This window comes from Serratia sp. 121840015-1, assembly GCF_053627655.1.
On sequence record NZ_JBSEYF010000001.1, the window covers coordinates 955301 to 1067740 of the forward strand.

The 112440-nt window shown below is 59.5% G+C and carries 111 protein-coding genes and 1 riboswitch (2 of these 112 only partly in view); of the genes, 80 read left to right on the forward strand and 31 right to left on the reverse strand.

The genetic code is table 11. The features are described from left to right. The 6 genes from putP to lpxO form a co-directional block, all read left to right on the forward strand. Window positions 1-884: the 3' portion of a sodium/proline symporter PutP gene (gene putP / locus ACUXAC_RS04590; RefSeq protein ID WP_033634960.1), read on the forward strand. The gene continues 601 nt to the left of window position 1, outside the view; 884 of the gene's 1485 nt are visible here — the last part of the coding sequence; its start codon lies beyond the left edge, outside the window; it ends in the stop codon at window positions 882-884. Between the two features lie 245 nt (window positions 885-1129). Further along, complete coding sequence (gene efeU / locus ACUXAC_RS04595; protein ID WP_454266520.1) at window positions 1130-1975, forward strand: iron uptake transporter permease EfeU; 846 nt, start codon at window positions 1130-1132, stop codon at window positions 1973-1975. A 20-nt stretch (window positions 1976-1995) separates the two neighbouring features. Beyond that, a complete protein-coding gene (gene efeO, locus ACUXAC_RS04600) occupies window positions 1996-3132 on the forward strand; it encodes an iron uptake system protein EfeO (protein ID WP_047730479.1) in 1137 nt (378 codons plus the stop codon). 11 nt (window positions 3133-3143) lie between these two features. Then, the gene (efeB, locus tag ACUXAC_RS04605; RefSeq protein WP_047730480.1) at window positions 3144-4442 is read left to right on the forward strand and encodes an iron uptake transporter deferrochelatase/peroxidase subunit; all 1299 of its coding nucleotides are present in this window, start codon (window positions 3144-3146) and stop codon (window positions 4440-4442) included. 718 nt (window positions 4443-5160) lie between these two features. Continuing rightward, window positions 5161-5949 carry a phosphate starvation-inducible protein PhoH gene (gene phoH, locus ACUXAC_RS04610; protein WP_015378226.1) on the forward strand — a complete coding sequence of 263 codons (789 nt, stop codon included), beginning with the start codon at window positions 5161-5163 and terminating at the stop codon, window positions 5947-5949. A 234-nt stretch (window positions 5950-6183) separates the two neighbouring features. After that, window positions 6184-7086, forward strand: a complete 903-nt coding sequence (gene lpxO, locus ACUXAC_RS04615; RefSeq protein WP_025303230.1) for a lipid A hydroxylase LpxO — start codon at window positions 6184-6186, stop codon at window positions 7084-7086. A gap of 36 nt (window positions 7087-7122) precedes the next feature. Here the strand turns inward: lpxO and chaA are convergent, their stop codons facing one another. Both chaA and ACUXAC_RS04625 read right to left on the reverse strand, forming a co-directional pair. Next, window positions 7123-8226, reverse strand: a complete 1104-nt coding sequence (chaA, locus tag ACUXAC_RS04620) for a sodium-potassium/proton antiporter ChaA (protein WP_060424093.1) — start codon at window positions 8224-8226, stop codon at window positions 7123-7125. 294 nt (window positions 8227-8520) lie between these two features. Further along, window positions 8521-9339 carry a siderophore-interacting protein gene (locus ACUXAC_RS04625; protein ID WP_060424091.1) on the reverse strand — a complete coding sequence of 273 codons (819 nt, stop codon included), beginning with the start codon at window positions 9337-9339 and terminating at the stop codon, window positions 8521-8523. A gap of 130 nt (window positions 9340-9469) precedes the next feature. On the opposite strand from ACUXAC_RS04625, the gene chaB reads away from it, so the two are divergent. From chaB to cbl, 3 genes are all read left to right on the forward strand, one after another. Further along, window positions 9470-9697: a putative cation transport regulator ChaB gene (chaB, locus tag ACUXAC_RS04630; protein ID WP_049202016.1), complete on the forward strand. Its 228-nt coding sequence runs from the start codon at window positions 9470-9472 to the stop codon at window positions 9695-9697. Window positions 9698-9946: 249 nt separating this feature from the next. After that, window positions 9947-10642, forward strand: a complete 696-nt coding sequence (locus tag ACUXAC_RS04635) for a gamma-glutamylcyclotransferase (RefSeq protein ID WP_049202018.1) — start codon at window positions 9947-9949, stop codon at window positions 10640-10642. 302 nt (window positions 10643-10944) lie between these two features. Then, window positions 10945-11898, forward strand: a complete 954-nt coding sequence (gene cbl, locus ACUXAC_RS04640) for an HTH-type transcriptional regulator Cbl (protein ID WP_454266521.1) — start codon at window positions 10945-10947, stop codon at window positions 11896-11898. Between the two features lie 42 nt (window positions 11899-11940). Here cbl and ACUXAC_RS04645 read toward each other — a convergent pair whose 3' ends face one another. Beyond that, the gene (locus tag ACUXAC_RS04645; protein WP_033634949.1) at window positions 11941-12132 is read right to left on the reverse strand and encodes a hypothetical protein; all 192 of its coding nucleotides are present in this window, start codon (window positions 12130-12132) and stop codon (window positions 11941-11943) included. Beyond that, a complete protein-coding gene (locus ACUXAC_RS04650; protein WP_454266522.1) occupies window positions 12122-12769 on the reverse strand; it encodes a hypothetical protein in 648 nt (215 codons plus the stop codon). The genes ACUXAC_RS04645 and ACUXAC_RS04650 overlap by 11 nt, the downstream gene beginning before the upstream one ends. Window positions 12770-13048: 279 nt before the next feature. Between ACUXAC_RS04650 and ACUXAC_RS04655 the strand changes: the two genes are divergently transcribed. From ACUXAC_RS04655 to ACUXAC_RS04685, 7 genes are all read left to right on the forward strand, one after another. After that, the gene (locus tag ACUXAC_RS04655; RefSeq protein ID WP_454266523.1) at window positions 13049-14617 is read left to right on the forward strand and encodes an ABC transporter substrate-binding protein; all 1569 of its coding nucleotides are present in this window, start codon (window positions 13049-13051) and stop codon (window positions 14615-14617) included. Continuing rightward, window positions 14617-15672 (forward strand): ABC transporter permease, encoded by a 1056-nt coding sequence (locus ACUXAC_RS04660; RefSeq protein ID WP_060424087.1) that lies wholly within the window; start codon window positions 14617-14619, stop codon window positions 15670-15672. The genes ACUXAC_RS04655 and ACUXAC_RS04660 overlap by 1 nt, the downstream gene beginning before the upstream one ends. Continuing rightward, window positions 15669-16538: an ABC transporter permease gene (locus tag ACUXAC_RS04665; RefSeq protein ID WP_070914673.1), complete on the forward strand. Its 870-nt coding sequence runs from the start codon at window positions 15669-15671 to the stop codon at window positions 16536-16538. The genes ACUXAC_RS04660 and ACUXAC_RS04665 overlap by 4 nt, the downstream gene beginning before the upstream one ends. After that, window positions 16528-17370: an ABC transporter ATP-binding protein gene (locus ACUXAC_RS04670; protein ID WP_060439734.1), complete on the forward strand. Its 843-nt coding sequence runs from the start codon at window positions 16528-16530 to the stop codon at window positions 17368-17370. The genes ACUXAC_RS04665 and ACUXAC_RS04670 overlap by 11 nt, the downstream gene beginning before the upstream one ends. Then, the gene (locus tag ACUXAC_RS04675; RefSeq protein ID WP_454266524.1) at window positions 17367-18038 is read left to right on the forward strand and encodes an ABC transporter ATP-binding protein; all 672 of its coding nucleotides are present in this window, start codon (window positions 17367-17369) and stop codon (window positions 18036-18038) included. Before ACUXAC_RS04670 ends, ACUXAC_RS04675 begins: the two co-directional genes overlap by 4 nt. A 132-nt stretch (window positions 18039-18170) precedes the next feature. Beyond that, entirely contained in the window at window positions 18171-19745 is a 1575-nt protein-coding gene (locus ACUXAC_RS04680; protein WP_454266525.1) for an ABC transporter substrate-binding protein, read from the forward strand. A gap of 230 nt (window positions 19746-19975) precedes the next feature. Continuing rightward, window positions 19976-21586: a hypothetical protein gene (locus ACUXAC_RS04685; RefSeq protein WP_454266526.1), complete on the forward strand. Its 1611-nt coding sequence runs from the start codon at window positions 19976-19978 to the stop codon at window positions 21584-21586. Here ACUXAC_RS04685 and ACUXAC_RS04690 read toward each other — a convergent pair. Next, a complete protein-coding gene (locus ACUXAC_RS04690; protein ID WP_454266527.1) occupies window positions 21583-22251 on the reverse strand; it encodes a prepilin peptidase in 669 nt (222 codons plus the stop codon). The genes ACUXAC_RS04685 and ACUXAC_RS04690 overlap by 4 nt on opposite strands. A 426-nt stretch (window positions 22252-22677) precedes the next feature. Here ACUXAC_RS04690 and ACUXAC_RS04695 point away from each other — a divergent pair, with 426 nt between their 5' ends. Beyond that, window positions 22678-24189 (forward strand): YchO/YchP family invasin, encoded by a 1512-nt coding sequence (locus tag ACUXAC_RS04695; protein ID WP_454266528.1) that lies wholly within the window; start codon window positions 22678-22680, stop codon window positions 24187-24189. Here the strand turns inward: ACUXAC_RS04695 and narL are convergent. Beyond that, the gene (gene narL, locus ACUXAC_RS04700) at window positions 24186-24836 is read right to left on the reverse strand and encodes a two-component system response regulator NarL (protein WP_016927346.1); all 651 of its coding nucleotides are present in this window, start codon (window positions 24834-24836) and stop codon (window positions 24186-24188) included. The two genes, ACUXAC_RS04695 and narL, sit on opposite strands and share 4 nt — an antisense overlap. A 10-nt stretch (window positions 24837-24846) precedes the next feature. Next, window positions 24847-26631 carry a nitrate/nitrite two-component system sensor histidine kinase NarX gene (gene narX, locus ACUXAC_RS04705; RefSeq protein ID WP_454266529.1) on the reverse strand — a complete coding sequence of 595 codons (1785 nt, stop codon included), beginning with the start codon at window positions 26629-26631 and terminating at the stop codon, window positions 24847-24849. Window positions 26632-26982: 351 nt separating this feature from the next. Between narX and ACUXAC_RS04710 the strand changes: the two genes are divergently transcribed. The 27 genes from ACUXAC_RS04710 to ACUXAC_RS04840 all read left to right on the forward strand — a co-directional run bounded on the left by ACUXAC_RS04710 (window position 26983) and on the right by ACUXAC_RS04840 (window position 59551). After that, entirely contained in the window at window positions 26983-28377 is a 1395-nt protein-coding gene (locus ACUXAC_RS04710) for a NarK family nitrate/nitrite MFS transporter (protein ID WP_225528678.1), read from the forward strand. 773 nt (window positions 28378-29150) lie between these two features. Then, window positions 29151-30050, forward strand: coding sequence for a transcriptional regulator (locus ACUXAC_RS04715; RefSeq protein ID WP_225528679.1), 900 nt, complete (start codon window positions 29151-29153; stop codon window positions 30048-30050). A 181-nt stretch (window positions 30051-30231) separates the two neighbouring features. After that, on the forward strand, window positions 30232-31194 hold the full coding sequence (locus ACUXAC_RS04720; protein WP_060424066.1) for an NAD-dependent epimerase/dehydratase family protein: 963 nt from the start codon (window positions 30232-30234) through the stop codon (window positions 31192-31194). Window positions 31195-31368: 174 nt separating this feature from the next. Then, window positions 31369-32418 carry a UDP-N-acetylglucosamine--undecaprenyl-phosphate N-acetylglucosaminephosphotransferase gene (gene wecA, locus ACUXAC_RS04725; protein ID WP_060424063.1) on the forward strand — a complete coding sequence of 350 codons (1050 nt, stop codon included), beginning with the start codon at window positions 31369-31371 and terminating at the stop codon, window positions 32416-32418. A gap of 45 nt (window positions 32419-32463) precedes the next feature. Next, the gene (locus ACUXAC_RS04730) at window positions 32464-33597 is read left to right on the forward strand and encodes a polysaccharide export protein (RefSeq protein ID WP_038876972.1); all 1134 of its coding nucleotides are present in this window, start codon (window positions 32464-32466) and stop codon (window positions 33595-33597) included. Between the two features lie 27 nt (window positions 33598-33624). Then, window positions 33625-35805: a polysaccharide biosynthesis tyrosine autokinase gene (locus ACUXAC_RS04735; RefSeq protein ID WP_421115103.1), complete on the forward strand. Its 2181-nt coding sequence runs from the start codon at window positions 33625-33627 to the stop codon at window positions 35803-35805. Window positions 35806-35809: 4 nt separating this feature from the next. Continuing rightward, window positions 35810-37108 (forward strand): flippase, encoded by a 1299-nt coding sequence (locus tag ACUXAC_RS04740; protein WP_421115104.1) that lies wholly within the window; start codon window positions 35810-35812, stop codon window positions 37106-37108. Continuing rightward, a complete protein-coding gene (locus ACUXAC_RS04745; protein ID WP_060440674.1) occupies window positions 37089-37937 on the forward strand; it encodes an ATP-grasp fold amidoligase family protein in 849 nt (282 codons plus the stop codon). The genes ACUXAC_RS04740 and ACUXAC_RS04745 overlap by 20 nt, the downstream gene beginning before the upstream one ends. A 6-nt stretch (window positions 37938-37943) precedes the next feature. Further along, entirely contained in the window at window positions 37944-39098 is a 1155-nt protein-coding gene (locus ACUXAC_RS04750) for a hypothetical protein (protein ID WP_454266530.1), read from the forward strand. A gap of 3 nt (window positions 39099-39101) precedes the next feature. Further along, a complete protein-coding gene (locus ACUXAC_RS04755; RefSeq protein WP_038876980.1) occupies window positions 39102-40007 on the forward strand; it encodes a glycosyltransferase family 2 protein in 906 nt (301 codons plus the stop codon). Window position 40008: 1 nt separating this feature from the next. After that, window positions 40009-41064, forward strand: a complete 1056-nt coding sequence (locus tag ACUXAC_RS04760; RefSeq protein ID WP_387441430.1) for a glycosyltransferase family 4 protein — start codon at window positions 40009-40011, stop codon at window positions 41062-41064. Window positions 41065-41071: 7 nt separating this feature from the next. Beyond that, complete coding sequence (locus tag ACUXAC_RS04765) at window positions 41072-41815, forward strand: glycosyltransferase family 2 protein (RefSeq protein ID WP_060424048.1); 744 nt, start codon at window positions 41072-41074, stop codon at window positions 41813-41815. Between the two features lie 11 nt (window positions 41816-41826). Further along, on the forward strand, window positions 41827-43686 hold the full coding sequence (locus ACUXAC_RS04770; RefSeq protein ID WP_421115109.1) for a carbohydrate binding domain-containing protein: 1860 nt from the start codon (window positions 41827-41829) through the stop codon (window positions 43684-43686). A 292-nt stretch (window positions 43687-43978) separates the two neighbouring features. Further along, the gene (locus tag ACUXAC_RS04775; protein WP_387441428.1) at window positions 43979-47740 is read left to right on the forward strand and encodes a nitrate reductase subunit alpha; all 3762 of its coding nucleotides are present in this window, start codon (window positions 43979-43981) and stop codon (window positions 47738-47740) included. After that, window positions 47737-49281 carry a nitrate reductase subunit beta gene (narH, locus tag ACUXAC_RS04780; protein ID WP_033634924.1) on the forward strand — a complete coding sequence of 515 codons (1545 nt, stop codon included), beginning with the start codon at window positions 47737-47739 and terminating at the stop codon, window positions 49279-49281. The genes ACUXAC_RS04775 and narH overlap by 4 nt, the downstream gene beginning before the upstream one ends. Continuing rightward, the gene (narJ, locus tag ACUXAC_RS04785) at window positions 49278-50000 is read left to right on the forward strand and encodes a nitrate reductase molybdenum cofactor assembly chaperone (protein WP_164268003.1); all 723 of its coding nucleotides are present in this window, start codon (window positions 49278-49280) and stop codon (window positions 49998-50000) included. The genes narH and narJ overlap by 4 nt, the downstream gene beginning before the upstream one ends. A 2-nt stretch (window positions 50001-50002) precedes the next feature. Beyond that, window positions 50003-50680: a respiratory nitrate reductase subunit gamma gene (narI, locus tag ACUXAC_RS04790; RefSeq protein ID WP_025303199.1), complete on the forward strand. Its 678-nt coding sequence runs from the start codon at window positions 50003-50005 to the stop codon at window positions 50678-50680. A gap of 273 nt (window positions 50681-50953) precedes the next feature. Next, window positions 50954-51961 carry a 3-oxoacyl-[acyl-carrier-protein] synthase III C-terminal domain-containing protein gene (locus tag ACUXAC_RS04795; RefSeq protein ID WP_387441425.1) on the forward strand — a complete coding sequence of 336 codons (1008 nt, stop codon included), beginning with the start codon at window positions 50954-50956 and terminating at the stop codon, window positions 51959-51961. Next, entirely contained in the window at window positions 51958-52974 is a 1017-nt protein-coding gene (locus tag ACUXAC_RS04800; RefSeq protein ID WP_060424039.1) for an NAD-dependent epimerase/dehydratase family protein, read from the forward strand. Before ACUXAC_RS04795 ends, ACUXAC_RS04800 begins: the two co-directional genes overlap by 4 nt. Next, entirely contained in the window at window positions 52967-53773 is an 807-nt protein-coding gene (locus ACUXAC_RS04805; protein WP_387441423.1) for an MBL fold metallo-hydrolase, read from the forward strand. Before ACUXAC_RS04800 ends, ACUXAC_RS04805 begins: the two co-directional genes overlap by 8 nt. Further along, a complete protein-coding gene (locus ACUXAC_RS04810) occupies window positions 53770-55056 on the forward strand; it encodes a F390 synthetase-related protein (RefSeq protein ID WP_387441421.1) in 1287 nt (428 codons plus the stop codon). The genes ACUXAC_RS04805 and ACUXAC_RS04810 overlap by 4 nt, the downstream gene beginning before the upstream one ends. Next, on the forward strand, window positions 55053-55670 hold the full coding sequence (locus ACUXAC_RS04815; RefSeq protein WP_089186084.1) for a phosphatase PAP2 family protein: 618 nt from the start codon (window positions 55053-55055) through the stop codon (window positions 55668-55670). The genes ACUXAC_RS04810 and ACUXAC_RS04815 overlap by 4 nt, the downstream gene beginning before the upstream one ends. Further along, the gene (locus tag ACUXAC_RS04820; protein WP_387441419.1) at window positions 55667-56800 is read left to right on the forward strand and encodes a sterol desaturase family protein; all 1134 of its coding nucleotides are present in this window, start codon (window positions 55667-55669) and stop codon (window positions 56798-56800) included. Before ACUXAC_RS04815 ends, ACUXAC_RS04820 begins: the two co-directional genes overlap by 4 nt. Next, on the forward strand, window positions 56793-57875 hold the full coding sequence (locus ACUXAC_RS04825; protein WP_387441417.1) for a fatty acid desaturase family protein: 1083 nt from the start codon (window positions 56793-56795) through the stop codon (window positions 57873-57875). Before ACUXAC_RS04820 ends, ACUXAC_RS04825 begins: the two co-directional genes overlap by 8 nt. Then, window positions 57872-58957 carry an acyl-CoA desaturase gene (locus tag ACUXAC_RS04830; protein ID WP_387441416.1) on the forward strand — a complete coding sequence of 362 codons (1086 nt, stop codon included), beginning with the start codon at window positions 57872-57874 and terminating at the stop codon, window positions 58955-58957. The genes ACUXAC_RS04825 and ACUXAC_RS04830 overlap by 4 nt, the downstream gene beginning before the upstream one ends. 106 nt (window positions 58958-59063) lie before the next feature. Then, window positions 59064-59288, forward strand: a complete 225-nt coding sequence (locus tag ACUXAC_RS04835) for a hypothetical protein (protein ID WP_046687272.1) — start codon at window positions 59064-59066, stop codon at window positions 59286-59288. After that, entirely contained in the window at window positions 59285-59551 is a 267-nt protein-coding gene (locus tag ACUXAC_RS04840) for a hypothetical protein (protein ID WP_387441413.1), read from the forward strand. The genes ACUXAC_RS04835 and ACUXAC_RS04840 overlap by 4 nt, the downstream gene beginning before the upstream one ends. Window positions 59552-59560: 9 nt before the next feature. Here ACUXAC_RS04840 and ACUXAC_RS04845 read toward each other — a convergent pair whose 3' ends face one another. From ACUXAC_RS04845 to ACUXAC_RS04855, 3 genes are read right to left on the reverse strand one after another with little or no spacing between them, the layout of a single operon-like run. Then, complete coding sequence (locus tag ACUXAC_RS04845; protein WP_071605360.1) at window positions 59561-59713, reverse strand: DUF2474 domain-containing protein; 153 nt, start codon at window positions 59711-59713, stop codon at window positions 59561-59563. A 14-nt stretch (window positions 59714-59727) separates the two neighbouring features. Beyond that, complete coding sequence (gene cydB / locus ACUXAC_RS04850) at window positions 59728-60735, reverse strand: cytochrome d ubiquinol oxidase subunit II (RefSeq protein WP_454266531.1); 1008 nt, start codon at window positions 60733-60735, stop codon at window positions 59728-59730. 2 nt (window positions 60736-60737) lie between these two features. Beyond that, a complete protein-coding gene (locus ACUXAC_RS04855; protein ID WP_454266532.1) occupies window positions 60738-62138 on the reverse strand; it encodes a cytochrome ubiquinol oxidase subunit I in 1401 nt (466 codons plus the stop codon). 144 nt (window positions 62139-62282) lie between these two features. Here ACUXAC_RS04855 and ACUXAC_RS04860 point away from each other — a divergent pair, with 144 nt between their 5' ends. The 6 genes from ACUXAC_RS04860 to ACUXAC_RS04885 all read left to right on the forward strand — a co-directional run bounded on the left by ACUXAC_RS04860 (window position 62283) and on the right by ACUXAC_RS04885 (window position 69445). After that, entirely contained in the window at window positions 62283-63701 is a 1419-nt protein-coding gene (locus ACUXAC_RS04860) for an aminotransferase-like domain-containing protein (protein ID WP_049202084.1), read from the forward strand. A 187-nt stretch (window positions 63702-63888) separates the two neighbouring features. After that, on the forward strand, window positions 63889-65544 hold the full coding sequence (locus ACUXAC_RS04865) for an ABC transporter substrate-binding protein (RefSeq protein ID WP_387441901.1): 1656 nt from the start codon (window positions 63889-63891) through the stop codon (window positions 65542-65544). A 48-nt stretch (window positions 65545-65592) separates the two neighbouring features. Further along, a complete protein-coding gene (locus ACUXAC_RS04870) occupies window positions 65593-66549 on the forward strand; it encodes an ABC transporter permease (protein WP_048234726.1) in 957 nt (318 codons plus the stop codon). A gap of 4 nt (window positions 66550-66553) precedes the next feature. Beyond that, a complete protein-coding gene (gene opp4C / locus ACUXAC_RS04875; protein WP_387441409.1) occupies window positions 66554-67504 on the forward strand; it encodes an oligopeptide ABC transporter permease in 951 nt (316 codons plus the stop codon). Continuing rightward, a complete protein-coding gene (locus ACUXAC_RS04880; protein WP_060424013.1) occupies window positions 67501-68487 on the forward strand; it encodes an ABC transporter ATP-binding protein in 987 nt (328 codons plus the stop codon). The genes opp4C and ACUXAC_RS04880 overlap by 4 nt, the downstream gene beginning before the upstream one ends. Next, window positions 68477-69445 carry an ABC transporter ATP-binding protein gene (locus tag ACUXAC_RS04885; protein WP_060424011.1) on the forward strand — a complete coding sequence of 323 codons (969 nt, stop codon included), beginning with the start codon at window positions 68477-68479 and terminating at the stop codon, window positions 69443-69445. Before ACUXAC_RS04880 ends, ACUXAC_RS04885 begins: the two co-directional genes overlap by 11 nt. A gap of 2 nt (window positions 69446-69447) precedes the next feature. On the opposite strand, the gene ACUXAC_RS04890 is transcribed toward ACUXAC_RS04885, so the two are convergent. Next, entirely contained in the window at window positions 69448-70422 is a 975-nt protein-coding gene (locus ACUXAC_RS04890; protein ID WP_100395664.1) for an alpha/beta hydrolase, read from the reverse strand. Between the two features lie 665 nt (window positions 70423-71087). Here ACUXAC_RS04890 and ACUXAC_RS04895 point away from each other — a divergent pair. The 6 genes from ACUXAC_RS04895 (at window position 71088) to ACUXAC_RS04920 (ending at window position 78899) form a co-directional block, all read left to right on the forward strand. Beyond that, entirely contained in the window at window positions 71088-72302 is a 1215-nt protein-coding gene (locus ACUXAC_RS04895) for an aspartate aminotransferase family protein (protein WP_070914693.1), read from the forward strand. Window positions 72303-72354: 52 nt separating this feature from the next. Continuing rightward, window positions 72355-73389: an arginine N-succinyltransferase gene (gene astA, locus ACUXAC_RS04900; protein ID WP_038877029.1), complete on the forward strand. Its 1035-nt coding sequence runs from the start codon at window positions 72355-72357 to the stop codon at window positions 73387-73389. Then, complete coding sequence (astD, locus tag ACUXAC_RS04905) at window positions 73389-74861, forward strand: succinylglutamate-semialdehyde dehydrogenase (RefSeq protein ID WP_387441900.1); 1473 nt, start codon at window positions 73389-73391, stop codon at window positions 74859-74861. Before astA ends, astD begins: the two co-directional genes overlap by 1 nt. 52 nt (window positions 74862-74913) lie before the next feature. Next, window positions 74914-76254, forward strand: coding sequence for an N-succinylarginine dihydrolase (gene astB, locus ACUXAC_RS04910; protein WP_038877031.1), 1341 nt, complete (start codon window positions 74914-74916; stop codon window positions 76252-76254). 10 nt (window positions 76255-76264) lie between these two features. After that, window positions 76265-77248: a succinylglutamate desuccinylase gene (gene astE, locus ACUXAC_RS04915; protein WP_454266533.1), complete on the forward strand. Its 984-nt coding sequence runs from the start codon at window positions 76265-76267 to the stop codon at window positions 77246-77248. Between the two features lie 568 nt (window positions 77249-77816). Then, on the forward strand, window positions 77817-78899 hold the full coding sequence (locus tag ACUXAC_RS04920) for a porin (RefSeq protein ID WP_141968286.1): 1083 nt from the start codon (window positions 77817-77819) through the stop codon (window positions 78897-78899). 80 nt (window positions 78900-78979) lie between these two features. On the opposite strand, the gene ACUXAC_RS04925 is transcribed toward ACUXAC_RS04920, so the two are convergent. Together ACUXAC_RS04925 and ACUXAC_RS04930 are read right to left on the reverse strand one after the other, a co-directional pair. Then, complete coding sequence (locus ACUXAC_RS04925) at window positions 78980-79204, reverse strand: biofilm development regulator YmgB/AriR family protein (RefSeq protein ID WP_387441403.1); 225 nt, start codon at window positions 79202-79204, stop codon at window positions 78980-78982. 121 nt (window positions 79205-79325) lie between these two features. Then, window positions 79326-79517, reverse strand: a complete 192-nt coding sequence (locus ACUXAC_RS04930) for a YdfD/YebW family protein (RefSeq protein ID WP_038877040.1) — start codon at window positions 79515-79517, stop codon at window positions 79326-79328. A 228-nt stretch (window positions 79518-79745) separates the two neighbouring features. Here ACUXAC_RS04930 and lysM point away from each other — a divergent pair, with 228 nt between their 5' ends. From lysM to ACUXAC_RS04955, 5 genes are all read left to right on the forward strand, one after another. Beyond that, window positions 79746-80192, forward strand: coding sequence for a peptidoglycan-binding protein LysM (gene lysM, locus ACUXAC_RS04935; protein WP_016927389.1), 447 nt, complete (start codon window positions 79746-79748; stop codon window positions 80190-80192). A 264-nt stretch (window positions 80193-80456) separates the two neighbouring features. Beyond that, complete coding sequence (locus ACUXAC_RS04940) at window positions 80457-80612, forward strand: hypothetical protein (protein ID WP_387441401.1); 156 nt, start codon at window positions 80457-80459, stop codon at window positions 80610-80612. Window positions 80613-80635: 23 nt separating this feature from the next. Next, entirely contained in the window at window positions 80636-80800 is a 165-nt protein-coding gene (locus ACUXAC_RS04945; protein WP_164491940.1) for a hypothetical protein, read from the forward strand. Between the two features lie 107 nt (window positions 80801-80907). Next, window positions 80908-81849, forward strand: a complete 942-nt coding sequence (locus tag ACUXAC_RS04950; RefSeq protein ID WP_084827682.1) for a pirin family protein — start codon at window positions 80908-80910, stop codon at window positions 81847-81849. A gap of 433 nt (window positions 81850-82282) precedes the next feature. Then, window positions 82283-82630: a DUF1304 domain-containing protein gene (locus ACUXAC_RS04955; RefSeq protein WP_225529049.1), complete on the forward strand. Its 348-nt coding sequence runs from the start codon at window positions 82283-82285 to the stop codon at window positions 82628-82630. Window positions 82631-82651: 21 nt separating this feature from the next. Here ACUXAC_RS04955 and ACUXAC_RS04960 read toward each other — a convergent pair whose 3' ends face one another. Both ACUXAC_RS04960 and ACUXAC_RS04965 read right to left on the reverse strand, forming a co-directional pair. Continuing rightward, a complete protein-coding gene (locus ACUXAC_RS04960; protein WP_004927697.1) occupies window positions 82652-83038 on the reverse strand; it encodes a helix-turn-helix domain-containing protein in 387 nt (128 codons plus the stop codon). A gap of 447 nt (window positions 83039-83485) precedes the next feature. Then, complete coding sequence (locus ACUXAC_RS04965; protein WP_004927694.1) at window positions 83486-83698, reverse strand: YccJ family protein; 213 nt, start codon at window positions 83696-83698, stop codon at window positions 83486-83488. Between the two features lie 183 nt (window positions 83699-83881). On the opposite strand from ACUXAC_RS04965, the gene ACUXAC_RS04970 reads away from it, so the two are divergent. After that, complete coding sequence (locus ACUXAC_RS04970; RefSeq protein ID WP_025303170.1) at window positions 83882-84121, forward strand: DUF2766 family protein; 240 nt, start codon at window positions 83882-83884, stop codon at window positions 84119-84121. Window positions 84122-84161: 40 nt separating this feature from the next. Here ACUXAC_RS04970 and ACUXAC_RS04975 read toward each other — a convergent pair whose 3' ends face one another. Continuing rightward, window positions 84162-84395 (reverse strand): YobH family protein, encoded by a 234-nt coding sequence (locus ACUXAC_RS04975; protein WP_387441396.1) that lies wholly within the window; start codon window positions 84393-84395, stop codon window positions 84162-84164. 161 nt (window positions 84396-84556) lie between these two features. Here ACUXAC_RS04975 and ACUXAC_RS04980 point away from each other — a divergent pair, with 161 nt between their 5' ends. Then, window positions 84557-84715, forward strand: a complete 159-nt coding sequence (locus ACUXAC_RS04980) for a PhoP/PhoQ regulator MgrB (RefSeq protein ID WP_004927688.1) — start codon at window positions 84557-84559, stop codon at window positions 84713-84715. Window positions 84716-84796: 81 nt separating this feature from the next. Next, window positions 84797-85075, forward strand: a complete 279-nt coding sequence (locus tag ACUXAC_RS04985) for a YebO family protein (protein ID WP_060423990.1) — start codon at window positions 84797-84799, stop codon at window positions 85073-85075. A 39-nt stretch (window positions 85076-85114) separates the two neighbouring features. On the opposite strand, the gene fos is transcribed toward ACUXAC_RS04985, so the two are convergent. Then, window positions 85115-85522: a fosfomycin resistance glutathione transferase gene (fos, locus tag ACUXAC_RS04990; protein WP_038877053.1), complete on the reverse strand. Its 408-nt coding sequence runs from the start codon at window positions 85520-85522 to the stop codon at window positions 85115-85117. Window positions 85523-85692: 170 nt separating this feature from the next. Here fos and ACUXAC_RS04995 point away from each other — a divergent pair, with 170 nt between their 5' ends. The 3 genes from ACUXAC_RS04995 to ACUXAC_RS05005 all read left to right on the forward strand — a co-directional run bounded on the left by ACUXAC_RS04995 (window position 85693) and on the right by ACUXAC_RS05005 (window position 87843). Continuing rightward, window positions 85693-85995, forward strand: coding sequence for a phage protein NinX family protein (locus ACUXAC_RS04995; RefSeq protein WP_038877055.1), 303 nt, complete (start codon window positions 85693-85695; stop codon window positions 85993-85995). A 74-nt stretch (window positions 85996-86069) separates the two neighbouring features. Further along, complete coding sequence (locus ACUXAC_RS05000) at window positions 86070-86306, forward strand: DUF4060 family protein (protein ID WP_004927680.1); 237 nt, start codon at window positions 86070-86072, stop codon at window positions 86304-86306. A gap of 175 nt (window positions 86307-86481) precedes the next feature. After that, window positions 86482-87843, forward strand: a complete 1362-nt coding sequence (locus ACUXAC_RS05005) for an amino acid permease (protein WP_038877059.1) — start codon at window positions 86482-86484, stop codon at window positions 87841-87843. A 47-nt stretch (window positions 87844-87890) separates the two neighbouring features. Here the strand turns inward: ACUXAC_RS05005 and ACUXAC_RS05010 are convergent, their stop codons facing one another. Beyond that, on the reverse strand, window positions 87891-88181 hold the full coding sequence (locus tag ACUXAC_RS05010) for a hypothetical protein (RefSeq protein ID WP_044031054.1): 291 nt from the start codon (window positions 88179-88181) through the stop codon (window positions 87891-87893). 222 nt (window positions 88182-88403) lie between these two features. Between ACUXAC_RS05010 and ACUXAC_RS05015 the strand changes: the two genes are divergently transcribed. The 4 genes from ACUXAC_RS05015 to cspE (ACUXAC_RS05030) all read left to right on the forward strand — a co-directional run bounded on the left by ACUXAC_RS05015 (window position 88404) and on the right by cspE (ACUXAC_RS05030) (window position 90488). Next, entirely contained in the window at window positions 88404-89438 is a 1035-nt protein-coding gene (locus ACUXAC_RS05015; RefSeq protein WP_060423987.1) for an MBL fold metallo-hydrolase, read from the forward strand. A gap of 446 nt (window positions 89439-89884) precedes the next feature. Next, on the forward strand, window positions 89885-90052 hold the full coding sequence (locus tag ACUXAC_RS05020; protein ID WP_154618193.1) for a hypothetical protein: 168 nt from the start codon (window positions 89885-89887) through the stop codon (window positions 90050-90052). A gap of 68 nt (window positions 90053-90120) precedes the next feature. Then, a complete protein-coding gene (locus ACUXAC_RS05025) occupies window positions 90121-90237 on the forward strand; it encodes a DUF2627 domain-containing protein (protein ID WP_002211058.1) in 117 nt (38 codons plus the stop codon). 41 nt (window positions 90238-90278) lie between these two features. Beyond that, on the forward strand, window positions 90279-90488 hold the full coding sequence (gene cspE, locus ACUXAC_RS05030; RefSeq protein ID WP_002221949.1) for a transcription antiterminator/RNA stability regulator CspE: 210 nt from the start codon (window positions 90279-90281) through the stop codon (window positions 90486-90488). 52 nt (window positions 90489-90540) lie between these two features. Here cspE (ACUXAC_RS05030) and pgeF read toward each other — a convergent pair whose 3' ends face one another. After that, window positions 90541-91257, reverse strand: coding sequence for a peptidoglycan editing factor PgeF (gene pgeF, locus ACUXAC_RS05035; RefSeq protein ID WP_060423984.1), 717 nt, complete (start codon window positions 91255-91257; stop codon window positions 90541-90543). 162 nt (window positions 91258-91419) lie between these two features. Between pgeF and rlmA the strand changes: the two genes are divergently transcribed. After that, window positions 91420-92238 carry a 23S rRNA (guanine(745)-N(1))-methyltransferase gene (gene rlmA / locus ACUXAC_RS05040; protein WP_084827685.1) on the forward strand — a complete coding sequence of 273 codons (819 nt, stop codon included), beginning with the start codon at window positions 91420-91422 and terminating at the stop codon, window positions 92236-92238. A gap of 64 nt (window positions 92239-92302) precedes the next feature. Here rlmA and mntP read toward each other — a convergent pair whose 3' ends face one another. From mntP to manX, 5 genes are all read right to left on the reverse strand, one after another. Further along, window positions 92303-92872 (reverse strand): manganese efflux pump MntP, encoded by a 570-nt coding sequence (gene mntP, locus ACUXAC_RS05045; RefSeq protein ID WP_004927615.1) that lies wholly within the window; start codon window positions 92870-92872, stop codon window positions 92303-92305. A gap of 11 nt (window positions 92873-92883) precedes the next feature. Then, a riboswitch (yybP-ykoY riboswitch) is annotated at window positions 92884-93067 on the reverse strand. Window positions 93068-93285: 218 nt separating this feature from the next. After that, complete coding sequence (locus ACUXAC_RS05050) at window positions 93286-93744, reverse strand: DUF986 family protein (RefSeq protein ID WP_421114970.1); 459 nt, start codon at window positions 93742-93744, stop codon at window positions 93286-93288. Window positions 93745-93798: 54 nt separating this feature from the next. Further along, a complete protein-coding gene (locus ACUXAC_RS05055; RefSeq protein ID WP_033634889.1) occupies window positions 93799-94641 on the reverse strand; it encodes a PTS mannose transporter subunit IID in 843 nt (280 codons plus the stop codon). Between the two features lie 15 nt (window positions 94642-94656). Beyond that, window positions 94657-95457, reverse strand: a complete 801-nt coding sequence (locus tag ACUXAC_RS05060; protein WP_033634888.1) for a PTS mannose/fructose/sorbose transporter subunit IIC — start codon at window positions 95455-95457, stop codon at window positions 94657-94659. A gap of 55 nt (window positions 95458-95512) precedes the next feature. Beyond that, complete coding sequence (manX, locus tag ACUXAC_RS05065; RefSeq protein WP_033654424.1) at window positions 95513-96472, reverse strand: PTS mannose transporter subunit IIAB; 960 nt, start codon at window positions 96470-96472, stop codon at window positions 95513-95515. Between the two features lie 562 nt (window positions 96473-97034). On the opposite strand from manX, the gene ACUXAC_RS05070 reads away from it, so the two are divergent. After that, window positions 97035-98579: a TerC family protein gene (locus ACUXAC_RS05070; protein WP_049195011.1), complete on the forward strand. Its 1545-nt coding sequence runs from the start codon at window positions 97035-97037 to the stop codon at window positions 98577-98579. A 16-nt stretch (window positions 98580-98595) separates the two neighbouring features. Here the strand turns inward: ACUXAC_RS05070 and ACUXAC_RS05075 are convergent, their stop codons facing one another. From ACUXAC_RS05075 to pabB, 4 genes are all read right to left on the reverse strand, one after another. Beyond that, on the reverse strand, window positions 98596-100182 hold the full coding sequence (locus ACUXAC_RS05075; protein WP_060439765.1) for an EAL domain-containing protein: 1587 nt from the start codon (window positions 100180-100182) through the stop codon (window positions 98596-98598). Between the two features lie 268 nt (window positions 100183-100450). Next, window positions 100451-101815 (reverse strand): L-serine ammonia-lyase, encoded by a 1365-nt coding sequence (gene sdaA, locus ACUXAC_RS05080; RefSeq protein ID WP_387441380.1) that lies wholly within the window; start codon window positions 101813-101815, stop codon window positions 100451-100453. A gap of 446 nt (window positions 101816-102261) precedes the next feature. After that, window positions 102262-102840 (reverse strand): CoA pyrophosphatase, encoded by a 579-nt coding sequence (locus ACUXAC_RS05085; RefSeq protein ID WP_387441378.1) that lies wholly within the window; start codon window positions 102838-102840, stop codon window positions 102262-102264. Continuing rightward, on the reverse strand, window positions 102837-104210 hold the full coding sequence (gene pabB, locus ACUXAC_RS05090) for an aminodeoxychorismate synthase component 1 (protein ID WP_387441376.1): 1374 nt from the start codon (window positions 104208-104210) through the stop codon (window positions 102837-102839). Before pabB ends, ACUXAC_RS05085 begins: the two co-directional genes overlap by 4 nt. Window positions 104211-104740: 530 nt before the next feature. Between pabB and ACUXAC_RS05095 the strand changes: the two genes are divergently transcribed. Together ACUXAC_RS05095 and ACUXAC_RS05100 are read left to right on the forward strand one after the other, a co-directional pair. After that, a complete protein-coding gene (locus tag ACUXAC_RS05095) occupies window positions 104741-105742 on the forward strand; it encodes a glycosyltransferase (protein WP_060439767.1) in 1002 nt (333 codons plus the stop codon). 70 nt (window positions 105743-105812) lie between these two features. Beyond that, window positions 105813-106058: a YoaH family protein gene (locus tag ACUXAC_RS05100; RefSeq protein ID WP_049202444.1), complete on the forward strand. Its 246-nt coding sequence runs from the start codon at window positions 105813-105815 to the stop codon at window positions 106056-106058. 34 nt (window positions 106059-106092) lie between these two features. Here ACUXAC_RS05100 and purT read toward each other — a convergent pair whose 3' ends face one another. Then, window positions 106093-107271, reverse strand: coding sequence for a formate-dependent phosphoribosylglycinamide formyltransferase (gene purT, locus ACUXAC_RS05105; RefSeq protein WP_197785875.1), 1179 nt, complete (start codon window positions 107269-107271; stop codon window positions 106093-106095). Between the two features lie 246 nt (window positions 107272-107517). Here purT and cspE (ACUXAC_RS05110) point away from each other — a divergent pair, with 246 nt between their 5' ends. The 5 genes from cspE (ACUXAC_RS05110) to yebF all read left to right on the forward strand — a co-directional run bounded on the left by cspE (ACUXAC_RS05110) (window position 107518) and on the right by yebF (window position 110447). Beyond that, complete coding sequence (gene cspE, locus ACUXAC_RS05110) at window positions 107518-107727, forward strand: transcription antiterminator/RNA stability regulator CspE (RefSeq protein WP_004927572.1); 210 nt, start codon at window positions 107518-107520, stop codon at window positions 107725-107727. Window positions 107728-107874: 147 nt separating this feature from the next. Continuing rightward, window positions 107875-109257, forward strand: a complete 1383-nt coding sequence (gene dbpA, locus ACUXAC_RS05115; protein WP_060423966.1) for an ATP-dependent RNA helicase DbpA — start codon at window positions 107875-107877, stop codon at window positions 109255-109257. 88 nt (window positions 109258-109345) lie between these two features. Further along, the gene (locus ACUXAC_RS05120) at window positions 109346-109669 is read left to right on the forward strand and encodes a YebG family protein (RefSeq protein ID WP_060423963.1); all 324 of its coding nucleotides are present in this window, start codon (window positions 109346-109348) and stop codon (window positions 109667-109669) included. 39 nt (window positions 109670-109708) lie between these two features. Then, a complete protein-coding gene (gene yqfB / locus ACUXAC_RS05125; RefSeq protein ID WP_060423960.1) occupies window positions 109709-110017 on the forward strand; it encodes a N(4)-acetylcytidine aminohydrolase in 309 nt (102 codons plus the stop codon). Between the two features lie 70 nt (window positions 110018-110087). Further along, the gene (yebF, locus tag ACUXAC_RS05130; protein ID WP_060423958.1) at window positions 110088-110447 is read left to right on the forward strand and encodes a protein YebF; all 360 of its coding nucleotides are present in this window, start codon (window positions 110088-110090) and stop codon (window positions 110445-110447) included. A gap of 56 nt (window positions 110448-110503) precedes the next feature. Here yebF and ACUXAC_RS05135 read toward each other — a convergent pair whose 3' ends face one another. After that, window positions 110504-111067: a lipoprotein gene (locus ACUXAC_RS05135; RefSeq protein ID WP_004927555.1), complete on the reverse strand. Its 564-nt coding sequence runs from the start codon at window positions 111065-111067 to the stop codon at window positions 110504-110506. 152 nt (window positions 111068-111219) lie between these two features. Beyond that, window positions 111220-112440, reverse strand: partial view of an ABC1 kinase family protein gene (locus tag ACUXAC_RS05140; RefSeq protein ID WP_387441371.1) — the 3' portion only. 420 nt of this gene lie beyond the right edge of the window; the window shows 1221 of its 1641 coding nt (coding positions 421-1641); its start codon lies beyond the right edge, outside the window; it ends in the stop codon at window positions 111220-111222.

The window sequence follows — 112440 nt, forward strand, 5'->3', positions numbered from 1 at the left end:
CGCCGGTGATCGTGATCTTCGCCGTCGGCGGCATCGATACCTCGATGCTGGTGATCCAGGCGCAGAACCCGGCCAACCTCGACATGCTGAAAGGGCTGAACTTCGTCGCCATCCTGTCGCTGCTGGGGTGGGGCCTGGGCTACTTCGGCCAGCCGCACATCCTGGCGCGTTTCATGGCGGCGGATTCTCACCGCACCATCCGCAGCGCGCGTCGCATCAGCATGACCTGGATGATCCTGTGCCTGGCCGGCACCATCGCCGTCGGTTTCTTCGGTATTGCTTACTTCGCCAACAACCCGGATCAAGCCGGTAACGTGTCGCAGAACGGGGAACGCGTGTTCATCGAACTGGCGATGCTGCTGTTCAACCCATGGGTAGCAGGCGTGCTGCTGTCGGCGATTCTGGCGGCGGTCATGAGTACCCTGAGCTGCCAGCTGCTGGTGTGCTCCAGCGCGATCACCGAAGACCTGTACAAGGCGTTCCTGCGTAAAGGCGCCAGCCAGCGCGAGCTGGTGTGGGTCGGCCGCGTGATGGTGCTGGTGGTGGCCTTGATCGCCATCGCGCTGGCGGCCAATCCGGAGAACCGCGTGCTGGGCCTGGTGAGCTACGCCTGGGCCGGTTTCGGCGCCGCCTTCGGTCCGGTGGTGCTGATTTCGGTGATGTGGTCGCGCATGACCCGCAACGGCGCGCTGGCCGGTATGCTGGTCGGTGCGGTGACGGTGATCGTCTGGAAACAGTACGAATGGCTGGGGCTGTATGAAATCATCCCTGGCTTCATCCTGGGTTGCCTCGCCATCGTGGTGGTGAGCCTGATGGGCCGCCAGCCTTCCGCCACCATGACCGAGCGTTTCGATCAGGCGGAAGCCGAGTACAAAACGGTGTAACGCCGTTCGATGTCAGTCGGTAAGGGGCGCGCAGAGCGCCCCTTTTTTTTGTCTGCCGATCGCCGTCATCCAGCTGTAACACCTGGCGACATTTGATTAGAAAAAATCACCGTCATGCCTCTTGTATTTATTCTTGGCAGAATGATAATCACTCTCGTTGGTTTTTACGTTTCTTTACATAGTCGCCGCGGCTCATTTCGCAACCACCGTCTCTGCCGCCGCGGTCTTTTCAGGGGTGATTATTTATGTTCGTTCCCTTTCTTATCATGTTCCGTGAGGGGCTGGAGGCCGCGCTGATCGTCAGCCTGATCGCCAGCTACCTGAAGCGCACGCAGCGCAGCCAATGGCTGGGCGCGGTGTGGATCGGCGTGATTGTCGCTGCGGCGCTGTGTCTGACGCTCGGCATCTTCATCAATGAAACCACCGGCGAGTTCCCGCAGAAACAGCAGGAGCTGTTCGAGGGCATCGTGGCGGTGGTGGCGGTGGTGATCCTCACCTATATGGTGTTCTGGATGCGTAAGGTGTCCAAGTCGGTCAAGGTGCATCTGGAAGGGGCGATCGATCAGGCGCTCAGCGCCGGTAAAGGGCAGGGTTGGGCGCTGGTTGCGATGGTGTTTTTCGCCGTGGCGCGCGAAGGGCTGGAGTCGGTGTTCTTCCTGCTGGCGGCGTTCCAGCAAGACGTGGGCGCCGCGGCGCCGATCGGCGCGGTGCTCGGCCTGGTGGCCGCCATCGTGCTGGGCATGATGATTTATTGGGGCGGGGTGAAGCTGCACCTGGCCAAGTTTTTCAAATGGACCAGCCTGTTCATTCTGTTCGTCGCCGCCGGCCTGGCCGCCGGGGCGATCCGCGCCTTCCACGAAGCCGGCCTGTGGAACCACTTCCAGGACATCGCCTTCGATTTCAGCAGCACCCTGTCGACCCATTCGCTGTTCGGCACCCTGCTGGAAGGTATTCTCGGTTATCAGGAAGCGCCGACGGTCAGCGAAGTGGCCGTCTATTTCCTGTATCTGATCCCGGCGCTGATTTTCTTTTTCCTGCCGCAGCGCGCGGAGCCGGCAGCGGCCCCGGCGCAACGTAAAATCAATCATTAATGTTTAATAGGGAATCTCGTATGTCTACTCCGTTATTTCGCCGCAAGGCGTTGCACGCAGCATTACTGGCTATCCCGGCGTTTGCGCTGAGCATCGACGCGTTGGCGGCGGACGTGCCGCAGGTCAAAGTCACGGTCAACGACAAGCAGTGCGAACCGATGCAGCTGACGGTGCCGGCCGGCAAGACGCAGTTTGTGGTGCATAACACCAGCCAGAAAAACGTCGAATGGGAAATCCTGAAAGGGGTGATGGTGGTGGAAGAGCGCGAAAACATCGCGCCGGGCTTCACCCAGAAAATGACCGCCACGCTGGAAGCGGGCGAATACGACATGACCTGCGGGCTGCTGAGCAACCCGAAAGGCAAACTGACCGTCACTGCAGCCACCAACGGTGCCACCGACGGCAAACCAAACGCGCTGGATCTGGTTGGCCCGATCGCCGAATACAAAGTCTACGTTATCAAAGAAGTCGACGGGCTGGTGAAACAGACCAAGCTGTTCACCGACGCGGTGAAGGCCGGCAACGTGGAGCAAGCGCGCAAGCTGTACGCGCCGACCCGCCAGCACTATGAGCGCATCGAGCCGATCGCCGAGCTGTTCTCCGATCTGGACGGCAGCATCGACGCCCGTGAAGACGACTACGAGAAGAAATCGGCGGATCCGAACTTTACCGGCTTCCACCGTCTGGAGAAGGCGCTGTTTGCCGACAACTCGACCAAAGACATGGGCAAATATGCCGATCGTCTGTATCACGACACCGTTGAACTGCAAAAACGCGTGGGTGAACTGACCTTCCCGCCGAGCAAGGTGGTGGGCGGCGCAGCCGGGCTGATCGAAGAAGTGGCGGCCAGCAAGATCAGCGGTGAAGAAGACCGTTACAGCCGCACCGACCTGTGGGATTTCCAGGCCAACGTCGACGGCGCGCAGAAGATCGTCAACCTGCTGCGCCCGCTGTTGGTCAAAGCCAACAAGCCGCTGCTGGACAAAATCGACGCCAACTTCAAAACCGTCGACACCATTTTGGCGAAGTACCAAACCAAAGAGGGGTATGAGTCCTATGAGAAGCTGACCGATGCCGACCGCAATGCGTTGAAAGGGCCGATCACCACGCTGGCGGAAGACCTTTCCCAACTGCGCGGCGTATTGGGTCTGGACTGAGGCATAAGGTTATGAGCAACAAGGCAGGCCCGAATAACGGGCCTCACCCGCACTCTCAGGAGGCGGCATCCCCTTCACGCCGCCGTTTGCTGCAGGGGCTGGGGCTGAGCGCGCTGGCGCTGGGCGGCAGCCGCCTGGTGCAGGCGGCGGACAAAGCGGCGGAGCCGTTGGCGGCGCCGCAGGATGAGCGCTGGCAGAAACAGCCGTTTTATGGCCGCCATCAGGCCGGGGTGCTGACCCCGCAACAGGCGGCGATGATGCTGGTGGCGTTCGACGTGCTGGCGACCAGCAAAGCGGATCTGGAGCGCCTGTTCCGGCTGCTGACTGACCGCATCGCGTTCCTGACCCACGGCGGCAAGGCGCCGGAGGTGGACGCCAAATTGCCGCCGCTCGATTCGGGGATCATGGGGCCGGAGATTTACCCGGACAACCTGACCATCACCGTCTCGGTCGGCGCATCGCTGTTCGACGAACGTTTTGGCCTGCAGGCGCAAAAGCCGCTGCGGTTGCAGAAAATGACCCGCTTCCCCAACGATGCGCTGGACGCCGGGCTTTGCCACGGTGATCTGCTGCTGCAGATCTGCGCCAACACCAATGAAACGGTGATCCACGCACTGCGCGACATCATCAAGCATTCGCCGGATCTGCTCAGCGTGCGCTGGAAGCGCGAAGGGTTTATCTCCGCGCATGCGGCGCGCAGCAAAGGCAAAGAGACGCCGATCAACCTGCTGGGTTTCAAAGACGGCACCGCCAACCCGAAAACCGACGACAAACCGCTGATGGATAAGGTGGTGTGGGTCGGCGACAACGTCGGCGAGCCGGCGTGGACGGCGGGCGGCAGCTACCAGGCGGCGCGTATTATTCGCTTCCGCGTGGAGTTTTGGGATCGCACGCCGCTGCAGGAGCAGGAAACCATTTTCGGCCGCGAAAAGCACAGCGGCGCGCCGCTCGGCATGAAGCATGAACATGACGAGCCGAACTACGCGAACGATCCCGACGGCAAGGTGATCCCGATGGACGCGCACATCCGGTTGGCTAACCCCCGCACGCCGGAAAGCCAAAGTAACCTTATGTTGCGACGTGGCTACAGCTATTCCCTTGGCGTTTCCAATGCCGGGCAGCTGGAAATGGGGCTGCTGTTCGTCTGCTATCAGGCCGATCTGGAAAAAGGATTCCTGACGGTGCAAAAAAGGCTCAACGGCGAAGCGCTGGAAGAATACATCAAGCCGATCGGCGGCGGATACTTCTTCGTATTGCCGGGGGTGAAAGAGGGCGGCGACTATTTGGCCAGCGGCCTGCTCAAGGCCTGAGCACGCAATGACGAGGCGGGATCTTCCGCCTCGTTTTACGTTGGCTTGCCTATTGTGCTGGACATTAAGCGACGGAGTTCAATTCAATCCGTCGCCTGCGGATTAAAAAATCTGAAGGGCCCGCCGACTTTGGGGTGTGCAAATTTTAATCGAGAAACTAAAGTGTCATTCGCGGCTTTTAATTGTAATTAATTGATATTAATAGGATAAAAATTTTTCTGGAATGACGCGCCGAGCGTGATATAGTGTTTTTGCGCTAACTGAAAACAAAAGATATAAAATTTTTTTACATTTTAGTAACGCGGCAGGATTGAATGTCATTATACTGTAATCATCTGGCGGTAGTTTTCACACGGTGCACAGCTTGAAGCTGTAAATATCACTGCGGGGATCGCTAATGGTAAAGTCCTTGGTTGGGCTGGAAAGAAAAAATAACACATCTCCCCTGATTTCTCGTTGTAACGAGGGTTCTCTCTCCGACTCTCTTTTACCGGCAACCCCGCACTCTTATCGCTATCGAACCTCATCACTTTTTACTCCACGTTTTTTAATGCAGTCCGCGTTGTCCCGTGAAGACACGGCGCTTAAGCGTTGCCGTCGATTCACCTTGTCCCTTGGCTCTTATTGGCTCGGAGGAGGCCAAAACCTAATACGTGTGTGAAACATAATCGCGCGGCCTGGCCGTTGCGGTAGGTGAAACAAACTGTAAGGTGCCACTATGGGTAGACAGAAAGCAGTGATCAAAGCACGTCGTGAAGCGAAACGCGTTATTCGTCGTGACGCTCGTAGTCATCGCCAGCTGGAAGAAGAGTCTGTGACCTCGCTGGTGCAAATGGGGGGAGTCGAGTCTATCGGCATGGCGCGAGACAAGCGCGATAGCTCACCCATCGAGGCTAGAACCGAAGCTCAGGGTCATTACTTATCAGCCATAGAGAATAAGCAGCTGATCTTCGCCACCGGCGAAGCCGGCTGTGGCAAAACATTCATCAGCGCCGCCAAGGCGGCGGAGGCGCTGATCCATAAAGAGGTGGATCGGATTATCGTTACCCGTCCTGTTTTGCAGGCGGATGAAGACCTTGGCTTCTTGCCGGGTGATATCTCCGAGAAATTCGCGCCTTATTTCCGCCCGGTGTATGACATTCTGGTGCGCCGTTTAGGCTCTTCCTTTATGCAGTACTGCCTGCGCCCGGAAATCGGCAAGGTAGAGATTGCGCCGTTCGCTTATATGCGCGGACGCACCTTCGAAAATGCGGTCGTTATCCTGGATGAAGCCCAGAACGTGACCGCCAGCCAGATGAAAATGTTCCTGACCCGCCTGGGCGAAAACGTGACGGTTATCGTCAACGGCGACGTGACCCAGTGCGACTTGCCGCGCGGCGTGAAATCCGGCCTCAGCGACGCGCTGGAGCGCTTCGAAGAGGACGAGATGATCGGCGTTATCCGCTTTGAGAAACAGGACTGTGTGCGCTCTGCTTTGTGCCAGCGCACGCTCAACGCTTACAGTTAACCTATCCGCTAATGGAAAGGCCGCTTCGGCGGCCTTTTTTATCTCCGCAATTTTCCCTCTCGTTTAACCTTTGTGTAAATTATTGTGGTTTTTTGTATAGATTTTCGTTGAGTTAGCGTTAATGATTAATGGGTTCCAGATTGGCGCGCAACTTGCGTGCGCCGCCAAAAGGACACTATCTGGGGTGTGCGCCGCGCGGCGCATTGAGCGTGAGTTCCTTGATGCGATTCAAACATGAAATATATCATTCTGATTTTGCTTATTTTATGCGTCGTCTATGTGCATTACCGCGGGCGGGTTCGCTACAACGTGTGGCGACAGCTGTCTGACCATTCCACCTTTACCGCACCGCTGAACGTCTTTATGTACCTGTTTTCCCGCGTGCCGACCACGCCGTACCTGAAGCCGGAGCAGTTCCCTGAGCTGGCGGTACTGCGGGAGAATTGGGAAACCATCCGCGACGAAGGACAGAAGCTGATGGAGATCCAGCAGATCAAAGCGTCCGATCAATTCAACGACGCCGGGTTCAACTCGTTCTTCAAGACCGGCTGGAAACGCTTTTATCTGAAATGGTATGAGGACAGCCATCCTTCCGCCATGACCCTGTGCCCGCAGACCACGGAACTGCTGCGCAGCCTGCCTTCGGTCAAGGCGGCGATGTTCGCCGAACTGCCGGACGGCAGCCGTTTGCCGCGCCACCGCGATCCTTACGCCGGTTCGCTGCGTTATCACCTGGGGCTGATTACCCCCAACGATGACCGCTGCTTCATCGAGGTGGACGGCGAGCGCTACAGCTGGCGCGACGGTGAAGGCGTGATGTTCGATGAAACTTACCTGCACTACGCGGAAAATCAGAGCGGGCAGAATCGTCTGATCCTGTTCTGCGACATCGAACGGCCGATGCGCTACCGCTGGGCGCAGGCGGTGAACCACTGGCTGGGGCGCAATCTGATGAGCGCCGCCACCGCGCCGAACGAAGAGGGCGATCGCACCGGCGGCGTCAACAAGATGTTCAAATACATCTATGCGATACGCCGGGTGGGGAAACGCCTGAAGGCCTGGAACCGCACCGGTTATTACATCATCAAGTGGATTTTGTTCGGGGGGATCGCCGCGGCGATATTCTTCTCGGTATAACGAAGACAGGGGCGCACGGTGTGCGCCCCTTTTTGATCAGGCGAAGATAGTCATCATGTAGGCGGCGAACAGCGCCAGGTGGGCGGTACCGTTCAGCACGTTGGTGCGGCCGGTCGAGAACGACAACTGGCACAGCAGCAACACCGTCAACATCACCACGATATGCGGCGTTTGCAGCCCGAAGATCAGCGTCTGCCCGGTTAGGGTGGCGATGATGGTGACCGCCGGTACCGTCAGGGAGATGGTCGCCAACACCGAACCGAAGAACAGGTTCATGGCGCGTTGCACCTGATTGTTCAACACGGCGCGCAGCGCGCCCAACCCTTCAGGCGACAGGATCAGCAGCGCCACCAGGAAACCGGTGAACTGCGCCGGCGCATTCATCTTGGTCAGCAGGCCTTCCAGCGGATTGGCGTTGAACTTGGTGACGGCGATAACCGCGATCAGGTGCACGACGAGCCAGGCGGCATGCCAGGCGCTGCTGTGCGAAGAGGGCTTGCCGTGATGCGGGTCGCCATCGTCGTCTTCATGCTCATACACGAACAGGCTCTGGTGGGTTTTGGTCTGGATCACCAGGAACACGCCATACATGGCGGCGGAGATCAGCGCCACCAACAGCGCCTGCCCGGTGCTGAAGTTACCGCCCGGCAGCGCGCTCGGGAACACCAGCACGATCACCGCCAGCGGGAAAATTGCCATCAGATACTGTTTGATGCCGCCCAGGTTGACGTACTGGGTGGCGAACTTGCGCCCGCCGAGCAGCAGCGCGAAACCGACCAGGCCGGCGGAAACGATCATGATGATGGAATACAGCGTGTCGCGCATCAGCGCCGGCGCGGCGTCGCCGGTGGCCATCAGCGCCGAGATCAGGCTGACCTCGAGGATTACCACCGACAGGCTGAGGATCAGCGAGCCGTAGGGTTCCCCCAAACGGTGGGCGAGCACGTCGGCGTGGCGCACCACGCTGAAGGCGCTGCTGAGGATCCCCACCAGCGCGAGAATATTGATGCCGACGATCAGCGGAAAGTAAGTGGTGCTGCTCCACAGATTCAACACCACCAGCGCGGCGATGGGGAAGATCAGCGAGTATTCGGTGTGGCGAGATTTGGTGGATCGGCCAGGATCGTGTTGCGACTTCATGAGGGTGGCACTCCTTCTCAAACAGCGTAGCCCGTCAGCGCCGGTCGCCGTGATGCGGCAACTCTGCGTTTCCAGTAGGTATTTTATATTAGGATACACCCACGGCGCCGGTGTGATGTTGTTTTTATCTGAGAAAGCAATTGCTTGCTTTATGTGATCAGGGTAACAAAAAAACCGCACGGGGTGCGGTTTTATTTACTTACTTTTACGCAATAACGCCAATTTTTAACGTTAGATATGAGAAAAGTCGTGTTTACTTATTTAGCATGCGGTTAATAAAGGAAAATACAGCCATTAGTCGTCAATATTATCCATGATTTCATGCCGTTTATTGTGGTAACCCTCTTCATTTAGCCCCTCACGCCAGTAAGGTACGGCATAAAGACGATTACGATCGCATTGACGTTCACGGCGCAGGTAACGGCGCAGTTCTACCACCAGGCGATCTTCACCGGCGAGCCAGAAGTGCGTTTCGCCCTGCGGCAGGGATTGTGCGCGGAAACGGGCGATCAGGTCGTTGGTATTCTCCGTGCCGCCAACGATCCAATTCACCTCAACGCCGGCCGGTTTTCTCAGATCAATCACGTCGGCGGTGCTGTCGACGCGGACGAAAGCGCGCCCGGCGCTGTGCGGCGGCAGATTCTCCAGCAGCGCGGCCAGCGCAGGCAGTGAGGAGGGATCGCCCGCCAGGCAGTAGAAATCGGCCGCCGGCAACATCGGTTTGGGGCCACCCGGGTTGCTGATGCCGATTTTATCGCCGGCCTTCGCCTGGCGCGCAAAGTCGACCGCCGGGCCCTGGTGATCGTGGATCGCGAACTCGATGTCCACCTCCGCCTGTTCCGGGCGCACGGCGCGAATGGAATAGGTACGCACGATCGGGCGCACGGCGTCCGCCGCCCAGCGGGGGCCGTTTTCGGTCAGCGTCGGCAGATCCGGCTGGGTTTGGCCGGCGAGCGGCAAAAAGACCTTGATGTGCGCAGCGGCGGCGTTGGCCGGGTAGTAGCGCAGATCGGGCGCGGTAAAGGTGATGCGGCGCAGGTGCGGCGTAATGTCCTGTACGGCGCTGACGGCGATCAGGTAGGGGGCGCGTGAGCGAGGGGCTTCGGTAGTCACGGGGATCTCCTTATAGTTCGTTTGGCGGTGAGTATATCATGCCGTTTGATAATGAGAATTGTTTGCTCATTGAGGCGCAACGGCGTGTGAGCTAGGCTTAAGCATCACGGAATACGCACGGGAGGACGTGATGCCCTATCAAGACACGAACGACTTGCCGGACAATGTGAAGCATGTACTGCCGGCCCATGCTCAGGCGATCTATAAAGAAGCGTTCAACAGCGCCTGGCAACAATACCGGGATCCTGAAGACCGCCGCGGTGACGACAGCCGGGAGGAGACGGCGCACAAGGTGGCCTGGGCGGCGGTCAAGCAAAGCTATCGCAAGGGCGACGATGAGCGTTGGCACAAAAAGTAACGCTTTATGGCCTGATAAAATCGCGCAGACGTTATGCTGACCCGGCAATTAATATTATTGCTGCTCAGTACAAATACTTTTCCACGTTAACACCGCTTTGCAACTTGATTGCGCGGCGGGAAAAGAATATGTTCATTATTAATCGGTGCGGTTATTGAATTAATAAAATTCCGCACCTAAAAATAAAATTGCAAAGGTTCAGTAGTGGCGAGGGAGGACGAGAAATCGTATTCCCGGGAGGTTGTAACAGTGTTAACGCGAGATTTTCTGCAAAAAGCGGATTGCAAAACCGCATTCGGCGCTATTGAGGAGTCGCTGTTGCTGACGCCTGAACAGCGCGCAGCCTCGTTGGATTGCACGTTATCGCGCCGGCCGGATCACAGCCCGGTTTGGGTATTCGGTTACGGTTCGCTGATGTGGAACCCGGTTTTTGAATCGGAAGAAGTGCGGCCTGCCATGCTGCAGGGCTGGCACCGGGCGTTTTGCATGCGCTTGACCGCCGGGCGCGGCACGCTGCATCAGCCGGGGCGCATGCTGGCGCTGAAAGAGGGCGGCCAGACCACCGGATTGGCCTTCCGTCTGCCGGAAAGCAAGCTGCGCGAAGAGCTGGAGCTGCTGTGGAAGCGCGAAATGATCACCGATTGCTACGTGCCGACCTGGTGTGAGCTGCAGCTTGAGGGCGGTGAGGTTGTCACTGCGCTGGTGTTCGTGATGAACGCGCAGCACCCGCTGTTTGAAGCAGACACCAGCCACCAGGTGATCGCGCCATTGATCGCCAGCGCCAGCGGCCCGCTGGGCACCAACGCGCAATACCTGTTTGCGCTGGATAACGAGCTGAAGCACCACGGCATGCAGGATGATTGCATCGGCGATCTGGTGCGCTATGTACAGCAATGGTTGCAGCAGAACCGGCCCGGCGCTTTCGGGGCGGAGGCCACGGCCTGAGGCGTTGGCAGGGCGGCAAACAGTGAAGGGCTCAGCACGCTGAGCCCTTTTTCATATATCTAATACCTCTATTTAATAACTTTATTCTGCATGATTATCTAAGGCGCTTTCTTTGTGTGGTTATTTATCTCGTTATTTTTAAAGCCATTCATCATTTTCCCCCGTCGTCATCCCCCAAGAGTAACGATAAATAATTCACTTAGTATTAAATTGCATAACTAAAGGCTATTTTTTATTTGTTCAGCCCCGCAGGACTCCGTATCAATATGGAAAACGCTACCGCAAGAAACAGGGAGACGGGGATGAACTTTCAACAATTAAAAATTATTCGCGAATCGGCGCGCTGCAACTACAACCTGACCGATGTCGCCAATACCTTATTTACTTCGCAGTCCGGCGTCAGCCGGCATATTCGCGAGCTGGAAGAAGAGCTGGGCATTGAAATATTCATTCGTCGCGGCAAGCGGCTGCTGGGCATGACCGAACCCGGCAAAGAGCTGCTGGTGGTAGCGGAACGCATTCTCAACGACGCCAATAACATCCGTCGCCTGGCGGACGTCTTCAGCAGCAACGATTCGGGGCAGCTGCATATCGCGACGACGCATACCCAGGCGCGCTACAGCCTGCCGGGGGTCATCAAAGAGTTTCGCGCGCTTTACCCGCGGGTGCGGGTGGTGCTCAATCAGGGCAGCCCGGAGGAGATCGTCTCTATGCTGGCCGCCGGCGAAGCCGATATCGGCATCGCCAGCGAACGGCTGATGAGCGACGAATCGCTGGCGGCGTTCCCTTACTATCGCTGGCATCACACCATTCTGGTGCCGGAAGGGCACGAGTTGACGCGTCAGCCGCAGGTGACGCTGGAGATGCTCAGTACCTTGCCGCTGATCACTTACCGTCAGGGGATTACCGGGCGCGCGAAGCTGGATGCGGCGTTCAAAGCGGCGGGTCTGACGCCGGACATCGCGCTCAGTGCGCAGGATTCCGACGTGATTAAAACTTACGTCGAGCTGGGGTTGGGCGTGGGTGTGCTGGCGGACATGTCATATGAAAAAGAGCGCGATCGCGGGTTGGTGAGCCTCAACGCCGAGCACCTGTTTGAACCCAATACGGTATGGCTGGGCCTGAAACGCAGCCAGCTGCAGCGCAACTATGCCTGGCGTTTTATCCAGCTGTGCAACCCGACGCTGTCGCTGACCGAAATCAAGGACAAGGTCTTCTCGTCACAGCTGGATGCGGTGATTGACTACCAGATTTAGTCGGACAGCTGGGCCCCGCCAGATTGCCACGGGGAAGGGGGATTAGTCGTCGGTACGTTCGATCAGGTGACGTTTACTTTTTCTGAACGGGCCGATGGCTTCCCATTCCGGGAGTTCTTCAGGCGGACGCGGGTTGGCCATCTCCCAGCGATGGTGTTGGCGCAAAATCTCGATGGCGATGCGTTTTTGCTCTTGAATGGAGAGCGTAGGGTCGGTCAGATCCTTATTTTCCATTTTGGCTTCCTTTCTGCTCGTTATTTATACGCACCTTATCACATTTGGCCCCGTACTTTTCCAGCGATTGTATGTACTTTTTCAGTGCGTTGAAGCTGGTTTTACATGTCATGGTACCGGGTATTACTTCAAAGGCGGCCTGACGAGTATACAGCGCCAACACGCGGTGATTGATTGCGTGGCTGATAAGTATGTCCGGCGGAGGCACCGGCGTCAGCCTCTGCTCTTGCAGGTTCAGGCCATACAGATACAGTACCTGCAAGCAGTTGCGCAGCATATTGCCTTTCAGGGGATGTTGCGCTTCACGCAGGGAGAAATTCTCCAACGCGACAAGTTCGATAACGTTCTCTGCCTGGAGATAACGGTACAGGCAAAAGCCGGCGCGGCTCAGCGGGCTGGCCATTTGCCGATAGACGAAAGCGAAACTCATCGGCGTTTGGGTATGATATTTAAAAAGAGAGCGCCAATTTAACGTATGCCCGTTTTTTCTGCCTTTTTGCCAGCGCCGGTCTTGTACCGTCAGACGAGTCATAAACAGATCCGACTCAAGCAGGACGCTGTTCATGTCTGTCAGTGTTTGCTCTATCGCTCTCTCATGCCGGTGTGAGACGCCATTTTCTGGTGGATGGTTTTCCATTTTCCCGTCCCTTGGGTGACCGAGCTCACGTTAATCACCCAATGAAACAGGCTCAAACCCCGCGTTTCACCGCTGCGAACTGCGCCGCAAAGACAGTTATCCATTGCGGCCAGGTGCCGTGAGAGTGCGATCTGGCGTGCAATACTCTCTCTAATAATCAAAACCCCATCTATATACATAAAAAGAATATCTATAGTGATTTAAGTACCTTCAGCTGCCGATCGTGCTCGCATACACTCGCGAAATTATTATAAATTCCATCTGCTTGGAGAGTTTCAGATGAAAGCGCTCGTTCCTTCTTTGCTGTTTTTGGCCGTGGCGGCCAGCGTTAACGCGCAGGCGGCGACGCCGGCCAACACGCTGGTGATCGCGCAGTCTATCGATGACGTGGTCAGCTTTGACCCGGCCCAGGGATTTGAGTTGACCACGGTGCAGTCGTTCAACAGCCTGTATCAGCGTCTGATCCAGTCCGATCCGCACAACCCTATCGATCTGAAACCGACATTGGCCAGCAGCTGGCAGGCCGGCGCCGACAATCGCAGCCTGACTTTCAGCCTGCGCCCGGACGCCAGGTTCGCCAGTGGCAATCCGCTGCGGCCGGAAGACGTGATCTTCTCGCTTTCGCGGGTGGTGAAACTGAATCTGGAGCCGTCGTTTATCCTGACGCAGCTGGGCTGGAACGCGAAGAACGTGGAGCAACACCTGAGCAAGGTGGATGACCACCAGGTAAAAATCAGCTGGAGTGAAAACGTCAGCCCGGCCTTCGTGCTCAGCCTGCTGTCGGCGCCGGTATCGTCGATCGTCGACGCCAAAGAGGCGCTGGCGCACCAGCAGGGCGACGATCTGGGGCACCAATGGTTGAACAGCCACTCCGCCGGCAGCGGCCCTTATAAAATCCGCACCTATGTGCCGCACGAAGTGGTGGTGCTGGACGCCAACCCAGGCTCGCCGGAAGGGGCGCCGACGCTGAAAACCATCCTGATCAAAAACGTGCCCGATCCGGCCGCGCGCCGCTTGCTGATCGAGCAGGGCGATGCCGATATCGCGCGCAACCTGGGGGCAGACCAGATGGCGGCCTTAAAGGGCAAGCCGGGCGTCAAACCCCTGGCGATTCCTTACGCTTCGCTTTATTTCCTGCAGTTCAACGCCAAGGCGTCACCGGCGCTCGGCAATCCGGCGTTCTGGGAGGCGGCGCGCTGGCTGTTCGATTACAAAGGCATCGCCGACGATCTGCTGAAAGGGCAGTTCCAGAGCCATCAGGCATTCCTGCCGGACGGTTATCTGGGGGCGCTCAAGGATCAGCCGTACAGCTTCAATCCGCAAAAAGCCAAAGAGATACTGGCCAAAGCGGGGCTCAGCAACGTCAGTTTCCGTCTGGACGTCAACAACCAGCCGCCGTACCTGGATATCGCCCAGGCGCTGCAGGCCAGCTTTGCCCAGGGCGGCGTGAAGGTGGAACTGGTGCCGGGCATCAGTTCGCAGATCTCTACCAAGGTGAAAGCGCTTAACTACGATGCGACGCTGACCTCCTGGGGGCCGGATTATTTCGACCCTAACACCAATGCCGCAGCCTTCGCCTACAACCCGGAAGACGGCAGCAAGACGCTGGCCTGGCGCGCCAACTGGCAGATCCCGGTGCTGAGCAAGCTGACGCTGGCCGCCACCGCGGAAAACGACACCGCCAAACGGGTGGCCGACTACCAGCAACTGCAAAAACAGGTGCAGCAAAGCTCGCCGTTCGTCATCGGCCTGCAGGCGCGCAGCCTGATCGCGGTGCGTGACAACCTCAAGGGTTATGTGCAGGGCATCAACCCTGACATGGTGTTCTACAGCAAGGTCAGCAAGTAATGGCCGCTGAACTGTCCGCCAGCGCCGGGGCGGCCCGGCGGTATTGGCGCTGGGGCGGGCGGCTGCTCGGCGGCGCGCTGTCGCTGGCGCTGACGTTGCTTGGCCTGCTGCTGTTCACCTTCATGCTGTCGCACCTGGCGCCGATCGATCCGGCGCTGCAGGTGGCGGGCGATCACGCCAGTGAAGCCACCTATGCGCAGGTGCGGCACGAGCTGGGATTGGATCAGCCGTTGCCGGTGCAGTTTTGGCGTTATCTGGTGCACCTGGCGCACGGCGATTTGGGCATTTCGCGCATCACCGCCCAGCCGGTGTTGAGCGATCTGCTGCGTACCTTCCCGGCGACGGTGGAGCTGGCCACCTGCGCCATTATCCTCGGCGCCCTCGGCGGCATTACGCTGGCGTTTCTGGCGGTGCTCAGGCCGGGCAGCTGGCTGGATAACGCGGCGCGTCTGCTGTCGCTGATCGGTTATTCGGTGCCGATTTTCTGGCTGAGCCTGCTCGGGCTGCTGCTGTTCTATGCCACGCTGCACTGGTCGGCGGGGCCGGGGCGGCTCGACGACATCTACTTGTACAGCATGGAGCCGCGCAGCGGTTTCGTGTTGATCGACAGCTGGCTGTCCGGCGATCGCGAAATGTTCTACAACGCCATCGGCCACCTGTGGCTGCCGGTCGTGGCGTTGGCGCTGCTGTCGATGGCGGGCATTACCCGATTGCTGCGCGCGGCGATGCTGGAAGAGTGCAACAAGGAATACGTGACGCTGGCGCGTTCCAAGGGGGCCGGGCGCCTGCGCATTCTGCTGCGCCATGTGTTTCCCAACGTACTGGGCACGCTGATCACCGTACTGTCTCTCTCCTATGCCAGCCTGCTGGAAGGGGCGGTATTGACCGAAACGGTGTTCGCCTGGCCCGGCGTTGGGCGTTATCTGACCTCGGCGCTGTTTGCTGCTGACACGCCGGCGATCCTCGGCGCCACGTTGCTGATCGGCACCTGTTTCGTGCTGTTGAATGCGCTGGCCGACGCCTTGACCTATTTAGTGGATCCGCGAACCCGATGAGCCAATATCTCTCTGAACACGAACCGCAAAGCGAGCCGGTCGTCGGTTACCGCCGCGGTCGGCGCCTGACCACGCTGACGCTGGGCGCGGCACTGGTGGCGATTTTGATCGTCACCGCGCTGCTGGCCCCGTGGCTGGCGCCTTTCGATCCCAATCTGCAGCATATCGAGCTGCGGCTATTGCCGCCTTCCGCCGCACATTGGCTGGGCACCGACGGCTTCGGCCGCGATTTGCTCTCCCGCGTGATTTACGGCGCGCGGCCGACGCTGATTCTGGTGTCGCTGATTCTGGTGTTGACCATACCCATCGGCCTGCTGGTCGGCATTGGCGCCGGTTATCTTGGCGGCTGGGTAGAGCGCATTTTGATGCGCCTGACCGACATTTTCTTGTCGCTGCCGAGCCTGGTGATCGCGCTGGCGTTTGTGGCGGTCATGGGGCCGGGGCTGATGAACGGCGCGCTGGCGCTGGCATTGACCAGCTGGCCGGCCTTTGCCCGCCAGGCGCGGGCCGAAACCCTGGCGCTGCGCCGCAGCGACTATCTGGCGGCGGCGCGCATGCAGGGCATCAACGGGCTGCGGCTGATGGTCGGCCATATTTTACCGCTGTGCCTGCCGAGTGCGGTGGTGCGCGCGGCGCTGAGTCTGGGGGGCATCATCCTGTCCGCTGCCGGTCTGGGGTTCCTCGGCATGGGCGTCGCGCCGCCGACCGCCGAATGGGGCTCGATGGTGGCCGAAGGCAGTAAAGTGATTTTCGACCAATGGTGGGTCGCCGCCGCGCCGGGCGGGGCGATCCTGTTCGCCAGCCTGGCGTTTAACCTGCTGGGCGATGGCCTGCGCGACAAAATGGATCCTCGTCATGGGCACTGATAACACCTTATTGAACGTCGAACGCCTGGCGATCGGCGTGCCGGGGCTACAGCCGGTGGCGCTGGTGAAGAATATTTCGTTCAGCATGGGGCGGGAGCGGCTGGCGCTGGTCGGTGAGTCCGGCTCCGGCAAGTCGTTGACCGCGCGTGCGCTGATGGGGCTATTGCCGCCGCCGTTACAGCTGCAGGCGCAGCGCCTGACGTTGGGCGGTGAAGACTTAACGCGCCTGAGCGAGCGCCAGTGGAGCCGGCTGCGCGGCGACCGGGTGGCGATGGTGATGCAAGATCCCAAGCATGCGCTGAATCCCAATCAGCCGATCGGCCGTCAGGTGGAGGAGCCGCTGGTGCTGCATGCAAAGCTGAGTCGCGCCGAGCGGCGTGAAAAAGTGCTGGAGATGCTGGCGGCGGTGGGCTTGCCCGATCCGGCGGCGCTGTGCCGCCGCTATCCGCATCAGCTCTCCGGCGGCATGGGGCAGCGGGTGATGCTGGCCATTGCGCTGATCAACGATCCGCAGCTGTTGATTGCCGACGAACCGACTTCGGCGCTGGATCACCAGATGCGTGATCAGGTGCTGCAGCTGATAGACAATCTGGTGGCGCAACGCAATATGGGGCTGATCCTGATCAGCCACGATTTGCAGCAGGTGGCGCACCACTGCGAGCGGGTACTGGTGATGTACAAAGGTGAGCTGTTGGATCAGCTGCCGGCGGCAGAGCTGGCGCAGGCCACGCACCCTTATACCCGCACGCTGTGGGCGTGTCGGCCGAGCCGCGAGACGCGCGGCAAACCGCTGCCGGTGCTGGATCGCGCGCTGTTGGAGACGTTGAAATGAGCGTGATTGCACTGGAGAACCTGAGCGTCAGTCACCGCCAGGGCTACGAACTGCGCACCGTGGTGCATGAGGTTAACCTGCGCATCGAACCGGGCGAGTGTTTCGGGCTGGTGGGGCCTTCCGGCTGCGGCAAGTCCTCTTTGCTGTGGGTGCTGGCCGGGCTGAACGGCAGCTGGCAGGGCAACTTTGAGTTGCTGGGGCGGCGGCTGCAGCCGGGGCAGGCGTTTACCGGCGAACTGCGGCGCGAGGTGCAAATGGTGTTTCAAGATCCCTATGCTTCGCTACACCCCAAACACCGGCTTTTGCGTACGCTGTCGGAGCCGCTCAAACTGCTGAAGGAAAGAGACATCGAACGTAAAATCAGCGCAGGCTTTCGCCAGGTGGGGTTGGATCCGCGCCTGCTGGATCGCTACCCGCATCAGCTGTCGGGCGGCCAGCGGCAGCGCGTGGCGATCGTGCGCGCATTGTTGCTGCGGCCGAAGCTGCTGTTGCTGGACGAACCGACTTCGGCGTTGGACATGTCGGTGCAGGCGGAGATCCTCAACCTGCTCAACGAGCTGAAACAGGCGGGCAATCTGACTATGGTGCTGGTCAGCCACGATGCGGACGTGATTGACCATATGTGCGATCGTTCGGTGGCGATGGCGCACGGCCGCATCATCGTTTGAACCTATGCCCGCCAACGCGGCGGGCATATCCATCGTGGTAATAAATAAAGCAATTTATCGTCGTTCTTCCGTTAATTCTTACCCCCTACACTCGACAAACAGCGCAACCGCGTGATTGTGGAGAGTGTATCGATGAAACGGTTAATCCCAACTTTATTGTATGGCGCGCTGGCGGCCGTTTTCGGTGCGCAGGCCGCCACCCCGCAGGATACCTTGGTGGTGGTCAGTTCGTTGGAGGGCATTATCAGCCTCGATCCGGCGGAGAGTTTTGAAACCGTCAGCTCGGCCAATCTGGTCAACCTTTATCAGCGCCTGGTGGCGCCGGATCGCGCCGCGCCGCAAAAGCTGGCGCCGGACGCCGCGGGCAGTTGGCAAGCGGGCGCCGATGGCCGCAGCCTGACCTTTACCCTGAAACCGCAGCAACGCTTCGCTTCCGGCAATCCGCTGCGGCCTGAAGACGTCATTTTCTCGCTGGTCCGCGCGGTGAAGCTGAACAAGGCGCCGTCGTTTATTCTCGGCGAGTTTGGCTGGACGCCGGATAACGTTGAGCAGCAGCTGAAAAAGGTGGGAGATAACCAGGTGCAGCTTCGTTGGCCCGCCAACATCGGCAGCGAGCTGGCGTTGCGGCTGCTGACGGCGAACGTGGCCTCGATCGTAGATGAGAAGCTGCTGAACGAGCACGCGCAGCAGGGTGACTACGGCAATTCCTGGTTGCGCAGCCATTCCGCCGGCGGCGGTCCATATCGGGTAAACAACTATGTGCCGCACGAGGCGCTGCTGTTCGGCCGCAACGACTATGCGCCGTCGCCGGCCAGACTGAAAACGGTGTTGTTCAAGAACGTCAGCGACGCCGGCACCCGCCGTTTGTTGCTGCTGAAAGGGGATGCCGACGTGGCCTACGATCTGGGGGCCGATCAGTTCGACTCGCTGCGCAATGCGCCGGGCGTACGCATCGAGCAGGCCGATGCGCCCCGGGTCTATTACCTCGGTTTCAACACCGGCAGCAAAGACAACCCGGCGCTGGGCAATCCGGCACTGTGGCAGGCGGCGCGCTGGCTGGTGGATTATCAGAGCATCGCCGAGCAGCTGTTGAAAGGGCAATATCGGGTGCATCAGGCCTTCTTGCCGCAGGGATTGGACGGGGCGCTCGACGATCGGCCGTTTAGGCTCGACGTGAACAAAGCCAGACAGATCCTGCGCGAGGCCGGCATCGCCGAAGGGACGCGCATCAGTCTGATCGTTATCAACCAGCCGCCGTATACCGACATCGCGCAGGCGTTGCAGGCCAGCTTTGCGCAGGCCGGGCTGCGGCTGGATATCCAGCCGGTGGTGGAGAGCGATCTGTGGGGCAAGATGCGCGGCCGCGATTTTCAGGCAATCTTCACCTACTGGGGCGCCGACTACCTGGATCCGAACACCAACGCCAGCGCCTTTGCCTACAACGTGCCCGGTGGGCCGAAAACCCTGGCCTGGCGCACCCAGTGGGGCATTCCCGCCATCAGCGCGGAAACGCGTGCCGCGGCCGCGGAGGGCAACAGCGCCGCGCGCAGCGCACGTTACGTCACGTTGCAACGTGAACTGCAGGTCAGTTCACCTTATGTGGTGGCTCTGCAGGGGCAAACGCTGGTGGCATTGCGGGACAACGTTGAAGATGCCCGGGTGGATATCGCCAACAGCATGCTGTATCTGGACCGGGTGAGTAAGTAGCGACCGCGCCGCGCGCCTGGCCGGGCTTCTGGCGCGCCAAAGGCCGACAGCCTGTGAAATCGCCTGCTGCTGCAACCGCGAAGCGCGAGAGGTTGTATCAAGGTGAAATAAAATGAAATTTCATAACGTGCTCATGTGGTGGTGATAGATTGGCGCTGAAAGGCGGCGTTGTTTACGCCTTTCAGCGCGGTCGTTCGCCATGATGCGAACACATCACGTCAGGAGAGATTATGGACAATAACGGAAACGCTTCAGTGGAGCGCGCCGCAACCTGGCTCGCCACCGGCGAGGTTGTGACGCCGGAACAGTTTTATCAGGACAGCGACGGAAGCAACTGGGGGCCGGCGATCAACAAAGCGGCGGCGGCGGCGCTGCAAGCCGGCGGTACGTTATCCCTGGGCAAACGGGTGTATACGGTCGCCGGGCACGTACTCATTCAGACGACAACGGACATCTACGGCGGCATCGGTTTGCGGGTGGTCGGATTGGGGCGGGCGACCAAAATCGTCAAGACCGCAGACAGCAGCTATACCAATGAACAAGGCGAAACCAAGAAAGCGGTGATCGTGGTGAAAGGCTTCGCCAATCTGACGCTGCACGGCTTGACGTTGCAGGATGATACCGGCGCAGACGATACCCACGGCGTATGGTTCAGCGATCTCAATATGACGAAGTTTGATATCCGTGACATCTACACCAAGGTCGGCGGTTATTCGCTGTTTGTGTCGGGCGACATGTTCATTAACTGGCTGGTGAACGTGCAGATGGAAGCTAACGCCAATCGCCCGGGGGATGGGGTGCTGTGGATGAACAAATCCGGCACCACCAATTTTATCGACGGGCTCTACGCCGCTCGCGCCAAAGGCACCGCGTTCAGAATTTCAGGGTTTTACTCTACGGTCGGCTCGTTGGCCGCGGATGACTGCATCGGCGATATCTACAATTTCAAAGATTTTAACGGCACGATCAATTCATTGGGCTGCGAGAACCGCAATACGCAGCGCGCCGCCAGTGTCAGCGTGCTGTCCACCAACTTTGCCCAGGGCACGATAGGCAATATCAATATCCAGGACGCGCAGAACGTGGAGAGCGGGGGCGTGCTGTGCCGGTTCATCAACGAATCCCGTTGGGATATCGGTCAGTTGAATCTTTACAGCGGTTCGAAAACGCCTTTCCCGGTGGCGATCGCCGCCTGCAACAACAATACCGAGGTAACCTTCAGTAACGTCTATAACGGCGGTGTCCCGGTGGCCGGCAAAAGCACCGTCGACGTTACGTCGTTTTTAAGCGGGGTCGAAGCGATGTACAGTCTGGGTGAGCGGGCTATTGCCCCTTCCTCCACCAGCAATCATTTGCCGCGCAATATCTCGAAACAGCCATCGTGGACTTTGTTAGGCACCTTGACCGCGCCGGATCGGCAACCCACAACGCACATTACGCTTCAGCAGGGCGTAAGCACCAAGGTGCTGGCGTGCGATTTATATATCACGTTCGACCTGTCTTCGCAGGCGACCGCCTTTGTCGTCAATAGAGGCAGCTATAGCGCGAAAAGCGCCTTTATGTTGCGGCGCACCGGGCCGTTGAGCTGCGAAATATATTATCGCGTCGAGAAGGATTTCGGCTTTGGCAGTTATCAGGTGCAGACTACGCGCGGCAGTTACTGGCGGCCGGACGGCGCTTCGTTGAGCGCGCCCCCCTCCGATGCGTTGGAAATCCGTAGCGACGAGATGTTATCCACGACCAGACTCACGGCGGTCCAGCCACTGGCCAATCCGACAACGGCCAGCACGGCAGAAGTGGCCGGATTACTCAATCGGCTGATCGAGGCGCTGAAGACCTAACCGAACAACGTCAGCGCGCTTTGGTCGGCGCCCATCAAGAGCTGCAGCCAACCGGCCGCCGCCAGGGCGATACCGAAAGGTTGCGGCGTTCGCCAGCCGCGGCGCGGGTGCCGGCCGTGCGCTACCGCCAGGCCTAACCCGAACGCCGCCGCCAGGCAGACCAACAGCGGCAACGTCGTCCAACCGAGCCAGGCGCCCAGCGCCGCCAACAGTTTGAAATCGCCTTGGCCGATGCCGTTACGCCGCCGCACCTGCCGATAAAGCGCGTTGAGCAGCCACAGCGCCCCGTAGCCGGCTGCCGCGCCGATAACCGCATCATCCAGCGGTGCCCAGCGAGCGTCAAGGTTGCACAGCAGCCCGCCCCACAGCAGCGGCTGGGTTAGCCGGTCCGGCAGCCATCGGTGGCGCCCGTCGAGCCAGGCCAGGGCGATCAGCAGCACCGCAGCCGGTGGCAACCACAGCCGGTGCGCTGGCGACAGGTCGAAAGGCAGCGTCGCCAACGCCAACCCCAGGGCCGTCAACAGCAGGCTGCGGCGGCGCAATCTCGGTAGGTTGGCGCGTACGGCTACCGTTCGCTCCAGCCGGGTGATAAGTGAGAAGGCGAGCAGGCCGGCCGACAACAGGGCTGTGAAAAACAGCACGTGCCACAGTGAGGAAAGAAACATCAGGGTTCCGCCAGTCGTGAAAAAGATGTTTAAAATAACGGCAAAATGCGTATTTCACCGGGGTGAAATGCGGCGGCCTGCGGGATATGCGCGGTTGCGCGCAGCACGGCCTTACGTATTGCATGGCAAAACAAGCCGCTACGTGTCGGCTCGCAGCGTTACTGCACGTTTTATCGGCAAAATCGGCGCTAAAAGAGTGTGAATTCACCTGCGTTCGGAAGGGGGGCGAGTCAATGGTGTGATGTGACGGCGTCACTCTGGCCGATTGGGGTTTATCCTATTGTTTCTGTTCGCCAAGCCGTTAGGCTTTAAGGGAGAGGCGTCCCCGCCAGGCCGGGACGTAAGGTTTTTCAGATCTGTCGCGGGAAAGGCGATAGCCAAGCAGTGGGTTGGCGCGATCCAGGAGGGAGAGAAGCCAACGGTGTCATGACAGACGTGATTCAGGCAGGATTTATCAAGACCCAAAAACGATTTTGGCGCCGTCGCCAGGCGGCCTGGCTGGCTGGGCCGCTGATGTGGCTGGCCGGCATGGTGCCCGTGTGCGCCGAATCCCCACCGGCGCCGGACGCCGTTATTTCTTCCGAACAGCAAGCTGCGGATCCGGCCGAGAACTTGCCGGATCTGGGCGGTGCGCCCGACGACGCCGCGCGTGAAAAACAGTGGGCCGAGATGGCCAAACAGCTCGGCGAGAAAGATCTGAACAACGTTTCACGTCAGCAGATGCGCAGCCGCGCCGAGGATTATTTGCTGGGCCAGGCGGCCGACACGCTGCAGCAACAGGCGCAGGAACTGTTGTCGCCGCTGGGCACTGCCCGGCTATCGCTGAAGATGACCGGCGAGGGGGACTTTACCGGCAGCAACGGGCAGTTATTCAGCCCGCTGTACGACGTTGACGGATTGTTGACCTACAGCCAGATCGGCTGGCTGCAGCAAAGCGCCGGGGCGCTGGGTAACTTTGCGCTGGGGCAGCGCTGGATCGTCGGCGACTGGCTGCTGGGCTACAACACGGCGCTCGACAGCGATTTCGCCCGGCAGCGCAATCGCGGCAGCGTCGGTGCGGAAGCCTGGGGAGACTACCTGCGTTTCTCCACCAACTATTACTACCCGCTGTCGGCGCTGTCGCAGCAGCCCGGCGACGGGGTGTTCTTCAGTCGCCCGGCACGCGGTTACGACATCACGACGCAAGGCTACTTGCCGTTTTACCGCCAGATCGGCGGTTCGCTCAGCTATGAGCAGTACCTGGGCGACAATGTCGATCTGTTCGGCAGCGGCAAAAAGCAAAATGATCCGCGCGCGATGCAACTGGGGCTCAATTACACCCCGGTACCGCTGGTGACGATGAAGGCGCTGCATAAGATTGGCGCGGGCGGGCAGAGCCAGGAGCAGGTTGAATTGGCGTTGAGCTATCGGCTCGGGGTGCCGCTGGTGAAGCAGATTTCGCCGGAGTATGTGGCGCAGGCCAAGTCGCTGCGCGGCAGCCGCTACGATCCTATCGAACGCAAGAACGTGCCAGTGCTGGAGTTCCGCCAGCGTAAAACGCTGCAGGTCTTCCTGGCCACGCCGCCATGGAGCCTGCAGGCGGGAGAAACCGTGCCGCTGGTACTGGAAATCAAGGCGTTGAACGGAATTTCTCACGTCAGTTGGCAGGGAGATACGCAGGCGCTGAGCCTGACGCCGCCGCATAACGCCAACGATCCGCAGGGCTGGACGGCGATCGTGCCGCCATGGGACGACGCGCCGGGCGCCGCCAACAGCTATCGGCTGTCGGTCACGCTGGAGGACGATAAACAGCAGCGCGTGACCTCGAACTGGATAGCGCTGAAAGTGGCGCCGCCGCTGACCGCGACCTCCGGGGAAGACGCGGGCCTGCCGCCGATCAAAATCCTGACGCCGCCGCCCATTCCGGCGCAAACCGGGCCGCTGTACGGCGGCGATTAACCGTTTTTACCCTGCAGCACCCACACGGCCGCCTCGACGCGGGATTTTAGCTTCATCTTCTTCAGCAGGTGTTTGACGTGTACCTTGACGGTGCTTTCGGTGATGGTCAGGCGGCGGGCGATCAGCTTGTTCGGCAGCCCCTGAGCGATCAGCTTCAGGATATCTCGCTCGCGCGGCGTCAATTGCTGAATATCGCGATCGGCGCTGGGGCGGTTTTCCCGCAGGCTGGCGGCGAGGATCGGCGTCAGCGTCTCGCTGAGCACCATCTGCCCGGCTGCGGCCTGATGCAGCGCCTTCAGCAAATCCTCCGGCTCCATGTCTTTCAACAAGTAACCGTCGGCGCCGCGCTTGAGCGCGCTGACGACGTCGTCTTCATGGTTGGACACGCTGAACACCACGACGCGCCCTGACAGGTCGGTCTGGCGCAGGCGATCCAGCGTTTCCAGCCCGTTGATGCCGGGCATGTTCAGATCGAGCAGGATCAGATCCGGATCGTGCTGTTCCGCCAGCGTGACCCCTTGTTCACCATTGCTGGCTTCGGCGATGACCTGCAGGCGAGCGTCCATGCCAATCAGCTGTTTTACGCCGTTGCGCAGCATCGGGTGGTCGTCGATCAGTAAGATTGTGGCGGCGGTTTCTGTCGTCATGGTGTCTCCGTTAGTCGATGGCGTGGTTATCCGGCGTGAAGCTGACTCGCACCTCGGTGCCGCCGCCGCTGCGCGGTAAAATGTCGCAGCGGCCGTGCAGGCTCTTGGCGCGATCGCGCATGATGATCAAGCCGTAATGGTCGGGGCGAGACGTCTCGGCCGGCAGGCCGCGTCCGTTGTCGCATACGCTCAGGGTCACTTCGCCCCGTTTATTGATGACCTGAATGCTCACCTGGCTGGCGGCGGCATGCTTAAGGATATTGCTGAGCGCCTCGCGGGCGATCTGCAGCAGGTGAATGGCCTGGTAGGCGGGCACCGTGCGCGGCCCCAGTTGGTAATCGAGATGGATGGTCAGGCCCAGTTTGGGATTGAACTCCGCGACCGTCGATTGCAACGCCGCCAGCAGGCCCGGCTCGGTCAGCTGCAGGCGGAAGGTGGTCAGCAGCTCGCGCAGTTGGCGATAGGCGCCGTTTAGCTCTTCGCGCATCTGCTGCACCAGCGCCTGGCTGGCGGACGAGAGCGTTTCGCCCTGCATCTGCAGGCAGGCGATCTGCATTTTCAGGCAGGAGAGCGATTGGGCGATAGAGTCGTGCAGCTCGCGGGCGATCGCCGCCCGTTCTTCCATCAGCATCAGCTGCTGCTGGTGGTCGACCTGACGCTGGATGGCCAGCACGCTGGTCAACTGCTCCACCAGGGTGTTGATCAACTGGCGGTGCTCATCGTTCAGCGGCTGTTGCGGCGCATGTTGCGCCACGATCACGCCGTAGTCGCCGAGTTTGTCGCTCAGGCTCCAGCTCAGCGACGGGTTGTCGGGATGCTGGCGGTCGCTGTCGTTCAGGCAGGCGCTGCACACCGGATTATGGCAATGTTCCGGCCGCAGCGGCTGGTTGCCGCTCAGCTGCAGCAGCGGCTCCCGGCTGTCGTTTTCATACAGCCGTACCTGAATGGCGCGCAGCGGCGTCAGGGTTTGCAGTTGATTGAGCAGCGGCGTCAGGCGGCTGCACAGCGGTTCGCTGGCGTGCAGCAGGCGGCTGGCGCGATAGAGGAAGCTCAGCACCTGATTTTTCTGCTGCAGGTCGGCGGTTTTCTCGGCCACGCGCTGCTCCAGCCCGCTGTAGGTGGCCGACAGCTCGTCGGACATGGTGTTCAACGCGCCGCCGAGCGACGCCATTTCATCCTGGTGGCCGCGCTGCGCGAAGCGGCGGCTAAAGTCGCCGCGGCCCACCGCCAACGCCATCTCCACCAGCTGTCGCCACGGATGCAGCAACCGGCGGCGCAGGTAGCAGGTGGTGCCGATCAGCAGCAGCAGGGTCAGTGCGATGAAGCCGGCCTGCACCAGCGTCACCATCAGCAGGCGGCGCTCGGTTTGCCTGTCGATATCCGAGACCAGCTTATCCAGCAGCTGCACGAAGTGCGCCACCTGCGGCGCGGCATCGGCCGGGCGCTGCGCGCTGCGCAGGCGAGGTTGCAGGGTCTGTTGCCAATAGTCGCGCAAGGCGTCGAAAGGTTGCGTCAGCCCTTCCTGTTCCACCGAATGCTGCAGGTCGGGGCTGTTTTCGTCGCGCTCCAGTTCGCGGATCAACGTTTCATGCCGCTCATCGAGCGGCACCTGCGCCAGCAGCCGGTAGCTTTGCATACGCAGCGATCCGGCCTTGTTGATGGCGTGCGCATTGCCCTGAATGCTCTGCGACATCCAGGCGGAAATCCCCATGCCGGCCACGCCCAGAATGCCCGACAGCAACATCAGCAGGGCGACCTGATTCACGATCGAAAGCGGGGCCAACAGGCGTTTCATAAGCGCGGATTCCTGGCGTTTGGCGCCGCTGAGGCTCAGGGGCGAAGGCGGCGACGGGGGTAAACAAGTAACGATTCAGCCGTATTTTTGATTATCCCTGAGCATAACCCCATACCTCGAATGAAGTACCCATTAGTTTCCGGCGGGGGGGCAGGACGATGAAAGCGATGCAGGTTTTATTTTCAATGCATTGATTTTAATTGATTTAATTTTTAATTGCGGCGTACCCCTAAGGGGATGAGGGCGCTATTTGCGGCGCCAACTACTTGCATTCGGGTTGATATACATCAACTTTGCCGCCGGGGCTGCCCCCTAGGGTGTGCGGAATGATCCCCCGTGTCTGAGGTTTTTATGTCGCAACTTGCAACGCCTTCATCAAAGAAAACCGGTGCGCTGATTCAGGACTGGCGTCCTGAAGACAGCGCCTTTTGGCAGCAGCGTGGCCATCGTATCGCCACCCGCAACCTGTGGATTTCCATTCCCTGTCTGCTGCTGGCCTTCTGCGTCTGGATGCTGTTCAGCGCCGTCGCGGTCAACCTGAACAAGGTGGGCTTCAATTTCACCACCGACCAGCTGTTCCTCCTGACGGCGCTGCCGTCGGTTTCGGGCGCCATTTTACGCGTGCCGTATTCATTCGTGATCCCGCTGTTTGGCGGCCGCCGCTGGACCGCCATCAGCACCTGTTTCCTGCTGGTGCCGTGCCTGTGGTTGGGATTCGCGGTACAGGACAGCAGCACGCCGTACAGCGTGTTCGTCATCATTTCCCTGCTGTGTGGCTTCGCCGGCGCCAACTTTGCCTCCAGCATGGCCAACATCAGCTTCTTCTTCCCGAAAGCGCGTCAAGGCGGTGCGTTGGGGCTTAATGGCGGGTTGGGAAATCTGGGCGTCAGCGTTATGCAGCTGGTCGCGCCGCTGGCGATCTCTTTCAGCCTGTTCGGCCTGTTTGGCGGCACGGCGCAAAATCAGGCCGAGGGAGGCCAGCTGTGGCTGGAAAACGCCGCCTGGATCTGGGTGCCGTTCCTGCTGGTGGCCACGCTGGCGGCCTGGTTCGGCATGAACGATCTGGCGGCGGCCAAGGCATCGTTACGTCAGCAACTGCCGGTGCTCAAGCGCGGGCATTTGTGGATGCTGAGTTTGCTGTACCTCGCGACCTTTGGATCTTTCATCGGTTTCTCCGCCGGCTTCGCCATGCTGTCGAAGACGCAGTTCCCGGACGTGGTGATCCTGCATTACGCGTTCTTCGGGCCGTTCCTTGGGGCGCTGGCGCGACCGGCTGGCGGTGCGCTGTCTGACCGCTTCGGCGGCGTGCGGGTGACGTTGATCAACTTTGTGGTTATGGCCGTTTTCGCCGCGCTGTTGTTCCTGACCTTGCCGAGTGCGGGGGAGGGCGGTTCGTTCATCGCCTTCTACGGCATCTTTATGGTGCTGTTCCTCACCGCGGGGCTGGGCAGCGGCTCGACTTTCCAAATGATTGCCGTCATTTTCCGTAAAATCACTGTCGATCGCGTCAAAGCGGCCGGCGGCAGCGATGAAAGCGCGCAGCGTGAAGCGGTGACGGATTCTGCCGCCGCATTGGGCTTTATCTCGGCGATTGGCGCGGCCGGCGGTTTCTTCATTCCCCAGGCGTTCGGCACTTCGCTGGCGATGACCGGTTCGCCGGCGGGGGCGATGAAAGTGTTCCTGGTGTTTTATATCCTGTGCGTGGTGATCACCTGGGCGGTGTATGGCCGCAAGAAAAAGGCCTGAGTATCAAACGGCTTTCTCTATCCCTTCCCGACAGGGGAGGGATATTTCGTTCATTCCGAGTCATCTCTTCTCTCTTCCTCAGTGAAATTTTCTGTCTTTAGGTAAAATTCTCATCCCCGATTACCGTTTTTTTCTTTTTTTATAGCACTATCTCTCAATGTCAGAATGCTTTCGCGTAAACGGATTATATTATTTGCACGGTTTTTTCTTTTTATTGAGAGTATTCCTGCATTAAATCATTAATGCCTTTCCCGCAGGTTAAATGAAATTTCCGGGAGGGTGAGGCATAATTAGTGCGATTGTTATAAGATCATCTATAGGGTTTTGTCTTAGATGCTGCGCCCATCCACTGGAATGAACCCTGGGGTTAAATCAGACAACTCTCATTCTGTTTTTTCCGGCTTTTTGTAGTCTATCTGGCAATCAGATTAGGTGGAAAAACAGGATGAATTCACGTGGCGGAATGAAATTTCACAATTTTATTCGATTAACAATCAAACAACACTGCTGGCTTTTTCTTTTAAAATCAATGAGGTGCTAGTTTGAATTTTACGGTAATCATGAAAGAAATCCATGTTGCCAACAGGGAAAAAGAGTCGTTTGGATAAACATAACATCCTTAATCAGGCCTAATGTAAAAAATGAAATCAGAAAATTTTTATAAAAGCCAATATCCAATGGATGCAACCTGTTGAGTTTACATTTAATTTCTTGAACATTTTTTGATATTTCTATACAAAGTGTGCAGGACAGGCACGCTAAGGAAATTAAAAGTGAATCTTGATAAAAGAATAAAGATTAGGAATCTCGATGTTCTGACTCCTGCCGGGGAGAAATTCCGTCTGCGTTGGAAGGAGTATCAAATTCTTTCGCTGCTTGTCGCCAGATCACCAGAACTGGTTACCCGAACGGAAATTATAGAAAATATCTGGAAAGGAACGTATTGTTCAGATTCAACGATAAATCAAACAATTAAATCTATTCGTCAGAAAATTAGCGACGCGGAACATACGCTTATCAGAACCATTCCTCGTTTGGGTTACAAGGTGGAAAATCAAGGCGTTTTTCACTTTATATCCGAAGATGAGGACTACGCTGACGACGATATATTAAATGACGGCAATGATATTGGCGATGATATTCAAGCGGAACTTTCCGAAAATGAAAGTGAATCGCCTGAAATCAACGAAGAGAAAATAGATAAGCCGCGTAAATCGCCCCTTGTTGCTGCGCCTGTCGCAACGATGGAATCAGCCAAAGCACCGGTGCAGGAAAAGAAGCCGGCGGCAGTGCGTCGCTTTTTCAGCATGCCTGCCAGCCGCGTAGTGAAATACCTGACGGTATTCGCTTCGTTGCTGGTTATTTCACATTTTTCATATGTGCTCGGTAACCAAACTCGCCCGCCGGTGATCAATGATATTCAGAACAACACGCGCGTTGTGTTGACGCTGACGCTGAATAATCCCCATACCAACAGCCCGCAAACCCTGTTCTGCCTGTACCAGGGCGAGAGCATGGATCAGGCGACCATCGAATGCGTCGACCCTAAGCAAGGGCAGCTTAAATTGCCGGTAAAATATGAGACTTCTTCTACGCCGGGTAAAGGTCGGATTAATCTCATATTGCCGAATAAAACCTTGCAATATCAAGTTGCTTACGATGTTAAAAATTAACGCTGAATGAGGTTTTATCTTTAGCGATAATTTTACATTTGATGAAATCTTTTATTTCATTATTTGTTATTTGAAAGCCAGGTTCGATTTGTCCAGTCTGGAACTCATTACCTAACGCATATTAGCGCCCTGTTTCCATTGCGGTGACAGGAATAATGAGAAACCTGCTGAGTGACAAATTATGGATAAGCGTAAAGTAGCTATTATCGGGGGTTCCGGTTTTATCGGAACACGCCTGGCGAAACGTCTCAGTGAGCGCGACGACCTGACGTTGGTCATCGTTGACAAGCAACCCAGCGCACATTTTCCGGCGCTCTATCAGTATGGCGATGTGACGCAGCCCCAGACCTTGCAAGAACCGCTGGCGGGCTGTGATGCCATCATTAATCTGGCGGCGGAACATCAGGACAATGTCGATCCTATTTCGCTCTATTATCAGGTCAATGTCGAAGGCGCACGCCATGTCTGCATGACCGCCTCCGCATTGAATATTCGCCAAATCATTTTCACCTCCTCGGTTGCCGTTTACGGGTTCGTTGAACAGGAAACCGATGAAGGGGGGCGTTTCGAGCCCTTCAACCATTACGGCAAATCCAAGCTCGAAGCGGAATATGTTTATGAAGCCTGGCGCAAGGCGGATAGCGCAAACAAATTGACCATCATCCGCCCGACGGTGGTTTTCGGGGAAGGCAACCGCGGCAACGTGTATAACCTGTTCCGCCAGATCGCCAGCGGCCGATTCGTGATGATTGGCAGCGGTAATAATATGAAGTCGATGGCCTACGTTGAAAATATTGCCGCGCGGCTGGAACATGCGCTGGATCAACAGTCAACGTATCAGGTCAGCAACTACGTCGATAAACCGGACTTTACGATGAATCAGTTGGTCGACGTTATTTCCTCTTCGCTGGGCAGAGAAAATAAGACGATTCGCATTCCCTATGCCGTAGGCATATGCGGCGCAACCGCCTTGGATGTTGTCAGTAAAATAAGTCGCAAAAAATTCCCAATCAGCCGCGTAAGAGTGCAGAAATTCTGCGCCAGAACGCAATTTAAAAGTAGTGTGCGGAATAATTTCGTGGCGCCGGTAGAACTTGATTCGGCAATCGAAAGAACCATTAAGCATGAGTTTTCTGAGAGATAACTTAACCGCACGCTGGCGTTATTTACCTATTTCCGCCGACAAGCGGATAAATCTGCATTTTTCAGGATTAATTCATGCTGACTTATATCCTGGCAGGATCAATTTTGTTTTTGTTAATAGCGCATTGGGAGCTGTAACTCAAGGGCGGTAGCGTGCTTATTCGCTGGAGGAACGATGTTATATCAACTGAGCGTGATATTTGTGCTGGCGGTCGCCTGGGTGCTTATTGCCCGCCGGGCCGCTTTGGTGGTGGGGTTGGTGGATAAGCCCAATGCGCGCAAGCAACATCTGGGGCATATTCCGCTGGTCGGCGGCATCGCCGTGTACCTGACGCTGACGCTGATGACGCTGTGGCAACCCGCCTGGCTGCCCGACAGCGCCGTCTATCTGTTGTGCGTCACGGCGCTGGTGGTGTTGGGCGTACTGGATGACCGCTTTGATCTGCCCGTGGCGCCGCGCGTCATGGTGCAGGGAGGGATCGCGCTGGCGATGATGCTGGCGGCAGGGATGCAGCTTTCCTCGCTGGGCTATGTCTGGGGCCATCAGGAAGTGATGCTCGGTTATGGCGCGCTGCTGCTTACGCCGCTGGCGGTCTGGGGGGCGATCAACGCCTACAACATGGTCGATGGCATCGATGGGCAGCTGGGCGCCTTGTCCTGCGTCACCTTCGTGGCGTTGGCCATCCTGTTCGGATTGGGCGGCCGGGAAGACCTGGCGCTGTGGTGTCTGGGTCTGATCGTCGCGCTGGCGGCTTATCTGCTGTTTAACCTGAGCCTGTTCGGTGCGCGCAACAAGATCTTTATGGGAGACGCCGGCAGCATGGTGATCGGCTTCAGCGTGCTGTGGCTGGTGTTGCTGGCGACGCAGGGGCCGCAGTCGGTGATGCGCCCGGTCACCGCGCTGTGGTTGATCGCCATTCCCCTGATGGACATGGTGACCGTGATGGTGCGCCGCCTGTTGCGCCGCCAAAGCCCCTTCAAAGCGGGCCGCGATCACTTACACCATATTTTGATGCGCCGCGGGCTCAATGCGCGCCAGGCGCTGGCAATGAGCACCATGCTGGCGGTGACGCTGGCCTGCGTCGGCATTTGCAGCGAAGTGTTGAAGCTGCAGGAAAGCCTGATGCTGGTGGCGTTTCTGCTCTGTTTCTGCGGTTATTTCGCCATGCTGCGTGAACCGCGCCAGGCAACGGTACTCCGCGACAACCCCAGCGTTGGCCGATAATCCTCTCACGGGCTGCGGCAGCAGCCCGTCTATCACGGTACCTCCATGAATCTTCATTTGGCCCTTTTGATGCCGTTGGTCTGCACCTCCGCGCTGTTGAGCGGTTGTACGGTGGTCCCCGGCTCGCATTTACCGACCAGTGGAAAAGCCATCGTCGTGCAGCAGGACGACGATTTCGATTTGAATAACCAGGTACAGGTCTATCGCATGTCGCCGATGCTGCTGCAGAAAATGCGGCGCGTAGAACCGGTCGCCCGGCCGAACCCGGCGCTGGATCAGCGGTTGCAGAGTTATCAATACCGCATCGGCGTCGGCGACGTGTTGAACGTCACGGTTTGGGATCACCCCGAGTTGACCACGCCGGCCGGGCAGTACCGCAGCGCCAGCGACACCGGCAACTGGGTGCATGCGGATGGCACGATCTTTTATCCCTATATCGGGCGCGTGGCGGTGGTGGGCAAGACCGTCACCGAAGTGCGCAGCCTGATTGCCGGCCGTCTGGCGCAGTATGTGGAAAGCCCGCAGGTGGACGTCAGCATCGCCGCTTTCCGCTCGCAGAAGGCTTACGTGACCGGCGAAGTGAAAACCTCCGGCCAACAGGCGATCACCAACGTGCCGTTGACCATCCTGGACGCGATCAACGCCGCCGGCGGCCTGACGGACAACGCCGACTGGCGCAACGTGGTGCTGACCCATCAGGGCAAGGAGCGGGCTATCTCGCTGCAGGCGCTGATGCAGCGCGGCGACATCAGCCAGAACGCGCTGCTGCAGCCGGGCGACATCCTCTACATCCCACGCAATGACGAACTGAAAGTGTTCGTGATGGGCGAGGTGGGTAAGCAAGCGACGCTGAAGATGGATCGCAGCGGCATGACCCTGACTGAAGCCCTCGGATCTTCCGAAGGGATCAGCCAGACGGTGGCGGATGCGACCGGGGTATTCGTGATCCGGCCGAGCGGCGGTAAAACGCCGCAGCGGCTGGCGACGCTGTATCAGTTCGATCTCTCCGATGCCAGCGCGCTGGCGATGGGCGCTGAATTTCAGCTGCAACCTTACGACGTCGTGTACGTCACTGCGGCGCCGGTCGCGCGCTGGAACCGTTTGATCAGCCAGCTGGTGCCGACCATCAGCAGCTTTAACGATCTCAGCGAGGCGACCTTGCGCGTGCGCAACTGGTAACTCCGCAGGGTGAATAAGGAACAGAAGATGAAAAACAATGCGCTGTCCGTGATGGTGGCCGAACAAGATGAAAAGCTGGAGTGGGAGCGCCTGATCGGGCCGCTGTGGGATAACCGTTGGCGGATCGCCGCCGTGACCGGTTTGGCCGGCGTGCTGGGTGTTGCCTACGCCCTGTTGGCCACCCCGGTATACCAGGCCACGGCGGTGGTGCAGGTGGAGAAGCAGCTGTCCGGCGATTCGCTGCTGCGTGAAACGCTGGACAGCTCGATGGGGCAAAGTTCGGCGACGGAGGATGAGGTGACGCTGGTCAAGTCACGCTACGTGCTGGGCAAAACGGTGGACGCCCTCGGTCTGACGGTGCGCGTCAGCCCGGACTATTTCCCGGTGTTCGGCAAAGGCTTTGCCCGGCTGAGCGGCGAAAAGCCGCCGGTCCTGGACATTGCCACGCTGGCGACGCCGGAGGACATGCTGGACGAAACGCTGACGCTGACGGTGCGCGACGGACAGCATTACGAATTGAGCCATGACGGCGACAAACTGTTCAGCGGTGTGGTCGGGCAGCCGGTGGCGCAGGGCGGTTGGAACATGACCGTCTCGGCGCTGGACGCGGCGCCGGGCGCCAGCTTTACCGTGGTCAAAGTCGCGCGTCAAAAAGCGGTGGACGATCTGCGTAAATACCTGGACGTGGTGCCGGGTGGCAAGGACAGCGGCATCATGACCTTTACGCTGCCGAGCGAAGATCCGCAGAATGCCGAGGCGATGCTGAAGAACATCACCGACAACTATCTGCAGCAGAACGTGGATCGCAAAACGGAAGAGACGCAGCGTATGCTGGCGTTCCTGCAAGAGCAGCTGCCGCAAACGCAAACCTCATTGAACAACGCCGAAACTCAGCTCAATCAATTCCGCCAGCAAAACGACTCGGTGGATCTGTCGCTGGAAGCCAAATCGGTGCTGGATACTCAGGTGCAGCTCGAGGCCCAGCTCAACGAGCTGACCTTCAAGGAAGCGGAGATCTCCAAGCTCTATACCCGTGTGCACCCGGCTTACCGGGCGCTGCTGGAAAAGCGCGCCACGCTGGAGGCGGAAAAGGCGCGGCTGGGTAAACAGGTGCAGACGCTGCCGAAAATGCAGCAGGAGATCCTGCGCCTCACCCGCGACGTGCAGGTGGATCAGCAGGTTTACATGCAGCTGATGAACAAGCAGCAGGAGCTGAGCATCAGCAAGGCCGGCACGGTGGGCAACGTTCGCATCATCGACGAGGCGGAAACCGCTATCCGGCCGATCAAGCCGCAAAAGGCGTTGATCGTGCTGTTGGCGCTGCTGCTGGGCGCGGCGGGCGCCGCCTCGGTCGTGCTGTTGCGCGCGGCTTTCCATCGCGGCATCAATGACATCGATACCCTGGAGAGACGGGGCATCAACGTCTACGCCACCGTGCCGCTGTCGCCGTGGCAGGTGAAGCGCAACCGCGAACAGCGTCATTTGCTGCCTAAATCCGGCGGCCGGCGCTTGCCGATCCTGGCGGTGGCCGAACCGACGGATCTGTCGGTGGAAGCGATCCGCAGCCTGCGCACCAGCCTGCATTTCGCCATGATGGAGGCCAAGAACAACATTCTGATGGTCTCCGGTGCCAGCCCGGAAAGCGGCAAGAGCTTTACCAGTACCAACCTGGCGGTGGTGGTGGCGCAGGCCGGGCAGCGGGTGCTGTTGATCGACGCCGATATGCGCAAAGGCTTCCTGCACCGCTGGCTGGCGGATGACGGGCATCAGGGCCTGTCCGATCTGCTGGTGGGCAACGTGATGGCGGAACAGGCGGTGCGGAAAACCGCCATCGCCAATCTGGACTTCGTGCCGCGCGGCCAGGTGCCGCCGAACCCGTCCGAACTGTTGATGCATCGCCGTTTCGCCGATTTTCTGCGCTGGGCCGGGCAAAACTACGATCTGGTGATGATCGATACGCCGCCGATTCTGGCGGTGACGGATGCGGCGATCGTCGGCAATCACGCCGGCACCTCGCTGTTGGTGGTGCGTTTTGAGGTCAACACCGTCAAGCAGATCGAAACCAGCATGCGCCGTTTCGAACAGAATGGGGTGGGGATCAAGGGCGTGATCCTCAACGGCATGGTGAAGAAGGCGTCAACCGACATGAGCTACTACAACTTCGCCTACCCAAGCCATCGGGAAGATAGCCCGCAGGCAGGGGAATAAGCGGGTGAAGGCCATTATCACCAATGCCCTGTGGCTGATGCTCGAACGCGTTTCGCTCAGCCTGTCCGGCATCTTCGTCTCCATTTACGTTGCGCGCTATCTGGGGCCCGCGCAGTTTGGCGCGCTCAACTATCTGTTGGCGACGATTGCTATCGTGGTGCCACTGGTACAGTTGGGCGCCGACAGCATCATTTTCAACCGCGTCGCCCGCCGACAACCAAGCGGCATTCGCCTGATGCTGGCGTCAATACGCCTGCGCCGTTGGCTGTTCCTGGCGGTGACGCTGCCGATACTGACATGGAGCTATTTCAGCCAATCGCCCGCCAGCCAACTGATGACGCTGTTGCTGCTTGTCAGCGCCTATTTCTCGATTCAGGACGTGTACAAGATTTATTACGATGCCCGCCTGCAGTCGAAACGCAATACGCTGATCAACAACCTGGCGCTGCTGCTGTCGATCGGGCTGCGGCTGGCGCTGGTGAGCGCCGCGCTGCCGCTGGTGTGGTTCGCGGTGCCCTACATCCTCAGCAGCGCCGTCCCTTACCTGGCGCGCCTCTGGTTATTCCGTGGCGAAGCTGCGGCCGCGCCGCGGGTTACGCCGCGCCAGGCCGGGCGCTATGGCCGTTATTTGCTCAAGGTGGGCCTGCCGCTGGCCATCTCCAGCCTGTCGATAGTGATCTATACCCGCATCGATCAAATCATGCTGGGCAATCTGGTCGGCGAGCAGGCGGTAGGCTGGTTCAGTGCCGCCACCACCCTCAGCCAAGGCTGGGTGTTCGTGCCGATGGCGCTGATCTCCTCGTTGATGCCGGGCATTGCCAGCTGTCGCGATCCGTTGGAGCAGGAATACCGTATCCGGGTGCTTTATCTGGTGGTCTTGGGCCTGTCGTTGCCGGTGTTGCTGGGCCTGTGGTGGTTCGCCCACCCGGCCATTGCGCTGCTGTACGGTGCCGCTTTCCAACCGGCCGCCAGCATCCTGGCCATTTGTACGCTGACCTCGCTGTTCTCGGTCATGGGGACGGTTTCGTACCGTAGCATCGTGCTGTTCGCCGGCTATCGCTTTATCGCCATCAAGATGCCGTTGGTGGCCGTGGCGAACGTGGTGATGAATCTGCTGCTGATCCCGCGCTACGGCCTGATCGGTGCGGCGGTGTCTACGCTGCTGGCGGAATTCATTTCGTTCTTCGTGCTGAACAGTTTATTCCGTGGCGGAAAAATTACCCGACTGCAGCTGACCTGTTTTTACTGCTTGCCGCGTCTTGTCAGCAAATTAAGGAGAGAACATGTTAAACATCCTGGTTAAAAACATTTCCAAACGCCTGCCCGATGCCTGGCACCATCAGGTTAAATACGCGCTCTATTTCAAGAAGCTGCCGCACCTGTCAAAACCGACCGGCTTCAGCGAAAAGATCATGCGTCGCAAAATTTATCCGCGCAGCATCTACACCACCTTGTCGGACAAGTTCAAGGTACGTGAATTTATCGCCGGTCTGTGGGGCGAGGAGTATCTGGTGGAGCTGTATGCGCATGGCACTGAGCTCAGCTACGACATGTTCAGGCAATTGCCCAACGCCTTCGTGCTGAAGGCCAACCACGGCAGCGGTTATAACCGGTTGGTGTTCGACAAGCAGCAGGTGAGCTACGCGGAGTTGTACGATCTCAGCAACGCGTGGATGCGCAGCAACTTTTACGAGCAGAGTCGCGAAAAGCATTATCTGGATATCGAACCCTGCATCATGGTGGAGCGCCTGTTGCTGGATGGCGAGCAGGTGCCGAACGATATCAAGTTTCATTGTTTTAACGACAATCATGAAATTCGCATGTTCATCCAGGTGGACTATCAGCGTTTCGGCACTCATCGGCGCGATATTTTCGATATCGACTGGAACCGCACCGAAATCCGTATCAGCTTGCCGAATGCCGACGAACCGATGCCACGCCCTACGCGGCTGGACGAAATGACGCGTTTGGCTCGCCAGACAGCGCAGCAGTTCTCTTATGTCCGCGTGGATTTCTACCAGGTCGGCGAGAAGGTGTATTTCGGTGAGTTGACGTTTACGCCTGGCGCGGGGTTAAGCAAGCTGATGCCGAAAAACATTGAGCAGGAATGGGGCAGTTATTTTACTGAGTAAACACTTATGCAAAGAGTCGCCTCCAATTTTCAAATGCATGCCAACGCCGGTTATAATCAGTCGCGGGATTTAGTCAATCAATCCATCGTATTGACCTTTCTGCTGATGTTTTTCGTGAAAACCTCCCTGACCTCGGGATCGTTCAACAGCGAGCTGATTAATAAAACCGTGATGGGGCTTAATGGCCTGATGTTGCTCTATGTCGGTTATGCATTTTTTATCGCTACGCTGGCGGAAAAAGCGGTTGCGGGTTTTTTGGCTCTGTTGTTTCTGGTTAATATTGCCACCGGGCATGGGGATTATCTGTTTGGCGCGGTATTCAGCACGGCGGTGATCATTTTATTTCGCCGCATAGACATGGGACGTGGCGCTGAAATGTTTGCCATCGCCTTTGTGGTGGCAGGGTTGCTGATGGTCATTCCCTATAGCTTTTACACCAATGGGTTTGTTTATCTTGATGAACGTTACGGCAACAGATTAACGCTGGGTTTCGATAACCCGAATACCCTGGCGTATTATTCTTTTGCCTTGTTCGCCACGCTGCTGTGCCTGATCGACCATGCGAAACTAATGCGTGGAATGAAAAATATCGCGTCGTTGGCGGTGTCGGCGTTAATTCTCCCGGTGCTGATGTATTCCTATTCTCGCACCTGTTTTATGCTGGCGTTGTTGATGTTATTGCTGTTTTGGCTGGCGCCGCTGCTGCGTGTCGCCCCCAATAGAAAAGTCTGCATCGTGCTGACGTTGGTTATTGTCGGCTTTCAATTCGCCAGCGTTATGCTCTGGGGCAGCAATCCGGCATTGGACGTCCTCTTGAACCAGGCGTTGACCGGGCGAGTCTGGTTCTCCTGGCAGATGTTTCAGGCGGTGGGGCTACCCAATCCGCTGTTCGGCATGAATATAGAACCTTATAAACCCGTCGATTTCTTCTTCATTGCCATGTTTTATTCGGCCGGTGGCCTCGCCTCTGTCGTCATGCTTTTCTGTTATTTTCATCTGTTGGGTAACATGCGCAAGCTGAGTCGGTTCATGCGCTGGGTGGTGGTGGTTTTCCTGTTAACAACGTTGACGGAAACCTATTTTTTGGTCCCGGTATTTAACGTGTCGTTATTGTTGCTTTGCCGTGGAAAAGAAATGATAAATTCTAAATCAGAGGGTTAAGAAATGGATTTCTCGATCGTGATCCCTATTTACAATAGTGCACGCTATCTGCCTAAAACTCTGAAGCGGGTTTTCAACGCTTGCCAGGGGTTCGACTATCAGGTGATTTTGGTTGATGATTGCTCTGACGAGGATGATATCAAATATATTCGCCAGATAGCAGCAACCAATAGCAATGTGATGCTGCACGAGAAAAAAAAGAAGAGCAATGCGGCGGTATCGCGTAACTTAGGCATCAAGTTGGCGCAATCGGAGATCGTGTTTTTTCTCGACTCTGATGATTACTTCACAACCAACTATATTATCCGCCGCATGAATAAACATGAAGATCGCCATATTGATATTATCTTCGGTAACTATGCGGAGGTGAGCGGCGATTCGGTACGTGACTTCAACTTCCACTACAAATCCGGTTCTTCCGGCGAAGATTTTCTTTTTCTGGAAATGGGCGATATTCGTTCATCCACCATCAGCATACGTAAAAAAAGCGATCGCCGCTTTTTATTTCCCGAGTTCCTTAATAAGCATCAGGATTGGGGTTTTTTGGTCAATGCCACCAATTTGGGCGCGCATGTGGCGCACGACGCCGGCGGAGGGGTGTTTCTCGACGTAGGGCGCTACGGGCGTATGACGGCGAAGCTTAATCTGGAGGCCAGCGATCGCTTTATCAATACCTTCCTCAGCCCCAGCGATCGCCATATCAGCGGATTCGCCTGCAAGCACCTGCTGGCCTCGCTGTATTCGGAGAACGCCCAGGCGTTCAATTATTACTCGTCGCGCATCGTGCGGCGCAGCCTGAGCGGCAAGTTCAAGATGATCAAATGGTATGGCGATTGTCTGGCGCGGTTGGGGTTGTTCTCGGTTGGCGGCCGGCTGCTGCGCAATGTACGCCAGGGATTCAGGAGATGATATGCAACCACGCAAGGTAATCATCGTTATCGAAAATATAGCGGGCAAGGGCGGAACTGAACGGGTCGCCAGCGGTTTGGCCAATGCGCTGGCGCGTCTGCCAGGCTACGAGGTGGCGCTGTTTTCGCTGTTTGGCGAGCGGAGCTTCTTTCCGCTGGCGAACGACGTCCGGCTGCGCTGCGGCGGCGGCGATTCGCTGTTCTGGCCATGGCGGCTGGCGATGGCCCTGCGGCGTGAACGCGCGGACGTGATCATTACCGTTTCCATGGGAAAACTGTCGGTGGTAATGACGCCTTTTCTGCGTTTGTTCTGTGCTCGCAGCCGGCTGCTGCTGAGTGAACACGTCAGCTTTCACCAGTATCCGCGCGTATTTAAGTGGTTGAAGTTGCTGGTTTACCGGCTGTGTGACCGCGTGATTTTCCTGACGCGGCAAGATAGCGACGCCATCGCTCGCTGGGTGGGGGCCGGGAAATGTCGGGTGATCGAGAACGTTTCACCGTTCGGCACGCAGGCGCCGACACCGACGCTGCAGAAAAAGGTGGCGCTGGCGGTGGGGCGATTGAGCAATCAGAAAGGCTTCGATCGTCTGATCGCGTTGTGGCGAGGAGTGGCGGCGCAGGCGCCGGATTGGCGGCTGCTGATTATCGGCGACGGTCCGGAGCGCGACGCATTGCGGCGGCAGATTGAAGAGGCCGGGTTGGAGCGGCAGGTGAGCCTGCTGCCGGCCACCGCCGACGTGGCGGCCTATTATCGCCAAGCCAGCCTGTATCTGATGACTTCTCGCTATGAGGGGTTGCCGATGGTGCTGATCGAAGCCATGAGTTTCGGCCTGCCGCTGGTGGCCTACGACTGCAAGACCGGCCCGGCCGAGTTGATAGACGATGGCGTCAACGGCTATCTGGTGCCCGATGACGACGCCGCCGCCTTCAGCGAAGGGGTGATCAAACTGATGCTCGATCCGGGTTTGCGCGAGCACTTTTCTCTCGCCGCGTTAGAGAAGTCCCGTCGTTTTTCTCCCGAACGTATTTATCCCGAGTGGCAACAGCTCACCGAGTGAGGACAGAATGGAAAAGATATCCGTGATAATGCCGGCCTACAATGCGGCGCACTCTATTAAAGAGTCGATTCTAGGCGTGCTGAATCAGCGATTTACCGATTATCACCTGTATGTGATCGATGATGCGTCCACCGACGATACTGCCGAGGTGGTGCGGCCGTTTATCCACGATCGCCTCACCTACATACGCAATGAGCATAACCAGGGCGTGGCGGAAACGCGCAACATCGGCATTGAGGCGGCGAAGGGCGACTATATCGCCTTCTGCGACAGCGATGACGTATGGCTCCCCAACAAGCTGTCGCGCCAGGCGAGCATTTTGCAAACCCGCCGCTACGACGTGGTGTGTTCCCATTATTACACCTTCGAAGACGACCTGAAGTTGATCAAAAACACCCGGGGTGCGGATGAGCTTATTGGCTATCAGGACATGTTGAAAAGCAACTGGATCGGCAATCTCACCGGCATCTACAACCAGAAGCGCATCGGTAAGGTGTATCAGCAAAAAGTGGGTCATGAGGACTATTTGATGTGGCTGGCGGTGCTGCAGAAGGCGCGTAACGGCCTGGCCTACTGCATTCCCGAACCGCTGGCCTGTTACCGATTGTCTACCCATTCGCTGTCGGGCAACAAAATCCGCGCCGCGGACTGGCAATGGCGGATTTACCGTCAGCATTTGGGGCTGTCTTACCAGAAATCCTGCTATCTGTTCGCCACTTATCTGTTCAACGCCGTGGTGAAAAGGAAATGACCATGAAGGGGATGTATCAGATGGCGGCTCTGGGCTGTTGCGCCTGGTGGAGCGCTTCGGCTCTGGCGCAAAGCTGCCAACCCAATCTGTTGGCCAACCCCGGCTTTGAGCAGGGGCTTAGCGGCTGGCGTGCGCAGGGCGCACAGGCCGACGGCGATGCGCACAGCGGCCGTGGCAGTCTGCGTTATGACAATGCAGATGCCGCGCAGTACCGCACCTTCAGTCAGATGCTGCGGGTTGCGCCCGGGCAGACGATCGATTTCGGCGTCTGGCTCAAGACCCATGGCGTACGCGGGCAAAGCCGCGACGGCGGCGCCGGGGTTTATCTGCAGAGCTTCGATGCGCAGGGGCGCTTTCTGGAAGGCAGCTATCCGGCAGGGGTGACCGGCGACAGCGGCTGGCGGCAGGTGAGCGCCAGCTATACCGTGCCGCCGCAGGCGGCGCGAGTCACTTTTGGCGTCTATCTGCGCAAGGGGAGCACCGGTACCGCCTGGTTTGACGACGCCTATGCGTGTGCTCGAGCGTCTACGCCGGCGTTGTATCAGCTCGGCGCGTCGGCGCAGGGGAAGGTCGACACGCTGTTGGTCACTCCGCAGCCGCAGCGTTTGCAAGTCGACAGCGAATTGCTCAATGCCGAGGGGCAGGTTGTTCACCGTAGCCGCGACCGTTATCAGGTTGAAGGGCAGCGCCGGATCGAATACCCACTGCCGACCGGCCTGGCCCAGGGGGAATATCGCCTGCGTCAGCAGGTCACCGGGCAGCAATCCCAACCGGCACAGGGCAGCGAGCTGTCTTTTCGCGTCGGGCAGCCTGCGGCCAAAGTGGCGATCGACAGCGAAGGCTTTACCGTGCGCGATGGTCAACGGCTTTTCCCGTTGGGTATTTACGCCAACGTGGCTACCGATGAGCATTTGGCGCGCATCGCATCGGCGGGATTCAACACGGTGCTGAATTATGATTATGGGGAGAAGAAAGATCCTTACGCCTTTTTCCGCAACGCACGCCAGCGCGGGCTGCTGGTGATTTACTCCGTCAAAGATCAGTACCGCGGCAGCCGCTTCGCGCCGCCCGCGCGCGGTGGCGATTACGCGGCGCTGACGGCCTGGTACGTGCAGCGCTTGCGCTCTCAGCCCAACCTGCTCGCCTGGTACATCAACGATGAGCTGGGGCCGGAATATCTCGATAAGATCGAGGAAAAAAACCTGCAAATAAAGCAGCTTGACGGCGATCATCCCACCTTCCAGGTGTTGAACAAAACCGGGGAGTTGGACGCTCACTTCAACAGCAGCGACATTTTGGCTACCGACCCTTACCCGGTGGGGAACGATCGCGATCTGACGCGCACCACGCGTTATACCGAACTCACGGTGCAGGCCGCCCGCCAGGCGCGTGGGGCCTGGGTGGTGATGCAAATCATGGATCACGCCGCTTATGACGCCCGCCGTAAGCCGCATCCGCCGTCAGAGGCGGAAATCCGCAACCAGGCCTGGCAGGCGTTGATCGGCGGCGCCAAGGGGCTGTTGTTTTATTCCTATACCGATCTGTTTTACAAGCGCAAAACCGGCCGCTTCGACCAACGGGAGTTTGACGCCACCTGGCGCGGTGTGGCTGCCGTGTCGCAGCAAATCGCCGCTTTCACCCCTTATCTGCTGACGGGAAAATCGACGCCGCTGGCGGGAAGCGATCCGCAAATGCCGGCGCGGATGTTTATTCTGGGCGATCGCGCCTTGCTGCTGGTAGCCAATCCTTACTATCGAGAGGGAAGCACCCGGTTGCGCCTTCCGGCGGGCTGGCGGCAGCAGGAAGGGGGGGCGGAGATCGCGCTGGCGTTGCCCGCCGTGGGCACCGCGACGCTGTGGCTCCAGCGCTGAATGCGTCGAGTGAACGTCACGCGGGAGTTCTCTCCCGCGTCCTACCCCCAAATACCCCGCCTTGCCTCCCTTCCGCCAGCCTTTGTCATGACAGCCTCTTTTATTCATTTAAATTCAATCGATTAACATCATATCCCGCACCTATACTTTGGTGGTATTTCTCACCCGATACGCGCGTCGCCTCCCGCTTTCTCTTGATCGCAATCAATTTGCCGCCGGTTGGCCGTCAGTAGGCTGGCGGCAGATTGAGCATGTCTTCTTATAACGACAAGAGCCTTCAGGAGCATTCCGGATGAGCAAATTTTTAGACCGTTTCCGCTATTTCAAGCAGTTGGCGGAGCCTTTTTCTGGCGATCACGGCCAGACCTTGAACACCAACCGCGACTGGGAAGACGGCTACCGCAGCCGTTGGCAGCACGACAAAGTGGTGCGTTCTACCCACGGCGTGAACTGTACCGGTTCCTGCAGTTGGAAGATCTACGTGAAGAATGGCCTGGTGACCTGGGAAACCCAGCAAACCGACTACCCGCGCACCCGGCCCGATCTGCCCAACCATGAACCGCGCGGCTGCCCGCGCGGCGCCAGCTACTCCTGGTACCTGTACAGCGCCAACCGGCTGAAATACCCGCTGATGCGCAAGCGTCTGCTCAAGCTGTGGCGCGAGGCGAAAGCGCAGCACAGCGATCCGGTCGCGGCCTGGGGCTCTATCGTCGGCGATGCGGAAAAAGCCAAAAGCTACAAGGTGGCGCGCGGCCGCGGCGGCTTCGTCCGTTCCAGCTGGCAGGAGGTCAATGAACTGATCGCCGCCGCCAACGTCTATACCGCCAAAACCTTCGGCCCGGACCGTATCATCGGCTTCTCGCCGATCCCGGCGATGTCGATGGTGTCCTACGCCGCCGGCGCCCGCTACCTGTCGCTGATCGGCGGCGCCTGCCTGAGCTTCTACGACTGGTATTGCGATCTGCCGCCGGCCTCGCCGATGACCTGGGGCGAGCAGACCGACGTGCCGGAATCCGCCGACTGGTACAACTCCTCCTACATTATCGCCTGGGGCTCCAACGTGCCGCAGACGCGCACCCCGGACGCCCACTTCTTTACCGAAGTGCGTTACAAGGGCACCAAAACCGTGGCGGTGACGCCGGACTACGCCGAAGTCGCCAAGCTGTGCGACCACTGGCTGAATCCGAAGCAGGGCACCGACAGCGCGATGGCGCTGGCGATGGGCCACGTGATGCTGAAAGAGTTCCATCTCGATCGCGAAGTCGGCTACTTCCGCGACTACGTGCGCCGCTATACCGATATGCCGATGCTGGTGCTGCTGGAAGCGCGTGAAGGCGGCCATTACGCCGCCGGCCGCCTGCTGCGCGCCGCCGATCTGGTGGACGGGCTGGGCCAGGAAAACAACCCCGAGTGGAAAACCGTCGCTATCGACAGCCGCAGCGGCGATCTGGTGGCGCCGCAGGGCTCCATCGGCTTCCGCTGGGGGGAGAAGGGCAAGTGGAACCTGGAACAGCGCGAGGGCAAGTCGCAACAGGAAGTCGAGCTGCAGCTCAGCCTGTTGGGCATGCATGACGACGTGGCCGAGGTGGGCTTCCCGTACTTCGGTGGCGCGGACAGCGAGCATTTCAACAGCGTGGCGCTGGACGAGATCCTGCTGCACAAGCTGCCGGTGAAACGCCTGCAGCTGGCGGACGGCAGCGAAGCGCTGGTGACCAGCGTGTATGACCTGACGCTGGCCAATTACGGTCTGGATCGCGGGCTGGGCGACGCCAACTGCGCCGCCGACTATGACGAGGTCAAGGCCTACAGCCCGGCCTGGGCCGAGCAGATCACCGGCGTGTCGCGTCACAATATCATTCGCATTGCCCGCGAGTTCGCGGAAAACGCCGAGAAGACCCACGGACGTTCGATGATCATCGTCGGCGCCGGCGTCAACCACTGGTACCACATGGACATGACCTACCGCGGCCTGATCAATATGCTGATCTTCTGCGGTTGCGTCGGCCAGAGCGGCGGCGGCTGGGCGCACTACGTCGGCCAGGAAAAACTGCGGCCGCAAACCGGCTGGCTGCCGCTGGCGTTCGGCCTCGACTGGCAGCGCCCGCCGCGCCACATGAACAGCACCTCGTTCTTCTACAACCATTCCAGCCAATGGCGCTATGAAACCGTCGGCACCGACGAGCTGCTGTCGCCGCTGGCGGACAAGTCGCGCTTCGGCGGCAGCCTGATCGACTTCAACGTGCGCGCCGAGCGCATGGGCTGGCTGCCGTCGGCGCCGCAGCTGGGCACCAACCCGCTGCGCCTGGCGGAGCAGGCCCGTGCGGCCGGTCAGTTGCCGGTCGAGTTCACCGTCGATAGCCTGAAAAACGGCACGCTGGGCTTCGCCGCCGAGCAGCCGGACAATCCGCAGAATTTCCCGCGCAACCTGTTTGTCTGGCGCTCCAACCTGCTGGGCTCCTCCGGCAAGGGCCATGAGTACATGCTCAAATACCTGTTGGGCACCGAAAACGGCATTCAGGGGAAAGATCTCGGCCAGCAGGGCGGCGTGAAGCCGCAGGAAGTGGAATGGCGCGAGCAGGGCGGCGAAGGCAAGCTGGATCTGGTGGTGACGCTCGATTTCCGCATGTCGAGCACCTGCCTGTACTCCGACGTGGTGCTGCCGACCGCCACCTGGTACGAAAAAGACGACATGAACACCTCCGACATGCACCCGTTCATCCATCCGCTGTCGGCGGCGGTCGATCCGGCCTGGGATTCGAAGAGCGACTGGGAGATCTACAAGGGCATCGCCAAGGCCTTCTCCGAGGTGTGCGTCGGCCATCTGGGTCAGGAAACCGACGTGGTGACCCTGCCTATCCAGCACGATTCCGCCGCCGAACTGGCGCAGCCTTACGGCGTGCAGGACTGGAAGAAAGGCGAGTGCGATCTGATCCCGGGCAAAACCGCGCCGCACATCATCGCGGTGGAACGCGATTACCCGGCCACCTACGAGCGCTTCACCTCGCTGGGGCCGCTGCTGGACAAACTGGGCAACGGCGGCAAGGGCATCAGCTGGAACACCCAAACCGAGGTCGACTTCCTCAAGCAGCTTAACTACGTCAAGGCCGACGGCCCGGCGGCGGGGCGGCCGAAGATTGAGAGTGCAATAGACGCGGCGGAAGTGATCCTGTCGCTGGCGCCGGAAACCAACGGCCAGGTGGCGGTAAAAGCCTGGGAGGCCCTGAGCAACGTCACCGGCCGCGATCACCGGCATCTGGCGTTGAACAAGGAAGACGAGAAAATTCGCTTCCGCGACATTCAGGCGCAGCCGCGCAAAATCATCTCCAGCCCGACCTGGTCCGGTCTGGAAGACGAACACGTTTCCTACAACGCCTGTTACACCAACGTGCATGAGCTGATCCCGTGGCGCACTATCAGCGGCCGTCAACAGCTGTATCAGGACCACGAGTGGATGCGCGCCTTCGGTGAAAGCCTGCTGGTATACCGGCCGCCGATCGACACCCGTGCCGCCCAGCCGCTGCTCAACAGCAAGCCGAACGGCAACAAGGAGAAGGCGCTGAACTTCCTGACGCCGCACCAGAAGTGGGGCATTCACTCCACCTACAGCGACAACCTGTTGATGCTGACGCTGTCGCGCGGCGGCCCGATCGTCTGGCTGAGCGAAGACGACGCCAAAGATCTGGGCATCGCGGACAACGACTGGATCGAGGCCTTCAACGCCAACGGTGCGCTGACGGCGCGCGCGGTGGTCAGCCAGCGTATCCCGGCCGGCATGACCATGATGTACCACGCGCAGGAGCGCATCGTGAACCTGCCGGGCTCGGAGATCACCAGCCAACGCGGCGGCATCCACAACTCGGTGACCCGCGCCTGTCCGAAGCCGACCCACATGATCGGCGGCTATGCGCAGCTGGCCTACGGCTTCAACTACTACGGCACCGTCGGCTCCAACCGTGACGAATTCGTGGTGGTGCGCAAGATGAACCGCATTGATTGGTTGGACGACGAAGGCAACGACTACGCGCAGGGCAGTCAGCAGGAGAACAGCAAATGAAAATTCGTTCGCAAGTCGGCATGGTGCTGAATCTGGACAAGTGCATCGGTTGCCACACCTGTTCGGTCACCTGCAAAAACGTCTGGACCAGCCGTGAAGGTATGGAATACGCCTGGTTCAATAACGTGGAAAGCAAGCCCGGCGTCGGGTATCCGCACGCCTGGGAAGATCAGGAAAAATGGAAGGGCGGCTGGATACGTAAAATCAACGGCAAGCTGGAACCGCGCATGGGCAACCGCGTCGGCGTGCTGGCGAAAATCTTCGCCAACCCGGACGTGCCGGCGCTGGACGACTACTACGAGCCGTTCGATTACGACTACCAGCATCTGCATACCGCCAAACAGGGCAAGCACCAGCCGGTGGCTCGCCCGCGCTCGCTGATCACCGGCCAGCGCATGAACAAGATCGAAAGCGGCCCTAACTGGGAGGAGATCCTCGGCGGGGAGTTCGAAAAACGCTCGCAGGACAAGAATTTCGACAACCTGCAGAAGGCGATGTACGGCCAGTTCGAAAACACCTTCATGATGTACCTGCCGCGCCTGTGCGAACATTGCCTCAACCCGGCCTGCGTCGCTACCTGCCCGAGCGGGGCGATCTACAAGCGCGGCGAAGACGGCATTGTGCTGATCGACCAGGACAAGTGCCGCGGCTGGCGCATGTGCCTGACCGGCTGTCCGTACAAGAAAATCTACTTCAACTGGAAGAGCGGCAAGTCCGAGAAGTGCATCTTCTGCTACCCGCGCATCGAAGCCGGGCAGCCGACGGTGTGTTCGGAGACCTGCGTCGGCCGCATTCGCTACCTCGGCGTGCTGCTGTACGATGCCGACCGCATCGAGCAGGCGGCGGCAGTGGAGAACGACAAGGATCTGTACCAGAGCCAGCTCGATATCTTCCTCGATCCGCATGATCCAAAGGTGATTGCTCAGGCGCTGGCGGACGGCGTGCCGCAGGGCGTCATTGAAGCCGCCCAGCAGTCGCCGGTGTACAAAATGGCGATGGACTGGAAGCTGGCGCTGCCGCTGCACCCGGAATACCGCACGCTGCCGATGGTGTGGTACGTGCCGCCGTTGTCGCCGATTCAGTCCGCCGCCGACGCCGGCGAGCTGGCGCACAGCGGCGTGTTGCCGGACGTCGAGAGCCTGCGCATTCCGGTACAGTATCTGGCGAACCTGCTGACCGCCGGCGATACCGAACCGGTGCTGCTGGCGCTGAAGCGCATGCTGGCGATGCGCCACTACAAGCGGGCGGAAACCGTCGACGGCGTGGTGGACACCAGTGCGCTGGAGCAGGTTGGGTTGAGCGAAGCGCAGGCGCAGGAGATGTACCGCTACCTGGCGATCGCCAACTATGAAGATCGCTTCGTGGTGCCGTCGAGCCACCGCGAGCTGGCGCGCGAAGCCTTCCCGGAAAGCAAAGGCTGCGGTTTCAGCTTCGGCGACGGCTGCCACGGCAGCGACGGCAAGTTCAACCTGTTCAACAGCCGCCGTATCGACGCCATCGACGTGACCGCGAAAACCGCGCGGCCGGAGGATGCCTCATGATCAGCCTGAAAGTGATCGCCCGCCTGCTGGATTACCCGGAGCAGGTCCTGTTTGACCATCAGCAGGCGCTCATCGAAGCGCTGGAGCCGGCCAGCGAGCTGGATCTGCACCACAGTGCGCAGCTGATTCTGTTTATCCGCCGCCTGTGCGCCCGCCCGCTGCTGGACGTGCAGGCCGACTATTGCGAGCTGTTCGATCGCGGCCGCGCCACCTCGCTGCTGCTGTTTGAGCACGTGCACGGCGAGTCGCGCGATCGCGGTCAGGCGATGGTTGACCTGATGACGCAGTACCGCGCCGCCGGGCTGGAGATCGACAGCCGCGAGCTGCCGGATTTCCTGCCGCTGTATCTGGAGTATCTGGCCAGCCGCAGTGCGGCGCAGGCGCGTGAAGGGCTGCAGGACATCGCGCCGATCCTGGCGCTGCTGGGCGCGCGCCTGCAACAGCGTGAAAGCCCGTATGCGGTGCTGTTCGATCTGCTGCTGGCGCTGTCCGGCAGCGAGGTGCAGGCCCAGACGCTGGAGCCCCAGGTGGCGCAAGAGGCACGTGACGATACGCCGCAGGCGCTGGATGCGGTGTGGGAAGAGGAGCAGGTCAAGTTTCTCGGCGAACAGGGTTGCGCCTCCGCCCAGCAGACGGCGCACCAGCGGCGCTTCGCCGGCGCGGTGGCACCACAGTATCTGGACCTGACGGATGCGTTAACCGGAACCAAAGGACGCTAATCATGCAATTTTTGAATCAGTTCTTCTTCGATATCTACCCTTATCTGGCCGGCGCGGTATTCCTGATCGGCAGCTGGTTGCGTTACGACTACGGGCAGTACAGCTGGCGCGCCGGCTCCAGCCAGATGCTGGATAAAAAGGGCATGCGGCTGGCGTCCAACCTGTTTCACATCGGCATTATCGGCATCTTCGCGGGCCACTTCCTCGGCATGCTGACGCCGCACTGGATGTATGAGGCCTTCCTGCCGATCGACGTGAAGCAGAAGCTGGCGATGATCGCTGGCGGCGCCTGCGGCCTGATGACGCTGATCGGCGGCGCGCTGTTGCTGAAGCGCCGGTTGACCAACCCGCGGGTGCGCGCCACCAGCAGCTTCGCCGACATCATGATCCTGACGTTGCTGGTGGTGCAGGTGTGCCTCGGCCTGCTGACCATTCCGTTCTCCGCCCAGCATATGGACGGCAGCGAAATGATGAAGCTGGTGGCCTGGGCGCAGGCGGTGGTGACCTTCCACGCCGGCGCCTCTGCGCACCTGGAAGGCGTGGCGATTATCTTCAAACTGCACATGGTGCTGGGCATGACGCTGTTCGTGCTGTTCCCGTTCTGCCGCCTGGTGCATATCTGGAGTGCGCCGGTAGAGTATCTGACCCGCCGTTACCAGCTGGTGCGCAACCGCCGCTGAGCCTGACCCCGCCGCCGCCGATCGCCAGCGGCGGCGCTATTCCGATAATTCTCCCGCCGTCTGCCCATTCTCGCCGCCTTGCCGTAAACTGAATATCTCAGTAATGTTACGCTTATGCTTCCGCCGACGGACGTCGGCCCGCGCCAGCTGATAACAAGAGATACCGCCTTGATGAAAGGCCTTTTGGGACATAAAAACCGGGGATGATCCGCATAGCCTTTGCGCCGTGCGGGAGAATCGCTTTATGGATAGTCAGGTTAATCAATAACAATAATGACCACACAATGTCGCTCACCCGAGCTGTTGCCTCTGAAAATCATTGCCACCGGGGCCGCGTTGCCGCCCAACCGCGTGGCCTCCTCTACGCTCGATGCCCGCCTGGGGAAACCGGCCGGCTACGTTGAAAAACGCTCGGGCATCGTTTACCGCTATCACGCCGCCGACGACGCTAGCCAGGCCGATCTCGCCGCCGCCGCGCTGCAAGACGCGCTGGCCCGCAGCGCCATTCCGGCAGCCTCCATTGACCTTTTGATCTCCGCCTCGGCGATAGCGGTGCAGGCGCTGCCGTGCACCGCCGCGCATATTCTCAAGGTTGCCGGGCTGGCACCGGGTACGCCGGGCTTCGACATCAACAGCAGCTGCGTCAGCTTTATCTCTGCGCTGCAGGTGGCGGCGGGGCTGTTGAACGCCGGGACGTATCGGCGTATCGCCATCGTCTCGGCGGATCTCGCTTCGCGCGGCATCGACTGGCAGCACGAAGAGTCGTCGCTGATCTTTGGCGACGGCGCCGCCTGCGCCATCGTGGAGCGCGGTGACGGCACAGGCGGCATCCTCGCCAGCCTGGTGGAAACCTATCCCGCCGGCAGCGAACTGTGCGAGATCCGCGCCGGCGGCACGCGCCGCAACCCGCGCGCCGGCATGTGCGAGCAAGACTTCCTGTTTCATATGCAGGGCAAGCCGCTGTTCCGTCAGGCGTCGGCGCTGATTGAGGACTACCTCGACCGGCTGCTGAGCGCCAGCGGCTTGACCCTGGCGCAGATCGCCACCGTGGTGCCACACCAGGCCAGCCATTTGTCGCTCGAACATATGCGCAAACGGCTGCACGTCTCCAGTGAGGCGCTGGTAGACATCTACCGCCATCACGGCAACCAGGTAGCGGCGTCTATCCCGACCGCGCTGCATGCCGCTGCGACCTCTGGGCGTTTCAATCCCGGCCAGCCGGTGATGCTGATCGGCACCGCCGCCGGGCTGGCGCTGGCCGGCATGGTGTTGCTGCCATGAGGGTGCTGGTGACCGGGGCGACCAGCGGGCTGGGGCGCAACGCGGCGGAATGGTTGCTGGAGGCCGGGCATCAGGTACGCGCCACCGGCCGCGATGAGCGGGCCGGCGAAGCGTTGCGCCAGCTGGGCGCCGAATTTTACTCGCTCGATCTGGCGCAGGCCACGCCGCAGCAGTGCCGGGAGCTGGTGACCGACTGCGAGTGGGTGTGGCACTGTGCGGCCAAGTCTTCGCCCTGGGGCAGCAAAGCGGAATTTCACCGCATCAACGCCGCAGCGACGGACAAGCTGGCGGAGGCGGCCGGGCGCTGCGGCGTGCGGCGCTTCGTGCATATCTCCACGCCGGCAATCTACTTCGATTTTCAGCCGCATTACGATCTTGATGAGGGTTATCGCGCCCGGCGCTTCGCCAACCACTATGCCGCCAGCAAGCACGCCGCCGAGCAGCGGCTGTTGGCGCAGGCGAAGATCTACCCGCAAACCACCTATATTATTCTGCGGCCGCGCGGCCTGTTTGGCCCGCACGATCGGGTGATCGTGCCGCGGCTGTTGCAACAGCTCGAACGCGATCGCGGCGTGCTGCGGCTGCCCGGCGGCGGGCAGGCGTTGCTGGATCTGACCTTTGCTCCCAACGTGGTGCACGCCATGGAGCTGGCCAGCCGGCAACGCGGATTGCCGTCCGGCGCCGTGTACAACATCACCAACCACCAACCGCAGCGGCTGGCGGAGATGCTGGATGCGCTGCTGCGCCAGGAGCTGGGGCTGCGTTACCGGCTGCAGGCCGTGCCGTATCCGCTGCTGCAGGCGCTGGCCGGCGGCATGGAGTTGTGGGCAAGCCTGAGCGGCAAGGAACCGCTGCTGACGCGCTACAGCGTGGCGGCGGTGCATTTTGACATGACTCTGAGCCAGACTCGCGCGATCGAAGAGCTGGGCTATCGGCCGCGTTACTCGATGGAGGAGGGGATCCGCCTGACCGGCGAGTGGCTGCGGCAGCAAGGAGGCATACCGCATGGCTAAGGTCACCGTATTTGAAGTGGGCTATTGCACGCATATCGGCTGTATGGCGCTGCGCGGCGCCGGGTTCCGGGTGTGTAAATTCCCGGCGCGCGCCTATCTGCTGGAGGTGGGGCAGCGCCGCTGGCTGTGGGATACCGGCTACGCGCATTATTTTCAGCAGCACACGCAGTCGGGGGTATTCAGCCTTTACCGCCGCATGACGCCGGTCTATTTCGATCCCGCCGAGTCGTTGGCGCATCAGCTGCGCGAAGCCGGTTACGCCGAAGGCGACATCCAGGCGCTGATCGTCTCGCACTTTCACGCGGATCACATCGCCGGGCTGCAGGATTTCAGCCACCTCGACTTTATTTGCTCCGGCGAAGGCTGGCAGCAAACCCGTGGGCTGCGCGGTTTCGCGGCACTCAAGCGCGCCTTTATTCCCAGCCTGATCCCGGCGGATTTCGAGAGTCGTCTGCAGTTTATGGAGGCTTTTCCCTCGGTGGCGTTGCCCGCGCTGCTGGCGCCGTTCGATCGCGGTTACGCGCTGCCGGGCAGCGAGGGGCAGATCGTGCTGGTGCCGCTGCCGGGGCATGCGGCCGGCCATATCGGCGCCTTTATTCTCACCGACGCCGGCTGGACGCTATTGGCCAGCGACGCCGCCTGGTCGCCGCAGAGCTACCAGACGCTGCGCGGGCCTTCGCGCCTGGCCAATCTGGTGATGGACGATGCGGCGGCGTACACCCGCACGCTGGAACGGCTCAACCAGCTGTGGGCGGGCGGCCAGGTTAACATTTTGCTGTGCCACGAGGGGGACCTGTGATCCCCTTCATGACCTTGTGGCACTATTTCCGCGCCCGGCGCCTGCGCTTTGGCGATCGTGCGGCGCTGGAGGCGCATCAGGCCCGGCAGCTCGCGGGCTTTGCCCGCCGGGTGCTGAGCAAGAGCCCCTATTTTCAGCGCTTCAGCCGCCGCCCGTTCGCCGAATGGCCGCAGATGGACAAGGCGCTGATGATGGCGCAGTTTGACCGGATGAATACCGCCGGGCTGAGCCGGGAAGCGGTGCTGGCCTGCGCGCAGCGCAGCGAGGCGGATCGCGATTTCACGCCGAAGATCGGGCGCTACAGCGTCGGGTTGTCGTCTGGCACCTCCGGGCAGCGCGGCGTGTTTGTCGTCAGCCCGCGCGAACAGCAGGTGTGGGCCGGTGGCATGCTGGCGAAGATGCTGCCGGACGGGCTGTTGGCCGGCGAGCGCGTCGCCCTGTTTCTGCGGGCGGACAATAATCTCTATCACAGCGTAAACAACCGTTGGCTGAGCCTGGCGTTTTACGATCTGCTCGCGCCGTTCAGCGAGCATCTGCCCGCACTGGAACGGCAGGCGCCCAGCATCATCGTGGCCCCGGCGCAGGTGCTGCGTGCCTTGGCGCTGGCGGTGCTGGCCGGGCAGGTGAAGCTGCCGGTCAAAAAAGCGATCTCGGTCGCCGAGGTGTTGGAAGAGCAGGATCGCCGCCTGCTGATGCAGGTGTTTCCGGCGGTCGGCGAAGTGTATCAGGCCACCGAGGGGTTTCTTGCCGCCACCTGCGCGCACGGCACGCTGCATCTGAACGAAGAGTTTTTGCATATCGAACTGCAGTGGATCGACGAGCAGCGTTTTACGCCGCTGATCACTGATTTCACCCGCAGCACGCAGCCGATCGTGCGTTATCGGCTGGACGATGTGCTGGTGCTGCGCAAGGAACCCTGCCCGTGCGGGCAGCCGACGCGGGCGATTGCGCGTATCGAAGGGCGGCGCGACGATCAGCTGATGTTACCCGATGCGCAGCGACAGCCGCAGGCGGTGTTCGCCGATGCCTGCAGCCGGACGATCGCCAATGCGTTGCCGCTGACCAGCGATTACCGCCTGATCCAACGCGGCGAGCACCGGCTGGAGCTGATCGCCGATTGCAGCCCGGCGGCGTTGGCGCACTGCCAGGCGCAGCTGATCGCGCTGTTCGCTCGCCAGGGCATCGCCACCGATCGGCTCGAATGGCGGTTGACGGCGCAGGCGGTTTTGCCGCAGTTCGATCGCAAGCGGCGGCGCATCGTGCGCCAGGCGGAGGAAGCATGAAAAATACGCTGTTCAGGCTAGGGCACATGTTGCTCGGCTGGGGGACGGTCGGGGTCGTGTATAGCCTGACCGATCGCCTGCAGGGGGCGGGAACCCTGTTGCCGCCGTCGGCGCTTGACCGGGCGATCCCGTTTAACCCGGCGGCCATTTGGCTCTACCTGTCGTTTTTCCTCATCGTCCCGGCGGGCTATTTGCTGGCGCCGCTGCAGCGAATCAAATGGCTGACGCTGGCGATGCAGCTGACGGCGCTGGGCGCCGGGGCTGTTTACCTGCTGTGGCCGACCACCATGGCCTATCCGCAGAACGAGGGCGTTGGGCTCAGCGCGCAGCTGCTGGCGGCGTTAACGCAGGTGGATTCGCCGCAAAACTGCCTGCCGTCGTTGCACATGGCGCTGACGGTGCTGGCGGTGTGGGCGCTGAGCGACGGCGAGCGCAAAGTGCGGACGGCGCTGTGGATGCTGTGGGGCGTGGCGATCGCGTTCTCCATCCTGCAGCTGCGCCGCCATTTGTTTGTCGATCTGGCCGGCGGTGCGCTGCTGGCGCTGTTCGCCGGCTGGCTGGCCCTGCGCATAGAGGCCCTACGCCGGCGCGTGGTTAAAGGAGAAGTAGGATGAGCGATCTGGCGTTGCCGATAGTGTTCATGCTGTTCATCGTGGTGGCCGAGGCGGTGGCGCTGCAGTGGGGGCGCCGTGAGCCGGTCAACTGGCACGATCTGGTGTTCAACCTGAACTCCGGCCATATCATGCTGTGGCTGTTCCGCGGGCTGGAGATCACCTGCTACGGCTACGTGGCCGCGCATTTCAGCCTGGGGCTGCTGGACGCCTGGCCGCCGCTGCTGATGTGGCTGTTCGCCCTGCTGGCGTGGGACTTCGGTTTCTACTGGCTGCATCGCCTGCACCACCGCTTCCGCGTGCTGTGGGCGGTACACGTGGTGCACCACCAGGGGGAGCACTTCAACCTGTCGCTGGGGGTGCGCAACTCCTGGTATTCGTCGTTGACGTCGATCCCGTTCTTTTTGCTGCTGGCGCTGGCGGGCGTGCCGCTGTCGGTGTTCGTCACGGTGTCGATTTTTCACTACAGCATTCAGCTGTTTAACCACAATGCGCTGACGCCGAAGCTGGGCGTACTGGAAAAAATCCTGGTCACGCCGGCGCACCACCGGGTGCACCACGTCAAGGACATGGCGTATTCCAATAAGAACTTCGGCGGCAGCTTTATCTTTTGGGACAAGCTGTTCGGCACGTTCTGCCCGGCGCTACCGACCACGCCGTTCAGCTACGGCGTCAGCGGCGATCGGCCGTCCGCCAATCCATTTTGGGCGAGCAATCTGCCGTTCCTGCGCTATTTCCGTCTGGCCTGGCGCCCGGCGTCGGGCAGGCCGCGCGACCGCCGTTCGGCGCTCAGCGTCTTCAGCGGTGCCATGCTGTTGTTCTCGCTGGTGGTCGGTTACGTCTACCAATACGGTTACGGTTACGGCGACATCAGCTGGCCGCAAATGGCGCTGCTGGTGCTGCTGGCGTTGGGCTCGGTGGCGCTGGGCGGCATGACGGAAGGGCGGCCGTGGGCGAGCGCCGTCTGGCTGCTGATCGCGCTGGGCATGCCGCTGCTGTTTATCGGCTATCTTGGCTGGCCGCAGCGCTATTGGCATATCGCCATGGCCGCCGTGGCGCTGCATGCCCTGTGCGTGGCGCTGGGCTGGGGGCGAGTGGCCGCACCGGCCGCCGTGGAGGAACCGCATGGCTGACTCATTACCGCCGCTGCGTTTCCCCACCGATGGCGAGCAGGCGTTTCACCGCGATCTCAAACGCGCGGCGCACGCCTGCCTGGCGGGCGATCATCGCTATGCCGATACCGCGCGGCTGGCCAAGGCCGCGCTGTTGCTGGCGCTGTGCGTCGGGTTTTATGCCCTGAGTTTGATGCAGCATCAGCCCTGGGCGTTTTTCCTCTGCTATTTCCTGTTCGTGGCCATGGGCATGCTGCTCAACGTCAACGTCAATCACGATGCTTCGCATAACGCCTTCTTGCGCGCGCCCTGGGCCAATCGCCTGGTGGGGCGGTTGGTGACGCTGCCGCTGGGCGTCGATCCGGACTACTGGCGCACGCGCCACGTGGATTACCACCACGTTTACGCCAACGTCGAACACTACGATCTGGACACCGAAGAGAACGGCTTTTTCCGCCAGACGCCGTTCCAGCGCTGGCGGCCGCATATGCGCTATCAGCATCTGTACTGGCCGCTGATCGCCGCGCTCTCGTTACCCTACATCGCGTGGATTTTCGATTGGTCCGATCGGCTCGATAAAACGCCGCTGCGGGAAAAATGCGTGCTGGCGGGGCGGGGCGGTTGGGCGCTGTTCGTGCTGTGCAAATTGCTCCATGTGGCGCTGGTGCTGGTGGTGCCGCTGATCCTGTGCCACCTGCACGGCATCGGTTGGGGCTGGGTGCTGTTGGCTTATGCGCTCAGCCAGATGTTTGCCTCGCTGCTGGTGGTGTTCCTGCTGCTGGGCACCCACTGGGCGCAGGCTGAGTTTTACCCGGCGCCGGCGGGCGACAGCATGCCGCACGGTTGGTACCGGCACAATTTCGCCACCGCCTGCGATTGGCAGCCTGAGCCGCGCTGGCTGGAACACCTGACCGGCGGGCTGAACTATCACCTCACCCACCACCTGTTTCCCGGCTGGAATCACCGCCACTATCCGGCACTGGCCGCCGCGGTGGCGGAAGTGGCTCAGCGGCACGGCATGGCATATCGCTGCATCGGCTATCGCGAACTGCTGGCGCAGCAACAGCGCTTCTTGCGCCTTATGGGGCAGCCATGAAACCGCTGCGCCCGTTAGCCTATCGGCGCGATGACGGCGGGCTACATCGCGCGCTGATGCAGGCCGCCCAGCATTATCTGGCAGCCAACGGCGATCACCGCTTCGCCGACGGCGGCATGCTGGCGAAGGTGGCGCTGCTGTTGGCGCTGTGCGGCCTGTGTTACGGGTTGAGCCTGCAGCAGCAAAACGGCTGGGCGTTTTTCGCCTGTTATTTCGGCTTTATCTTTATTGGCATGTTCCTGACGGTGAACGTGGTGCACGACGCCTCGCATAACGCGTTTTTCCGTCGGCCCTGGGCCAACCGCTGGCTGAACGCCCTGGTGAGCGTCCCGCTGGGGCTGGATCCCGACTGCTGGCGCGTGCGCCACGTGTTGTTTCACCATGCCCATAACAATATCGAACATTACGACCCTGACATCGACGCCAATGGCGTGCTGCGGCAAACGCCGTTCCAGCGCTGGCGGCCCTTTATGCGCGCCCAGCGTTACTATTGGCCGCTGGTGGCGGCGCTGACGTTCCCGTACTACATCTGGCTGTTCGACTGGCTGGACCGGGCGGGCCGCACCCGCGTGGCGGCGCGCATGGCGCAGCAGGGCGTGCGCGGCTGGTGCGGATTTCTGGCGGGCAAGGCGGCGCACCTGCTGCTGGCGCTGGCGATCCCGTGCTGGCTGCTGCCGCCGGCCATCGGCATCGGGCAAATTCTGCTGGTCTATTTGCTGAGCCAGATGCTTTCTTCATTGCTGTTCGTAATGTTGATCATCGGCACCCACTGGGCCAAAGCCAATTTTTATCAGGCGCCGGCGCAGGGTGCGATGCCGCACGGCTGGTATCACCATGTGTTCGCCACGACCTTCGACTGGCTGACCCGGCCGCGCTGGCTGGGATACTGGCTCGGCGGGGCGAACCTGCATTTGACGCATCATCTGTTCCCGCACTGGAGCCACCGCCATTACCCGGCGCTGAGCCGCATCATCGGCGAGGTGGCGCTGCGTTTCGGCATCGATTACCGCCTGCTGGAGCTGGAGGAGCTATTGCGCCTGCAGCAGCGCTTCCTCAGCGCGATGGGGCGCAAACCGCATTAGCGTTGCATGTGGACTGTGCGAGGCGTTACGCAGTTCACTAATTGAACGATATTTGCCCTTCCAGTAGACTTTCCCCCTGTGAATCAACGGCCACAGGAGGTGGACTATGCGCAGCTTGCCGATTCGGTTATCCAATGAAATCGACGACAGTTTGAACGATATTGCCCGGCGTCACGGGATGGCAAAAACCGACGTCATTCGCCTGGCATTTTCTTTAATGACGATTGCCGACCGTGAGTGGATGAAAAAAGACGGTTCCCGTCTTGGGATCGTGCGTGAAAGCGGCGAGGGGCTGGAGGCGGTCGCCGTGGTGGTGGGGATTTTTCCATGAAGCCGCAAAATGAGCGCCCGCAGGTTGATGCTGAAACGTTGTATTTGGATCCTTCGCTGATCTTCGACGAAATGGAGCGGCTGCGCCTGGCGCGCCAGGTGCTGTGCGGGATATTCGCGGTCAGCGTGGGCGTATTCGCCGCCCACGCGTATTGGGACAAAAATGAAGCACTGAGACAAGCGTTCGAACTGGTGAAGATCGGCGCCTTGCCGCTGGTCACGCTGGTGGTATCCTTCTACTTTCCCAACAGCGCGGCCAGATAAGGCGCCGCGTCAATGCGACTTCATGCCCGCCGCGGTCATCAGCAGGCGGAACAGCGAGGCGACTACGAACAGCCCCAGCACGCTGGCGCTCCAGATGATCACCAGCCAACCGATGCGTTTCCACCAGGGCGCCGGCGCGGCGGTTGCCGTTTTATCTTGCATAGCGTCCTCCCTTCTCAGTGATAGCCGTGTTCATGGCTGATCTTGCCGCGGAACACGTAGTAGCTCCAGAAGGTGTAGACCAGAATGATCGGGATGATGAACAGCGCGCCTACCAGCATAAAGCCGAGGCTCTGCGGCGGGGCGGCGGCGTCCCACAGGCTGATGGCCGGCGGGATCAGGTGCGGCCAGATGCTGATGCCAAGCCCGCTCAGGCCGAGAAATACCAGCAGCAGCGTCAGCATGAACGGCGAGTAGTGCGCGCCGCGTTTCACCCCGCGTTGAATCCCCCAGGCGCTGAGCAGCACCAGCACCGGCACCGGCAGCAGCCAGAACAGGTTCGGCAGCGTAAACCAGCGGGCGGCGATTTCCGGATGCGCGATCGGCGTCCAAATACTGACCGCAGCCAGCACCAGCAACAGGATCGCCAGCAGCGGCGTCGCCAGGTGATACATGCGCGCCTGCAGATCACCGGCGGTTTTCATCACCAGCCAGGTGCAACCAAGCAGGGCGTAGGTCACCACCAGCCCCAGCCCGCAGAACAGCGCGAACGGCGTCAGCCAGTCCAGCGCGCCGCCGGCGTAGGTGCGGCCTTCGACCGGGAAGCCGTTGATCACGGCGCCCACCACCACACCCTGGCTAAAGGTGGCGAACAGTGAGCCCCAGATAAACGCCTTGTCCCAGATATGGCGTTTCTCCGGCTTCGCCTTGAAGCGAAACTCGAAGGCCACGCCGCGGAAAATCAGCCCGATTAACATCAGCGTCAGCGGGATCGCCAGCGCGTCGAGGATCACCGAGTAGGCCAGCGGGAAGGCGCCGAACAGCGCCGCACCGCCCAGCACCAGCCAGGTCTCATTGCCGTCCCACACCGGGGCGACGGTGTTCATCATCAGATCGCGGTCGCCGCTCTCTTTCACCCACGGAAACAGGATGCCGATGCCCAAGTCAAAACCGTCCATCACCACGTACATCATGGTGCTGAACACGATGATCACAAACCAAATCAGCGGAAGATCGATGCCCATGTTCAGCTCCTGTCGTCCAGAGTGTCGTTGACCGCGGACAGCGGACGTGCCGGGCGGCCCTCGGTATTGTCTTCTTGGTGTTCATGCGGCTGCGGCCCTTTGCGGATCAGGCGCATCATGTAGGAATACCCCACGCCGAACATCGAGCAGTAGACGATGATGAACGCCAGCAGGCTGATGCTCATGTGCAGGTCGCCGTGCGCGGAGACCGCGTCCTTGGTGCGCAGCAGGCCGTACACCACCCACGGCTGGCGGCCGATCTCGGTGGTGAACCAGCCCGCCAGCAGCGCCAGCAATCCGGAAGGGCCCATCCACAGAATGAAGTACAGGAACGGACGCGACTGATACAGCCCGCCGCGCCAGCGCAGCCACAGGCTCCACACCCCTGCCAGAATCATCAGCATGCCCAGCCCGACCATGATGCGGAACGACCAGAACACCACGGTGGAGTTGGGGCGATCTTCCGGCGGGAAGGATTTGAGCGCCGGCACCTGTTCGGTCAGGCTGTGGGTCAGGATCAGGCTGCCGAGGTACGGCACTTCCAGCTTGAAGCGGGTCTCTTCGCGCTGCATGTCCGGCCAACCGACCAGGATCAGCGGCGTGGCTTCGCCCGGCGGGTTCTCCCAGTGGCCTTCGATGGCGGCGATCTTCGCCGGCTGGTGTTTCAGCGTATTCAGGCCGTGCGCATCGCCGATCATCGCCTGCACCGGCGCGACGATCAGCGCCATCCACATCGCCATCGACAGCATTTTGCGCATCGCCGGGGTATCGCGGCCGCGCAGCAGGTGCCAGGCGGCGGAGGCGCCGACGAAGAACGCTGAGGAGAGGAAGGCGGCGGTGGACATGTGCAGCAGGCGGTACGGGAAGGACGGGTTGAAGATCACCTTCAGCCAGTCGACCGGCACCACCTGGCCGTTGATGATTTCATGCCCCTGCGGCGTCTGCATCCAGCTGTTGGAGGCCAGGATCCAGAAGGTGGAGATCAGCGTGCCGAGCGCCACCATACAGGTGGCGAAGAAGTGCAGGCCGGGGCCGACGCGGTTCCAGCCGAACAGCATCACGCCGAGGAAACCGGCTTCGAGGAAGAAGGCGGTCAGCACTTCATAGGTCAGCAGCGGCCCGGTAATGCTGCCGGCGAACTCGGAGAAGAAGCTCCAGTTGGTGCCGAACTGATAGGCCATCACCAGCCCGGACACCACGCCCATGCCGAAGTTAACGGCGAAAATCTTTGACCAGAAATGGTAAAGCTCGCGGTAGGCTTCATTGTGCGTTTTCAACCATAACCCTTCCAGCACCGCCAGATAGCTGGCTAAACCGATGGTGATGGCGGGGAAGATGATATGGAAAGACACGGTGAAGGCGAACTGTATTCTGGCGAGTTCCAGTGCATCAAGACCCAGCATGGCGCCTCCTAGGGTTGAACATAAATTAACCTCTTGAGTATAGCTGTCATTTTTATGTGAAATACTTGGCGTTAAGTTAAGCACGGAGTACAGTGACTATAATAGTGACAGTTATTTTACTTTTTCATATAACAGTTAATGGTTATGACCCGATACGAGCAGCTTGCGCAACAGATTAGAGAACAGATCCAGAACCGGGTGTGGCGGGCGGGCGACAAGCTGCCTTCGCTGCGCGAGAGCGGCAAGCGCGCCGGGTTGAGCTTGATGACGGTGGTGCAGTCTTACCAACTGCTGGAGAGCCAGGGGTGGATCGTCGCCCGGCCGCAGTCGGGCTACTACGTGGCGGCGCGTCCGCAGCCGCTGCCCCAGCCTTCGCGCGGCGAGAAGCTGTTGCTGAGCGAGCAGGTGGACATCAACGCCTTTATTTTCGACGTGCTGCAGGCCTGCAAGGATCCGGATATCGTGCCTTTCGGTTCGGCCTTTCCCGACGCCACGCTGTTCGCCCAGCCGAAGCTGGCGCGGGCGCTGAGCAGCGTAGCGCGCAAGTTCACGCCGCACAGTTCGCTGGCCAACCTGCCGCCGGGCAACGACGCGTTGCGGCGGCACATCGCCCAACGCTATGCGCTGAGCGGCATGCAGGTCGCGCCGGACGAAATCGTCATCACCGCCGGGGCGATGGAGTCGCTCAGCCTCAGCCTGCAGGCGGTGACCCAGCCGGGCGACTATGTGGCGATCGAGTCGCCGGCGTTTTACGGCGCGCTGCAGGCGCTGGAACGGCTGCGGTTAAAGGCGGTGGCGATCGCCACGCATCCGCAGGACGGTATCGATCTGGACGCGCTGCAGCAGGCGGTGGAACAGTATCCGATCAAAGCCTGCTGGCTGATGACCCACTTCCAGAACCCGCAGGGCGCCACCCTGCCGGAGGCCAACAAGCAGCGTCTGGTGACGCTGTTGCGCGACCGACAGATTTCGTTGATTGAAGATGACGTTTACGGTGAGCTGTACTTCAGCGCAGAACGGCCGCTGCCGGCCAAGGCGCTCGACAGCGGCGGCCAGATCCTGCATTGCTCGTCGTTTTCCAAATGCCTGGCGCCGGGCTTTCGCGTCGGCTGGGTGGCGGCGGGGCGTTATGCGCAGCAGATCCAGCGTTTGCAGCTGATGAGCACCGTTTCCACCAGCGTGCCGACCCAAATGGCGCTGGCGGATTATCTGCTGCACGGCGGCTACGATACCCATCTGCGGCGGCTGCGGCGGCTGCTGGCCCAGCGCCAAAGCGCGATGCGTCAGGCGATCGCCCACCATTTCCCGCCGACGGTGAAGGTCAGCCAGCCCGACGGCGGATACTTCCTGTGGCTGGAGCTGGATCCGGCGCTGTCGTCGATGGAACTGTACCGGCAGGCCCTTTCCCGGGGGATCAGCATCGCGCCAGGGCGCATGTTTACGACCGGCGACCATTTCAACCACTGCTTCCGCCTCAACGCCTCTTTTGAATGGAACGATCGGTTTGAAGAGGCGATCAAAACCTTAGCCAAACTTATTCGGGGGCTGGCGGCGGCAGGCTGAATCGCATTTTGCACGGCGCTTCGCCCCAGAAAAATTCATAATGCTTTTTTCGGCAATGGAATGCCGGTTTCGTTGTTAGACAGCCCTCCAGCCGCCCATTACTCTGCGATAAATTTTGTCACATTTTTATCAACGGGAAGACGAGGGGCTGTGGGTGAGTGGAATAAAAAATAGGCTAAACAAACTGTTGCGTTATCGGCTGACGCCGCTGGCGCTGGTCTGCGCGCTGGGGTTGAGCGCAGGCGTGCAGGCGGAAACGCTGGCCGAAGGCATCACGCCGGCCAGCGACGCCGCTCGGGTGCCAGCCGCCGCCAAGCTGCGCAAAGACACCGTGGTGGCGGGCATCTCGGAGCCGCAGGGGATTTTCAACCCGTATCTGTTCACCAACGGCTGGGACGAGAACGTGACCGACGTGATCTTCAGCCGCCTGATCGGCCTGGACAGCCAGGGCAAGCCGGAAGGGCGGTTGGCGGAGTCCTGGCAGGTCAGCCCCGATAATCTGACTTACACCATCAAGCTGCGGCCGAATCTGGTCTACAGCGACGGCTCGCCGCTGAAGGCCGACGATATTGCCTTTACCCTGACGCTGCTGCACGATCCGGCCTATGACGGCGACACCGACATCACGCCGGCGCACATCCAGGGCGGCGCCGAGTACAAAAACGGCACCGCCGCCGGCATCAGCGGCCTGAAGGTGATCGACGATCGCACCATTCAGATCGTGACCACCCAACCGGGCGCCACTACGCTGCAACTGATTGGTGGGCCGGTCTTGTCGCGGGCTTACTACGGCAAAGACTATCAGCGTGGCAAGCTCGACGGCGTGCGCGCCTTCAACGGCAAGCCGCTCGGCAACGGCCCCTATATTTACGACAAGTACGTGCCGGGGCAGGAGATCCGCTTCCACGCCAACCCGAACTTCTATCTCGGTACGCCGCCGATGGCGCGCTTTATCTACCGCGTCACCAACCCGGCCACCAACTTCCAGCTGTTCCAGACCGGTGAGACCGACTACGACGCCTTTACCGCCAAGCCGGACGATATCGAACAGCTCAAGCTGCTCGGCTTCGCCAATATCAACCTCTACAGCTCAAGCGATTACAGCCGCATCGACTTCAATCTCAAGCGCCCGGCGCTGCAGGACAAACGGGTGCGCCAGGCGCTGATCTACGGCCTGGATCGGCAAAAACTGATCGCCGTGGTGTACCAGGGGTACGGCAAGGTCGCCAACCAGCCGATCTCGCCGATCTCCTGGGCCTATGACGCGAACGGCATCAATCCCTACGCTTACGATCTCGACAAGGCCGGGAAGCTGTTGGACGAGGCCGGTTGGCGAGTGGGTGCGGACGGCATTCGGCAAAAAGACGGTAAGAAGCTGGAGCTGACGCTGCTGGTGACCAAAAAGCTGATCAACGATGCGCTGGTGCCGATCGCCAAGGACAACTACCGCCGGCTCGGCGTGGTGCTGAAACCGCAGGTATTGGACTTCAACGCGCTGCTGGCGCAGCGCAAGGCGGGCAATTACGACCTGGCGTCCCTCAGCACCAGCACGCTGAACGATCCGCACGACGGCGTGCGCGATTTCATCAGTCGCGAGAGCGAGACCGGTTATCACAACCCGCAGGTAGACGCGCTGATCGCCAGGGCCAACGCCACGCTGGATATCGCGCAGCGCAAGCCGCTGTACCATCAGCTGTATCAGGCGCTGGCGGACGATCCGCCGGTGATCCTGCTCGGCAACCGCGAGATTTTGAGCGCCAGCAGCGCGCGCGTCACCGGCTTTAAACCGGATATCTACAACGGCTTGGTCGGCAGCCTGCCGAACGTCAAGCCGGCGCCGTAACGCCCTGACGCCGCCGCGCCACTCCGGGCGGCGGCGATGGAATTCGCGATGAGAAATTTTATCCTGCGCCGTCTGTTGCAGACTATCCCGATGCTGCTGTTGGCTTCCTTGCTGATTTTTTGCATCTTCGCCCTGGCGCCCGGCGACTTTATCGACGGCAACATCAACCTGACCGCGCAACGCGCCGCCGAGCTGCGGGCGCTGTACGGGTTGGATCAGCCGTTGTTCAGCCGCTACCTGCACTGGCTCGGCCGGCTGCTGCAGGGCGATCTCGGTTTTTCGCTGCAGTATCAGATCCCGGTCAGCACGCTGCTGAACCAATACATCTGGAACTCGTTCCTGCTGGCGGCGGTGGCGATGGTGCTGTATTGGGGCATCGCGCTGGCGGTGGGGGTGATCTCGGCGATGAAACCCTATTCGCTGTTCGATCATCTGATCACCGTGGCGGTGTTCGCCGCCATGTCGTTTCCGACGTTCTTCCTGTGTCTGCTGCTGATCAAATGGTTCGCCGTCGATCTGCACTGGCTACCGGCGGGCGGCATGCTGCGCACCGGAAGCGAAGCGAGCGGGCTGGCGTGGGCGCTGGAGGTGGCGGCGCACCTGCTGCTGCCGGTGCTGGCGCTGGTGATGCTGCAGGCCGGCAGCCTGACGCGCTATTTCCGCGCCAGCATGCTGGACGTGATCCGCATGGACTATATCCGCACCGCGCGCGCCAAGGGGCTCAGGGAGAAAACGGTGATCCTCAAACACGCGCTGCGCAATGCGCTGTTGCCGATCGTCACCCTGCTGGGGTTCGAGCTGCCGGGATTGTTCTCCGGCGCGCTGATCACCGAAAAAATCTTCAACTGGCCGGGTGCCGGGCATATCCATATCGATTCGCTGGCGGCGCGTGATTACCCGGTATTGATGGGGTTCACGCTTTTTCTGGCGGCCCTGACCATTCTCGGCAATCTGCTGGCGGACATTCTGTACGCCTACGCCGATCCGCGCATTCGCTTGAGGTAACGCTATGTTGGCTAAGTTGTTTTTCGGCCGCCGCCGCCGCTGGCGTCAGGCCCAACTGCCCGCGCTGGCGCAACTGTCGCCGCCGCCCGCCGCGCAGGCCTGGCGACGACTGCGTCGCCACCGGCCGGCGATGATCTCGCTGGCGTTGCTGGTGCTGTTGGCGTTGCTGTGCCTGATTGGGCCGTCGCTGTCGCCGTGGCGCGACGACGCCGGCGATGTGCTGAATATCAATCAGGCGCCGAGCGGCGCGCACTGGTTGGGCACCGACTTTCTCGGCCGCGATATCTGCACCCGGCTGCTGCTGGCGGGGCGGATATCGCTGACCATCGGCCTGGTGTCGATGCTGCTGTCGGTGACGCTGGGCTATGTGCTGGGGGCGCTCGCCGGTTATTTGGGCGGCGTGGCGGACAGGCTGATCATGCGCTTCGCCGATCTGCTGATGACCATTCCCGGCCTGCCGCTGCTGATCATCATGGGGGCGATGCTGACCGAGCTCGACGTCTCGCCGGACTACCGCATCTACATGGTGATGATCATGCTGAGCCTGCTGGGCTGGCCGTCGCTGGCGCGGCTGGTGCGCGGCCAGATCCTGTCGCTGCGCGAGCGGGATTTCATGCTGGCCACCGAGGTGCTGGGGCTCTCCACCCGGCGGCGTCTATTCGGCCATCTGCTGCCCAACACCGTGCCGATTTTGGTGGTGGTGGCCACCATGGCGGTGGCTAACGCCATTCTCAGCGAATCGGCGTTGAGCTACCTCGGGCTAGGCGTGGTGCCGCCGACGCCATCGTGGGGCAACATGATGGATGCCGCCAACAGCCTGATCGACTTTCAGCGCCGCCCCTGGCTGTGGATGCCGCCGGGGCTGGCGATCTTCGTCACCGTGGTGGCGATCAATATCTTGGGCGACGGTCTGCGGGACGCGCTCGATCCGAAAATGAACGGGGTAACACGATGAGCCAACCGCTGGTGGCGTTCGATCGACTGTCGGTGTCGTTTCAGGGAGAGCAAGGGCCGGTGCGGGCGGTGCAGCAGGTCAGCCTTGAGCTGCAGGCCGGGCAAACGCTGGGGATCGTCGGCGAGTCGGGCTGCGGCAAAAGCGTGACCGCCATGGCGCTGATGGGGCTGCTGCCGCAGCCGTTGGCGCAGGTAGACGGCGGTGAAATTCGCTTTGAAGGGCAGAACCTGCTGTCGCTACGGGCATCAAAGATGGCCGATCTGCGCGGCAACCGGCTGGCGATGATCTTTCAGGAGCCGATGAGCGCGCTCAATCCGGTGTTGACCCTCGGCGAACAGCTGGTGGAGCCGCTGATTCGCCACCTGGCCCTGTCGCCGAAAGCGGCCTGGGGTCAGGCGATTCAACTCTTGACGGAAGTGGGGTTGGCGCGCGCGGAGGCGCTGATGCGCTGCTACCCGCATCAACTGTCCGGTGGCATGCTGCAGCGCGTGATGATCGCCATGGCGATCGGATGCCGCCCGGCGCTGCTGATCGCCGATGAGCCGACCACGGCGCTCGACGTCACGGTACAGGCGCAGATCCTGGCGTTGCTGCGCGAGCAGAGCCGGCGACACAACATGGCGATGATCTTGATCACCCACGATCTCGGGGTGATCGCCCAGATGACGGACCGGCTGGCGGTGATGTACGCCGGGCGCGTCGTCGAGCAGGGCACGACCCGGGAAGTGTTGGCCGAGCCGCGGCATCCTTATACTCAGGGGCTGATCGCCTCGCGGCCGGTGCCGGGCCAGCGGCTCCGCCGTCTGTATTCCATTCCCGGCCAGGTGCCGGATCTGGCGCGCTTGCCTGAACACTGTGCGTTTGCCGAGCGCTGTGCGCAGGCCTCCGCTCGCTGCCGCGATGGCATTCCGCCGCTGTACGGCACACCGCAGCGCCAGTCCGCCTGTTTCCTCAACGCGGGAGGGCGCCCGCATGTCGATTGAACCTCTGGTGGAAGTGAAAGGATTAAAGAAATATTTCCCGCTGCGCGACGGGCTGTTCGGGCGAACCACCGGCCAGCTGAAGGCGGTGGACGACGTCAGCTTCAGCATTCGCAAGGGCCGCATTTTCGGGCTGGTGGGCGAGTCCGGCAGCGGCAAAACCACCGTTGGCCGCACGCTGCTCGGCCTGCACGACAAAACCGCCGGCGAGGTGATGTTCAAAGGGCAGGCGTTGGATAGCCTGAGCAAAGAGGCGTTGCGCGCCCTGCGGCCGAAAATGCAGCTGGTGTTTCAGGATCCGTACAGCTCGCTGAATCCGCGCCTGCGCGTGGGCGACGCCATCGGCGAAGCGCTGTTGCAGCACGGCCTGGCGAGCAAGGCGGAACTGCGCGAGCGAGTGCTCGATACCCTGTCGATCTGCGGGCTGTCTCCACAGCATTACGGGCGGTTTCCGCATGAGTTTTCCGGCGGCCAGCGCCAGCGCATCGGCATCGCGCGCGCGCTGATCCTGCAGCCGGAGTTTATCGTCGCCGACGAACCGATATCGGCGCTCGACGTGTCGATTCAGGCGCAGATCATCAATCTGTTTTCCGATTTGCAGGAACGGCAGGGGGTGACGCTGCTGTTTATTTCGCACGATCTCGGCGTGGTAGAGCACCTGTGTCAGGACGTGGCGGTGATGTACCTGGGGCAGATCGTCGAGAGTGCCGACCGCGATGCGTTATTTCGTCGGCCGCTGCATCCCTACACGCAGGCCTTGTTGGCGGCGGTGCCGACGCTGGATGTGCATCGCTCGCTGCCGCGGGCAGCAAGCGGCGAGCCGCCCAATCCCGCCAACCCGCCGCACGGCTGCCGTTTCCACCCGCGCTGCCCGCAGGCCACGGCGCAGTGCCGTGAACAGGCGCCGCGCCTGCGCAGCGTGGCGCCCGGTCATCAGGTGGCGTGCCATGTGGTCGGCTAGCGTCAGGACAGGTAGTGCTTCAACGCGCGCCCGGCCTGGTGGATCGCCGAATGCACCGCCGGGACGTGGGCGAGCGGATTCAACAGGCCATAGTCGTGGATCAGCCCGTTATAGCGGGTGGAGGTGACCTCGACGCCGGCGGCATCGAGCAGACGCGCGTAGGCTTCGCCCTCATCGCGCAGCACATCCAGCTCGGCGGTTTGCACCAGCGCCGGCGGCAAACCCCGCAGCTGTTCCGGTGTGGCGTTGAGTGGCGAGGCGTAGATGTCTTTGCGCTGCGCCTTATCGGGCGCGTAACTGTCCCAAAACCACTTCATCATGTTGCGAGTCAGGAAATGGCCTTCGGCGAACTGATGATAGGAGTCGGTATCAAACTGGGCGCGGGTGACGGGCCACAGCAGGATCTGGCAACGCAGCGCCGGTATGCCTTTCTCTTTGGCCATCAGGCTGACCACCGCCGCCATATTGCCGCCGGCGCTGTTGCCGACCACCGCCAGCCGCGAACCGTCGACGTTGATCTTCTCGCCGTACTCGGCCACCCATTCGGTGGCGGCGTAAGCCAGGTTGATCGCCTCAGGGTAGCGCACCTCCGGTGAACGGGGATAGTTGACGAACACCGCCACCGCGCCTGAGCTGTGCACCAGATCGCGCACCAGCCGTTCATGGGTGGGGAAATCGCCCAGCACCCAGCCACCGCCGTGAAAGAACATGAATACCGGCAACGCCTCTTTGACCCTGGCCGGCCGCACCAGCTGCAACAGAATATCCTGACCTTCTACGTGAATGGTTTTCTCGCTGATCTCGACCTCGCGCAGCGGCACCTCGACGCTGCGCTGCGCGTCCTCCAAGACCCTGCGCGCCTCTTTGGGCTTCATCTGTTCCATGGGTTTACCGCCGCCGGCATTCAGCGCGTCGAGAAACGCGCGGATGTCGTGCTGGGCGTGCGGCTGGCTGAGATCGACGGTTTTCTTGGGCATGGTGACTCCTTGTGCGCAGAAGAGAAGGGGCGGTCAGGATCACAGTGTAGACGCTGGCGCACAAAGCAGGAGCCACGGTCAGCGCGGCCCTGTTTCGGGAGCATGGCGGGGGAGATCTCTGCGTCGCTGCCGCGTTGCACAATTTTGGCGCACCGCTGCACCCGATGGGGGCAAAAAGCGTGATAGCGAGCAAAGGGGGGAAAATTATTTTTGCGAGCCCGATCAGAAATCCTGAAGTTTTTCGTAATTGAATAGGATTTCGCGCGCAATGATGATTTTAGGCCTTATTTTTTAATTTATGCATTACCAATGCATAGAAAATGAATAAATATTCATTATAAGCCGTTGTTTTAACGTAAAAAATAGCAAAATACGGCAAAAATCCCGTTTTGGCACGATAGCTGCTCTACACTCTTTATCAAACGACATGTATTTTAACTGCTCGTTAACATTTACTCCCCGCTCAGGGACCGGATATACGCCATAAATAGTGAAAAACCGATTTTATGTAACAGATTTGTTTCTAAATCAGCGGTAAGGGACAGCATTTTCTCCGCCGGGAAAGTCGGTTTTGAACAACGGTTTTTTTGCATTGTGGCGGCCTAGCCGGGCTTGAGCGGTCCTTACAGTCAAAATTCAGCCTTTGCTGAGATTATGAGGTCACTATGGAACAGCCAATCGCAGTTACCCGCCAGTCTTTCGATGACTGGATGGTCCCGGTTTATGCCCCTGCCGATTTTATTCTGGTGCGGGGAGAAGGATCGCAGGTGTGGGATCAGCAGGGTAAGTCTTACATCGATTTCGCCGGCGGCATTGCGGTTAACGCGTTGGGGCATGCGCACCCGGCGGTCAAGGCGGCGCTGGTGGAGCAGGCGGGCAAACTGTGGCATCTGGGCAATGGCTATACCAACGAACCGGTGCTGCGCCTGGCCAAAAAGCTGATCGACGCCACCTTCGCCGACAAGGTGTTCTTCTGTAACTCGGGCGCTGAAGCCAACGAAGCGGCGCTGAAACTGGCGCGCAAGCATGCGCACGACCAGCACGGCGCCGGTAAAGATCAGATTGTGGCGTTCAACAACGCGTTCCACGGCCGTACGCTGTTTACGGTGTCCGCCGGTGGCCAGCCAAAATATTCGCAGGACTTTGCACCGCTGCCAGGCGGCATCACCCATACGCCGTATAACGATCTGGCCGCGGCGGCCGAGCTTATCAACGATCGCACCTGTGCGGTGATCGTCGAGCCTATCCAGGGCGAAGGCGGCGTGCTACCGGCGGAAGCCAGTTTCCTGCAGGGGCTGCGTGAACTGTGCGATCGCCATAATGCGCTGCTGATCTTCGACGAAGTGCAGACCGGCGTCGGCCGCACCGGCCACCTGTATGCCTACATGCAGTACGGCGTGGTGCCTGATGTGCTGACCACGGCCAAAGCGCTGGGCGGCGGCTTCCCGATCGGCGCCATGCTGACCACCGATGCGCTGGCGAAAACGCTGGGCGTCGGCACCCACGGCACGACCTACGGCGGCAACCCGCTGGCGACGGCGGTGGCGGGGGCGGTGTTCTCCATCATCAACACCCCGGAAGTGCTGGAAGGCGTCAAACAGCGTCACCAGTGGTTTATCGACGGGTTGAACGACATCAACCGCCAGTATCCGATTTTCGCCGAGATTCGCGGCGGCGGTTTGCTGATCGGCTGCCAATTGACGAAAGACTATGCCGGCAAAGCGAAGCAGATCACCCAGCTGGCCAATGAAGAAGGCGTTATCGCGCTGATCGCCGGCCCGGACGTGGTGCGTTTCACGCCGTCGCTGATCATCCCTGAGCAGGATGTGAAAGAGGGGCTGGCGCGATTCGCGCGCGCCGTGGCGCGCATTTGCAGCTAATCAGCGGGCTGCGCCTTCACCGGCGCAGCCTGATTCAGAAGAGGTTCGCATTATGATGATTATTCGCCCTATAGAGCGTCGCGATCTGGCGGATTTACTGACGCTTGCCGGTAAATCCGGCATTGGTCTCACTTCACTGCCGCAAAATGAAGATACCCTGTCGGCACGCATTGAGCGGGCGTTAAAAACCTGGCAAGGCGAACTTCCGCAAAGTGACCAGTGTTATTTGTTCGTGTTGGAGGACAGCGAGCGCCGGCAGGCGGTGGGTGTCTGTGCGATCGAAGTGGCCGTCGGCCTGGCGGAACCCTGGTACAGCTTCCGCGTCGGCACGCAGGTGCACGCTTCCAAACAGCTGAACGTCTATAAATCGGTGCCGACGCTGTTCCTCAGCAACGACCATACCGGCCATTCGGAGCTGTGCACGCTGTTCCTCGATCCGGATTATCGTCACGGCGAGAACGGCAAGCTGCTGTCGAAGGTGCGTTTCCTGTTTATTGCCGCGTTCCGCGAGCGCTTCTCACGGCGCCTGATCGCCGAGATGCGCGGTTTCTCCGATGAAAACGGCCGTTCGCCGTTCTGGGAGAGCGTCGGCCACCATTTCTTCTCCATCGAGTTCGCCAAGGCGGACTACCTGAGCGGCACCGGGCAAAAGGCATTTATCGCCGAGCTGATGCCGAAACATCCGCTGTATGTCGATTTCCTGGCCGAAGACGCGCAGAAAGTGATCGGCGAAGTGCATCCGCAGACCTTGCCGGCGCGCCGGTTGCTGGAGGCGGAAGGCCTGAGCTATCAGGGCTACGTCGATATCTTCGACGGCGGCCCGACGCTGGAAGCCGAGATCGATCACATCCGCGCGGTGAAGCAGAGCCGCCTGGTGAAAGTGGTGCTGGATGACACGCCGATGCGCGCCGACGCGCCGGTGCATCTGGTGGCCAACGACAACTATCAGAACTACCGCGCACTGTTGGTCAATGCCGATCTGTATGACGACCGCCTGCATATCAACGCCGCCACCGCCGCGGCGCTGGGCGTCGAGCAGGGCAGCCCGGTGCGGGTGCTCCCCCTTATTGCACAGGAGAAAGCATGATGTCCCATCCAGCACTGTTGATTAACGGCGTCTGGCGGCAGGGCCGCGGCGCCGAGTTCGGCAAAGCCGATCCGGTCGGCAACCAGCCGCTGTGGCGAGCCAACGCCGCCGATGCCGGTGACGTTGCCGCCGCCTGCGAAGCCGCGCGTGCCGCGTTCCCTGCCTGGGCACGTACGCCGTTCGAGCAGCGTGAACAGCTGGTAAAACGCTTCGCCGCCTTGCTGGAAGAACACAAGCAGTCGCTGGCGGAAACCATCAGCCGCGAGACCGGCAAACCGCGCTGGGAAACGCTGACCGAAATTCAGGCGATGATCGGCAAGGTGGGCATTTCGCTGCAGGCCTATCAGACGCGCACCGGCTTTAGCCAGACGGCGATGGCCGACGGCGCTTCGGTGCTGCGCCATCGTCCGCACGGCGTGCTGGCGGTGTTCGGGCCTTACAACTTCCCCGGCCATCTGCCGAACGGCCATATCGTGCCGGCGCTGTTGGCCGGTAACTGCGTGGTATTCAAACCGAGCGAGCTGACGCCCCTGACCGCCGAGGAGACCCTCAAGCTGTGGCTGCAGGCCGGTCTACCGGACGGGGTGATCAACCTGGTGCAAGGCGGCCGCGAGACCGGCGAAGCGCTGGCGGCCAGCGCGGATATCGACGGCCTGCTGTTCACCGGCAGCGCCGGCACCGGCTATCACCTGCATCGCCAACTGGCGGGGCAGCCGGAGAAGATCCTGGCGCTGGAGATGGGCGGCAACAACGCGCTGATCGTCGACGGTTTCGACGATCGCGATGCGGCGGTCAACCTGGCTATCCAATCGGCGTTTATCTCCGCCGGCCAACGCTGCACCTGTTCACGCCGTATTCTGGTGAAGCAGGGGGCCGAAGGCGATGCCTTTATCGCGCGTCTGGTCCAGGTGGCGGGCGAACTGCGGGTCGGCCGCTGGGATGCCGAACCGCAGCCGTTCATGGGCGGGGTGGTGTCGGCAGCCGCAGCGGAAAACATGCTGAAAGCGCAGCAGCACTTGCTGGCGCTGGGCGGCAAATCGCTGCTGGCCCTGCGCCAGCTGGAGCCGGGCAGCTCGCTGCTCAGCCCGGGCATCGTCGATCTGACCGGCGTGGCCGGCGTACCGGATGAAGAGTATTTCGGGCCGTTGACCACCATCGTGCGTTACCGCGATTTCGACGAGGCGCTGCAGCTGGCCAACCGGACGCGCTACGGCCTGTCGGTGGGGCTGGTATCGCCGCAGCGCGAGCTGTTCGAGCGATTGCTGCTGGAAGCGCGCGCCGGCATCGTCAACTGGAACAAGCCGCTGACCGGGGCGTCCAGCGCGGCGCCGTTCGGTGGCGTGGGGGCCTCCGGCAACCATCGCCCAAGCGCCTTCTATGCGGCGGACTATTGCGCCTGGCCGATGGCTTCGCTGGAAAGTGAAAGCCTGTCGCTGCCGACGACGCTCTCGCCGGGCTTGGCGTTCCGTTAATCGTCTGCGGCGGCGCGCCGGCGTCGCTGCACGCTATCCCCAGGGGATGAACATGTCAGGATATGAAGTCAATTTCGACGGTTTGGTGGGGCCGACGCACCACTATGCCGGGTTGTCGTTCGGCAACGAGGCGTCGACGCAGCATCAAAACAGCGTATCGAACCCGAAGCTGGCGGCGAAACAAGGCTTGCTGAAAATGAAGGCGTTGGCCGATCTCGGTTTCCAGCAAGGGGTACTGCCGCCGCAGGAGCGCCCGCATTTGCCGATGCTGCGGCGCCTGGGCTTCAGCGGCAGCGATGAGGCGGTGCTGGCGCAGGCGATGCGTCAGTCGCCGCGCCTGCTGTCGGCGCTCAGCTCGGCGTCGTGCATGTGGACCGCCAATGCAGCCACCGTATCGCCCTCGGCGGACAGCGCCGACGGCAAGGTGCATTTCACCGCCGCCAACCTGAATAACAAATTCCACCGCGCCATCGAAGCGGAAACCACCACCGCCGTATTGCGGGCGATGTTCAGCGACGATCGGCATTTCGCCCACCATGAGGCGCTGCCGCAGGTGGCGTTGTTCGGTGACGAAGGGGCGGCCAACCACAACCGTTTGGGCGGCGACTATGCCAAACGCAGCGTGCAGGTGTTCGTCTACGGTCGGCAGGAGTTCGGCGGCGAAACGGCGCCGGCGCGTTATCCGGCGCGCCAGACGCGCGAAGCCGGCGAGGCGATCGCTCGCCTGCACCAGCTGGACGAGCAGCATACGGTCTTCGTGCAGCAAAACCCGGCGGTGATCGATCAGGGCGTGTTCCATAACGACGTGATTGCGGTCAGCAACCAGAACGTGCTGTTCCACCACCAGCAGGCGTTTTACCGCCAGCAGCAGGCGCTGGATGAAGTGCGCCGCAAGATGGCGACGCTGGACAGCGAGCTGGTGGCGATCGAAGTGCCGACGGAGCGCGTCTCGGTGGCGGACGCGGTGGCGACCTACCTGTTCAACAGCCAAATTCTTACCAAGCCGAACGGCAAGATGATGATCGTCGTGCCGGAGGAGTCGCGTCAGCACGCCGGCGTGTGGCGTTATCTCAACGACATGGTCGGCAGCGGCGGCCCGATCGATGAAATTCGCGTGTTCGACCTGCGTGAAAGCATGCGCAACGGCGGCGGCCCGGCCTGCCTGCGGCTGCGGGTAGCGCTTAACGAGCAGGAGCTGCGGGCGGTTAACCCGCGCGTGATGATGAACGAGCGGCTGTTCGCGACGCTGAACGAATGGGTCGACCGCCATTATCGCGATCGCCTGACGCAGGATGATCTGGCCGATCCGCTGCTGCTGCGCGAAGGGCGCGAGGCGCTGGATTCGCTGACGTCGATCCTCGGTCTCGGCTCCATCTATCCATTCCAACGCTAAGGGAGGCGGCATGATCGATCTACTGCCCTTGACGCTGGAAGGGAACGAACCCGTCGAATGGCAAGGTGAAACCCCGCAGCTGCGCTGGCGCTGGCAGGGGGAAGGGGTGCTGGAGCTCACGCCACGGCAGCCATACCGCCAGGCGATGGTGATATCGGCAGGCGTGCACGGCAACGAAACCGCGCCGATTGAACTGCTCAATCAGCTGGTCGGCGATCTGCTGGCCGGCCGGTTGTCGCTGAGGGTGCGGCTGTTGGTGGTGCTGGGTAACCCGGCGGCGATGCGGGCCAGCAAGCGTTATCTGCACAGCGATATGAACCGCATGTTTGGCGGCCGCTACCGCAACTTCGCCGCCAGCGGCGAAACCGTGCGCGCGCAGCAGTTGGAGCGTGCGCTCGCCGCCTTTTTCGATGGCGAACAGGCGGTGCGTTTCCATTACGATCTGCACACCGCCATCCGTGAATCGCGTTTGCCACGCTTCGGCATTCTGCCCTTCCAGAAACGCCCGTACAGTGAGCCGATGTTGAAGCTGCTGGATGCGGCCGATCTGGATGCGTTAGTGGTACACAGCGCGCCGGGCGGGACTTTTAGCCACTACTCCAGCGAGCATCTCAATGCCGCGAGCTGTACGCTCGAGCTGGGCAAGGCGCGGCCGTTCGGCAGCAACGATCTGCAGCAGTTCGCCGCCATCGATCGCGCTCTGCGGGCGGCGGTCAGCGAAGGAGCCTTGCCGGTGCGTTCGGGCGACCCGATTCGGGTTTTCCGCGTGATGCACTCGTTGATTAAACACAGCGAGGATTTTACGCTGCACCTGGACGATGACACGGCCAACTTCACCGAACTGAAACCGGGCATGTTGCTGTGCGAGCAGCCGCAGGAGGACTATCGCGTGGGTCAAGAGGGGGCCTGGATACTGTTCCCTAACCCCAACGTGGCGTTGGGCCTGCGCGCCGGTATGTTGTTGAGCGAAGTTTCCCGCTCTACGCTGTATTGATTTATCCACGGCGGTGCCGTCAGCGCGCCGCCGTTATTCCCTTCATTATTTTAGCCTGCTATTTCCCGCTATTTAAATTGCCGTAAAGCGAGTTTTATTCGTCCCAAATGCGCGCCTTTATGCGAATGAATAAAAGGCGGTGTCAGATGATTAGCTGAAGGTCTTTATTGCCTGGTGAGTTTGTTAAGATAAAAATGTGAAATAAGTAACGTTTTTAATAACCATGCTAATATTGTTGTTACTTTTGAATCGCGCAGAAAGCAAACAAAACGAAACCAAAATGCACCAATTTGGTGCGTTGCACCATTTTAGTTATAAGTTATGTTATAAAAAATTCTTATATTCAATAGGTTATGTGTTTTCTTTTTTGAAATGTTTAGTTACAAATAAACATGCTTTCTCCTCGTTGTTTCATGAACTTTTTGATTTTAAGTTTTGATTCATGATGCTAATGTCACATCACCCCCGCATTAGGGGCGCTCATAAAATACCAAAAGATAAAATCACAGCCCAAATTATAAATTGGGCGTGACGGGCAGGGTTCTAATTATAATATCTAGGAAAATAAATGATGAAACGCAGTGTATTAGCCTTAGCTGTCGCCCTCGGGGCAATCTCCTCCTTCGCCAACGCGGCTGAAATCTACAATAAAGATGGCAATAAGCTCGACCTGTACGGTCGCGTTGCCGCCAAACACGTTTTCAGTAAAGACAAGGGTGAGGACGGGGATAAAACTTACGTTCGTCTGGGCTTTAAAGGCGAAACCCAAATCAACGATCAGCTGACCGGTTACGGCCAGTGGGAATACCAGGTTGCTTCCAACCACGACGAAGCGCAGGGCACCACCGGCACCAAAACGCGTCTGGGCTTCGCCGGCCTGAAGTTCGCCAACTACGGTTCATTCGACTACGGCCGTAACTACGGCGTGGTGTACGATGCCGAAGCCTACACCGACATGCTGCCGGAATTCGGCGGCGACTCCTACAGCTACACCGACAACTACATGACCGCGCGCTCCAACGGCCTGGCAACCTACCGCAACCGTGACTTCTTCGGTTTGGTAGAAGGCCTGAACCTGGCGTTGCAGTACCAGGGTAAAAACGACGGTGATGGCCGCAGCGTCAGCAAGCAAAACGGCGACGGTTACGGCATGTCTCTGGACTATCAGGACATCGGCGGCAGCGGCATCGGCGTAGCGGCGGCGTTCTCTGACTCCAACCGCACCAGCGCTCAGAAAGCGCTGCAGTACGGTAAAGGCGACAAGGCCACCGCCTGGACCACCGCGGTCAAATACGACGCCAATCAGGTCTACCTGGCGGCCATGTATGCCGATACGCGCAACATGACGCCGATCAGCGGCAACGGCGTTTCAGGCTTCGCCAATAAAACGCAAAACTTCGAAGTTGTGGCTCAGTACCAGTTCGAAAACGGCCTGCGTCCATCCGTGGCTTACGTACAGTCCAAAGGCAAGGACATTGAAGGGATTGGCGATGTCGATCTGGTGAAATACGTGGAAGTGGGCGCGACTTACTACTTCAACAAAAACATGTACACCTACGTCGACTACAAGATCAACCAGTTGAACGACGACAACAAACTGAAGCTGAGCACCGACGACATTGTTGCTGTCAACCTGACCTACCGCTTCTAAGTTTCCATCATTACCTTCATCCTGTGTCGGGATCGGTAATCAGGCAGGGCGCAAGCCCTGCCTCCGTTTTTATCGGTAACTCAACTTTTAGGCGCCAGCCCGACCAGCTCAATAGCAGAACGCAGCGCGGCGAAGCGTTGCTGATCCTGCTCGCGTTCTATCTCCGTGACCAGCTGTGAAAGAATATTGCTGCCGGAGACCTTTTTATGGTTTTTGATTAACTGCAACACCGCATCGCCCAACGCCAGGCTGACGTTGCGCAGCAGAATTTCATAATGCTCGTTGGAATGAGCTGATGCTGACATGACCTTTCTCTGTCTCTCTTCTTCGGGAGCCGCAATTTAGCAAAACAGCGGCCTAAAGCCTCGGAGGCAGACGAAGTTTCCGATGAAATCAGAAATTCCTCAGCACTGGACGGGGAAGGCGTTAAAAATCCGAATATTCGCTGGCCGGTAACCAAAAGCCGTCGATAAACTCTTCCATGGGATAACAACCGGCGTGGCGCAGGTTCTGTTCCTTCATCGCGATCAGGCATTGCGGTTCGTCGCGCAATATATCGACCACCATTTCACTGCAGCCGCCATCCAGATAACAGACAAACATCACCAATGCGTACATCGTTGCATGCCTCCTTCGTCGAACCGCCCTGTAGGCAACAGTGTAGGTAAAAAAGCGCGATTTTTCAGCATCATTGCGTGATAAATCGCCATCGAGACGCCGCTGACGGCACTTTCGGAATTCTCTAACCATTTCTGACGCCGGGAGCGGATGGCATATCCTTTTGACGATGCTAAGCTTAACAAGCCTTACTTCAATGCATCAGTGCAACCATCAAAAGGAGTGAATATGGGCTTGTTTAACTTCGTCAAAGAAGCGGGCGAAAAACTGTGGGACACAGTCACCGGCAATGCCTCCGCCGAAGATCAAAGCGCCAAACTCAAGGAGCATCTCGATAAGAGCGGCCTGCCAGGCACCGACAAAGTCGATGTGCAGGTGGTCGATGGTAAAGCCGTAGTGACCGGCGATGCCGTCAGCCAGGAGCTGAAAGAGAAGATCCTGGTGGCGATCGGCAACGTGGCCGGCATCAGCGGCGTGGAAGACAAGGTGGCGGTGGCGCAATCCGACGCCGAGAGCCGTTTCTACACCGTGAAGAAGGGCGATACGCTGAGCGCGATCTCCAAAGAGATGTACGGCAACGCCAATCTGTACAACAAGATTTTCGAAGCCAACAAGCCGATGCTGTCGAGCCCGGACAAGATCTATCCGGGGCAGGTGTTGCGTATCCCGCAATAATCTGTCGCTCTGCCAGAGCCCGGTTGCGTACCGGGCTTTTTTTTGTCCTCTGTAATCGCCGTCTCTTATTCCCTTGCTATATCAATGTCGGTTACATCTACCCTGTGTACCCGCTCGCTCGCCGGCAGGTGCGGTGTTGACCCTGATGGGGAAAGTTGATAGCGTCATGCCCCGGTTGAGGCCGGAACGCCCAAGGCGGCAACGTTAACGCCTTATACTGAGGGGCCTTTTGCCCCGCCAAACAGCAATGCAGCAGTTGAACGAGTGAAAACCGATTTAGTGAAACAACAGCGTAACGCCTCAATGGATAAAAACTATCGAGAAACCTTGGGTGATGCGCAATTTGCTATCGTCGTGTTGGCGGTGGCGTCCTGCTCACTGATTATCTTTACGCTGGCGGTCACGCTGTGGGTGACCTGACGCGATTAACTAGGGGAGATAAAATGGAGCCTAATCTCCATGATGAAACCAAACTGCTGGCGATTATCGGCCTGTTGGTTTCCGTGCTGCTGGTGGTATCAATTCTCTTTGGCGTGACCTATTTCTCCGATCTCAGGCACGCGCACGACGATGTTGACATCAAAAGCTGCTATATCAAAGCGTCCTAATCCGCGCGAATGCGCCTGAGCGCCGCCGATCTGTGAGGTGAGCTGTCCTGTGTTAAGCTGGGACGGTTATCCCTTGGCGAATCGGCGCCATTCAGGAGGTCTTTGCGATGAGTCAGTCCCGTCCTACGCTCTCTTCACCCTCACGCGAGTGCCCCGTCGTTGACGGCGTGCGCCAGATCCAGCGTATTGCCGTGCGTAACGCCGAAGTGGGGGGCATTCCGATCAACCGCGCGCTGCCAACCCGGGAAAGGCGCACCGTCGGTGCCTGGTGCTTTCTCGATCACGCCGGGCCGACGGTATTCAACGGTACCTCGCCCGGCATGGATGTGGGGCCGCATCCGCACATCGGTCTGCAAACGTTCACCTGGATGATCGAAGGCGAAGTGCTGCACCGCGACAGCCTCGGCAGCGAGCAGGTGATCCGTCCGGGCCAGGTCAATCTGATGACCGCTGGGCACGGGATCGCACATACTGAACAGTCGGTGGGCGAACCGAGGCGATTGCATGCCGCACAATTATGGATAGCGTTGCCGGCCGAACATGCCGACATGGCACCGCGTTTCGATCATTATCCCGACTTGCCGCAGTGGCAGAATAACGGCGTGAATCACCGTTTGCTGGTCGGCGAATTTGACGCTTATCGTTCGCCGGTATTTACCCTTTCGCCATTAATCGCCATAGATATGGAATGGCAGGAAGCGGCGACGGTGCAATTGCCGCTGCGCGATGACTATGAAATCGGCTTCTTGCCCCTGATGGGAGAATTCGAACTTAATGGTGAAACCTTTTCACCTGACGAGTTTGCCTATTTGGGTATGAAGAATAACTCTATCGAGTTAAATGCACAGAAAGGCAGCCGGGGATTATTAATTGGCGGCGCGCCGTTAAACGAAGAGATTCTTATCTGGTGGAATTTCGTTGGCCATACCAAGGCTGAAATTACTCGGGCCCAGCATGATTGGGAACAAGGGGCGCCGCGTTTTCCGCCGGTGAGCGGTTATTCCGGCGAGCGGATGACCGCGCCGCGCCTGCCCTGGGGCGATGTTTGATAGCGTTAGGATATAATCGCCGCGATTATTCGGCTTATTTCGCTCTAATAAGGCGAAATTACTGTGATCGCGGCTCCAGCTTTACCACAGAATAAGGTTTATCGGCAGAACAGTGATCTGGCGCATATAATGACAATGAGAAGAAGTTTAGGATAATCCTCAGGAAGTCAGGTTGTCTCCCGTTAGTCAGATGTCAGTGAGGTCATTATGAGCCAGGTACTCTATCGTGCAAGACTGTCCCATGTCGTGATTGCCACGGCGCTGTTTTGGGTCTCTGTCGCGGCATTGTTGGTCGCCGTATTAAACTAACCTCAAAAAATGACTCCTGCATAAACCCGCTTCGGCGGGTTTTTTTATCGCCGTTGTCTGGCGATAGAGGCTACGCGATTATACTTAATGACATCTTCAATAAGCGATAGGGACACTCATGAAGCTGTTTGCCGATATTTTGCTGTTGCTCATCGCGGTGCTCCATCTTTATATCCTGGTGCTGGAAATGTTCCTGTGGCGTGCGCCGCTCGGCAGACGCGCCTTCGGTACAACGGCGGAGTTTGCCGCGGCCACGCGGGTATTGGCCGCCAATCAGGGGCTGTACAACGGTTTTCTGGCGCTGGGGCTGGCATGGGGCTACTGGCGTGAGGACATGGCGCTGCAGCTGTTCTTTCTCGGGTGCGTGTTGGCGGCCGGGGTGTTCGGCGGGCTGACCGCCAGCCGCAAGATCCTGTGGGTGCAGGCGCTGCCGGCCTTGATCGCGATGCTGGCGGTATGGGGGGCGCGTTAACCCGCCGGTTTACGGCGGGCGTCAGGCGGATTTTTGGTGAATGACGTGCAACGGCGGGTCGATGTGCAGATCGACGCTCAAATCCTGACGGAAATCATAAGGCGTGATATTAAAACGCTTTCTGAACATGTAGGTGAAGTGGGACTGTGAGCCGAAGCCAAAGTCCAGGGCGATATCGAAGATCGACGCTTCACTGCTGCGCAGTTGGTAAACCGCGCCGGCCAGACGGCGTTCGCGAATGTATTTGCCCAGCGAAATCCCTGTCGCTTCTTTGAACAGCTTCTGCATGTGCCACAGCGAGTAGCCGGAGTACTCGGCCAGCTCTTCGAGATGGATCACTCGTCCAAGGTGAGTTTCGACCCATTTGCTGAGGGCGCAGACCAATGAGAGATGGTGTTCTTGTATCATCAGTGCGTCAGTGTGAGATCTACATAGCGGTGAAGTATACACAACTTGCCGCCGCGGACAAAAACGCCGCCGGTGACGGGGGGCAATTATTCGGAAAAACCGTTCAACCACAGCTTGTCAGTAGAAAGGAAAAACGGCTAATCTGAGACTGTCGCCGCCGCGGTGGGTGACGCGGAAAAGGCCACAGCAAGTAACCGCCAAAACAGAGTCAGCCGTAACAACTCAACGTTGATGGGGTGATCGCATGTTAATGACAGTGATTATTACTCTGGTTGTAATCGTGGGCGTCGGCGCTTTTATGGCGATGCCGGTGATGAGCATGAAAAATGCGGAAGGTGTGGGAGGTGAAGAACCGTGAGAGCAAGAGACATTGCACGCCGCTGAGCGGGACGATCGCGAATCGGGAAAGCCTGGGTCAGAAACCCGGGCTTTTTGTTGCGTAGCCGCTCAAACGTTTTTCCGCTCGACGGTTTCCTCTCCCCAATAAAGCTGATCGGCGGTGGTTTTGGCAAAGGCCTTCTCCAACGCTTCGTCGCTGCCTTCTTCCCAGATCTTCTGTGCCAACACTTCGTCGTTCCCTGCCAGTTCAAAAATAGCTTCGGCGATTTCCACCGAAGTTTCACGCACTGTCGCCCAGGATTTCACATTGTGATTCGCCATAACTTTCTCCTGTTGGTTGTGGCTTACGGGTGGTTTTTGCCACCGTCATGCTGCAAGTATAGGCTAATCCGCCGCGGGCTTTTGCCCGGCGGTGCGCAGAAGGGGGAAAAAGGCGGGGAGAGCGGGCAATGGTGCAGGCGGCGTGCTATTCTGTGCGGCGTTTGAATCAAGAGGAAAATTATTATGTCTGACATGCTGAGCAACGAGCAGGAACTGGCTTCCGATCTGGTCGCTTGCCAACTGGTCATCAAACAGATTCTGGACGTTATCGACGTGATTGCGCCTACCGAAGTGCGTGACAAGATGGCGGGTCAGCTTAAAAGCATCGATTTCTCCACGCATCCTGCAGGCGCCGATCCGGTGACTCGCCGCGCGATTGACAAGGCGATTGCGCTGATCGAGATGAAGTTCACCCGCAGCTGAGGCGGGGCCGCCGCAGGGCGGCGGCGTCGGGCGGTGGCGGTTAATCCACCACCGTTTCGATTTTCTTGAACAGCGGGCAGTCGGCTACGCCGATGAAACCGTTGTCGCCATTGACGTACTGGGCGATCGACACGTTGCGCGCCGTCAGGTATTTGCACTGCAATCCCAACCCGCCAACGTTTTTGTTGCTGCCTATCAGCACGCCGTAACCCGAGATCAAAAAGCCGCCGTAAATGACCGCCAACACCAGTACCCACTTAATCAATCTGCTCATTGTGCTTCCTCATTGTCCCTGAGGGCCCATCTAGCCACGACAACGGCATGACGGCAAGGGTAACAGTCTGAAAACCGGGCGATAGCCAGAAATCTAAACGACAAGTTAAACTTCGTTTAACTTCGCTGTGATAACATGCGCGATAGATTACCCGGATAACAATGAGGCTGCTAAATTTGTTGCGAAAAAAAATCCTCGTGATAATGACGGCCGTCGCTGCCTGCCTGTTTTTCTACCTGTTGGCGCTGGACAGTTATTGCGACGATGGCGGAAACTTTGCGCTGGGCATCTGCTCGGTAACGCGCTTCGTGCCCTGGTAAGCAATTTTTGGCAGGGATGTTCGCACGGCCGCCGCGAGTGTTAAGATGGCGGCCTGAATGTCGCAGTAGATAGGGTTGTCCATGTACGATTTAGGTTTTGGCCAGAACGGCCTGTTGTCGCTGGCCCTCGCCGCCGTGGCGTTGCTGGTTGGGCTGTGGGTTTGGTTTCTGGTGAACCGCGCCAGCGTGCGCGCCAACGAGCAGATTCGTCTGCTGCAGGAGATTGCCGAGCAACAACGCCAACAAACGGCGCTGTTGAAACGCCTAGCGCACCGTGCACGCGCTGATGGCGGCGATGCTGCTGACGACGACGATCTCAGCCCCGCGCTGGATTTCAAAGGTTTTATCCCCGAACGTTAAGCATGATGCTCCGGCCGGCGGCAGCGCCGCCGGGGCGCCTCAGTAAAACACCATGCCCTGATACGGTTTTTCCCGGCATGCCGCCAGGCGGCTGGCCAGATCGCCGGCATGGATCTCCAACTGGTGCCCGTCAGGATCGAGAAAATAGAGCGATTCGCCTTCGCTGCGATTGCTCTTCCACTCTTTGACGCCGTTCTGGCGCAGCCGCTCGCTGACCTGCTCAATGTGTTCCGGCGCTACGCTGAAGGCGTAATGGGTGTAATCGCGCGCGCTTTGTTGCGCCCGGGCCTCATCCCGCGACAGACACAGCCACAACGCCCCCAACGAGAGATAAGCGCCGCCCTGCCAGCGGGCGTGCGGGGTAAACCCCAACAGATGACGATAAAATTCGAAGCTGCGATCGAGATCGCTGACGGCGAGCGTCAGGTGATTGAGGCCGGTCAACATGCATGCATTTCCTGGGCGCTGAACAGAGGGAAAAGTTTACGCAGGCGCTAAGGAAAGATAAAGGGGGCAAAGCATTAGTAGAGATAATGTGAAAACCGGCGGCGCTGTCATAAAACTGTCGTACAGACATCGTAATGTAGCGCGAACCTTACGAAAGATGGATAAAGCCGATGATTAAATGGTACGAAGAAAGCGATGCCGAAGTGAACCGCAGCATCGCGCTGCTGACCGGGGAGAACCCGGACAAGTGGTATCCCTACGGTGGTGTGAAAGGTAAAGATTACTGCAAGAATCCCTCCGATGCCTGGCCGATCATTTGCGCCAACAAAATCAGTCTGAACCCCGATAACCAAAGCGACAGCCCGCAATGGCAGGCGCGCATGAGCACCCAGGGCGGTGAATGGCAGGCGGACAGCGTCAGCCCGCTGCGCGCGGCGATGATCTGCTTCCTGATGAGCCGGCAGGCTAACTGATTCGAACAATACCGGTGATTGGTAAGAGTTTCTCCTTTTTCTAATAACAGAGCTGTCGTTGGCGGAGGCTGTTTATGAAGCGCATTATCAAAGGTGATAAAAACTTGTCTCATCTGGTGATTGCCCATGCGGCGATCGATCGTCATGCCGAAAGCTTCGGCCAGCGCCGTCAGGGCTGGCCCTCGACCTACCTGATAAAATATCAAAACGATCGCGTGGCGGTGGAAGTGGTCACGCGTAGCCAATCTTATGTCGCCACGCTGATGATCGGCGCGCGCAACCTGACCAAACTGTGCGGAATGCCCGGCTAAACGCCGCTCTTATCCGCTTTCTCACGGTAAAAAAATCGCGCTCCGGCCCGCCGTCTCGGGGCGCTTCTCCTTGATGCTCACGGGGTTAAGTGTTAAAAAGCCGCCCGCAGATACATTTATTGATTGGTGAAATCTTGGCCGATAACGGCAAGGGTGTACGCCATATGAGGATAAGATGGGCGGTCAGCATCAGGACACTCCGCTAAAACGCGGTTTAAAAAACAGACACATACAGCTTATTGCCCTCGGGGGCGCCATCGGTACCGGTTTATTTCTCGGCATTGCGCAAACCATTAAAATGGCCGGCCCCGCCGTGCTGTTGGGCTACGCCATCGGCGGTTTTATCGCGTTTTTAATCATGCGCCAGCTGGGCGAAATGGTGGTGGAGGAGCCGGTCGCCGGATCTTTCAGCCACTTTGCCTATAAATATTGGGGCGACTTCGCCGGCTTCCTTTCCGGCTGGAACTACTGGGCAATGTTCATTCTGGTCGGCATGGCGGAATTGACCGCCGTCGGCATCTACATTCAGTACTGGTGGCCGGAAATCCCCACCTGGGCCTCCGCCGCGCTGTTTTTCGTGCTGATCAACCTGATTAATCTGGTGAACGTGCGTCTGTACGGCGAAACCGAGTTCTGGTTCGCCATCATCAAAGTGGTGGCGATTGTCGGCATGATCGTGTTCGGCGCCTGGCTGTTGGTCAGTGGCAACGGCGGGCCACAGGCCAGCATCACCAACCTGTGGCAGCAGGGCGGCTTTATGCCGCATGGCTTCTCCGGGCTGGTGATGGCGATGGCGGTCATCATGTTCTCGTTCGGCGGGCTGGAAATGGTCGGCATCACCGCGGCGGAAGCCGCCGATCCGCGCCGCAGCATTCCCAAAGCCACCAATCAGGTGGTGTACCGCATTCTGATCTTCTATATCGGCTCGCTGACCGTGCTGCTGTCGCTCTATCCGTGGGGGCAAGTGGTGGAGGGCGGTAGCCCGTTCGTACTGATCTTCCATGCGCTGAACAGCAATCTGGTGGCGACCGTGCTCAACGTGGTGGTGTTGACCGCCGCGCTGTCGGTCTACAACAGCGGCGTTTACGCCAACAGCCGCATGCTGTTCGGGCTGGCCAGCCAGGGCAATGCGCCGCAGGCGCTGACGCGCGTGAATAAACGCGGCGTGCCGGTATTGTCCATCGCGCTGTCGGCGTTGATTACCTCGATTGGCGTGCTGATCAACTACCTGATGCCCGGCAAGGCGTTTGAGCTGCTGATGGCGCTGGTGGTGTCAACGTTGGTGATAAACTGGGTGATGATTTGCCTGGCGCACCTGAAATTCCGCGCCGCCAAGAATCGCCAGGGCGTCATCCCCAGCTTTAAGGCGCTGTGGTATCCGTTCGGCAACTACCTGTGCCTGGCGTTCCTCGGCCTGATTCTGGTGATTATGTATTTCAGCGAAGGGATCCGCATTTCGGTGTTGCTGATGCCGGTGTGGATTGCGGTGCTGTGGTGCGGGTTTATGCTGACGCGCCGTAAAGGCGCCAAGCGCTAATCGGTATGCGGCGGAGGCGTAGTCTGCGCCTCCGCTTCTTTTCTACGTCAGCCGCGCGGCATAAAGGCGCGCCCCTCACCGTGACCCCGCCCCAGCAGTTTCCGGCACAGCAGCAGCAGGGTGCTGATCACGTCGATGGCGACCACGCTGAGCATCAGCAGGGTCAGCATGAAAAACCCGAGCAGCGAACCGCCCAGCAGAACCAGTGGCGCCGGTACGCGCAGACGGCGCAGCTTCATGGCGAAATACATTTTCCAGTATTGCTTCTGCGCCAGCAGCGCGCTGCGAATACGGCGCCCCAGGCCGATGCCTGATTTGCGGGATGTAGAACGACTCATAACTTCTCCTTTTCTGTATGCTCTACAAGTCAATCACAAAGATCTTAAGAGAGTCTTAACGGGCTCTTGGCGGCCCTGGCTGTCTCACCGGAGTGAGACAACAGCATACGGCAAAAGGTCCCGCAATGCAGCGCACGGCTGACGAAGTGCGAGTCTCGTCGGGTTTGTTACACTGAAAGTCACGCCCATGCAGGGGGCGCAGCGGTCAGGAGAAGGGGCTGGATGAAGAGAATCAATCGTTATTACGACGCGGCCAAGGCGCATCACACGCCGGAGGGATTTCGCAACCCGGAACCCTCTCAGCGCCAGGAGGGCGACCTGCAGCGTTGGCAGGATGAGCGCAAGCGGCAGGGGCTACCCAGGCCGCCGCAGCAGGGCTACGCGCAATTTACCGAACGCTGGTGGCAACCCGCCGATCTCAGCGGCAGCGATGACAGCATCTGGTGGCTGGGGCATGCATCCATGCTATTGCGGCTGGGTGGCCGCTATATCCTGATCGACCCGGTGTTGTCCGAACGCGCCTCGCCGCTGAGCTTCTACGGGCCGAAGCGCAGAACGCCGGCGCCGCTGACGGTGGAGCAATTGCCGGCGGTGGATGCGGTGCTGATCTCCCATAATCATTATGACCATCTCGACAGGCGCACGGTGCGGCAGCTGGCGCGGCGCTTCCCACAGGCCGAGTTTATCGTGCCGCTCGGCTTGAAGCGTTGGTTCCGCCGTTATCGGCTGAAGGTGCATGAGCTGGACTGGTGGCAGAGCCTGTCGTTAGGTGGGCTGACGGTCTATGCCACGCCGGCGCGGCACTGGAGCATGCGCACGTTGTGGGATCGCAATCGCTCGCTGTGGTGCGGTTGGGTAATCCATCATCCGGCGCTGCGGTTCTATTTTTCCGGCGACAGCGGCTATTCGGCGCGGTTGGCGGAAATCGGTCAACGGTTGGGCCCGTTCGACGTGGCGGCACTGCCCATTGGCGCCTATGCGCCGCGCTGGTTCATGCAGGAGCAACATATGGATCCGCAGCAGTCGGTGGCGCTGTATCGCGAGCTGAATCAGCCGCGAGCCATTCCCATCCATTGGGGGGTATTCGAACTGGCGGATGAATCGCTGGACGAACCGCCGCAGCAACTGAACCTGGCGCTGAGCGAGGCGGGGCTGGAACAGCATCAATTCCATCCGCTGAAGATTGGCGAGCGCATCGCGTTGCAGGACTCGCAGCAGGCGTTGTCTATCCGCCCGGTGGTAGAGAGGAAAGAATAAGATCAACGGTTTGAAAGCGTGGCAGTAATTAGCAAAATTGATAAGTGCGGGGTGGGATTCAAATAACCACCCGATTTTCCGGATTTAATTCAATGCCGCACTTTCGCTATTCATAAGGTTATTCCGGTTATTCAGATTTAGGGTTTTCGGATTATTTAGGATGAAGCCACCGGCCAGCGGGGGAGGCGTCAGGACGTTGCATGCTTATGCAGCCGTTGGTCGGCGTGTCAGCGCGGTTGCCGGCTCTCGTCACGCTCTGGCGCATGCCGTGCGGTGACAGGGATGAAGGCCGATGGTGAATGCGCTTTCCGACGGCAAAGGGGCGGAGGAGCATTGAATAAATTGGCCCCCGTTCATCGATATTCAAATGTTGCATATGACATTCCATAAAGATTCAAATTTTTTAACGCTATAAGCGACGAAAAAGCGAAAACGTCGAGAAGGAGATGCGTCAAAACGATGAAAGTTTTGTTAAAACGCTATCAGAATGCGGGGTCTGGCGCAGCCAGTTTGGCAAGCAGAAAATAGCCGATGCTTCAACATCTTTTGGCCTATTTAAGCAAATGTGGCTCTCGACCGTTTCAAATATGTGCGACATGTCGTTCAGTGATTAAAAATGGCTTGCCATCGCATACAGAGTATGTGATAACGCATCTGGGTAAAACGAGGTACAGTTCTGTATATGTGTGGCATTTTCAGTAAAGAAGTTCTGAGTAAAGACGTTAGCGTTGAATACCGCTTCTCTGCCGATCCTTATCTTAGTGCCTCAAGCAGTAACGACTCTAGTTTGTCTATGTAACGCCCTCGGGCGGTTTAAACAATCCAAAGGAAATACTCAAGATGGCAAAGATCAAAGGTCAAGTTAAGTGGTTCAACGAGTCTAAAGGTTTCGGTTTCATCACCCCGGCTGACGGCAGCAAAGACGTGTTCGTACACTTCTCTGCAATCCAGGGTAACGGCTTCAAAACCCTGGCTGAAGGCCAGAACGTTGAGTTCGAAATCCAAGATGGCCAGAAAGGCCCATCTGCAGTAAACGTTACTGCTATCTAATCAGCGTCAGCTGTACAAAAAGCCCGCCTTCGAGCGGGCTTTTTCGTTTCCGTCATCCGGCGGCGATGATGATGCCGGCGTACTGGTTGCGGCCTTTGATCCCCGGATGCGTCGGATCCTGCGCGCGCCGGTGGCTGTTGCGGCGATAGCTGGTGTATTTGAAGCGCTGTGGCCGCTGTGGGTCGACGTCCGGCGTGCAGATGGTGCAGCTGCCTGCGCGGTCAACGGCGGCGAAGCCGAGCGCCGCCAGCTTGTATTCGGCAATCGCGGCCAGATCCAGATGCCGGTAATGTGGGCTGATCAGCGTGGCGGGCAGCGGCAGGCGCTGTTTAAAATTTTCCACCAGCGCTTCATCGACTTCGTAGCAGCACGGGCCGGCGGCAGGGCCGATAGAGGCCACCCAATCGGCGGTGTCGCCGTCCTGGCGAATGCGCGCTGCCATCTGTTCCAGAATGCCGTCCAGTAGCCCGCGCCAGCCGGCATGAACCGCGGCGATGGCGCCCCCGTCGCGGCGGCTGAACAGCACCGGCAGACAGTCCGCCGTCAGTACGCTGAGCAGAATGCCGGGCTGGCGGGTATAGAAACCATCGGCCTCGCCGCACGCCTGCGCCGGTTGCAGCACGTCGACGATACGGGTGCCGTGCACCTGCTTCTTTTCCGGTAGCGTGGCGCTGTAGGGCAGCAGATGCCCGGGCAGCAGCGCGAGTTTGCTGCCGAAGCCGTGCTGAATGTGGGGCACCGCATCGAGCAGCGCGGAACGATCGCTCATAAGTTATTTTCACCTGCGTGAGAAAACAGACTCTCAGTGTAGCCAGCTTTTTCCCCGCTTGACCAGGCGTTGTTGGCGGCGAAAGCGAGCGGGGATGCGCCTTGCATCGAGCCGACGCCTTCTTTAGACTAGCCGCGCCCTGTCTTTCTGGAAGCCCATTTCATGTCTTATCAATGCCCTCTGTGTCATCAACCGCTGCATTTTTCATCGCAACACTGGCGTTGCGACGGCAATCATCAGTTCGATCAAGCCAAAGAAGGCTACGTCAATCTGCTGCCGGTGCAGCACAAACGATCGAAGCAGCCGGGAGACAGCGCGGAAATGATGCAGGCACGGCGCGCGTTTCTCGACGGCGGTTATTATCAACCGCTGCAGCAGCAGGTGGCCGAGTGGCTGGATTTGGCGCTGGCGGCCGATGCAGGCGCGTTGTTGGACATAGGCTGTGGGGAAGGGTATTACACCGCCGCCGTGGCCGCACGGCTGGCGCAGGCGCGCAATATGGCGGTCTATGGGCTGGACGTCGCCAAGGTAGCGATCCGCTACGCCGCCAAACGTTATCCTGCGGTCTCGTTCTGCGTCGCCTCCAGCCACCGTCTGCCGTTCGCCGACGCGGCGTTGGATGCGGTCTTGCGCATTTATGCGCCTTGCAAGGCAGAGGAGCTGGCGCGGGTGGTGAAGCCGGGCGGTGTGGTGGTGACGGTTTCGCCGGGCCCGCGTCATCTGTACCAGCTGAAAGAGCAGGTCTACCAGCAGGTGCAGCTGCATGCCGAGCAGGACGAACAGTTCGACGGTTTCGAGTGCGAGCGTAAAGAGGCGTTGGCCTATACGATGACCCTGCCGGGCGCGCAGGCCGCCAACCTGCTGCAGATGACACCGTTCGCCTGGCGTGCTACGCCGGAGGTGCAGCAGCGACTGGCGCATGGCGGCGAGTTCGTGTGCGAAACGGATTTCGCGCTGGCGCTGTACAGACGCCGCGCTTAACAGGCGCACTGAGCCCAGAAACAAAAAAACCTGCCGCGGCAGGTTTTTTTGCAGAGTGAGCGCCTCAGGCCAGGTAGCCGAGGTGCTCCAGCAGAATGTTGACGCCGATACCGATCAGCACCACGCCGCCGAGGATCTCGGCGCGTTTGCCCAGCAGCGGGCCGATAAAGCGGCCAATCATCATGCCCAGCGTCGCCATGATCATGGTGGCGCAGCCGATGGCCATGGCGGTATGCACGATATTCACCTGCAGGAAGGCCAGGCCGACGCCGATAGCCATCGCGTCGAGGCTGGTGGCGATAGCGGTGGCCACCAAGATCCAGAAGCCGTGGCGTTTGACCTTCTCTTCCTCATCGGGCCTGTTGCGCACCCCTTCGACGATCATGCGCATGCCGAGAATGAACAGCAGAGAGAAGGCGACCCAGTGGTCCCATTCCATGATGTATTGGCTGGCGAACAGACCGATGGCCCAACCGATGAGCGGGGTGATCGCTTCGACCACGCCGAAGATCAGGCCGGTGCGGATCGCTTCGCGGAAACGGGGTTGATGCAGGCTGGCACCTTTGCCGATCGACGCGGCGAAAGCATCCATGGACATGCCAAAAGCGAGAATGAGTGTTGCTGAAAGGTTCATGTGAAATAGCCTCGGCCGGGTGGCTCCATATACACGTAACCCACCCCCAACCAAACGACGGAGTTACGTGTCTATGGTCTCGCCAACCTTACCTGGCTGCCCGCACCACGTTTCATACGGCGAAACGAGTATGTTGATACGGGCGTTTCTGGCGTTTTATTCTCCAGAAACCGGCTACTCCCCAATGACGGCGCAACCATACCATATTATTTCCGCCACCGACAACATTATTCTAGAATAATGTTTGTTCTTAATTGAGACTCGTTTTCATTAATCTAAGTTCATGCGGGAATATAATGTAGACGTGGGTAACAATGTTGCAGAAATAATAGTCAGAAAAGAAATGGCGCTGCCGATTAATTATCCATAAGCAGCGCAGGGTTTGAGCAGTAACGGAGAGGGTTTTTCTTTATTTATTGATTATCAACGAAAAAATGATAAATCTTCTCCAGGTCGTCCAGGTGCGTTACCTGAACCAACAACCTGCGCTGTTCCAGGTCGACGGCCAGGATGCCGTCCTCCGATAAATTCATGGCTTTAATGCGGTTATATTCGATAAACACATTGGCGAAGAAAAAACCTTGCGCTTTAAACACCATCTTGGGGGCGCGAATATAAGAGATATAGATCGCGAGCAGCGCCAAAGAAATAAGCAAATAGGTGGTTAATACCGCACCGTTGGTGGTGACGTTGCGGTAAATCAGAATGGCGATCAGGCCGACGAAAATCAGGCTGTCGAGGCGATGGCGGCGTTTGAGCGCCACTTTCAGCCGCGTTTTACCTTTCAGCAGGTCCATGCCGAATTCGTCGTACAGCGAATACAGCAACAGCAGGGCGATAAACAGCATCAGTACGGCGTCGGTCAGTGACATCTCTTGCTCCACACATAAAAAAGCCGGGGGTTGCCCCCCGGCCGATTCGAACGATTACAGGCCCAGCAGGCCAATCCAATAGCCAAAGATGCCGATGACGAAGAAGCCGATGATGATCCACAGCGCATTGACTTTTTTGCGCAGCAGCCACATACAGGCGAAGGTCAGCAGCAACGGCACCAGGCCCGGCATCAGCTGGTCGAGGATGGTCTGCACCGTGGTGACGTTGGTATGCCCGGTCTGGTCGGTGATCTTGGACACCACCAGCGGGATATTCACGTGCGTCCACTTGTTGACCAAGGCGCCCATAACAAACAGGCCGAGAATGGACGCCCCTTCCGTCAGTTTTTGCAGGAAGCCGCCGCCCATGTCGTTGACGATATCCACCCCTTTACGGTAACCGTAGGCCACGCCGTAGTAGCGGGTCAGCAGGCGCACCAGGTTGAACAGCACGAAGAACAGGATCGGCCCGAGCAGGCTGCCACTCATGGCGATGCCGGCGCCGAGCGCGGCGAACACCGGCCGCACGGTGCCCCAGAAAATCGGGTCACCGACGCCCGCCAATGGCCCCATCAGACCGACCTTGATGCCGTTGATCGCACCGTCGTCGATCGGCGCGCCGTTGGCGCGTTGCTCTTCCATCGCCATGGTCACGCCGAGCACCGGCGCCGCCACGTAAGGGTGGGTGTTGAAGAACTCGAGGTGGCGCTTGATCGCCTGTTTGCGATCGTCATTGTTTTCCGGATACAGGCGACGGATCACCGGTACCATCGAGAAGCAAAAACCCAGCGCCTGCATGCGCTCGAAGTTCCACGACCCCTGGAACAGGTTGGAGCGCAGGAATACGCCGCGAATATCGGCCGGCGTGAGTTTCTTTTGAGCAGTTGTATCAACCATTTCTCTCACCTATTCCTAGTCGAGTTCGTTATCAAGATCGTTTGCATTAGCCGGGCCGGCCTGGACAACCTGAGACTTGTTGTATTTCGGGCTGAGCTGGATATACAGCACGGCCATCACCACGCCGATGACGCCGAGCGCCACCAGATTGAAGTTGGTGAAGGCGGCGGTCACAAAACCAAGGTAGAAGAATGGCATCAGGTAGCCGGCGCGCATCATGTTAATCACCATCGCGTAACCGACCACCACGATCATGCCGCCGGCGATGTTCAGGCCGCTGGTGACCACTTCCGGGATCGAGTTGAGCAGGGCGTGTACCCCGGCGGTGCCAACCGAGATGGCGACGATGACCGCCGGAATGGCGATACGCATCGCCTGCAGCAGCAGGGCACCGATGTGGATCCAGGTGATGGCCCGCAGGCTGCCGCGCTCCGCCGCGCTGTCCGCCGCGTGCTGGAAGGCCACGGTGAGGGTACGTACGATGATGGTCAACACCTGGCCGGCCGCCGCCAGCGGAATGGCCAGGGCGATACCGGCGCCGACGCTTTGCCCGCCGGCGATGACCAGAATGGTCGAGATGATGGACGCCAGGGCGGCATCCGGCGCGACAGCCGCACCGATGTTCATCCAGCCCAGGGCGATCATTTCCAGCGTACCGCCGATAATGATGCCGGTTTTCATATCGCCGAGAATGAAGCCGATCAGGGTACAGGCGACCAGCGGACGGTGGAACTGAAACTCGTCGAGGACGGAACCCATCCCGGCGATACAGGCAACGATAAATATCAGCACAATCTGAAGAGTGGTGATCTCCATTGCACTTCTCCTATGACCAAAAAGCTCTGAGTAAAATAATCAGCGGCTGGCGCCACTAATTGAGTTTGTTAATCAGGTCCATCATTTTTAGCCGGCTGTCGGACGAGACCTTACGCACCTCCAGCTCGATACCGCGATCGTTCAGTTTCTTAAACGCTTCGATATCTTTTTCATCGACGGAAACGGCGTTGTTCACCTGGGTTTTCCCCTGGCGGAACGCCATGCCGCCGATATTGACGGATTGAATATCCACGCCGCCTTCCACCAGACGCAAGACGTCGGTCGGGTTGGTAAACAGCAGCATTACGCGGTCGTTGGCGTACTTCGGGTTGTTCCAGACGCGGATCGCCTTCGCCACGTCCACCACGTGAGCGGTGACGCCCGGCGGGGCGACCTGGGTCAGCAGGGTTTTGCGCACATGGTCGGCGGCGACTTCATCGCTGACGACGATAATGCGGCTGACGTTGGTTTCTTTGGTCCAGCGGGTGGCGACCTGGCCGTGAATCAAACGGTCATCGATGCGCGCCAGGCCGATTTTCATGTGGTCGTTCGGCCCCAGCGGCGCCTGAGGGGCAGCGGCTTTGGCGACGGGTGCTGCGGGTTTTGCGGGTTCTTCCTGCGGTTTTTTCAGCGCTTTCACGCCTTCGCGGCCGGTTTCCAACGCCAGCGCCACCAGTTCATCGAAGGCGGGGTTGTCGTCCCGCGCCATGAAGGTTTCCACCAGCATCGGAATGTTGACCCCGGTGACGACCTCATAGTTTTCTTTGTCGACCGCAATGCGGCTGGCGGCGTTGAACGGGCTGCCGCCCCAGGTATCCACCAGGAACAGCACGCCGCCGCTGGTATCCAACCCACTGATTTTTTCGTTGTACTTGACGATTAACGTTTCGGCATTCTCACCGGGAACGAAGTCTATAAAGGCGACGTTGTCCTGCTCGCCCAATAGCATCTCCGCCGTTTTCAGCAGTTGTTCCGCTGCAGCCCCGTGTGTGCCGATGATAATAGCTATTGCCACTCGCTACCTCCTCGTTGAACTCCAGGCGCGGTTTGTGTCGTTTCTCCGCGCCATCTTGGCAGTCACTTCCGCGGTTCAGATACATTATGGTAGAAAAAAAGAAACGCACGCCTAACATTTCTCACGCAGTTTCAAACGCCTGTGCGTGATGCTTCACGAACGCGACATTTATTTTAGTGAGTGAAAAAATATTTTTTGTGACGCTGCTCCGTTATTGAATGCTCGGAGAAATCTTAGCTGTCGCAGATGATACGGCGCGGCGCCATGCTAAACCGCCGTTGAAAAAGCCGCTTTGTCCCCCAGAAAAATCCTGATACAGTAATTTCCTCTTTCATCACTAAGGAGTGAAGGGCCTCAGCCCTCCCTATGGACTGTCACCGAAGTTACTGTTTTACCAGGTTTCACCCGCCACCTGCTGGCGTTGCATATGCTGTTCGGCCCTTCGGCCATCTCCCGGTAACCCCATCCCGTCACTTTGCTATTGTCGACTGCGCCCATGCAGCGGCGGCATCGTCACGTCTGAGCGGCGTGCGCGCATTCCCACTTTTCTCTGGAGTCTGATATGGAATTTTTAATGGACCCCTCTATTTGGGCGGGGTTGCTTACGCTGGTGGTGCTGGAAATCGTGCTGGGCATCGACAACCTGGTGTTCATCGCCATTTTGGCCGACAAGCTGCCGCCGAAGCAGCGCGATAAGGCGCGCATCATTGGCCTGTCGCTGGCGTTGCTGATGCGTTTGGGCCTGCTGTCGGTGATCTCCTGGATGGTAACCCTGACTACGCCGCTGTTCAGCGTCGGCGATTTCAGCTTCTCCGGCCGCGATTTGATCCTGCTGTTCGGCGGGGTGTTCCTGCTGTTCAAGGCGACCATGGAGCTGCACGAACGGCTGGAAGGGCAGACGCACCAGGACGGCGCCAACCGCGGTTACGCCAAGTTCTGGGCGGTGGTGGTGCAGATCGTGATCCTTGACGCGGTGTTTTCGCTCGATGCGGTGATTACCGCCGTGGGTATGGTGAACGATCTGCCGGTGATGATGGCGGCGGTGGTGATCGCGATGGCGGTGATGCTGTTGGCGTCGAAGCCGTTGACCAACTTCGTCAACGCGCACCCGACCATCGTGGTGCTGTGCCTGAGTTTCCTGTTGATGATTGGCCTTAGCCTGATCGCCGAAGGCTTCGGTTTGCACATTCCTAAAGGCTACCTGTATGCCGCTATCGGCTTCTCGATCCTGATTGAATTGTTCAACCAGATCGCGCGTCGCAACTTCATCAAGCATCAAGCGCGTCGCCCGATGCGCGAGCGCACCGCGGAAGCGATCATGCGCCTGATGGGGCAGCAGCGTACACAGCAGACGGACGATGCGGTCGCCTTGCCGAGGGATGAAACCTTTGCGGCGGAAGAGCGCTATATGATCAGCGGCGTGTTGACGCTGGCCTCGCGTTCATTGCGTAGCGTGATGACGCCGCGCACCGACATTTCCTGGGTCGACTGCGAGCGCTCCCGCGAGGAGGTACGCGCACAGCTGCTGGATACGCCGCACAGCCTGTTCCCGGTGTGTCGTGATTCGGTGGATGAGATTGTCGGCGTGGTACGCGCCAAGGATCTGCTGGTGGCGCTGGAGCAGGGTGAAGACATCGCCGAGTTCGCCGCCCGCACGCCGCCGATCGTGGTGCCGGAAACCATGGACGTCATCAAGCTGCTGGCGGTGCTGCGTCGCGCCAAAGGGCGTCTGGTGGTGGTCACCAATGAGTTCGGCGTCGTGCAGGGGCTGGTGACGCCGCTGGACGTGCTGGAAGCGATTGCCGGTGAATTCCCGGACGAGGACGAAACGCCGGACATCGTGGCGGAAGGCGACGGCTGGCTGGTGAAGGGCGGAACCGATCTGCACTCGCTGGAACAGGCGCTGGCCTGCGATGATCTGGTCAGCCCCACCGCCGACTACGCCACCCTGGCGGGGCTGCTGTTGGCCCACTACGGGCAGATGCCGGTGGCGGGAGATACCATCGAGCTGAACCACCTGCGTTTCGATATCGTTGAGGTGTCCGAATACCGTATCGAACTGGTGCGCGTTACCCGCGTCGCCCTGGACGATCCGGCGCACGCGTAACCCTCCCGCCGGGGGCTCAGGCCTCCGGCGGTTCCTCTTCCGCTTTCCTGACGCGCGATTCGTACTGCTGCAACCACAGCGGGAAAACATGAATCGGCATCGGCTTGGCGAAATAATACCCCTGCAGGGCATTGACCTCGCGTGAGCGCAGATAGTCGGCCTGTTCCTCCGTTTCCACCCCCTCTGCCACCAGTTTCAGCTTCAGGCGCTGCGCCAGCGTAATGATGGTGTCGGTCACCGTGGCGTTGACCGCATCGGTGCCGATGGCGGCGGTAAACCCGCGATCGATCTTCAAGACGTCCGGACTGAGGTTTTTCAGGTAGCTCAGCGAGCTGTGGCCGGTGCCGAAATCGTCGATGGCCAGCATGATCCCCATGTCTTTCAGCGTGCGGATCTGGTCATACTGGATCGCCGACAGCGCGGTGCGTTCGGTCAGCTCCAGCATCAATGAGGGCATCGGGTGCGCCGGCAGCCAAATCTGGCGGATATCGTCGATGATGTTGAGCGTTTTAAAGTGCTCGGCGGCGACGTTGATGCTGATGTAGAAGGACGGTCGTGGCGGGAACAGCTGCAGATTTTCCGTCACGGTGTTCATCAGATAGCGAGTGAGCGGAATGATGAGCTCATGCTGCTCGGCCAGCGGAATAAACACGTCAGGCGAGATCCATCCTTGTCGCTTCTTTTTCCAACGCAGCAGCATCTCGACGCCAGCGCAGCGCCCGGTGTCGCTGTGGATGATAGGCTGACAGTAGACGCGGAACTCCCGATGAGTGATGGCATGGCCGATGTGGTAAGACAGGCTCATGCGGTTGGCGGTGAGCAGATAGACCACATAGGCCGCCAGCAGGCTGATCAACAGCGCCAACGGGATATGGCGCGGCAATGCGGACAGCGCCAGCATGCCGATCTGTGGGCCGAACAGTGAAATCGAGAACGGGTACAGCGCGGAGCCGGCGGTGTAGCGCAGGTCGTTGGTCAGGGTGTCGCGGCTCAGGATTTCGCGGCGGCCATATTCCAGGCTGCTGTCGTCCACGTTCAGGACCACTCGCTGAACGTAAGGCTCTTGCGGTTCGAGTAAAAAGTTGGACAGCAGCTCGATATTGAATACGTGCAGCACGCCGCTGGTTTTATCACGGGGGGATGGCGTCCACATCACCAGCGTGGGCAGGCCTTTGCTGACCGCCAGAGAGGGGCGCAGCGCCAGCCTGGCGTTGCTGTCGACGAAGGTGGGCATCACCGCGGCCAGCTGATAATGACGGGCGCCAAACAGGCTGGAGCAGTAAATAACACCGTTTTTCACCAGCAACATCGCGCGTAGCGCCTGATTTTGCGCGGCGCGAAAGCGCAGGGTCGATGAAACGTTTTCGCAGGGTTGGTCCAGCATGTCCATACTGCGTTCCGCCTGCATCTGCGCTGGCGTCAGCAATTGGTTGATCTTGCCGACGGTGCGGGTAGCCAACGTCTGCTGGCTCTGCTCGATGCTTTTGACCTCTTGATAGTAACGGGTATACAGCGATACCAACAGAATAGCCACGCCCACCGCTCCGGCCAGCAGCCAACGGTAGTAACGATATCGGGACGCGGCGAGGTGGGTCATCAACATCCGGTAAATCCTTGTTCGGTAATCCAGCTCCGAGTCACAGTCAGGCCATAGATCCTTAAGTTGCGCTCGGCTAATTCTAGCCTGAGGTTATACAAGATTGATGGTAACTCAGTAAATTATTTCAGTATGGTAAAACAGAAGGCCAATTTGCAGGCTAACCGCCCGATCGATGAGAAAAATGCAGGATATTTTCTGGTGACATTGTCACTAAAAGCGGTCAATGAATTGATTACCCATAAAAAACCCCGCCGGGCGGCGGGGTTGTCTGTCAGTCGCATTGCACCTTGATCGCCAGGCCGCCGCGTGACGTTTCGCGGTACTTGGCGTTCATGTCTTTGCCGGTTTCGTACATGGTCTCGATCACCTTATCCAGCGAAACGCGTGGCTCGCTGGTGCGGCGCAGGGCCATGCGGGCGGCGTTGATCGCCTTGACCGAAGCGATGGCGTTGCGCTCGATGCACGGCACCTGTACCTGGCCGGCGACCGGGTCGCAGGTCAGACCCAGGTTGTGTTCCATGCCGATCTCCGCCGCCACGCACACCTGTTCAGGGCTGCCGCCCAGCAGCTCGGCCAGACCGGCCGCCGCCATGGAGCAGGCCACGCCGACTTCACCCTGGCAGCCAACTTCGGCGCCGGAAATGGAAGCGTTCATCTTGTACAGCGCGCCGATGGCGCCTGCCGCCATAAAGTAGCGGATATAGATATCCGGGCTGACGGATTCGATGAAGTGATCGTAGTAAGCCAGCACCGCAGGCACGATGCCGCAGGCGCCGTTGGTCGGCGCGGTGACCACGCGGCCGCCGGCGGCGTTTTCTTCGTTCACCGCCAGCGCGAACATGTTGACCCAGTCGATTACGTTCATCGGATCGTTGGACAGTTTGTCCGACGCCACCAGCATGCGGCGCAGCGCGGAGGCACGGCGCGGCACGCGCAGCGGCCCCGGCAGCACGCCTTCGGTGTTCAGACCGCGATCGATACAGGCACGCATGGTTTGCCAGACGTTACCGAAGTAGGTGTCGATCTCTTGCTTGCTGTGCAGCGCCAGCTCGTTCTGCATCACCATGCCGGACAGCGACAGGCCGGTCTCGCGGCAGTGGTCGAGCATTTCGCGCGCGGAGTTGAACGGATAAGGCATTTTCAGCTCTTGCTCGCCGGCCTTGCCGAAGTTCTCCTCGTCGACGATGAAGCCGCCGCCGATGGAGTAATAGGTCTTGCTGTACACTTCTTTCTCGCCGGCGAAGGCGTGGATCTGCATGCCGTTCTCATGCAGCGGCAGGTTGTCGCTGCGGAAGACCATGCCGCCGTCGCGTGGGAAATCGACTTCATGCAGGCCGCTGGCCAGCATCAGGCGTTGACGTTGTTCTACATCGCGAATAAAACCCGGAATGCTATCGATATCGACGGTGTCCGGCATATTGCCGGCCAGGCCGAGGATGATGGCAATATCGGTATGGTGACCTTTACCGGTCAATGAGAGTGAGCCGTAAACGTCTACGGCAACACGCGTGATAGAAGGCATCAGGCCTTTATTTACCAGATCGTCGACAAACTGTTTGCCGGCTTTCATCGGTCCAACCGTATGAGAGCTGGACGGGCCGATGCCGATCTTAAACATGTCGAAAACGCTAATCACGCTAAAACTCCTTAAAGAGACGTATTGTTATGGCTGCGGCGGTTAAAAACCGCGCAGGGAACAGCGATATTGTAAAAGGGCCGTGCGGGTTCGGCTTCCTTTTTCGCATGAAATTAAATAATCCGTGGTGTCGCTTTTTTTACTGATTACCCGGGACGAACCCTTAAGCGGGGTATCCGCTTTCGCCCAAGCTCCATTAGTGGTAATCGCGCCAACTTTCCGTGCTGAACGCCGCCGGCTTAATCCCTGTTTCTACAGTGGTTTATCTCGGACGGTGGTATTTTACAGGTATTTCGTAAGGTTTAAGAGAGGGTTTACAGTTTTTTTAAAACCATTCAACCGGAACGGTAGTTGAAAAAGCGATCAAATGAAGTGATTTCGATCGCTTTACCTGCAGTGGACGTCGACGGCCATGCCAGATTGCGAGTCAGATCACGCAACGCGGGTCAAATACTGACCTGCTGCGCCAGGCGGCGAATAATGGCGGCGGTCAGCCCCCAGATAAACTGGCTGTGATACCAGGAGAGGTAAATGCGGTGCGTGTGGCCGGCGCGATGGATATCCAGCGGGTGGTAACGCGACAGGGTCAGCGCTTCCCGCAGGGGCATCTCGAACACGTCCGCCACTTCGCCCTCGTTGGCGTGGAACTGCACGTCCGGCGGGATGAGGCCGACGATGGGCGTGACCTGAAATCCGGTGCTGCTGTCGAGCGGCGCCATTTGGCCGAGGACGGTCACCGCGTGCGGCGGTATCGCCACTTCTTCCTGCGCTTCCCGCAGCGCCGTGACGATCGCCGACCCGTCTTCGGCATCGGTTTTCCCGCCGGGGAAGGCCACCTGGCCGGCATGTTTGCGCAGCGAATCGGCACGGCGAGTCAACAGCAAGGTGGGCTCGGCGCGGCAAACGATCGGGATCAGCACCGCCGCCGGGCGCACATTGTGCGAGATCTGCGCCGCCTGCGGTAACTGCAGTTGAAAACGGCTGATAAAGGCGTGCAGTGAGGCCGGTGAATTCGATGGGATCACGACAGGGAGTACTCCCCAAGCTGCGGCAGAATACGGCCAACCTTGTCGAAGGTTTCCTGGTATTCCGCCTGTTCCTGGCTGTCTGCCACGATGCCGCCGCCGGCGGAGCAGTGGATGCGGCCGTTTTCGGTGACGAGCGTGCGGATGGTGATGTTGGTGTCCATGGTGCCGCAGGCGCTCAGGTAACCGATGCTGCCGCAATAGGCGTTGCGACGCTGCGGCTCCAGCTCTTCGATGATTTCCATCGCTCGCACCTTGGGCGCGCCGGTGATCGAACCGCCGGGGAAGCAGGCGCGCAGCAGCTCGGTGGCCGAGGTCTGCTCCGGCAGGGTGGCGGTAATGGTGCTCACCAGGTGATGTACCGCCGGGAACGGCTCCACGACGAACAGTTCCGGCACCCGTACGCTGCCGGGCTGGGCGACGCGGCCGATATCGTTGCGCAGCAGATCGACGATCATCAGATTTTCAGCGCGGTCCTTGGGCGAATCGGCCAAACGGCGAGCCTGTGCGGCGTCTTGTTCTGCGTCCGCCAGCCGCGGCAGCGTGCCCTTGATCGGGCGGGTTTGGATACGCTGCTGCTCCAGCCAGAGGAAGCGCTCGGGAGAGACGCTCAGCACGGTGTTGTGCGGCAGCCGCAGGAAGGCCGAGAACGGCGCCCGGTTGCAGGCGCTCAGTCGGCAAAACGCCTGCCATTCGTCCCCCTGGTAGTCGGCGGAGAATCGCTGTGCCAGATTAATCTGGTAACAGTCGCCGCTGCGCAGGTAGTGCTGAACACGTTGGAACTTCTCGCCATATTGCCGCCGCGTCATATTGGCATGCCAGCCGCTACGCAGCGTGAAAGGGCGCTCCGCCGGCGCGGTTTGGCGAGTGAGCCAGCGCCAGCGCTGCTCCACATCGCCATAGCTGAGCAGCGTCAGGGTTTGCAGCCGGTGATCGGCGATCAATGCCCAGTCATAAATGCCCACCGCCATGTCCGGCAAAGTAAGGTCAGTTTCGGCCAACTGCGGCAGGGTTTCTACCCGGCGCCCGAGATCGTAGCCGAACAGCCCCAAGGCTCCGCCCTGAAACGGCAAAGCCGGGTTAAAGGCCGGCTGCCAAGCTTGCGCCGCCAACTGCTGCTGCAGCAGGGAGAACGGATCTTCCTTCGAGTGAGTAGTGACGCCGTCACTTTCGATTTTCGTGCTGGCACCCTGGGTGCTGAGCGTAACGCGCGGTTGTGCGACCAGAATATCGAAGCGGTTATGCGAGTGATCGGCAAAGCCCGAATGCAGCAACATCGCCCAGGGCTGTGCTGAAAGCGGGGCGAAAAGCGTCATCAGGGCACTGCGGCTATAGGGCAAAGACTTTATGTTTGGGGCGGTTACGCTCATGAACGTCAAAAAACCTGGCTGTGAAGACGGCAATGTCTGGGCGTTAGTGTGCCATAGACGGCTACGGCATGCATGTTTTGCCATGCGAGACATGCAGCACAGTTCACATAAACGGCAGTTCAATAAACCTGAAATAAGGCATTTTTTGCGCCATTGATTATACTTCGGTATGTTAAAAATTTAACGTCAAATAAACTGGAAGCCTGCTTTATCGAGGGCGCAAGACCCGAGAAATATAAAAACGATTCGTTAATTTTATCAATTTATTGTTACCCATGGTGATTAACTGGGTGATGCGGGAAAGTTTTGCCTGTGTTTTGTCGCGCGGGCCATTCTGCGAAATGGATGCTTGATTCGACACTGTTTTTCTTGCTGAAAGCATGAAAAGACAAAACAAGATAAATATTATTTAGCCTGCTGCGGAAATCTGAGTGCCTTAGGCCTATTTATCCACTCTGGCGCTGAATGGATTGATATTTTTAAAAAAAATAAAATTATTATTTTGTTACATTATCATTGAAGAGCTGCCTATGTCGTTAATGCTGAGCGTCATCGTCCCGATGCACAATGCGGGAGAATTATTAGAGCCTTTCCTGGCTTCGTTGCTGGCCCAACGCGAACAACGCCTGGAGGTGATCATCGTCAACGATGGTTCTACCGACGGTTCAGGAGAGACCGCGCACCGTTACGCGGCGGCGCATCCGCATATTCGGGTCATCGATCAGGCCAACGCCGGCGTTTCTAACGCGCGTAATGCCGGGCTCGCCGTGGCCCGGGGAAAATACGTGGCGTTTCCCGATGCCGACGATCTGCTGGCGCCGAACATGTATTCCACGCTGCTGGAGCAGGCGGAGCTCCACCAATTAGACGTGATGCAATGCAATGGCGAGCGCTATTTCGCCAGTGAAGACGAATTACAGCCGATTTTTCCCGAGGCACGTTTACAGACCACCGACGTTATCACCGGCGTACAGTGGTTCGAACGTGCATTGAAATCGAGAAAATTTATTCACGTTGTATGGTTGGCAATATATCGCCTCGATTTTATCCGCCGGCATCGGCTTTATTTTGAACCGGGATTACATCATCAGGATATTCCCTGGACGACCGAGGTCATGTTTAATGCCCAACGGGTCAAATATTTAAGTACGCCGCTGTACCGTCAACGGGTACACGACAAGTCGATCAGCAATCGTCGCCGCACCGGCAAAGCAAACGTGGATTATCAACGCCACTATATGAAAATCGTCGAAATGCTGGAGCGGCTCAATCTGCGCTATGCAAGCAGCATTGCCATTCGTCCGGCTTTTCATTGGCAAATCACCCGTGAAGCGTTGGGCATTTGCCACAGCATTCGCCGTGAGCCGGATCCGGTCGCCCAGAATCAGATTACCGAAGAGTTTTATCAGCGCGGCATCGACAGAGCAATGTTCGCCAACGCGCGCGGCGTGAAGCAGGGGTGGCATGTCATGCTGTGGCGGCATCGCCTGAAGCAGTGGCGCAGCGATAACGGCTGCTCGCAAGTGGCCTGAGGCACAAGACGTTGGGATCCGTCGCGTTAGCGCGTATACTCCTTCTCCCTTTTGCCGGAGAGAACGACACATGCATGCAGGTATGCCATTACTGAGTCACGCGGAGCAGCAGGAAGCGGCGGATCGCATCCATCAACTGATGGAGCAGGGCATGAGCAGCGGTGAAGCCATTGCTCGCGTTGCGCAGGAAATTCGTGAGAAGCATCAGGGCGCTCAGGTTGCGGTACTGTTCGATGACGATGATGAAGACGAGCAGCATGATGCCGCACCGGAGGCGTCGCGGGATGACGATGCTGAAGAAGACGAAGACTATTGATGTTATCGGGGCCGCGCAAGCGGCCCCGTCAGTTTCAGCCGTTGACCGCCACGGTGGCGGCGGCTTGTTTCGCCAGCTCCACCGCCTGTTCCGTCGTGCTCGCCGTTGCCAGCGCTACGCCCAGACGACGTTGCCCGGCGATCTCCGGTTTGCCGAACAGGCGCAGCTGGTTGTGTCCGCACAGCGCATTTTCCAATCCGCTGAAACGCACATCGCTGCTGGTGAGCTGCGGCAGGATCACTGCCGAAGCGGAAGGGCCGAACTGGCGGATGGCGCCGATCGGCAACCCGAGAAAAGCGCGAACGTGCAGGGCGAACTCGGACAGATCCTGTGAAATCAACGTGACCATGCCGGTATCGTGCGGGCGCGGTGACACCTCGCTGAAGATCACTTCGTCGCCACAGACGAACAGCTCCACGCCGAACAGCCCGAAACCGCCCAACGCTTTCACCACTTTCTCCGCGATAGCCTGGGCCCGGCTCAGCGCCGTCGCCGACATCAGTTGCGGCTGCCAGGATTCGCGATAGTCCCCATCCTCCTGACGATGGCCGATCGGCTCGCAGAAGTGCACGCCGTCCACGGCGCTGATGGTCAGCAACGTAATTTCAAAATCGAATCTTACCAGCCCTTCGACGATCACCCGGCCGCCGCCGGCGCGGCCGCCCTGTTGGGCGTAATCCCAGGCGCTTTGCAGTTGTTCAGGCGTGCGGATCAGGCTTTGCCCCTTGCCGGAAGAGCTCATCACCGGTTTGACGATGCACGGATAGCCGATGTGTTCGACCGCCTGCCGGAAAGTCGCCTCGCTGTCGGCAAAGCGATAGCTGGAGGTGGGCAGGCCAAGCTCTTCCGCCGCCAGGCGGCGGATGCCTTCACGGTTCATCGTCAGGCGGGTGGCTTCGGCGCAGGGCACTACGCGGTGGCCCTGGCGTTCAAGTTCGACCAGCATGGCGGTGGCGATCGCTTCGATTTCGGGAACGATATAGTCCGGCCGCTCTTGTTCGATAACGGCTTTCAGCGCGTCACCGTCCAGCATATTGATGACGTGGCTGCGGTGCGCCACATGCATGGCGGGGGCGTCGGGATAGCGATCGACGGCGATCACTTCCAGACCGAGGCGCTGGCATTCAATGGCGACTTCTTTACCCAGCTCCCCGGAGCCGAGCAACATAACGCGGGTGGCGGAAGGGCGCAGGGCGGTTCCAATCGTTAACATAGTTTCGTACCTGGATCGGTGAAAGTAAGCGGATTGATGATCGGCGGGCAGTATATACGAAAACGATTGCGTGCGCAGCCGCCGCGCCAAGTTTGTTGCTAACTGACTGTTTTTATAACAAGCAGAAATATTTGCCCTGCATGGGCGATTGTGCGTTAATAAGCGACGGCGAAAGAAGGCCTACATATAGCAAGGTTTTCGCGTCTCGTGCCGTCAAGGCAGGTTTATCAAGTAAAGGAAACACAAATGAGCAAGATCACTGGTCACGTTAAATGGTTCAACGAAAGCAAAGGTTTCGGCTTCATCACGCCTGCCGACGGCTCTAAAGACGTTTTCGTTCATTTTTCCGCTATCGTTAGCGATGGTTTCAAGACCCTGGCTGAAGGCCAGCAGGTTGAGTTCTCCATCCAGGACAGCCAACGTGGCCCAGCCGCAGCCAACGTCGTTGCTATTTAACGACTGAGCCGCCAAGAAACCCGCCGCCGGCGGGTTTTTTTATGCCCGCTGCCCGTAACGCCGCCCATCTCTGTTATCATTTACCGCTGATTCGGCGCCAGCCTGCGGGCGCGCCGCCATTCCATTCGTCATATAAGAGTTATCGCCGTGAGCACAGTTTCTTTTTCTTCCCTGCCTCTGCCAGCCGAACAGTTGGCCAACCTCAACGAACTGGGGTACGCCAAAATGACGCCGGTGCAGGCCGCCGCGTTGCCCGCCATCCTGCAAGGGCGAGACGTGCGCGCCAAGGCGAAAACCGGTAGCGGTAAAACGGCGGCGTTCGGCATTGGTTTGCTGAATAACATCGTCGTTGCTCAGGTTGCCACGCAGGCGCTGGTGCTCTGTCCCACCCGCGAGCTGGCCGATCAGGTGAGCAAAGAACTGCGCCGCCTGGCGCGCTTCACGCAGAACATCAAAATCCTGACGCTGTGCGGCGGCCAACCGATGGGGCCACAGCTCGATTCACTGGTGCACGCGCCGCATATCGTGGTGGGAACGCCGGGCCGCATCCAGGAGCACCTGCGCAAGAAAACGCTGCTGCTGGACGAGCTGAAGGTGCTGGTGCTGGATGAGGCCGACCGTATGCTGGACATGGGCTTCGCCGACGACATCGACGATGTGATCAGCTACACGCCGCCGCAGCGTCAGACGCTGCTGTTTTCCGCTACCTACCCGGCGGGTATCGAACGCATCAGCGAGCGCGTTCAGCGTCAGCCGCTGAGCGTCGAAGTGGACGATGACGAAGCGCAGACCGCCATCGAACAACGTTTCTATGAGACCACGCGCGATCAGCGGCCGGCGCTGCTGGTGTCGGCCATTCGTTATCATCAACCCGCGTCCTGCGTGGTGTTCTGCAATACCAAACGCGATTGCCAAACGGTGCTTGAGGCCCTGGAGGCCCGTGGTATCAGCGCACTGGCGCTGCATGGCGATCTGGAGCAGCGCGACCGCGACCAGGTGTTGGTGCGTTTTGCCAACCGCAGTTGCCGGGTGTTGGTAGCGACCGACGTCGCCGCTCGCGGGCTGGATATCAAAGAGCTGGAGCTGGTGGTTAACTACGAACTGGCGTTCGATCCTGAAGTGCATGTGCACCGTATCGGTCGTACCGGCCGCGCCGGCATGAGCGGGCTGGCGATCAGCCTGTGCACGCCGCAGGAAATGGCGCGGGCGCACGCGATTGAAGACTACCTGCAGATGACCATTGCCTGGGCGCCGGTGTCCGAGCTGAGCGGGGCCGCCAACGGTTCGCTGGAGGCGGAGATGGTGACGCTGTGCATCGATGGCGGCCGTAAGGCGAAGATCCGCCCCGGCGATATCCTTGGCGCGCTGACCGGCGATGCCGGACTGACGGCGGCGGAAGTGGGCAAGATCGACATGTTCCCGGTGCATGCCTACGTCGCGATCCGTAAAGCCAGCGCGCGCAAGGCGCTGCAGCAGCTGCAACAGGGCAAAATCAAAGGCAAGAGCTGCAAGGTGCGGCTGCTGAAATAAGCCGAAGGCGGGTGGCGGTTTGCCTTCCCGCCGCTATCTATTTATACTGTATATAATTACAGTTATTTAAGTATTTGAGGACGCACACATGGCGGTTGAAGTTAAATATGTGGTGGTGAGAAACGGTGAGGAAAAAATGACTTTCGCGAGCAAGAAAGAAGCCGACGCCTACGACAAAATGCTGGATTTGGCGGATAACCTCGGAGAGTGGCTGCAACAGGCGCCGCTGAACCTGGACGACGAACAGCGCGAAGGGCTGAGCTTCTTCCTGGCAGAGAATAAGGACGCACTGGGTCTGATTCTGCGCGGCGCATCACCGGCGGAAACCGGCAAAAAACCGACGGAAGCGAAAGCGAAAAAAACGGTCTCTAACTCAAAAGAGGGATCTGCGTCAGAAAAGCAAGCGGCATAATGACTTATGTTGCGGTGTTGTGATGAAAAAGGATCTAAAATGAGCCGTGAAATAACTTTCTTCAGCCGCTTTGAGCAAGACATTCTGGCCGGGCGCAAAACCATCACCATTCGGGATGCCAGTGAGTCGCACTTCGAACCGGGCGAGGTATTGCGCGTAAGCCGCAATGAAGACGGCGTATTTTTCTGCTTTATCGAAGTGCTGTCGGTAACGCCGGTGCGCCTGGATGCGCTGACCGAACGCCACGCACAGCAGGAGAACATGTCGCTGAGCGAGCTGAAGCAGGTGATCAAGGAAATCTATCCGGGCCTGGATGCGCTGTTTGTCATCGAGTTCGTCAAACGGTAACTCTTTGCCGAAACCCTGTTGTGAGCCAGGGATGGGCGCCCGGATAGCGCTAATCACAACGGGAGGACATATGAAAAAAACGGGTTTGGCTATCGCCTTGTTGGCCATGATGGGAGCATCGACTGCGGTGTGGGCGCAGGATCAAGAGCAACGCACCGCCAAGGTGGGGCAGTGTGCCGGTCTGCAGCCGGCGGATATTGCCGCTCAGGTCAAGCGTGATTTCTTGCAGAACCGCATCACGCGCTGGGAGGCGGACAAAAAGCTGCTGGGCACCGCAACCCCGATCGCCTGGGTCAGCCCGGATGCCATCACCGGCAAGGATCAGGTGTGGCAGGTGCCGCTGACGGTGCGGGGTACCAAGATGGATAAAACCTACAACGTGACGCTCAACTGCAACACCGGCGAGATTGCCTACAGCGCGCCGCAGTAATACTTTCCCGCAATAAAAAGCCCGCCGATCGGCGGGCTTGATACATCAAAGCTCGGTCAGTCGCTAAACGGGATCACCAACTCACCCGGTTTCACTTCCAATCCCTTCGCCAGTTTTTTCGCCAGTGCTTCGGTTTTGCTGTTGTCAGGATTCAGCACATAAGCCGGCTTTTGGTCGAAGTAAGATTTCAGCGACTGGTTCAGGTATGGCGTCAGCGCTTTCATTACCGTCTGCATTTTTTCCGGCTGCACGCTGTAATCGGTCAACTCCATATCCTTCAGGTAAATGGCGCCCTGTGCACGGTCGTAAACCGGCTGTGCTTTCAGCGTCAGCTTCAGGTCCGCCGCCTGCGGGCCGAGAATCGACGTGATGTTGACCTTGGCGTCACCGGAAAGGGTGACTTTACCCGGCTCGCTGCGGCCGATCTGGCTTTGCAGCTGCGTCAGCACGATGTTGGCGTCCACCAGGCCGGGCACGCCGATCTGCTTCTGATAATCATTGTGTTTCTGCAGGTAATCATTCACTTCCTGCTCGCTCAGGGTGTATTGGGTCAGTTGATTGCAACCGGCCAATACGCCGGCGAACAGCAGGGCGGCTGCGCCCATCAGGATCTTCTTCATTAATGCCTCATTGCGACTGCTGGCGAAAAGTGCTGCAGATAATTGATTAATCATTATAAACGTTCCGCCTGCGCGTGAAAACGGCAGGCGGCGATGTGCAGAGGATAGTGCGCGCAAAAGCGGGCGAGACCTATCGGATAACGCCGAAAGCGTCAGCGCCGCAGCCGCAGCGCCAAGAGAATCACGCCGGCCAGGCAGGCTGCGCCCCCCAACAGCGGGAACAGCGGAATGCCCCACAGTCGCAGCGACGAATGCATCAGATAAGGCGCCAGCCCCAGGGCAAAAGCGGCGGTGACGATGGCGATGGCCAGGGTGACGGCGGCGCGTTCCAGCGCTTTGCTCAGCTGGCCGAGGTTACTGACGTTGATATCGGCATTGAGCCGCCCGCGTTTTAGGCGGCGAACCAATAGCCGCAGCGTTTGCGGCAGCTCTTCTCCGGCATCGAGCGTTTCCCCGCCCAAGGCCAACAGCCGCTGGCGCACGGCGTCGGGGGCGTAGCGCTGCAGCACCGTTTGTTGCAGCATCGGCTTGAGCGTGGCCACGATGTCGAAGTTTGGATCCAGACGATGCAGCACGCCGTCGGCGGTGATTAATGCCTTGAACAGTAGCACCAGATCGGGCGGCAGCGCCAGCTGGTGTTCGCGCGCCATCACCAGCAGGTCGGTCAAGGCTTTACCCAGCGTCAGGGTGGTGGCGGCCTGTTTGTCGAGAAAGTTTTGTGCCGCCAACTCCAGATCCATCAGGTCCAATGGTTCGCTGTCCGACCAGGCGATCAGCGTGTTGACGATGCCTTCGGACTGGCGATCGGCGATGGCCTGCAGCAGCAGGAGCAACTGGTTGCGCCGCCGCTCGGACAGCTGGCCCACCATGCCGAAGTCGATAAAACCGACGCGGTCACCGCTCAGCGCCATGACGTTGCCGGGGTGCGGATCGGCGTGATACAGCCGATGCTCCAGCACCATGCTCATAAAGGCGCGGGCGCCGCGTTGCGCCAGCAGCGGGCCGTCAAAGCCTGCCGCCGCCAGCTGTTCAGGGCTTTCCGGCGCGGTGCCGGGCAAGTATTCCTGCACTAACAGGCGGGGAGAAGAGTATTGCCAATAGATTTTTGGCACCACCACGTCGGGTTGACGCGCGAACATCTCGGCAACGCGGTCGCAGTTATGCCCTTCGTGGGTCAAGTCCAGCTCGTGATTGAGCGCCGTTGCCAACGCTCGGACCATCTGCCGCGGCCGATAGCGCGCCAGCGCCGGGCTCTGCTGCTCCACGGTCTCCGCCAGCGAGGCCAGCAGCCGCAGATCGGCGTGGATGGTTTTCGCCAGACCGGGCCGCAGCACTTTTACCACCACCTGCTCGCCGCTGTGCAAGCGTGCGCG

What these genes read in the sequence shown, in the direction of transcription:
- astE (WP_454266533.1), top strand. Translation starts at nt 76,265, where the DNA reads ATGATCGATCTACTGCCCTTGACGCTGGAAGGGAACGAACCCGTCGAA.
- ACUXAC_RS04835 (WP_046687272.1), top strand. Translation starts at nt 59,064, where the DNA reads ATGCGCAGCTTGCCGATTCGGTTATCCAATGAAATCGACGACAGTTTG.
- ACUXAC_RS04755 (WP_038876980.1), top strand. Translation starts at nt 39,102, where the DNA reads ATGGATTTCTCGATCGTGATCCCTATTTACAATAGTGCACGCTATCTG.
- ACUXAC_RS04930 (WP_038877040.1), bottom strand. Translation starts at nt 79,517, where the DNA reads ATGTACGCATTGGTGATGTTTGTCTGTTATCTGGATGGCGGCTGCAGT.
- ACUXAC_RS04945 (WP_164491940.1), top strand. Translation starts at nt 80,636, where the DNA reads ATGGAGCCTAATCTCCATGATGAAACCAAACTGCTGGCGATTATCGGC.
- ACUXAC_RS04805 (WP_387441423.1), top strand. Translation starts at nt 52,967, where the DNA reads ATGGCTAAGGTCACCGTATTTGAAGTGGGCTATTGCACGCATATCGGC.
- ACUXAC_RS05015 (WP_060423987.1), top strand. Translation starts at nt 88,404, where the DNA reads ATGAAGAGAATCAATCGTTATTACGACGCGGCCAAGGCGCATCACACG.
- purT (WP_197785875.1), bottom strand. Translation starts at nt 107,271, where the DNA reads ATGTTAACGATTGGAACCGCCCTGCGCCCTTCCGCCACCCGCGTTATG.
- ACUXAC_RS04645 (WP_033634949.1), bottom strand. Translation starts at nt 12,132, where the DNA reads ATGGAAAATAAGGATCTGACCGACCCTACGCTCTCCATTCAAGAGCAA.
- ACUXAC_RS04710 (WP_225528678.1), top strand. Translation starts at nt 26,983, where the DNA reads ATGTCGCAACTTGCAACGCCTTCATCAAAGAAAACCGGTGCGCTGATT.
- ACUXAC_RS05120 (WP_060423963.1), top strand. Translation starts at nt 109,346, where the DNA reads ATGGCGGTTGAAGTTAAATATGTGGTGGTGAGAAACGGTGAGGAAAAA.
- ACUXAC_RS05075 (WP_060439765.1), bottom strand. Translation starts at nt 100,182, where the DNA reads ATGTTGATGACCCACCTCGCCGCGTCCCGATATCGTTACTACCGTTGG.
- ACUXAC_RS04655 (WP_454266523.1), top strand. Translation starts at nt 13,049, where the DNA reads ATGAAAGCGCTCGTTCCTTCTTTGCTGTTTTTGGCCGTGGCGGCCAGC.
- mntP (WP_004927615.1), bottom strand. Translation starts at nt 92,872, where the DNA reads ATGAACCTTTCAGCAACACTCATTCTCGCTTTTGGCATGTCCATGGAT.
- ACUXAC_RS04880 (WP_060424013.1), top strand. Translation starts at nt 67,501, where the DNA reads ATGAGCCAACCGCTGGTGGCGTTCGATCGACTGTCGGTGTCGTTTCAG.
- ACUXAC_RS04845 (WP_071605360.1), bottom strand. Translation starts at nt 59,713, where the DNA reads ATGCAAGATAAAACGGCAACCGCCGCGCCGGCGCCCTGGTGGAAACGC.
- ACUXAC_RS04965 (WP_004927694.1), bottom strand. Translation starts at nt 83,698, where the DNA reads ATGGCGAATCACAATGTGAAATCCTGGGCGACAGTGCGTGAAACTTCG.
- ACUXAC_RS05055 (WP_033634889.1), bottom strand. Translation starts at nt 94,641, where the DNA reads ATGGTTGATACAACTGCTCAAAAGAAACTCACGCCGGCCGATATTCGC.
- astA (WP_038877029.1), top strand. Translation starts at nt 72,355, where the DNA reads ATGATGATTATTCGCCCTATAGAGCGTCGCGATCTGGCGGATTTACTG.
- chaB (WP_049202016.1), top strand. Translation starts at nt 9,470, where the DNA reads ATGCCCTATCAAGACACGAACGACTTGCCGGACAATGTGAAGCATGTA.
- ACUXAC_RS04750 (WP_454266530.1), top strand. Translation starts at nt 37,944, where the DNA reads ATGCAAAGAGTCGCCTCCAATTTTCAAATGCATGCCAACGCCGGTTAT.
- ACUXAC_RS04760 (WP_387441430.1), top strand. Translation starts at nt 40,009, where the DNA reads ATGCAACCACGCAAGGTAATCATCGTTATCGAAAATATAGCGGGCAAG.
- ACUXAC_RS04745 (WP_060440674.1), top strand. Translation starts at nt 37,089, where the DNA reads ATGTTAAACATCCTGGTTAAAAACATTTCCAAACGCCTGCCCGATGCC.
- ACUXAC_RS04840 (WP_387441413.1), top strand. Translation starts at nt 59,285, where the DNA reads ATGAAGCCGCAAAATGAGCGCCCGCAGGTTGATGCTGAAACGTTGTAT.
- astB (WP_038877031.1), top strand. Translation starts at nt 74,914, where the DNA reads ATGTCAGGATATGAAGTCAATTTCGACGGTTTGGTGGGGCCGACGCAC.
- yebF (WP_060423958.1), top strand. Translation starts at nt 110,088, where the DNA reads ATGAAAAAAACGGGTTTGGCTATCGCCTTGTTGGCCATGATGGGAGCA.
- ACUXAC_RS04830 (WP_387441416.1), top strand. Translation starts at nt 57,872, where the DNA reads ATGAAACCGCTGCGCCCGTTAGCCTATCGGCGCGATGACGGCGGGCTA.
- narI (WP_025303199.1), top strand. Translation starts at nt 50,003, where the DNA reads ATGCAATTTTTGAATCAGTTCTTCTTCGATATCTACCCTTATCTGGCC.
- lysM (WP_016927389.1), top strand. Translation starts at nt 79,746, where the DNA reads ATGGGCTTGTTTAACTTCGTCAAAGAAGCGGGCGAAAAACTGTGGGAC.
- ACUXAC_RS04825 (WP_387441417.1), top strand. Translation starts at nt 56,793, where the DNA reads ATGGCTGACTCATTACCGCCGCTGCGTTTCCCCACCGATGGCGAGCAG.
- cspE (WP_002221949.1), top strand. Translation starts at nt 90,279, where the DNA reads ATGGCAAAGATCAAAGGTCAAGTTAAGTGGTTCAACGAGTCTAAAGGT.
- ACUXAC_RS04855 (WP_454266532.1), bottom strand. Translation starts at nt 62,138, where the DNA reads ATGCTGGGTCTTGATGCACTGGAACTCGCCAGAATACAGTTCGCCTTC.
- ACUXAC_RS04720 (WP_060424066.1), top strand. Translation starts at nt 30,232, where the DNA reads ATGGATAAGCGTAAAGTAGCTATTATCGGGGGTTCCGGTTTTATCGGA.
- phoH (WP_015378226.1), top strand. Translation starts at nt 5,161, where the DNA reads ATGGGTAGACAGAAAGCAGTGATCAAAGCACGTCGTGAAGCGAAACGC.
- ACUXAC_RS05135 (WP_004927555.1), bottom strand. Translation starts at nt 111,067, where the DNA reads ATGAAGAAGATCCTGATGGGCGCAGCCGCCCTGCTGTTCGCCGGCGTA.
- opp4C (WP_387441409.1), top strand. Translation starts at nt 66,554, where the DNA reads ATGTTGGCTAAGTTGTTTTTCGGCCGCCGCCGCCGCTGGCGTCAGGCC.
- ACUXAC_RS04890 (WP_100395664.1), bottom strand. Translation starts at nt 70,422, where the DNA reads ATGCCCAAGAAAACCGTCGATCTCAGCCAGCCGCACGCCCAGCACGAC.
- cbl (WP_454266521.1), top strand. Translation starts at nt 10,945, where the DNA reads ATGAACTTTCAACAATTAAAAATTATTCGCGAATCGGCGCGCTGCAAC.
- ACUXAC_RS04770 (WP_421115109.1), top strand. Translation starts at nt 41,827, where the DNA reads ATGTATCAGATGGCGGCTCTGGGCTGTTGCGCCTGGTGGAGCGCTTCG.
- ACUXAC_RS05095 (WP_060439767.1), top strand. Translation starts at nt 104,741, where the DNA reads ATGTCGTTAATGCTGAGCGTCATCGTCCCGATGCACAATGCGGGAGAA.
- yqfB (WP_060423960.1), top strand. Translation starts at nt 109,709, where the DNA reads ATGAGCCGTGAAATAACTTTCTTCAGCCGCTTTGAGCAAGACATTCTG.
- ACUXAC_RS04735 (WP_421115103.1), top strand. Translation starts at nt 33,625, where the DNA reads ATGAAAAACAATGCGCTGTCCGTGATGGTGGCCGAACAAGATGAAAAG.
- narJ (WP_164268003.1), top strand. Translation starts at nt 49,278, where the DNA reads ATGATCAGCCTGAAAGTGATCGCCCGCCTGCTGGATTACCCGGAGCAG.
- ACUXAC_RS04690 (WP_454266527.1), bottom strand. Translation starts at nt 22,251, where the DNA reads ATGTTTCTTTCCTCACTGTGGCACGTGCTGTTTTTCACAGCCCTGTTG.
- astD (WP_387441900.1), top strand. Translation starts at nt 73,389, where the DNA reads ATGTCCCATCCAGCACTGTTGATTAACGGCGTCTGGCGGCAGGGCCGC.
- ACUXAC_RS04650 (WP_454266522.1), bottom strand. Translation starts at nt 12,769, where the DNA reads ATGGAAAACCATCCACCAGAAAATGGCGTCTCACACCGGCATGAGAGA.
- narX (WP_454266529.1), bottom strand. Translation starts at nt 26,631, where the DNA reads ATGAAACGCCTGTTGGCCCCGCTTTCGATCGTGAATCAGGTCGCCCTG.
- narH (WP_033634924.1), top strand. Translation starts at nt 47,737, where the DNA reads ATGAAAATTCGTTCGCAAGTCGGCATGGTGCTGAATCTGGACAAGTGC.
- ACUXAC_RS04685 (WP_454266526.1), top strand. Translation starts at nt 19,976, where the DNA reads ATGGACAATAACGGAAACGCTTCAGTGGAGCGCGCCGCAACCTGGCTC.
- ACUXAC_RS04775 (WP_387441428.1), top strand. Translation starts at nt 43,979, where the DNA reads ATGAGCAAATTTTTAGACCGTTTCCGCTATTTCAAGCAGTTGGCGGAG.
- ACUXAC_RS04680 (WP_454266525.1), top strand. Translation starts at nt 18,171, where the DNA reads ATGAAACGGTTAATCCCAACTTTATTGTATGGCGCGCTGGCGGCCGTT.
- ACUXAC_RS05010 (WP_044031054.1), bottom strand. Translation starts at nt 88,181, where the DNA reads ATGAGTCGTTCTACATCCCGCAAATCAGGCATCGGCCTGGGGCGCCGT.
- pabB (WP_387441376.1), bottom strand. Translation starts at nt 104,210, where the DNA reads ATGAGCGTAACCGCCCCAAACATAAAGTCTTTGCCCTATAGCCGCAGT.
- ACUXAC_RS04815 (WP_089186084.1), top strand. Translation starts at nt 55,053, where the DNA reads ATGAAAAATACGCTGTTCAGGCTAGGGCACATGTTGCTCGGCTGGGGG.
- ACUXAC_RS04730 (WP_038876972.1), top strand. Translation starts at nt 32,464, where the DNA reads ATGAATCTTCATTTGGCCCTTTTGATGCCGTTGGTCTGCACCTCCGCG.
- ACUXAC_RS04870 (WP_048234726.1), top strand. Translation starts at nt 65,593, where the DNA reads ATGAGAAATTTTATCCTGCGCCGTCTGTTGCAGACTATCCCGATGCTG.
- ACUXAC_RS05000 (WP_004927680.1), top strand. Translation starts at nt 86,070, where the DNA reads ATGAAGCGCATTATCAAAGGTGATAAAAACTTGTCTCATCTGGTGATT.
- ACUXAC_RS04820 (WP_387441419.1), top strand. Translation starts at nt 55,667, where the DNA reads ATGAGCGATCTGGCGTTGCCGATAGTGTTCATGCTGTTCATCGTGGTG.
- ACUXAC_RS04665 (WP_070914673.1), top strand. Translation starts at nt 15,669, where the DNA reads ATGAGCCAATATCTCTCTGAACACGAACCGCAAAGCGAGCCGGTCGTC.
- ACUXAC_RS04970 (WP_025303170.1), top strand. Translation starts at nt 83,882, where the DNA reads ATGTCTGACATGCTGAGCAACGAGCAGGAACTGGCTTCCGATCTGGTC.
- ACUXAC_RS04765 (WP_060424048.1), top strand. Translation starts at nt 41,072, where the DNA reads ATGGAAAAGATATCCGTGATAATGCCGGCCTACAATGCGGCGCACTCT.
- ACUXAC_RS05020 (WP_154618193.1), top strand. Translation starts at nt 89,885, where the DNA reads ATGCGTCAAAACGATGAAAGTTTTGTTAAAACGCTATCAGAATGCGGG.
- ACUXAC_RS04675 (WP_454266524.1), top strand. Translation starts at nt 17,367, where the DNA reads ATGAGCGTGATTGCACTGGAGAACCTGAGCGTCAGTCACCGCCAGGGC.
- ACUXAC_RS04985 (WP_060423990.1), top strand. Translation starts at nt 84,797, where the DNA reads ATGTACGATTTAGGTTTTGGCCAGAACGGCCTGTTGTCGCTGGCCCTC.
- ACUXAC_RS04975 (WP_387441396.1), bottom strand. Translation starts at nt 84,395, where the DNA reads ATGAGCAGATTGATTAAGTGGGTACTGGTGTTGGCGGTCATTTACGGC.
- wecA (WP_060424063.1), top strand. Translation starts at nt 31,369, where the DNA reads ATGTTATATCAACTGAGCGTGATATTTGTGCTGGCGGTCGCCTGGGTG.
- pgeF (WP_060423984.1), bottom strand. Translation starts at nt 91,257, where the DNA reads ATGAGCGATCGTTCCGCGCTGCTCGATGCGGTGCCCCACATTCAGCAC.
- efeO (WP_047730479.1), top strand. Translation starts at nt 1,996, where the DNA reads ATGTCTACTCCGTTATTTCGCCGCAAGGCGTTGCACGCAGCATTACTG.
- ACUXAC_RS05070 (WP_049195011.1), top strand. Translation starts at nt 97,035, where the DNA reads ATGGAATTTTTAATGGACCCCTCTATTTGGGCGGGGTTGCTTACGCTG.
- narL (WP_016927346.1), bottom strand. Translation starts at nt 24,836, where the DNA reads ATGACGACAGAAACCGCCGCCACAATCTTACTGATCGACGACCACCCG.
- ACUXAC_RS04950 (WP_084827682.1), top strand. Translation starts at nt 80,908, where the DNA reads ATGAGTCAGTCCCGTCCTACGCTCTCTTCACCCTCACGCGAGTGCCCC.
- efeU (WP_454266520.1), top strand. Translation starts at nt 1,130, where the DNA reads ATGTTCGTTCCCTTTCTTATCATGTTCCGTGAGGGGCTGGAGGCCGCG.
- ACUXAC_RS04960 (WP_004927697.1), bottom strand. Translation starts at nt 83,038, where the DNA reads ATGATACAAGAACACCATCTCTCATTGGTCTGCGCCCTCAGCAAATGG.
- ACUXAC_RS04860 (WP_049202084.1), top strand. Translation starts at nt 62,283, where the DNA reads ATGACCCGATACGAGCAGCTTGCGCAACAGATTAGAGAACAGATCCAG.
- cspE (WP_004927572.1), top strand. Translation starts at nt 107,518, where the DNA reads ATGAGCAAGATCACTGGTCACGTTAAATGGTTCAACGAAAGCAAAGGT.
- ACUXAC_RS04895 (WP_070914693.1), top strand. Translation starts at nt 71,088, where the DNA reads ATGGAACAGCCAATCGCAGTTACCCGCCAGTCTTTCGATGACTGGATG.
- fos (WP_038877053.1), bottom strand. Translation starts at nt 85,522, where the DNA reads ATGTTGACCGGCCTCAATCACCTGACGCTCGCCGTCAGCGATCTCGAT.
- ACUXAC_RS05025 (WP_002211058.1), top strand. Translation starts at nt 90,121, where the DNA reads ATGTGTGGCATTTTCAGTAAAGAAGTTCTGAGTAAAGACGTTAGCGTT.
- ACUXAC_RS04670 (WP_060439734.1), top strand. Translation starts at nt 16,528, where the DNA reads ATGGGCACTGATAACACCTTATTGAACGTCGAACGCCTGGCGATCGGC.
- chaA (WP_060424093.1), bottom strand. Translation starts at nt 8,226, where the DNA reads ATGAAGTCGCAACACGATCCTGGCCGATCCACCAAATCTCGCCACACC.
- ACUXAC_RS04980 (WP_004927688.1), top strand. Translation starts at nt 84,557, where the DNA reads ATGAGGCTGCTAAATTTGTTGCGAAAAAAAATCCTCGTGATAATGACG.
- ACUXAC_RS04800 (WP_060424039.1), top strand. Translation starts at nt 51,958, where the DNA reads ATGAGGGTGCTGGTGACCGGGGCGACCAGCGGGCTGGGGCGCAACGCG.
- ACUXAC_RS04695 (WP_454266528.1), top strand. Translation starts at nt 22,678, where the DNA reads ATGACAGACGTGATTCAGGCAGGATTTATCAAGACCCAAAAACGATTT.
- ACUXAC_RS05100 (WP_049202444.1), top strand. Translation starts at nt 105,813, where the DNA reads ATGCATGCAGGTATGCCATTACTGAGTCACGCGGAGCAGCAGGAAGCG.
- cydB (WP_454266531.1), bottom strand. Translation starts at nt 60,735, where the DNA reads ATGGGCATCGATCTTCCGCTGATTTGGTTTGTGATCATCGTGTTCAGC.
- lpxO (WP_025303230.1), top strand. Translation starts at nt 6,184, where the DNA reads ATGAAATATATCATTCTGATTTTGCTTATTTTATGCGTCGTCTATGTG.
- ACUXAC_RS04925 (WP_387441403.1), bottom strand. Translation starts at nt 79,204, where the DNA reads ATGTCAGCATCAGCTCATTCCAACGAGCATTATGAAATTCTGCTGCGC.
- efeB (WP_047730480.1), top strand. Translation starts at nt 3,144, where the DNA reads ATGAGCAACAAGGCAGGCCCGAATAACGGGCCTCACCCGCACTCTCAG.
- ACUXAC_RS04795 (WP_387441425.1), top strand. Translation starts at nt 50,954, where the DNA reads ATGACCACACAATGTCGCTCACCCGAGCTGTTGCCTCTGAAAATCATT.
- ACUXAC_RS05060 (WP_033634888.1), bottom strand. Translation starts at nt 95,457, where the DNA reads ATGGAGATCACCACTCTTCAGATTGTGCTGATATTTATCGTTGCCTGT.
- ACUXAC_RS04885 (WP_060424011.1), top strand. Translation starts at nt 68,477, where the DNA reads ATGTCGATTGAACCTCTGGTGGAAGTGAAAGGATTAAAGAAATATTTC.
- rlmA (WP_084827685.1), top strand. Translation starts at nt 91,420, where the DNA reads ATGTCTTATCAATGCCCTCTGTGTCATCAACCGCTGCATTTTTCATCG.
- ACUXAC_RS04995 (WP_038877055.1), top strand. Translation starts at nt 85,693, where the DNA reads ATGATTAAATGGTACGAAGAAAGCGATGCCGAAGTGAACCGCAGCATC.
- ACUXAC_RS04660 (WP_060424087.1), top strand. Translation starts at nt 14,617, where the DNA reads ATGGCCGCTGAACTGTCCGCCAGCGCCGGGGCGGCCCGGCGGTATTGG.
- ACUXAC_RS05005 (WP_038877059.1), top strand. Translation starts at nt 86,482, where the DNA reads ATGGGCGGTCAGCATCAGGACACTCCGCTAAAACGCGGTTTAAAAAAC.
- ACUXAC_RS04920 (WP_141968286.1), top strand. Translation starts at nt 77,817, where the DNA reads ATGATGAAACGCAGTGTATTAGCCTTAGCTGTCGCCCTCGGGGCAATC.
- ACUXAC_RS05050 (WP_421114970.1), bottom strand. Translation starts at nt 93,744, where the DNA reads ATGTCACTGACCGACGCCGTACTGATGCTGTTTATCGCCCTGCTGTTG.